Source organism: Kitasatospora sp. NBC_01560, assembly GCF_045208415.1.
Lineage (GTDB): Bacteria > Actinomycetota > Actinomycetes > Streptomycetales > Streptomycetaceae > Kitasatospora.
The window spans coordinates 7,478,546-7,593,490 of the sequence record NZ_CP109364.1 but is presented as its reverse complement, the minus strand read 5'-3'; the positions used below and the strand labels follow the sequence as shown (position 1 = coordinate 7,593,490).

Genomic DNA, 114,945 nt, shown 5'->3' with positions numbered 1-114,945 from the left:
CATCAGCCGGAGGATCCGCTCGCCCTGCTCCGCGTCGAGCAGTCCGCGCCGCTCGGCGACGACGGTGGTGAGCGCCATGTCGATGCAGACCGCCTCGCCGTGCAGCAGTTCGGGCAGTGCGCGCATCTCCACGGTGGGGCTGAACGAGTGCCCGTAGTCCATCAGCCGTTCCAGGCGGTGCTCCCAGAGGTTGGGCTGGAGCTCCTGGAGCATGCCGCGGACCGCCCGGGTGAGCACCTCCGTCCCGACGCGCGGGCCCTGGAACCGTTCGTCCAGCAGCGCGGGGCCGTGCCGGTCGAGCAGCTCGAACAGCTCGGCGTCCTTGACCAGCGCGACCTTGAGGATCTCGGCGAGGCCGTTCGCGAGGTGCCTGCGGTCCAGGGTGGCGAGGAAGGCCGGGTCGAGCAGGGTCTCGACGGCCGGGTGGTAGGTGCCGAGCCGGTTCTTGTGCCGGCCGTGGTTGACGCCGGTCTTGGCACCGACCCCGGCGTCGACCAGGCCGATCAGGGTGGTGGGCACCCGGACGAACGGCGTCGAGCGGCGGTAGAGGCTGCAGGCGAGGCCGACGATGTCGGTCAGGACGCCGCCGCCGATCGCGATCACCGGCTCACCGCGCCGGGAGATGCCGAAGGAGTCCATCCGGTCGGCGACCCGGAACACCGAGTCCATGGTCTTCACCTGCTCGTACGCGGGCAGCACCAGCGTCTCGTACGCGACGCCGCGGGCGACCAGGTACCGGTGCAGGAGGTCCCCGTAGAGCTCGTGCACCCGGGCCTCGACGACGACCAGCCGCCGACCGGGCGGCCCGCCGGCACGGGCCAGGTCCGGACGGTCGGGATCCAGCACACCGGGGGCGAAGCGGACGTGGTACCGCACGGGCAACGCAGTGGTGACCGTCCAGCCGGTGACCGGGTCACCGGAGTCGTGCAGACCGTGGCCCCGGCCGCCGCCGCGGGCGGCGGCCGGGCCGTGCGGAGCGGCGCGGCCCGGCGGGCCTGCGGAATCGACGTGCGGGTGGTGCGGGCGGGGGATGGTCACTGCGCGCCTCCTTCGGCTCGGAGCCCTGGAGGCGGGCGGGCGGGGCGCCGGCCCGCCGGGCGGTCCTGCCTCCCACGCTCGGGCGCCCGCTGTCCCGGATGCACGGGCGGCCGGCCCCGTCCGAGTCCCGGGCCCGGTCCCGGGCGGTCGCTCCCGTCCTCGCTGCCCCGGGCCCGCACCCGCCCGCACCCTTGGCCCGACGCCCACCCCGGCCCCCACCCCGGCCCCGCCGACGTACCGTGGAATCCGGAGGCCGCGCCATGCACGACACCGGTACCCGCTTCACCGACCGCACCGACGCGGGCCGCCGCCTGGCCGCCCGCCTGGGCCATCTGCGCGGCCCCACCGGCAGCCCCACCACCGGCAGCCCCGCCGGCCCGGAGACCGCCACCGGCCCCGTCGTGGTGGTCGCGCTGCCCCGCGGCGGCGTCCCGGTGGCCGCCGAGGTGGCCGCCGCACTCGGTGCCCCGCTCGACATCTGCGTGATTCGCAAGCTCGGCGTGCCCTACCAGCCCGAGCTGGGCATGGGCGCGATCGGCGAGGACGGCGTCCGGGTGCTGAACGACCAGGTGCTGCGGATCGCCGGAGTGACCGCCGAGCAGCTCGCCGGGGTGGAGCGGCTGGAGCGTGCCGAGCTGGAGCGCCGGGCCCGCCGGTACCGGGGCGACCGGCCGCCCGCGGATCTGCGCGGCCGCACCGTGGTCGTGGTCGACGACGGCATCGCGACCGGTTCCACGGCCCGGGCGGCATGTCTGATCGTCCGGGCGAGGGGCGCGGCCCGGGTGGTCCTGGCCGTGCCGGTGGCGCCCCCGGAGTGGACCGACCGCCTCGCCGGGGTCGCCGACGAGCTGGTCTGTGTGGGGACGCCGTCGCCGTTCTTCGCGATCGGCGAGTTCTACGCCGACTTCTCGCAGACCGGGGACGACGAGGTGCTGCGCCTGCTGGCCGAGGCCCGCGGCGAGCACCCCCGCGGCCCCGTCGAAGTGGACCGCGAGCTGGCGGTACCCGCCGGCGGCGTCCGGCTGGCGGGCCGGCTGACCGTGCCGGCGGGGGCCGTGGGCGTGGTGGTGTTCGCGCACGGCAGCGGCAGCAGCCGGCGCAGCCCCCGCAACCGCCGGGTGGCCGAGCAGCTCAACCGGGCGGGGCTGGCGACGCTGCTGTTCGACCTGCTCACCGAGGACGAGGAGCCGGACCGGCGCAAGGTCTTCGACGTCGAGCTGCTCGGTGCCCGTCTCGCGGCCGTCGCCCGGTACCTCCCGGAGCTGCCGGACATCCGCGGCCTGCCGCTGGGCCTGTTCGGCGCCAGCACGGGAGCGGCCGCCGCACTCCGGGCGGCAGCCGGAGCAGCCGGGCCGGCCGCCCCGGTACGCGCCGTGGTGTCCCGGGGCGGCCGGCCGGATCTCGTCGGCCCGGTGCACCTGGCGGAGGTGACCGCACCGACCCTGCTGATCGTCGGCGCCCGGGACGGCACGGTGATCGACCTGAACCGGCAGGCGCGGGCCGGGCTGCGCTGCGAGAGTGAACTCGCGGTGGTGCCGCACGCGGGCCACCTGTTCGAGGAGCCGGGCGCGCTGGACCGGGTCGCCGAGCTGGCCGGCGCCTGGTTCCTGCGCCACCTCCCGGCCGCCGACCCGACCACCACCGACCCGACCAGCATCGGCCCGACCAGCACCGCAGCACCCGACGCAGCACCCGACGCATGACCCGACCCGCACGCGACAGCAGGCCGACGGGCCCGACAGCTCCGACACCCGCCCAGTGCCACCGTGCAGCACATTTTGTGCAGCCGGCACCTGGATTTCCTGATCAGCTTGTACACATTGAGCAGTGAAATCCCGACCTGTTGCCCAACCCCCCCGACAGGAGCAAGCTCTCCGCTCAGCCGCACCGCCCACCCTATGCGGCGCGGCCGCCTCAAGCGGATGCCTCAATGCCGAGGCCTCAATGTGGAGGAACGACCGATGACCCCGCAGTCCCACGCCGCCCTTGAGCTGACCCCCGAGGAGCGCGAGGCCGGTCTCGACGCCGAGCAGCTGCGCCGCCTCGTCGGCCTCGTCGAGCACGACCCCGCCACGGACCCGTTCCCTGTCGTCGCACAGGACGCCATCGTGTTCGTCGTGGGCAACGCCACCCAGACGGCCCACTTCTACCAGGCCGTGTTCGGCATGGAGCTCACCGCCTACTCCGGCCCCGAGACCGGCCGCCGCGACCGCAAGGCCTTCGTCCTGCGCTCCGGCTCCTGCCGCTTCGTGATCAAGGGCGGTGTCACCCCGGACAGCCCGCTGCTGGACCACCACCGCCGCCACGGCGACGGCGTCGTCGACCTCGCGCTGGAGGTGCCGGACGTCGACAAGTGCATCGCGCACGCCCGCGCCCAGGGCGCCACCGTGCTGGAGGAGCCGAACGACGTCTCCGACGAGCACGGCACCGTGCGCCGCGCCGCGATCGCCACCTACGGCGAGACCCGGCACACCCTGATCGACCGCTCCCGCTACCACGGCCCCTACCTGCCGGGCTTCGTGGCCGCCGAGACCAAGGTGACCCGCCCGGCCGACCGGCCGAAGCGGCTGTTCCAGGCCCTGGACCACGCGGTCGGCAACGTCGAGCTCGGCCGGATGGACGAGTGGGTGGCGTTCTACAACCGGGTGATGGGCTTCGTGAACATGGCGGAGTTCGTCGGCGACGACATCGCCACCGAGTACTCGGCGCTGATGTCCAAGGTGGTCGCCAGCGGCAACCACCGGGTGAAGTTCCCGCTCAACGAGCCGGCCATCGCCAAGAAGAAGTCGCAGATCGACGAGTACCTGGAGTTCTACGGCGGCCCCGGCTGCCAGCACCTGGCGCTCGCCACCAACGACATCCTCTCCACCGTCGACGTGCTGCGCGCCAACGGCGTGGAGTTCCTCGCCACCCCGGACTCCTACTACGACGACCCGGAGCTGCGCGCCCGGATCGGCAAGGTCCGGGTCGACGTCGAGGAGCTGAAGAAGCGGGGCATCCTGGTCGACCGCGACGAGGACGGCTACCTGCTGCAGATCTTCACCAAGCCGCAGGGCGACCGGCCGACCGTGTTCTTCGAGTTCATCGAGCGGCATGGCTCGCTCGGCTTCGGGAAGGGCAACTTCAAGGCGCTCTTCGAATCCCTGGAGCGCGAGCAGGACCGCCGCGGCAACCTCTGATCGAATCCCCTGATCAGAGCAGAGCCGACAAGCGGTCGAGGAGGAGCAGGACGATGGCGTACTACCGGCAGCTGGGCAGCATCCCGCCCAAGCGGCACACGCAGCACCGCACACCCGAAGGCGGGCTGTACTACGAGGAGTTGATGGGCGAGGAGGGGTTCTCCTCGGACTCCTCGCTGCTCTACCACCGGGGCATCCCCTCGGCCGTCGTGGACGCCGTGCCGTGGGAGCTGCCCGACCAGTCGACGGTGCCCAACCACCCTCTGCTCCCCCGCCACCTCAAGCTGCACGAGCTGTTCGCGGGCCAGGAGTGGAAGTCCGCGGACGTCGTGACCGGGCGCCGGCTCGTCCTCGGCAACGGCGACGTACGGATCTCGTACGTCGCCGCCGGGGCCCCCAGCGAGCTGTACCGCAACGGGCTCGGGGACGAGTGCGTCTACGTCGAGTCCGGTACGGGCACGGTCGAGACGGTGTTCGGCTCGATCGAGGTCGGCCAGGGCGACTACGTGGTGATCCCCCGGGCGACCACGCACCGCTGGGTGCCGTCCGGTGACGAGCCGCTGCGGGCGTACTGCATCGAGGCGAACAGCCACATCACCCCGGTGAAGCGCTTCCTCTCCAAGTACGGGCAGCTGCTGGAGCACGCGCCGTACTGCGAGCGGGACCTCCGCGGCCCGGTCGGCCCGCTGGTGGTGGAGGAGGCCGGCGACGTCGACGTGCTGGTCAAGCACCGCGGCCCGAACGGCATCGCGGGCACCCGGTACACCGTGCCGCACCACCCGTTCGACGTGGTCGGCTGGGACGGCTGCCTCTACCCGTACGCGCTGAACATCCGCGACTACGAGCCGATCACCGGCCGGATCCACCAGCCGCCGCCCGCGCACCAGGTCTTCGAGGGCAACGGCTTCGTGATCTGCAACTTCGTGCCCCGCAAGGTCGACTACCACCCGCTGTCGATCCCCGTCCCGTACTACCACTCCAACGTGGACAGCGACGAGGTCATGTTCTACTGCGGCGGCGACTACGCGGCCCGCAAGGGCTCGGGCATCGCCCAGGGCTCGATCTCGCTGCACCCGGGCGGCCACACCCACGGCCCGCAGCCCGGCGCCTACGAGCGCAGCATCGGCGTGGAGTTCTTCGACGAGCTGGCCGTCATGGTGGACACCTTCCGTCCGCTGGAGCTCGGCGAGGGCGGCCGGGCCACCGAGGACGCCAACTACGCCTGGACCTGGGCGGGTCGGGGGCCGCAGCGGTGAGCACCGTCCCCGCGCTCCTCCAGGGCCTCTTCGACGACGCGGCGGTGTTCCCGCCGGGGGACCTGCCGGTCGCCGAGGCTGTCCCGGCGCACCACGCGCACCGCTCCGCCTGGTACGCCGAGGCCGTCGGCCCGTTCCTCTGCGGAGCGGGCCGGCTGGCCGAACTCACCGGCCTCGCCGGTCCCGGCCTCCGGGTCGGGCTCGTCCTGCCGGGGGGCAGTGCCGAGCTCGGCCCGGCGCTCGCCGCCGCCGCGTCGTTGGCGCCGGCCGGCGTCCAACTGGTCGGCGTCGAACTGACCACCCGGGACGCCGCCGAGGCGGTCGCCGCCCTGGACCTGCTGCTGCCGCCGGACGTCCCCGCCGCCGTCGAGCTGCCGCGCGAACTGCTGCACGGCGACGCGCTGGACGAGGTGCTGGACGTCCTGGTCGACAGCCCGTACCGGGCCAAGTTCCGCACCGGCGGGGTGGTCGCCGGGGCCTTCCCGGACGAGACGGAGCTGGCCGGCCTGCTCACCGGCTGCGCGCAGCGCGGCCTGCCGTACAAGTGCACGGCAGGCCTGCACCACGCCGTCCGGCACACCGATCCGGCCACCGGCTTCGAGCACCACGGCTTCCTGAACGTGCTGCTGGCCGCACTGGAGACCGACCGCGCGGCCGCCGCCGAGGTGCTGGCCGAACGCACCGGCGAGGTGCTGGCCAAGGCGGTCCGCGAACTGACCGACCACCAGGTTACGGTGATCCGGAACTCGTTCACCGCGTTCGGCACCTGCAGCATCGCCGAACCCCTGGACGACCTGGCTGCGCTCGGCCTGCTCGCGCCCGACTCGCCTTCCCTGGAGGACCGTTGACCACCCCCCGCAGCTGGCTCGCCAGCGCCCAGGACTCCCCGTTCGGCGTGCACAACCTGCCGTACGGCGTCTTCACCGCCGCCGACCGGCCCGGCCGGCGGCGGATCGGCGTGCGCATCGGGGAGTTCGTCCTCGACGCGGGGGCGGCCGCCCGCGCGGCCGGGGCGCCGTCCGTGCTGCTCGATGCCGACACGCTCAACCCGCTGCTGGGCGCGGGCCGCCCGGTCTGGACCGAAGTCCGTGCCGCGCTGACCCACTGGCTCACCGACGAGTCGTTCCGGGACGCACTGTCGCCGCTGCTGCTGCCGGTGGCCGAGGTGGACCTGCACCTGCCGTTCGAGGTCGCCGACTACGTCGACTTCTACGCCTCCGAGCACCACGCCACCAACCTGGGCCGGATCTTCCGCCCGGGCTCGGAGCCGCTCACCCCCAACTGGAAGCACCTGCCGATCGGTTACCACGGCCGGGCCGGGACGGTCGTCGTCTCCGGCACCCCGGTGGTCCGCCCGCACGGCCAGCGCAAGGCCCCGGCCGACGCGGCGCCGTCCTTCGGCGCGACCCGCCGGCTGGACATCGAGGCGGAGGTCGGCTTCGTCGTCGGCACCCCGTCCGGCCTGGGCACCCCGGTCACCCTGGACGGCTTCCGCGAGCACGTGTTCGGCGTCTGCCTGGTCAACGACTGGTCCGCGCGGGACATCCAGGCCTGGGAGTACGTGCCGCTCGGCCCGTTCCTCGGCAAGTCCTTCGCCACCTCCGTCTCGCCGTGGATCGTCCCGCTGGACGCCCTCGAAGCCGCCCGGGTCACCCCGCCGGCCCGCGACGTCGAGCCGCTGCCCTACCTGGACGACCGCAACGGCGAGCCGTGGGGCCTGGACCTCGCCCTGGAGATCCGCCTGAACGGGCACCCGGTCTCCCGCCCGCCGTTCGCCTCGATGTACTGGACGGCCGCGCAGCAGCTCACCCACATGACGGCCAACGGCGCCTCGCTGCGCACCGGCGACTTCTTCGCCTCGGGCACCGTGAGCGGCCCGGCGGCGGACACCCGGGGCGCGCTGATCGAGCTCACCTGGAACGGCGAGGAGCCGCTCAAGCTGCCCGACGGCTCCGTGCGCACCTTCCTGGAGGACGGCGACGAGGTCGTCATCACGGCGACCGCCCCCGGCCCCGGCGGCACGGTGCTCGGCTTCGGCGAGGTGGTCGGCAAGGTCGTGCCGTAACGGCGGCGCACCTGCACACCTGACACCTGCACACCGCTGCGCGCACCACCCGCGGCGCAGCAACCGCCGAGGGCGGCACCGGCCGACCGGTGCCGCCCTCGGGCTTGTACGGTGGCGCGGGGGTCCGGGTGCCGTCGAGGCCGGGATCCCCGGGCCGGGGAAGCATCAGAGAAGCATCGACTTGGAACGGGAGCGGGCCCGATGAGTGCAGAGGTACGGATCCACCGGGACGGCGTGGTCGGACGGATCGTGCTCGACCGGCCGAGGGCGCTGAACTCGCTGACCCACGGCATGATCACGGCCGTCCACGCGGCCCTGACGGAGTGGGCCGACGACGACACCGTGCACGCCGTGGTGCTGACCGGCTCGGGCAAGCGGGGGCTCTGCGCCGGTGCCGACATCCGCGCGATCCACGACGACGCCAAGGCGGGTGGGGCCGGCGCCCGGGCCTTCTTCCGGGACGAGTACCGCCTGAACGCCCTGATCGCCCGGTACCCGAAGCCGTACCTGGCGGTGATGGACGGCATCACCATGGGCGGCGGCGTCGGCCTCTCCGCCCACTGCGCGGTGCGGATCGTCACCGAACACTCCACCGTGGCGATGCCCGAGACCCGGATCGGCCTGGTGCCGGACGTCGGCGGCAGCCGGCTGCTCGCCCTCGCCCCGGGCGAGTTGGGCACCCACCTCGGACTCACCTCGGCCTCGATGGGGCCCGGCGACGCGCTGCTCTGCGGCTTCGCCGACCACTTCGTCCGCTCGGCGGAGGTGCCCGCTCTGCTCGCGGAGCTGGCCGCCGGTGCCGACCCGGCCGCCGCCGTCGCCGCCCGGGCCGAGTCCGCACCGCCCGCCGGGCTCGCCGAGCGGCGGGAGTGGATCGACGCCTGTTACGCCGCCGACTCCGCCGAGGAGATCGTCGAGCGGCTGCTCGCCCTCGGACTGCCGGAGGCGAAGGAGGCCGCCGAGCAGGTGCTCGGGAACTCGCCGACGGCCGTCAAGGTCACCCTCGCCGCACTGCGCCGGGCCCGCACGCTGCCCTCCCTGGAGGCGGTGCTGGATCAGGAGTACCGGATCTCCTGCGCCGCCCTGGCCGGTCACGACCTCGTCGAGGGCATCCGGGCGCAGGTCGTGGACAAGGACCGCAACCCGCGCTGGTCGCCCGCCGACCTCGCGGCGGTCACGGCGGCCGAGGTCGACCGCTTCTTCGCCCCGCGCGAGGGCGACGAGCTGGGCCTGGCCCCGGCGGGAGCGTAGCCCCCTCCCCGCACGCCGGTTACCGGGAGGGGCACGCCGGGTACCGGGCGGGCCTCGCGGGAAACGTCCGACTCGTGACGACCGTCTCGCATGGCAAGACTGGCGCGAGCGGGGCCGCTTCGGAGATCGTTGGGTGGTCAGCGCACCGAGTGCGGTGCCGAGCAGCGGAATGGGAGTCAACGGCGATGACCGAGACCTACGAGACGATCCTGGTCGAGCGCAAGGGCCGCGTCGGGCTGATCACGCTCAACCGGCCGGAGGCGCTCAACGCGCTCAACACGCAGCTGATGAACGAGGTCGTGGCGGCCGCCACCCTGTTCGACCGGGATCCGGAGATCGGCTGTCTGGTGGTCACCGGCTCGGAGAAGGCCTTCGCGGCCGGTGCGGACATCAAGGAGATGCAGGGCCACCGGTTCCCCGACATCTACCTCGACGACTGGCTGGGCCCGTGGGACCGGTTCGGCGCCCTGCGCAAGCCGGTGATCGCGGCCGTCGCCGGCTTCGCGCTGGGCGGCGGCTGCGAGCTGGCGATGCTCTGCGACATCCTGCTCGCGGCGGACACCGCGAAGTTCGGTCAGCCGGAGATCAAGCTCGGCGTGATCCCGGGCATCGGCGGCTCGCAGCGGCTGACCCGCGCGATCGGCAAGGCCAAGGCGATGGAGCTCTGCCTGACCGGCCGGACGATGGGGGCCGAGGAGGCCGAGCGGGCCGGCCTGGTCTCCCGGATCGTCCCGGCCGACCAGCTGCTCGCCGAGGCGCTGGCCACCGCCGAGAAGGTCGCGGGGATGTCCACCCCGGCGGCCATGATGATGAAGGAGAGCGTCAACCGCGCCTTCGAGACCACCCTCTCCGAGGGTGTCCGCTTCGAGCGCCGGCTGTTCCACTCGGTGTTCGCGACGGCGGACCAGAAGGAGGGCATGGCCGCCTTCGCCGAGAAGCGACCGGCCTCCTTCACCCACCGCTGACCGGCGGGCCGCCGACGGCGGGCACGTAACGGAAGACGGACAACAGCTGACAGATCTCATCGTCTGTCAGCTGTTGTCCGTTGACCGGATCCCGTCGGCCGCCGAGCGCCGCCGCCGGTGCCGGTGCTGGTGCCGGCAGCGCCCGCCCCACCGGCGAGCGGCCGCAGCCGTCAGTCGTCGCTCACCAGTGCCGTGTTGAGCCGGGCCAGGCCGCTGCGGGTGGCGGCCACCACGATCCGGTCACCGGGGACGAGGCCGCGGGTGCGGTCGGCGTAGTTCCACTGGTAGGTCCGCGGGCTGCGGGCGAGCCGGACGGCGACCACCCGGACGCCCCCGGGGTCCTCCAGGTCGTGCCGGTTCATGCCGACCAGGCCGCTGCCCTCCTCCGCCCGCAGCTCGGCGATCAGCAGCACGTGCCGGAAGACCGAGAGGGTGCCGAGCACCTCGCGCCCCATCAGGGCGGCGGCGAAGGCGGGCGCGGCCAGGTAGGAGGTCGAACGGGACGCGGCGTTGTCCAGCGTGGCGTAGACGTGCCGGGCGAAGTTGTCGTCGAAGAGCCGCACCACCACCCGGACGTCCGGGCGACCGGCACGGGCCTCCAGGGCCGCCTCCAGGTTGGTGGCGTCGTCCCCGCTGACCGCGACCACGGCCCGGCTGTGCTTCAGCCGGGCCCGGCGGAGCTGTTCCGCCAGCGGGCCGTCGTCGACCACCACCGGCACGCCGAGGGCGCGGACCGCGGAGATCCCGCGGACCAGCGGGTCACGCTCCAGACCGACCACCGGCACACCGAGGCCGTGCAGTTGGGCGACCACCCGGGTGCCGACGTTGCCCAGTCCGGCCACGATGACGTGGTCCCTCGTCCCGACGCCCGGGTTGCGGGGCTGGCCGCGCCGGCCGGAGGCGAGCACCTCGACCATGATGGCGGTGGCGACCGGCGCGAAGGTGATACCGCAGAAGGTGATCACCACCTGGGCGACCCGCTGCCAGGTGCCGCCGGTGCCGCCGGTCGTGTCGCCGGGCTGGTCGGGCTGGGCGGCGCCGGCCAGGTCGAGCAGCGAGGTGTAGAGCACCCAGCCGAAGTCCCGGTTGAGGTACCAGAGCAGGCCGAAGGCCATCAGTACGGCGGCGAGCGCGGTGATCAGCACCAGCCGGAGCCGGGCGCTGGTGAAGTAGCGCAGGGTGTCGAGCAGCCGCCAGCGCAACCGGCGGCGCCAGGAGATCCGCACCGGCGGTTCGCTCGGCAGGGCCTGCAGCGCCGCCACCCCACCGGGCCCCTCCCGCTCCGGTTCGGGCTCCGCTTCGGGTTCGGGTTCCCGTTCCGGCTCCGGTCCTGGTTCCCGTTCCGGTCCCGGCTCCGTTTCCTGCGGGGCCTCGGGATCGGGCTCGGGATCGGGATCGGGCGCGACGTCCTCCCCGGCCCCGCCCTCACCCCCGGCCCCGCCCTCGACGCTGCCCGCCGCCCCGGCGCCGGGCCCGGACCGCTGCCGGCCGACGGTGCTGCGCCGGACCGGGCCGTCGTCGCCGAACTCCGCCGCGAGCCGGACGAAGGACGCCGAGTCGCCCTCCTGGTCGGGCAGCAGGCGGATCCGGCCGACGTCCTGCCGGTCGATCCGGTCGGCGACGATGCAGATCCGACTGGAGTCGATGTCGTCGTCGTAGGCGATGTGCAGGAAGCGGTCGCCGACCTGGACGGAGTTGGGGCGGGAGAGCGCGGCGGCGGCGAAGGCGGGCGCGGCGGTGGCGGAGCCGGAGAGCGCGGCACCGTTCTTCAGCAGACCTTCGATGTTCTCGCCGAGGCGCTGGTTGAACATCCGCAGCACGATCCGGATCCCGGGGTTGTGGCCCTGGGCGCTGAGCGCGGTGTGGATGTTCTCCTGGTCACTTCCGTCGACCAGGGCGATCCCGCGTGCGGTCTCGACCCGGACGGCCCGCAGCGCCTCCTCGGTGACGCTGCTGTACTCGACCACCGCCGCGACCCCGGCCAACTGCTCGATCTGCGGTGCGTGGTCGCGCGTGCGGTCCGGCACGAGCACCACCACCGGGACTTCGTAGTGCTCGACGAGTTCGACGATGAGGCGGTGGGCGAGCGCGTTGCCACCGCAGACGATGTAGTGCTGGCTGATCGGCTCGACCGGAGGGGTCCCCCACCCTTCAGAAGTCATATCGCGGGATCATATCGACGGCGAATGATCGGCAGGTGTCCTCCGGACGACCGGGAGGGATCCGAGGGGGATTGACGGGAGACCAGTTCCTCCACGGGACCACCGGCCGCGGCACCCTTCGCCCACGGACCGCCGACCGTCGCCTCCGGGGCCGGCCGCACGCCCTGGACGGGCTCGACCCGTTCACCCGATCGGCCGAACCCCGCAGGCGGCCCGCCCGGTCCGTGACGATCATGAAGAGCGTCCCCTGCCTCTCCGAGGCCGCCGCCGCCCGTCACCCGCCGTCAGGAGTACGCCGCCATGGTCTCCCCGATCATCACCCCCGACGGGGCCCCGGTCCAGGGCCCGCTAGGACTCCTCGCCAAGGCCGCCTGGCAGGTGCTTCTGGTCGCCGGCCTCGTCTCGCTCGCCCTCGGCATCGTCGTCTTCGTCTGGCCCAAGCAGACCCTGACGGTGGTGGGCGTGCTCTTCGGCCTCTACCTGCTGATCATCGGGATCGTGCAGTTGGTCGCGGCCTTCGGCACCCACGCCAGCACCGCACTCCGGGTGCTGGCCTTCATCAGCGGCACGATCTGCGTCCTGCTCGGTCTGCTCTGCTTCCGCAGCGCGGTGCAGTCGCTGCTGCTGCTGGCGATCTGGATCGGCATCGGCTGGCTGTTCCGGGGGATCACCCAGCTCGTCGCGGCGATCTCGGACGACGAGATGCCCGCTCGCGGCTGGCAGGCGTTCGCCGGTGTGGCCAACACGCTCGCGGGCGTGCTGCTGATCGTCTGGCCGGTCGGGTCGATCACCGCGCTGACCGTGCTGGCCGGGTGCTGGCTCCTGATCCTGGGCCTGATCGAGATCGTGACCGCCTTCCAGGTCCGCAGCCGGGCCAAGCAGATCCCGTCCGGCGTCTGACCTGCCGGGTCGCCAGGACCACCGCCCGGCCACGACCACGGACCACGGACCACGGACCACGGACCACGGACCACGGACCACGGACCACGGACCACGGACCACGGACCACGGACCACGGACCACGGACCGCAGGCCACAGCCACCGCTGTGGCCTGCGGTCCGTGGGCTGCCGCCTACGGCTGCGGCGCGTAGCCGAGCCGGAAGTCCGCTCCGTCCAGCCGCTCCGGGGTGAGGCGGATGTCCGTCAGCCGCTCGGCGAGCGCGAACGCCGCCTCGGTGTGCAGCCCGGGCCCGTTCCGGTCGGGCGCAGCGTCCCCGGCGTCACCGTCCGCGGGCGCAGCGTCCCCGGCGTCACTGTCACTGAGGTCGAAGCCGCAGTGGGCCAGCAGCTCCGCGATTCCGGGGGCCTCGGCGTCGTCGCCGTCCCGCTGGGCGGGGAAGAGCGGCTCGAAGTGCAGCCGGTTGCTGCCGCCCTCCTGCCAGTGGAAGTGGTCCACCGCGTTGCAGTTGCGGAAGTGCGAGACCAGCCGGGTGCCCTCGGCGAGCTTCGGGAGCTGGTCCCACACCGTGCCGAGGTAGCCGTTGACCTCGACCGCGACCGCCCAGCCGTCGAGCTCGGTGACGGCGACGAGCATGCGGTCCTCGGAGTCGTCCGGCGCGTTCTCGTCCTCGCCGTCGTCGAAGGCCTCCCACGCCTCCTCCACCGCCGCCACGCCGGTGACCTGCCGGCCCGGGACGGCGTCGAAGCGGCGCAACAGCTCGTCGGCGCTGATCCCCTGGACCAGCGTCAGGCAGTAGGCCCCGGCCAGGGCGGGGTAGCGGTCCTTGAACCAGGTGTAGTCGGTGGCGTGAGAAGGCATGTCGGCGATCGTGCCAGATCGCTCCGACACGCCGGGCTCCGGCCCCGGCGGCCCCGGTGTCAGAGCCAGGCGGGCCCGTCCGTCCCCCAGCGGCCCGGCGGGCGGGACCAGTCGGTGGGGGCGCCCGCGTAGGCGACGGGCGGGAGGGCGTGGCGCAGCCGCCCGTACGGGGAGTCGGTCTCGGCGAGCCGGCCGGCCGGCTCGTACGGTTCGTCGTTCAGCGGGGGGACGGGGGTGATGCCGTGCTGGAGCCAGGAGGCGGTGCCGGCCAGGGAGAAACGGAGGTGGCGGCCGCCGGGGCGTCCGGTGCGCTGGTCGGTGAGGGCGCGCAGGACGCCGGCGGCGATCAGGTAGCCGGTGCCGTGGTCGAGGGCCTGGGCGGGCAGGACGCCGGGGTGGCCGTCGGACCCGGCCTCGGTGGCCGCGATGCCGACGCCGGCCTGGACCAGGCTGTCGAAGCCGCGGCGCCCGGCCCAGGGACCGGTCCAGCCCCAGGCGTTGACCTGCGCCACGATCAGGCCGGGCCGGCGTTCGAGCAGGGCGTCGGGGCCCAGGCCGTGGGCGTCCAGGGCACCGGGGCGGTAGCCGGAGACGACGACGTCCGCACCGGCCAGCAGCTCCTCGAAGGCGGCCCGGCCGGCCGGGGCGGTGACGTCGAGGCGGGTCGAGCGCTTGCCGAAGCCGGTGTCGGCGTGGGCGTCCTCGGCCTCGGGGAACCGCAGCGGGTCGACCCGCAGGACGTCGGCGCCGAGCAGGGCGAGGGTGCGGGTGGCGACGGGGCCGGAAATCACCCGGGTGAGGTCGAGGACGCGGATGCCGGCGGCGGGCAGCGGGGCGGCGGCCAGCGGGCGGGGGGCGGTCCCGTCGGCGGAGCGGGCTTCGACCAGCGGGAGTGCGGTGTCGCGCGTCGGCGCCACCGCCACGGCGAGCGCCCCCGCCTCGTACGCGCGCTCCTGGCTCCACTCGGCGGGGCGGTCGCGCAGGGCCTCGGCCAGCTGCTCGGGCCCGGCGGCGGCAGGCAGCCCGAGCGCGGTGAGCAGTCGGTCGCGGTGGTGCGGGTAGTTGGCGTGGGTGCGGATCCAGCCGTCGGCCGCCTGCCAGAAGCCGGACAGCGGCGCGAAACTCACCGGCGTGCGACCGTCGATCCGGAGGTGGCGCTCGCTGACGAAAGCGGTGGCGACGGCGCCCTGGTCGATCCGCACCGCGGGCACCCCCGACGACAGACCCCCCGAGGACGCGCCTCCTGACGACGCACCTCCTGACGACGCACTCCCGCCCGGGCGGGCACCGGCGCGCAGCGCCGACAGCTCCGCGGCGGCCAGCGAGCAGGCCGCGACGGTGGCCCGGGCCAGCTCCCGGACCGGGAGCCGCGCGGTCAGAACGGTGTCGGGGCCGTGGAAGGAGACCCGCTCCAGCAGTTCGGGGGCCCCGCCGAGCGCGCTCCAGGCGTGCGCGGTGGCCTCGTCGCCCCGGCCGGATCGGGTGCCCTCGGCAGGGGTCCACCTGTCGCGGGCGGACTCGTCGCGGGCGGACTTCTCGGCTGCGGACCTCGGACGTTCTGTCATGCCCGCATTCTGCTCCCGCCCCCGGCCGCCCGCCGTGACCCCCGCCACCTACTACGACACGGGCGACGCGCGCCGGACTCCGGGCTTCCCGTCAGAACGTGAACCGCAGCGAGCGGACCCGGTTGTCGAAGTTGGACGGGATCAGCTCCGGTTCGCCGACCGAGCGGATCCCGGGCAGCCGGGTGAACAGCTCGCGGTAGAGCGCCTTCATCTCCTGCCGGGCGAGGTAGGCGCCGAGGCAGTAGTGCGGACCGCCGCCGCCGAAGCCGAGGTGGGGGTTGGAGCCGCGGCTGATGTCGAACGCGTCCGGGTCGGCGAAGACCGTCTCGTCGCGGTTGGCGGAGCCGAAGAAGAGCACCACCTTCTCGCCCGCGCGCAGCAGGGTGCCGTCCGGGCCGCCGAGCCGGTGGTCGACGGCCAGCGTGCGGCGGAACTGGATGATCGGGGTGGCGTGCCGGATGATCTCGTCCACCGTGCCGCCCAGGTGGCGGTCGAGGTCACCGAGCAGCAGGGCGCGCTGCTCGGGGTTGGCGGTGAGCAGGTGCAGGCCGTGGGCGAGCGCGTTGCGGGTGGTCTCGACGCCGGCGACCAGCAGCAGGGAGAAGAAGGCGCCCAGCTCCCGGCCGGTCAGCCGGCGGCCGTCGACGTCCGCGGTGACGAGCGCGGAGATCAGGTCGTCGGTGGGGCGGCGGCGGCGTTCCCGGCCGAGTTCGGCGACCATGCCCTGCATCCGGGCCAGCGCCATCAGTCCGCGCCCGGGCACCCGGAGCCGGCGGCGCAGCGGGCGGGCGACGCCGGTGTGCTCGGAGGCGTGGTTGACCTGGTCGAGGATGGCGCGGCGGGGCTCCTCGGGGATGCCCATCATGTTGCAGATCACCTGGAAGGGGAGTTCCGCGGCGACGGAGGTGACGAAGTCCTCGGGCCGCTCGTGCTCGACCCGGTCGACGAGGCGGGCGGCCACCTGGCGGATGTCGTCCTCGGCCCGGGCGATCAGCCGGGGGGTGAAGGCCCGGGAGACGATCCGGCGCAGCTGGGCGTGGCGGGGGTCGTCCAGGTTGACCATCGAGTCGCCGAACAGCATCCGGACCCAGCGGGCGGGTTCGGGGGTGGTGACGCCCGGTCCGCTGAGGAAGACGGCGGGGGTGCGGGCGGCCTCGACGACGTCGGCGTGCCGGACGAGGGCGTGGAAGCCCCGGCCCGGTCCCTTCGGCGTGCGTTCGCCGAAGAAGACCGGGCCGGGCAGGCTCCGCAGTGCGGCGAAGGCGGCGGCGCGCTCGTCGGCCGGCCGCTGCCAGAATCCGGGCTCGGCGAGGTCCACCGGGGTTTCGGCGGCCGCCGGGTCGGTCGCTGTCCCCATGCCTGGTCTCCTGTCCGGCCGGTGCTCCCTCCTGGTGCACGCGTGTGCACATTTAGTGAGCAGTCGGCATCCCTCTGTCAAACCGCACCGACCGTATGACAAGCCGACTTTTCGGGACGGCCGCCGGGCTCAGACCCTCGCGTGCGAGGTGATGTCCGCGCCGAACTCCTCGATCATCACCGGGGTGACGGTCGGCCGGGCCTGGGCGATGGCCGCCAGGTAGTCGGCGGTACCCGCACCCTCCGCCACGTCCTCCCCGTCGATGTCCTCCCCGCCGAGGTCCGGTCCGTCGGCATCCCGCCGGACGGCGTCCTCCCCCGCGAGGTCGCGTTCGAAGGAGGCCTGGGCGGCCACCCGGGCCGCGTGCTCGATGTCCGCCGGGGTGAACAGCTCGCTCGCGCCGACCAGCGCGTCGAGGTCCACGTCGCTCCGGCCGGCCGCGTACCGGGACCAGATGGCGGCCCGGGCGGCCGCGTCGGGGGTGCCGATCGGGATCAGGTAGTCGAACCGGCCGGGACGCAGGAAGGCCGGGTCGAGCGAGCGGATCGAGTTGGTGGCGCAGACCAGTAGCCGTTCCTCGCCCTCCCGGAAGCCCGGGATCAGCTTGAGCAGTTCGTTGGTGACGCCGTGCATGCCGCCCTGGACGCCCTCCGTCCGGACCGGCGCGATCTCCTCCACCTCGTCGATGAAGACGAGGGCCCGCTCCAGCCGGGCGATCCGGGCGAACGCGTCGCGCAGCGCGGCCGCGAGGTTGCCCTCGTCGGCCAGCCGGGAGGGCAGCAGCTCGACGAACGGCCAGCCGAGCCGGGAGGCGATCGCCCGGGCGAAGGTGGTCTTGCCGGTGCCGGGCGGGCCGAAGAGGGCGATCGCGCGCGGCGGGCGCACCCCGTGCCGGGCCGCCCGCTCCGGCTCGGCGAGCGGACTGACCACCCGGCGCTCGATCAGGTTCTTCTCGGTCTCCATGCCTGCGACCTTGGCCCAGAGGTCACCGGGCAGCAGCCGGCCGCCCAGCTCCTCCAGCAGGCCACTGGCGGCACCGGCCGGCGGCTCGTCCTTCTCGAAGTAGGCGGCCGCGGGGCGCCGGGTGTAGCCGGCGTTGTGCAGACCCTCGCCGAGCAGCTCCTCCGCCGGCAGCACGTACGCGATCCGGCGCACCCGGCAGGCCACCAGCCGGCGCTCCAGCTCGCGCAGCAGCGCGCTCGCCAGGCCCCGGCCGCGCCAGGCCGGGGAGATCGCGATCCGCATCACCCAGGCGCGCTCCCCCGCCACGGTGGCGAGCGCGGCGCCGATCGGCTCACCCTGGTGGACGGCGACCACGGCGGGCTGGCGGGAGGTCAGCGCGCCGATGCACTCCGCGAGGGAGAACACCGACTCCTGCCCGAGCCCCGCCGTGGTGTCGATCAAGTGGACCACCGCCGCGAGGTCGTCCTCGCGATAGTCGTGAATCAGCCAGTGCACGGGCCCGCCCGCCTTTCCGCCCTCACCGGCCGCGGGCCGGTCGTCCGACCGCCGGCGCTCCGCCGCGCGGTGCCCGAACGGTACGGGCGGGCATGTGCGGCAGTCCCGCGCCGGAACGGACAAGGCGGACCACCCCAACCATACGAACCGCCTCTACCGCCCGGTCCCGGGGGGCCGGGCGGGGGCCGCGGGGCGCGGGCGCGGCCGGGCCGCACGCCGGACGACCGGGGTGGCGCCGGACGACCGGGGAGCAGTACGGGGCGCCGGGCGGTACCGGCCCGGTACCCCCGCAGGTGACGGGCCGCCACCTCGCCGCGCCCCGCCACCGGCCGTCCGACCGGCCACCGGCGGGGCGGCCCGCCGGACGGTGCCGGCTGCACGACCGGGCATGGTCCCACGGGGTGGAACCGGCCAATACCCGAGGGCGCGGTACAGCCTGACGAGGGCGAGTGCGACGATGAGTGCCATCGTGATGACCGACCGGATCCGCTCGCTGCGCGCCGTGGTCTTCGCCGCGCTCTGCGTGGCGCTGGCCGCCACGGCGCACGTCGCGATGGCCGGTTCCGGAGTCTCCGTGCCGGTCCTGGCGGGCGCGTTCGCGATCACCGCCGGCATCAGCTGGCTGCTGGCCGGCCGCCGGCGCGGGCTCGGACTGATCAGCGCGTGGATGGTGACGGCGCAGACCGCACTGCACCTGACGTTCGAACAGGCCGGCGCGCTCGCCGCCGCTTCGGGCCAGACCCGCGGCGGTCCGACCGACTGGACGGCGCTGCTGCTCTGCAACCCGGACCGGGTGCCGAGCGGGCTGTCGCCGGCCGACCTGGCGCGGATGGCCGGGATCGATCCCGACGTCCCGCCGTCCGCGGGGCTCCGGGCCGTGGCCGGTGGACACCACCTGGGCAGCTCCGGCGGACCGGTGTCCGTCGGGGCCGGCGACCAGGGCGTGGCGGTCGCGGCCAGCGGTGCGGGGATGGACGGGATGCCGGGAATGTCCGGCTCTGGAATTTCCGGCTCCGGAATGTCCAGTGACGCCGGAATGCCTGGAATGCCCGGGATGTCCGGCGGCTCGGGGATGTCCGGCCACGACATGGCGGCGCACGGGATGTCCACCGGGATGATCGCCGCCCACCTGCTCGCCGCGCTCGCCTGCGCGCTGCTGCTCTGGCGCGGCGAGGCGGCGCTGGTCCGGCTCTTCGGGCTGCTCGCCGCCCTGGGCGGGGTGCTCGCCGGTGCACTGCTCGCTCCGCTGCTCGCCCTCTGGCACCGGCCGCACGGCTTCGAGCCGCCCGCCTCGCCCGGACCGGCTGCTGACCCGGCCCGCCCGCCGCGGCTGGTGCTGCTCTCGCACGCCCTCGTCAGACGCGGCCCGCCCTGCGTCGCCCCTGCCTGCTGACGCGCCCACCGTCCGAGAAGTGACGCCGCTCCGGCGTCGCCGCGTGGTGGGCAGGTCGCCCCGTGCCGTGCCGTGGCCGATCGGCCACGCCGCCGGGGCCCGGGCCCGCGTCCGCCGTGCCGCTCCTGCCGGGGTGCCGCCGGGCGTGCACCGCCCCACCCACGCCGAGCGTGCCGCCCGCAGCGGCACCGCTCCCAGCCCCTCCCCCTCGGGACCTCCCATGCCTGACTACGACGGCGCACAGGCCTCGCCCGGCGCCACCGTCCTACTTCACCGCTCGGTCGTACCCCTGCCCGGTACGGCCGACCGCACCGAACCCGTCCGTACCGGCACCGCCGACGTCGGCCGCACCGGCACCGCCGACGCCGTCCGCACCGGCCCGTCGAACCTCACCGGCACGGCCCGGATCGGAACGCTCCGCTCCCAGACGGGTGAGGAGCCCGGCCGTCCAGTCCGCCGACGGACCGGCGGCCACGGCCGCCGGGCGCACGCCGCGCAGCCCTTCCGCCCGGCCCAGCCACTCCCGGCAGGCCTCGCAGCGGGCGACGTGCTTGTCCAGCCGCCGGTCCGGCACTCCGGCGGGCTCGCCGTCGAGGCGGGCGGAAAGTGCGGTACGGAACTGGACGCATCTCATCCGACCATCGTCGCGCATCACCCCGCGGACCGGAGCGCCCGGGTGCACAGCCCCGCCGACGCCCGTCGGGGAGGCCGCCGTGGATGACGAGCAGCTGACCGCCCTGGCACTGACCGCCCGCGAAGGGCGGGCGGCCGACGTCGAGGCCTTCGTCCGGGCCACCCAGCGGGACGTGTGGCGCTTCGTCGCCCACCTCACCGACGTGCAGTCCGCCGACGACCTCGCCCAGGAGACCTTTCTGCGCGCACTGCGCAGCCTGCCCGGGTTCGCCGGTCGCTCCTCGGCCCGGACGTGGCTGCTCTCGATCGCCCGCCGGACCGTCATCGACCGCTACCGCACCGCAGCCGCCCGGCCGCGCTGCGCCGCCCTGCCGGACTGGCAGGAGGCGGCCGAACGGCAGGGCACGCCGCCCGCCGCGGGGTTCGAGGACGGCATCGCCCTCGGGGACCTGCTCGACCGGGTGCCGGCGCAGCGCCGCGAGGCCTTCGTGCTCACCCAGGTGGTCGGGCTGAGCTACGCCGAGGCGGCCCTGGTGGCCGGGTGCCCGGTCGGCACGGTTCGCTCCCGGGTGGCCCGGGCCCGTGAGGAGCTGATAGCCCGGCTCCGGGCCGCGGAGAACGGCGAGGCTCCACCGTCGGGGACAGCCGCCGAACTGGCCGCGGCCTGCTGAACCCGGACGCGGACAGCGGGACGGGGGCGGGGGTGGTGGCGGGGGTGGTGACGAGCACGACTGTCACCACCCCCCCCGCCCCCGCCGCCCCCGCCGCCCCTACCGCCCCTACCGCCCCTGCCGCCCGGCAGCCGGTGCGCCTCGGGCCGGTCGCGCCCGGCTCAGGGGCACCTCACGCGCGGAACGCCGCCGGCCGCTCCGGCGAGGCGGCGGCGAGCGCCTCGACCACCTCGTCGACGCCGCCGCGCAGGCCGTAGACGGGGGTGTCGGGCTGCTGGCGCCACGACTCGTCGATGCCGCCGGAGTCGACCGAGTCGAACCCCAGCTCGTCGATCAGGGCACGGACGACCTGCTTGGCCGCCGCGTCGTCACCGGCCACCGGAAGAGCGATCCGCTCCGGATCACCCTGCGGGCGGGGCTTGCTCAGGAGGTCCTCGGCATAGGTGCCGTTGAAGGCCTTGATCACGGGGTGGCCGAGCTGCCGCTCCGTCCACCGGCTCTCGGTCAGGCCGTCGTCCTCGATGGCATCGATCCGACCGTCCCGCTGCTGCGGGTAGTAGTTCCCGGTGTCGATCACGGTGAAGCCCTCGGCGGCCCCGGCGAACAGCCCCGACGGCAGGTCGGGCACGTTCTTCAGCGGCACGGTGACCACCACGACCTGGGCACCGCGGGCCGCCTCGGCGGCCGTGACCGCGGTCGCGCCGGTCTCCTCGGCGAGCGCCGCGAGGCTCTGCGGGCCGCGCGAGTTGGCCACCGTGACCTCGTGCCCGAGGGCGGTGAGGCGGCGGGTGAGGTTGCCGCCGATGTTGCCCGCGCCGATGATGCCGATCTTCATGGTTGTCCTTCCGGGCGTTCCACGAGCGGGGCCGGCCCGAAGGGAGTCGCCCCGGCCTCGCACTGATGTCGTGCCTGGCTGCAACCCGGAACCGCGCGGGCCTATTTCCGCGACCCGAACTTTCTCCGCACGAACCGTCGGCCCGGACCGGACGTGACCGGACACGACCGGCCCGGACCGGACGTGACCGAACCGTGCCGGACCGGCCACGCCCACCGCGATCCGGCCAATCGGGAAATTCCCTCACCTGTTCGGAACTGGACCGCCCGTGCCTCCGACTGCTGTACCGGAGACCGCCGCCGAGGCGGTGTCCGGCACGGAACGGGAAGCGGAGGAGAGTCATGTCAGCGCAACAGCCGCCGGCCACCGGCGGTCCGGGCAGGACCGGCGGGGCGGAGGACCGGTGGAGCCTGGTCGTCGCGGCGGGGCTGCTCTCGTTCGTCGCGATGCTCGACATGAACGTGGTCAACCTGGCCCTGACGGACATCGCGGACGGCCTGGACGTCTCCCCGACCACCGCCCAATGGGCCGTGCTCGGCTACCAGTTGCCGCTGGTGGCGCTGCTGCTGCCGGCCGGTCGCTGGCTCGACCAGGTCGGCACCCGCTCCGCACTGCTGCTGGCGGTCACCGGCTTCGCACTCTGCAGCGTGCTCGCCGCCGTCGCCCCGTGGGCGAGCTGGCTGATCGCCGCCCGGCTGGCCCAGGGCGCTTTCGGGGCCGTGCTGTTCGTGCTGATGCCGGTGCTGGCCGCCACCGCCGTCCGGCCGGAGCTGCGCGGGCGGGCGATGAGCGTGCCCGCCACCCTCGGCCCGCTCGGCGCCGTCACCGGGCCGGTGCTCGGCGGCCTCCTGCTCGACCACGTCGGGTGGCGGGCCATCTTCCTGGTGAAGCTGCCGATCTGCCTGGCCGCACTGGTGATCGCGTACCGGAACGCCCCGCGCGGCGGGCGGCTGCGGCTGCCCGACCGGGGCTCGCTCGGCGATGCCGCGCTGATCGGGTCGGCGGTGGCCGCCGTCCTGCTCGGGCTGACCCTCGCGCCCGACGCACCGGTCTGGCTGCTGCTGGCGCTGCCCGCCGTGCCGCTGGTGGTGTTCTGGCTGCGCCGCCCCGGCGGGCGGCCGGTCGCCGCCGTGCTCCGCGAGTCCGGCACCGCCGCGGTCAACGCCTCGGTGCTGGCCCTGGCGGCCGGTTTCGCCGCCAACCACTACCTCCTCGCCCAGCACCTGCGCCGGGACGACGGGATCAGCGCCACCGGAACCGCCCTGACGATGCTGGCGTTCCCGCTCGGCATGGTGCTGGCCGGCCGGTTCGGCGGCCGGCTGGCCGACCGGTGGGGCGCCCGGCCGACGGCGCTCACGGGCGCCTCCGTCACCGCTCTCGGCATGCTGCTGCTCGTCCCGCTGGACACCGGCTGGGGGCCGCTGGACATCTCCTGGCGGCTCGCGCTCGCCGGCGCCGGCATGGGCCTCAACGGCGGCCCCGTCCAGGCGCTGGTGATGACCGCCGCCCGGCCCGAGCAGCTGGCCACCGCCGGCTCGGCCGTCCAGCTCGCCCGAAGCCTGGGCTTCGCCCTCGGACCCGCCCTCGCCACCGCCGCCACGCTGGCCGGCGGTGCCGCCACCACGGGCGCGCGGGCCGGGCTCGTCCTCGCCACGCTGTCCGCCGTCGTGGCCGTGGGCCTCCTGACCCTGCACCACCGCAACACCCGCACCACCAGCAGCACCCGCACCACCAGCACCAAAGGCACTACCAGCACCACCGGGACCGTGCGCACCACCGACGCCGCGCAGCCCGCCGGCACGGCGGTGCGCACCGACCGGACCGACCGCACCGACCGCGCGGGCCGCTGAACCGGCGCCGCCCCGCGGGCACCACACCCCCGACCGGAGGAACACGCGCATGACCGACACCGTCCACGATCCGACCGCGGGCAGCCCGGCCGACGAAGCGCCGCGCTGCCCGTTCGGACACGACCGACTCCCCGACCCGGTACCGCTGTCCGGGCCGGAGTACAAGACCGACCCCTATCCGCTCTACCGGCGGATGCGGGAGGCCGGGCCCGTCCACCGGGTGAAGTTCCCGAGCGGGATCGCCGCCTGGCTGGTGACCGGCTACAAGGCCGCCCACGAGACCCTGAACGATCCCCGGCTCGGCAAGAACCACGCGCTGGGCAACGACAACTGGCGCAGCCTCGCCTCGATCATGCCGGAGCCGCAGCACTCCCAGCTCCAGGCCCACCTGCTGCACCAGGACGCGCCGAAGCACACCCGGATGCGCCGGCTCGTGGTGGACGCCTTCACCCCGCGCCGCGCGGAGGCACTGCGCCCGCGCATCCAGGAGCTGGCGGACGCCCTGGTCGACGACCTGCCGGCCGGCGGCGGCGCCGACCTGGTGGCCGGCTTCGCGGCGCACTTCCCGTTCCGGGTGCTCGCCGAGGCGATCGGCCTGCCGCCGGAGCTGGCCGTCCGCTTCGACCGCGACTGGGGCAAGGTCGTCCAGCCGGTCGGCCCGCTGGACCCGGGCCGCCCCGCCTACGAGGGCCGGCTGCGCGGCCTCCAGACGTACATCGCCGACGTGGTGGCGCACAAGCGTGCCCACCGCGACCCGGCCGGCGCCGGGGGCGACCTGCTCGGCCGGCTCGTTGCCGCCTGCGACGCGGGCGAGTTGAGCCCGGAGGAGCTCGGCTCGATGGTGTTCCAGCTGCTGGTGGCCGGCCAGGAGCCGGTGACCAACCAGATCACCACCATGCTGATCACCCTGCTGCGCCACCCCGACCGGCTGGCCCGGCTGCGCGACGGCCTCGCCGCCGACCCCGGTCTGCTCGCCCGCGCGGTGGAGGAACTGCTGCGCCACGACGCCGCGTTCGAGCTCACCACCTGGCGGTTCTTCGCCGAGGACAGCGACCTGTTCGGGACGAGCGTCCCGGCCGGGGACTCGGTGATCGTCTCGCTCTGCGCGGCCAACCGCGACGACGCGCAGTTCCCGGAGGCGGACGCCGTCGACTTCGACCGCTCCCCCAACGCCCATCTGGCCTTCGGCCACGGCGTCCACTACTGCCCCGGCGCCGCCCTGGCCCGGGTCGAGCTCCAGGTCGCCCTCGGGACCCTGCTCACCCGGCTGACCGGGCTGCGCCCCTCCGAGCGGCAGGGCGAGGAGCTCGACGCGCTCGCCTGGGTCCCCGCCGTCCTGGCCCGGGGCGTGAACAGGCTGCCGGTCGCCTACGACCGGCGGATCTGACCTGCCCCGACTCCCGGCTCCCCCTCAGCGTCCCGGCGACCAGCGCCGGGGCGTGGCTACGCCTGCCCCGAAGCCCGCACACCGTTCCGTGGAGGACCATCATGCCGCCCGCCGGCACCGTTTCCACCGACTCCCAGAGCACCGAGCCCCGAAGCACCGAACCCCTGAGCACCGAGCCCCAGAGCCTCGCTCGGTCCGCCTCCGCCCACCGGTCCGCCTCCGGGGGCGGATCCGCAACCGCCGCCCGTCCCGGCACCGACCGCCCCGGCACCGTCCCGAACACGCGGGCCGACGCGCGGGAGAACGCTCGGGAGACCGCGCAGGAGGTCGCCCGGATCTCCGCCGAGATCGTCGATCTGCTGCTGCCGCACCGCCGGGCCTCCGACCCCGAGGTGCCCGCCACCGCCGTCGACTTCCCGCTCCAGCTGGAGCAGCTGGCCGACTTCATCACGGCCGGCGACCCGATCCTGTTCACCCTGCCCGGCTTCCCGTGCAAGTCGCCCAACCCCGCCAAGGTGCTCAGCCACCTCCCCGACGAGGGCGAGCGCCTCTCGCTCACCTTCCTCAACGGGCTCTGCGAGGAGATCGGCAAGCTCTACGCCCCCGGCGCGCAGATCCTGATCTGCTCCGACGGGCACATCTTCGGCGATCTGATCCACGTCCCCGACGACCACATCGACGCGTACTCGGACGCACTCTCCGCCATGATCGAGCGCGAGGGCCTGACCCATCTCGACACCTTCGACCTGCGGGCCGTCCTCGGCGACCTGCCCTTCGACGAGAAGCGCGCCCGGGTGCACGCCCAGTACGCGCCCAGCAAGGAGGAGTTGCGCGAGCAGGTGATGACCGACGAGGAGACGCTGCGGCTCTACCGCGGCATCACCCGCTTCCTCACCGAGGACACCTTCGGCTTCGAGGGCACCAAGTCCGCCCTGCAACGCGAGTGCCGGCAGCGCGCCTACGGCGTCATCCAGCGCAGCCGCGCCTGGGGGGACTTGATCGCCGAGCAGCACCCGCGGTCCTTCCGGCTCTCCATCCACCCGCAGAAGGCCGGTGTGCTGAAGTTCGGCATCCGGTTGCTGGAGCACGCCGACGCCTGGATGACCCCGTGGCACTCCTCGGTGCTCCACCGGCCGGACGGACGCTGGGAGTTGCTCCGCAGCGAGGAGGCCGCCGGGCTCGGCCGACTGGTCGAGGTCGACGGCCGCCCGAGTCACTACGAAACCTCCTGACGCTGCACCGGCTCGGGTGAGAACGCGGGCGTGCGGTGGTCGAAGGCGATCAACGGATCACCGGTGAGCGGATGTTCGACCACCGCCGCCCGCACGCCGAACACCTCGGCCAGCAGCTCCGCGGTCAGCACGTCGCGCGGCTCCCCGGAGGCCACCAGGGCTCCGCGGTGCAGGACGTGCAGCCGGTCGCAGACCGAGGCCGCCGCGTTGAGGTCGTGCAGCGCCACCAGCGTGGTGCGGCGCTGCTCCCGCAGCAGCGCGAGGAGTTCGACCTGGTGCCGGACGTCCAGGTGGTTGGTCGGTTCGTCCAGCACCAGGACGTCCGGCTGCTGGGCCAGCGCCCGGGCCAGCAGCACGCGCTGGCGCTCGCCGCCGGAGAGCTGGGCGAACCGGCGGTCGCCCGCCCCGGCCATGCCGACGCGGTCCAGCGCGCCGGCGACGATCCGGTGGTCCTCGGCGTCGTCCGCCGCGAACGCCCGCTTGTACGGGGTGCGGCCCATCGCCACCACCTCGCGGACGGTCAGCTCGAAGTCGCCGCCGCGCTCCTGGGGCAGTGCGGCGATGTGCCGGGCGGACTCCCCGGGGGTGAGCCCGGACAGTTCGCGGCCGGCCAGCAGCACCCGGCCGGAGCTGGGCCGCAGATGGCGGTAGACGGTCCGCAGCAGGCTGGACTTGCCGCTGCCGTTCGGCCCGACCAGCCCGGCGATCTCCCCCTCCTTGGCGACCAGGTGCACACCGGCGACCACCGTCCGCCCGGAGAGGGTCACGCTCAGGTCCTCGACGGCGATTCTCAATTCCGCTCCAGTCGTCGGTCCAGCAGATAGAGCAGGGTGGGTGCGCCGAGCATGGCGGTGACCACGCCGATCGGCAGCTCCTGGGTGTCCAGCGCGGTACGGGCGATGGTGTCGACGACCACCAGCAGCACGGCGCCGGTCAGGGCGGAGAGCGGGAGCAGCCGGCGGTGGTCACCGCCGACGAGCAACCGGCAGACGTGCGGCACCATGAGGCCGACGAAGCCGATCGCGCCGGATACGGCGACCAGGACGCCGGTCAGCACGCTGGTGACGACGAAGACCTCGCGCCGCAGGCGGGTGACGTCCACGCCGAGCCCGGCCGCGGTCTCGTCGCCCATCAGGAGCGCGTTCAGCCCCCGGGCGCGGGCCTGGAGCAGGGCCAGCCCGAGGGCGACGGCGGCGGCGGGGACGGCGAGTTGCCCCCAGACGGCGCCGCCGAGGCTGCCCATCAGCCAGAACAGCACGCCCCTGGTCTGCTGTTCGTCGCCGGTCTGCAGGACGAGGTAGCTGGTGAAGCCGGTGAGGAACTGGCCGATGCCGATGCCGGCCAGCACCAGGCGCAGCGGCGAGAAGCCTCCGCCGCGCCGGGCGAGCACCCAGACCAGGGAGAACGCGCCGAGCGCGCCGAGGAAGGCGGCGAGCGGGACGGCCAGCCCGGCGGCGCCGCCGAGGGCGAACTCCAGGCCGAGCCCGCTGCCGAGGACGATCACCGCGACGGCGCCGAGCGAGGCGCCGGAGGAGATCCCGAGCAGGTAGGGGTCGGCGAGCGGGTTGCGGACCAGGGCCTGGACGGCGGTGCCGACGAGGCCGAGCCCGGCTCCGACCATCGCGGCCAGCAGGGCGCGCGGGACGCGCAGCTGCCAGACGATGAGGTCCCGGGTGCCGGGCCCGGGCACCTGCCCGGTGAGCCGGTGGGCGATCACCGACCAGACCTCGCCGGGCGGGATGTCCACCGATCCCAGGGAGACGGCGGCGGTCAGGGCGGCGACCAGGGCGAGCACGAGGACGGCCGCCAGCGGCCCGGCGCGCAGGGTGCGCGTCCGGGCCGGCCGGTCGTCGGCGGTGGTGGTGGCTGCCGATGCCACGCCCTACTGTCCGTTCTTGACGAGGGTCGGGTGGACGGTGGCGGCGATCTGCCGGACGGTGTCGGCGTTGCGCACCCCGCCGATGGTGGTGACCTCGGAGCCGATCCGCAGGAACCTGCCCTCCTTGACGGCGGTGAGGCCCTGGGTCGCGGGGAAGCTCTTCAGGAAGTCCGCGGCGTCGTCGAAGGCCTTGCGGTTCGCCTCGTCGCTGCCGCGGTTGCGGACGGCGAGCTGGATCCAGTCGGGGTTCGTGGCGACCACGTCCTCCCAGGAGACCGGCTTGAAGTCGGCGTCGCAGTCGGCGAAGACGTTGCGCGCGCCGGCCAGGGTGATCACCGCGTTGGCGACCTGCCGGCCACAGACGGCGACGGGCTGCTTGGTGCCGGCGTCGAAGTCGAAGAGGAAGTAGCCCGGCCGCTGGTCGGCGGGGACGGCGGCGGTCGCGGTGCGCACCTCGCCGATCTGCCGCTCCATCCCGGCGACCAGCTCCTCGGCCCTGGCACCGGTGCCGGTGACCGCGCCGAGCCGGCGGATGTCGTTCTCGACCTCGCCGAGGTCGGTACGCGGCCCCTTGGCGGCCTTCGGCGTGCCGGCGCAGGCGGTGGAGAGGAGGAAGACGTGCCGGATCCCGGCGGCGGTGAACTCCTCCTCGCTCGGCCCGGCGCCCGCCCCGCCCATCATCGGCATCGCACCGAAGGCGTCCACGTAGAGGTCGGCGCCGGAGCCGAGCAGCTTCTCCTTGGCGATCCCCATCTCGCCCAGCACCGGCACCTTGGCGCCCTGTTCGGCGATCGGTGCCGGCAGACTGCCCCGGCCGGGCGGGAAGCCGGTGCCGATGACGCGGTCGCCGGCCCCGAGCTGGAGCAGCATCTCCAGGCCCGCCGCGTTGCTGGTGACGATCTTCTTCGGCGCCTGCGGGACGGTGGTCTCCCGGCCCGCGCAGTCGGCCACCTTCACCGGGAACGCCCCGGTGGCCTGCGCACTGCCACCGCTCCCGCCGTCCGTGCTCCCCCCACCGCCGCTCCCGCAGGCCGTGGCGAACAGGGCAACAGCGGCCGCGATACCGCAGAACACGCGAGGGCGCATGACAACTCTCCTGGTCAATGGTCGTGCTCGGGCCCTCCAGCGAGCCCGGACCAGGTAGTCGGACGCTGCCCGCTCCCGGTTCCCGGGACTTTTCCGCCGCCGGACAGCCGAGGTCCGGCCCCTGACACGCCCTAAGGTGACCTCGTGGCAGCCTCTCCCCCCGACCGCTCCGACCGCTCCGCCCGGTCCGAGCAGTCCGATCCTCCCGACCGCTCCGGCCGCTCCGACCGGGCGTCCGGCTCCGCGGACGACCTCGGACTGCCCGTAGCGCTCGGCCCCGGCCCGGTGCGGCGGGTGGTGTCGCTGGTGCCCTCGCTGACCGAGGCCGTCGCCGCGACGGACCCCGGACTGCTGGTGGGCGCCACCGACTGGTGCACCCACCCGGCGGGGCTGGCGGTCGAACGGATCGGCGGCACCAAGAACCCCGACGTCGGCCGGATCGCCGCGCTCGCCCCGGACCTCGTCCTCGCGAACGACGAGGAGAACCGCCGGCCGGACCTCGACGCGCTGCGGGCGGCCGGCGTGCCGGTCTGGGTCACCGACATCCGCACCCTGGAGCAGGCGCTCACCTCGCTGCACCGCCTGCTGACCCTCGGTTGCGGCCTGGCCCGCCCGCCCTGGCTGGACGCCGCGGAGGCCGCCTGGGCCGGCCTCCCGCCGACAGCGCACCCGATCCGCGCGATCGTGCCGATCTGGCGCCGCCCCTGGATGGTGCTCGGCAGCGACACCTTCGCCGGCGACCTGCTCCGCCGCCTGGGCGTCGAGCTGATCCACGCCAGCCACCCGGACCGCTACCCCGCCGTTCCACTCCCCGAGCTGCTGGCCGCCGGGGCCGAGCTGGTGGTCCTCCCCGACGAGCCCTACCGCTTCACCGCCGAGGACGGCCCGGAGGCGTTCCCCGGCATCCCGGCCGCGCTGGTCGACGGCCGCCACCTCACCTGGTACGGCCCCTCCTTGACGCAGGCCCCCACCGTGCTGGCCGCCCAGCTGGCCCGGCGGACGCCCGGCTGATCCCCGGCCGGTCCCCGGCTGCTCCCCGGCGCGGGGCGGGCCACCGGGGCGGGGGGCTTCGTACCGGTCCGGGCCCGGCCCCCCGGCCGTCGGCCGTGTCGTCCGATCATCGTAGGATGTCGGCTTCTCGCCGGGTCGGCCGGTGGACGAGGGGGGCGGAACCACCTATGCAGGTGCGTACTTCATCACGGCGGGCGCTGGTCCTGGTCTCGGCAGCAGCCGTGTCCACGGCCCTGCTGACGGGCTGCGGCACCAAGAAGGCGGACGACACGGCCGGGGGGACGCCGACCACGGCGGCGGCCACCACGGACGCCTCGCCCAGCGAAACGCCGACCGCCACCCCGACGCCCGGCCCGACGGCGAGCAGCAGCCCGAGCCCGACCGCCTCGCCCAGCGCGACGCCGAGCCGGACGGCCAAGCCCAGCCCGACCGCCTCCGCGAGCACCGCCAAGCCCACCACCGCCAAGCCCAGCGCCCCGGTGCAGCAGGCCGCCCCGGCCCCCGCGCCGCCGGTGGTCGCGGCCGCGCCGGCACCGACGGCCAAGCCCGGGCCGGTCGCGCCCCCGCCGCCGCCCGCCCCCGCCACCCCGCACGTCCCGCCGCTGCAGAGCGGCTGCACGCCCAGCAAGCCGCAGCCCGACGAGCCCAAGGAGACCGTCGCCGCCGCACTCGTCGCGGCCGCCGGCCAGACCCGGGTGCTCAACCTCAGCGCCGGCGGCACCGACAAGCTCCCGGCCCTGCCGGTCAACCTGGTCAAGGCGATCGCCTGGCAGGAGAGCGGCTGGCAGTCCGGCATCCTGGCCTGCGACGGCGGCATCGGAACCATGCAGATCATGCCCGCCACCGTCAGCTGGATGAACAGCAAGTTCAACACCACGTCCGACCCGAAGACGCTGACCGGCAACGTCCAGCTCGGCACGCAGCTGCTGGACTGGCTGGTCGCCTACTACGGCGACTCCTCGTTCGGCGGCAAGTACGACCTCTCCCCCGACCCGGCCACCGGCAAGACGCCGCTGCTGGACCTGGTCGTCTCCGCGTACAACGCGGGCGCCGGGAACGTGCACTACAACACCGTCACCGACCCGGCCACCGGCGCCGTCACCGGCAGCCTGGCCATCCCCAACCCGAGCTACGTGGCCAACGTCAAGGCCCTGATGTCCAGCCAGCCCTGGAACAAGGCCGGCTGACCGGAGCCGCCCGGTACGCCGGAGGGCCCGGGCGAGGTGGTGTGAACCGCCTCGCCCGGGCCCTCCGGCGTACCGTCGCCGTGCGGTCGCCGACCGCTAGCCGCGCGCAGCGGTGACGGCGGCGCCCAGCGCCTCCTTGATGCGCGGACCGAGCCGGCCGAAGCCCAGCTCCTTCATCGCGGCGCGCAGCAGCTCCTCCTCGCTGCGCCCCACCCCGTCGCCGTCCACCCAGCGGACCACGGCGAGCAGTTCGTCGGCGGAGTAGGCCGTCACCGGGCGGCCCGGCGTGAAGTCGGGCTTCTCCGGCCGTCCGCCAGCCACGGCCTCGGCGGCCGGCTCGGCCGTCGGCTCGGGCTCGGGCTCGACCACCGGCTCGACGATCTCGACCGCCGCGGCCTCGGGCTCGGGCTCGGGCTCGACCACCGGCTCGACGATCTCCTCGACCGCGACGGCCTCCGGCTCGGCAACCGGCTCGGCCGGCGTCTCGACGACGGGCTCGACGAGCTCCTCGACGGCGGTCGGCTCCTCCACAAGCTCCTCGACCGCAACCGGCTCGACCTCGACCTCGGCCTCGACGACCTCGGGCTCGGCCGCCGCAACGGCCTCCGCCTCGGCAGGCGCCTCAGGCTCGACAACCGGCTCGACCTCGACGGCCTCCGGCTCGGCAGGCGTCTCGGGCTCGGGCTCAGGCTCGGGCTCGACAGCGAGCTCCTCGACCGACTCGACGACCGCCTCGGGCTCCTCGACGACGACGGCCGGCTCCTCCACGAGCTCCTCGACCGCAACCAGCTCGACCTCGGCCTCGGGCTCGACGGCCTCGGCGGTCTCGGCGACCTCGGGCTCGGCCGCCGCAACGGCCTCCGCCTCGGCAGGCGCCTCGGGCTCGTACTCGACCTCAGTCTTCGCCGGGGCGATGTCGACCAGGTCGTCGGCGGCGGGCGACGGCGCCGGGAGGTTGATGACGACGGGCTTGGCCTCGACGGGCTCCTCGGCCGTGACCTGCTCGGTCTCGGCCTCGACCGCGGGGCCGTCCACGATCACGTGCTCCGGCTCGACCGCCTCGACCGCCTCGACCGTGACCGCAGCCTCGACCTCGACAGCGGCCTCCACCGGAGCCTCGGCCTCGACCTCGGCCTCAGCTTCCACGGCGGCGGCCGGCTCGACCTCCGGCGTGACCTCAACCTCGGCCTCAACCTCGGCCTCGACCTCGGCCACGACCTCCGCCTCCGCCTCCGCAGCGTCCTCCCGCACCGTCAGGCCGTCGCGCTGGCCGCCGGCCAGGGCCTGGCGGGCGCCGTAGGCGGCCTCGGCGGCACGGCGGTCGGCGCGGGCGGCACCGAGCTCGGCGAGCAGCTCACCCAGACCGGCCTCCTCCAGCGTGGTCCGCAGCGAGCGGATGGTGGGGAGGCGGTAGAGGGTGCCCTCGTCGGCCGCGAGGCGGTCGACGAGGTCGATCAGCTCGCCGAAGGGCAGCGCGTCGAGGTCGTGCTCGGGCAGCAGGCGGGCGAGCTCGCGCAGGCCGGTGCCGATGCCCTCGAAGGCGGCCGCGGTGCGCTCGACCAGGGCGCCGTCGGCGGGCGGGACGGGCAGCGCGCCGCCGGGGGCGAGGAGGGCCCAGGCCCGGCGCTCGATCTCGGCGGAGGCGAGCGCCTCGTGCAGCTCCTCGGGGCGGGTCCGGCGGCCTTCGGCGGCCAGCGCGGCGGCCTGCTTGCGCAGCGCGCGCACCTTCAGGAACGACAGCTTGACGCCGCGCTCGCGGCGCCAGGCGCGGTCGGCGGTGGCGGCGACGAGGGCGTCGAGGTCGGCGTCGTACGCGGCGCCGGTCAGGGTCGCGGAGGTCTGGTGGACGCGCTGGAGCGTCTCCGCGAGCAGGCCGGCGACGGCGACGGTGCCGGGCTCGTCCAGCTTGGCGTCGGCGGCGAGGGCGGTGACGGCCTCCCAGGTCTGCTGGAGGTCGCGGCCGCGCAGCTCGGCGAGGACGGTGGAGGCGGCGCGGGCGTCCTCCGGGGTGGCGACGGTGTCGACGGCCGCGTACCAGGCGTGCGTCTCGGCGGTGAGGGTGAAGGCGCCGAGCTCGGCGTACCGGCCGAGGTCGTCGCGGAGGTCGGTGTCCGCCGCCCGGCCGCGGGTCTGCTCCGGGTCCGTGGCGTCGTTGGCGTCGTTGACGTCGGCCGCGGCCTTGCTGGCGGCGTCGGCGGCGGTGGCACCGGCGGCGTCGGCCGCGTCGGTGTTGCGCGAGTGAAGCACTGTCATGTGAGGTCCGGTTCTGGGCGACTGCGACGGGGCTGGCGGCGAGGGGGACGGCGGACCGGTGCGCACGAGGGCCCCGGTGGGAGGGGCTGGGGGCGCGCGGTCGGCCTGCCGGTTGTGGAGGCCAAGAATACGGGTGCCCGTTCGAGCCTTGCACGCACCCACCGTCCGACGGACGGGTGTGGCGTGCCACACCGCCCGGCCGGCCGCTACCCGGGAGGGCCGGGCGGGTGGTGCGGCGCTGGGCCGGGCGGGTGACCGGGCCGGCGGCGCAGCCCGTCCAGCGGCACGGTCCGGGCGCGCCGGCCGAGCGGTGGCCGGTGGCCGGCGCGGGCGAGGGTGTCGAGGCCGACCGGTTCGAGGTACTCGTGCAGGGCGGTCCGGTGCCACCAGGCACCGGTCTCCCGCAGTTCGCGCCAATCGGTGAACCGGTAGTGGTGGAGGGTCGCCCGGACGTGGGTCGGCGGGGTGTCGGGGAAGGGGTTGTGGCGCAGCAGGCGCAGGGTGTCCGGGTCGTTGGCGAGCAGCCGGGCGACGAACGGCAGGAACCAGGGCCGGGCGTAGGCGGGCGAGAGGCCGGCGAACCACATCAGCCAGTCCAGCCGTAGGTGGTAGGGGGCGTACTGGCGGGGCAGGCGGCGTACGTCGCCGGGTTTGCCCTTGAAGCCGTACTCGTGCCAGACGGTCTGCGGGGTGACGGTGGGCTCGTCGGTGCCCTCGACGACGACCTCCTGGCGGATCCGGTTGACGCTGCCGAAGGCGCCGTAGGTGTTGACGAGGTGGAGGTGGTTGAAGGAGCGGTTCATCACCTGGCCGCGGGAGAGCATGTTCCGGACGGGCCAGTAGCTGAGGACGGCGACCAGCGCGGTCAGCGCGATCACCAGGGCCTCGAACCAGACCGGCGCTCCGGCGGGGCTGCCGTGGTGGACGGGGAGGCCGAGCCGGGCGGGGTCGACGGCGGCGAGGGCGAGCGTGATGGTGAGCCAGTTCAGCCAGGCGAAGTTGCCGGAGGCGACCAGCCAGAGCTGGGTGACCACGACGACGCAGGCGGCGTAGCCGGCGACCGGCTGCGGGAGCAGCAGGCCGACCGGGACGAGGAGCTGGGCGACGTGGTTGGCGGCCACTTCGATCCGGTGGAGCGGGGCGGGCAGGTGGTGGAAGAACCAGCTGAGCGGGCCGGGCATGGGCTGGGTCTCGTGGTGGTAGCGGAGGCAGGTCAGGTCGCGCCAGCAGCTGTCGCCGCGCAGCTTGATCAGCCCGGCACCGAACTCGACCCGGAAGACCAGCCAGCGCATCAGCCAGAGCGTGGGGGCCGGCGGGGCGGTGTCCGCGTTGCCGAGGAAGACGGCCAGGAAGCCGGCCTCCAGCAGCAGGGACTCCCAGCCGAAGGAGTACCAGGTCTGCCCGACGTTGACGATCGAGAGGTAGAGCACCCAGAGCAGTGCCCAGAGGAGCATCGACGCCCAGAGCGGGGCGGCGTCGCCGAGGCCGCAGACCAGGGCGGCGGAGAGCACGGCTCCCGTCCACGCGACGGCGGCGAAGAAGCGGTCGCTGTAGTGGAGGTGGAAGAGGCCCGGGGCCCGGCGGAACGGCACCCGGGCGGTGAACCGCGGGACGGGCAGCATGCCGTCGGTGCCGATCAGGGCGCGGAACTGCGCGGCGGCGGCGAGGAAGCCGGTGAAGTAGACGGCGGCCAGCAACCGTTGCACGAGCACCCTGCTCGGCCAGTACTCGGGGGCGGCGAACCAGTCCATGCGGCCCATGCCTACCACCGGCCGGGGCCGGTGGCCTGGTGCGCCGGTGTGCGGCGGTGGCGGTTCACCCGCGCGGCTGGGAGCGCGGGCCGGCGCCGCGCGCGGGAGCAGCGGGAGCAGGTGCCCGGGGACGGCGGGGGACGGCGGCGGGCGAGCGGCTGCCCCCGGACGGCATCGTGGCGGGGAGCCTCTCCTCGGGGGTGAGAGGCGCCCCGCCACGGCGGCATCGGGTCGGATGCCGGGTCGCGCAGGCCGGACCACCGGTTGCGTGATCGGTGGACCGGAGCGTGCGGTCGGACGGCCGGTTGCGTGATCGGACGGCCGGATCGTGCGGTCGGAGCGTGCGGCCGGACCACCGGTTGCGTGATCGGTGGACCGGAACGGTCGGTGGGCCGGGTGGACGGTCGGGTCCGCCGGCCGGACGGCTGGGGGGACGGCTGGGTGGCTGAATGATCGGTTGTCGGGTGGTCGGTCGGATGGTCGGTCGGTCGGGTGGCGGCTCAGCCGGGCAGGATGAGTCCGGTGTCGCCGGCGCCGATCCCCGCGCGCCCGGTGGTGGATCCGTTCTGCTGGAGCCGGTCGACCAGCAGCGCGGCCAGCGTGCCCAGTTCCTCCTCGGTGCGGGACTGCGCGGTCACGTCCATGCCGACGGTGAGGACGCCGTTGACCTGGCCGGTTCGGGCGACCCGCAGCGGGGTGCAGGTGAAGCTGAAGATCTGCTGGATCCGCTGGGCGTCCACCCGGGTGGACTGGAGCCGGACGTCGTTGAGGACGGTGGTCCGCCCGGTGTGGTAGGCCTCGGCGACGGCCTGCTGGAGGCCGGCCGCTCCGAGCTGGGGGTAGGCGTGGCCGACCGGGCCGTAGGCCGTCGGGGCACCGAAGATGTCGGCGTGCTGGGCGTTGGCGTAGCGGATCTCGTGGCCGGGGCCATCGGTGAGCATGATCGGGAAGGGCGAGCCGTCGAAGGCGGCGAACATCTCCTGCTGCTGGGCGAGGAGGTTGTCGCGCAGCCGGATCTCGGAGAGCAGCGCCTCGGCGAGGTGCTGGATGTCGCGCAGCCGCTCGCGGCCCCACTGGCGGGGTTCGCGGTCGAGGACGCAGACGGTGCCGATGACGGTGTTGGTGTCGTCGACCAGCGGGGCGCCGAGGTAGGCGCGCACGCCCAGCTCGTCGACGACCGGGTTCCCGGCGAACCGGGGGTAGGCGAGGATGTCGTCGAGGGCGAGCGGCGAGCGCTGCGCGACGACGTGCGGGCAGAAACCGTGGCTCAACGGCATCTGGCGGGTCGGCAGGTCGAAGGCGATGCCGCGATCGGCCCAGGAGGCGCCCCCCTCGGTGGCTGCTTCGGCCGAGTTTGGCGGAATGTAGAGCCCCCGGAACATCTGCCGATCGTCATTGATGAAGTTGACCATCGCGATGGGGGCGCGGGTGATGCTGGCAGCCAGGTGAGCGAAGCGGTCGAAGGCCTCGTCCGCGGTCGGTTCGTTGAGACCCAGGCTGCGCAGCCTGCGGGTCCGCTCGGACTCGCCGGCGGCACCCGGGAACTGGCCTTGAGTGCTCATCACATCAGTCATGGCGCACATGTAATCAGACATCCGACACGATCTGCGCCCCCGGCCCCGCCGCCCGGCCTTGCTGATGGACAGTCAAAGCGGCACGTGAACGACGGGCCGACCGGATGGGAAAAGCGGGAGAAGATCATTTCCCAGCTTCCGGACCTTTCAATCCTCACCGGTGGCCGAGCGATCCGATTCCCGCCATTCCAAGATCCACTCTGGAGACCCCCGGAACCCCGTACGACAATGAGCCCTGCCGAAAACACGGACGGTTTCCCCAGGGGCACCGTCCGGAACTTCCGCACGCACCGGATGCAATTGGGGCAACCCGACCGCCACCCCACTCCCCACCCTCGGGCGGCCGGCGCGGATCGGCGGCACGGACGGAGGCACGACAACTCCCGGAACCGAGAGGACCCCAGCATGGCGATGGACTACTTCACCGACGAACGACACGAAAGCCTCCGGGCGGAGGTGCGTGAGTTCGCGGAGAAGGAAGTACGCCCGCAGGTGGCCAGAATGGAGGCCGACCGCGAGGTCGAGTTCGAACTCTCCCGGGAGATCGCCCGCCGCGGCTGGATCGGCGTGACCATCCCGCAGGAGTTCGGCGGACTGGGCCTCGGCCACCTGGCCAAGACCGTCATCGTGGAGGAACTGGCCCGCGTCAGCGGCGCCATGGGCGCCATGGCGCAGGCCTCCCAGCTCGGTGTCGCCAAGGTCATCCACTTCGGCTCCGACACCCAGCGCCGCCGCTGGCTGCCCCGGTTCGCCTCCGGCGAGTCGCTGCCGACCATCGCCGTGACCGAACCCGAGTCGGGCGGCCACGTGCTCGGCATGAGCGGCACCGCGCGCCGCGAGGGCGACGAGTACGTGCTGAACGGCCGCAAGTGGTTCGTCGGCAACTCGCACATCGGCGACGTGCACGGCGTGGTGTTCCGCACCGGCAAGGGCAGCAAGGGGCTCTCCGCCTTCCTGGTGGAGAGCGACCGCCCGGGCTTCCGCACCGGCGAACTGGGCTCGCAGAGCGGCCTGCACGGCTTCAGCTTCGGCGAGATCGTCTTCGAGGACTGCCGGATACCGGTCGCCAACCGGCTCGGCCGGGAGAGCCAGGGCCTGGACGTCGCCTACTCCTCCTCCACCCTGTACGGGCGGCTCAACCTCGCCGCCGTCGCGCTCGGCATCCACGTCGCGATCGTCGAGGACACCGTGCGCTTCGCCGAGGAGCGGGTGCTCTACGGCAAGCCGCTCTCCCAGTTGCCCAACATCGCGCTCAAGCTGGGCGAGATGCAGTCCCGGCTGATGACCGCCAAGCTCGCCGCGTACCACGCCTCGCACCTGCTCGACCACGGCAAGCCCTGCGACGCCGAGCTGATGAACGCCAAGCTCATCAACACCGAGTACGCGCTGGACTCCGCGCGCAACGCGATGGAGATCCACGCCGCCCGGGGCCTGCAGACCGAGTTCCGGATCGAGCGCTACCTGCGCGACGCCACCCACGTCTACCCGCCGGCCGGCACCTCGGACATCCAGCGGCTGCGGCTCGGGCAGGTGGCCACCGGCTCCTACGGCAAGCAGTGGTCGGCCGAGCTGGCCGACCTGGCCGGCTGGGCCTGGACCGAGCTGGCCGAGCGGGAGGCCGCCGCGGAGGCGGAGGCCGAGGCCGGGCAGACGGCGGGGGCCTCGCTGCTGCACATGCCGCTCGCCGGCTGAACGAGCCGACCGAACGGTCCGAACCGAACGGGCCGGCCGATCGGGCCGCGACGCCCCCGGACGGCGCCCCTCCGCCCCGGGGGTGCGCCGCCCGGGGAGAGCTTGCGGAGGCCTTGCGGGGGCCTCGCGGGACGTGGCGGGTTTGACCTGTTCCTGACGGCTTTCCGGAAACCGGTCCTCGGTCCCCGGGAGGCCGTCGGCCGTTCCGGGCATTCCCGCTGACCAGCGGCGATCCGCCGTCCGCACACCCTGCGGGCGTCGGACGGCCAGGTCATCACCCGTTCACATATCGTCAGTTGATGTTGCGATAGGGCCACCTGGGACTGGTAGCGTGCCCTGCAGTCGGCGGCCGTGCTGCACCCGTCCGGACGGTGACACCTCGTCACCCCGTCCGGCATCCCCTCCGGACACCGCCGGCCGTGGCTCCCCCGAAGCCCCGGCCGGACCGCACACGGGCGATCCCGCCGTTCGGCCCAGGAACAAGGAATCAGATGCCAGGCATATCGGGCCCCCGAACGGGCCACCGCGCCGGCCGGTCCGGCTCTCTCCGCGGCTCGCTCCTCGCCCTCGTACTGGTCCCCTGCCTCGGCCTCGGCGCCGCCTGGGGCTACGCCGCGTACCTGCTGCAGGACTCCGGACACCGCACCGCCGTACTGGCGGTCAGCGCCGTCGTCGTCGTCCTGCTGCTCTGGACCCTGATCCGCGGGGTGCGGCTGGCCGGCATGCTCTCCGCCCGCCTCGCGGGCCTGCGCGCCGACACCCTCGCGCTCGCGCAGCGGGAGATCCCCTCGGTGGTCGGCCGGCTGCAGGCCGGGGAGTCCGTACCCGCACCGCCCGCCTGGGCCCCCTCCCGGCGCGTCGGCGACGAGGTCCAGCAGACCGCCGACGGCCTCGCCGCCGTCCGGCAGGCCGCCCTCGCCGCCATCGTCCACCAGGCCCAGGGCCGCGAGGGGACGAAGAAGGTCTTCCTCAACATCGCCCGCCGCACCCAGATCCTGATCCACCGCCAGATCAGCATGCTGGACGCGCTGGAGCGCGAGCACGAGGAGCCCGAGCTGCTGCGCGAGCTGTTCGCGGTGGACCACCTGGCCACCCGGATGCGGCGCAACGCCGAGAACCTGGTCATCCTCGGCGGCGCGCTGCCCGCCCGGCGCTGGCGCAACGCCGTGCCCGTGGTCAACGTGCTGCGCAGCGCCGTCTCGGAGACCGAGAACTACTCCCGGGTCGTCGTCCAGGGCGTGCCGCGCGCCTCGCTGAGCGGCCAGGCCGTCGCCGACGTCATCCACCTGGTCGCCGAGCTGATCGAGAACGGCACCACCTTCTCCCCGCCGTACACCCAGGTGCAGGTCTCCGCGCAGGAAGTCCCGAAGGGCCTCGCGGTCGAGGTCGAGGACCGCGGCCTCGGCATGACCGAGGAGGAGTACGAGCGGCTCAACGACTACCTCGCCAACCCGCCCGAGCTGGACGTCTCCGCGCTCGGCGACGACCTGCGGCTGGGCCTCTTCGTGGTCGCCCGGCTGGCCGCCCGGCACGACGTCCAGGTCACCCTGCGCCCCTCCCCGTACGGCGGGACGCGGGCCGTGGTGCTGGTGCCGGCCGTGCTGCTGGAGCTGGCGGAGCAGCCCGCCTCGGTGCCCGGCCTGCCGTCCGGCGCCCGGGTCACCCGGACGCCCGCGCCCGAGGTCGAGCAGACCGTCGACGGCGGGCTCGGCGAGATCGACGAGGAGCTGTCGGGCGCGCTGGCCGGTGTGCTCGGCGGGCTGCTGGGCAACGGGCCCTCGGCGCTCGGCGGCGCGCCCGCCGAGGCCGACGCCCCCGCGCCGGCCGCCCCGGCCGGAGCCGCCGGAGCGGGCGGGGCCGACGACGGCGCCGTCCTGATCGGTGAGCTGATCGCCCAGTACGGCGGCAGCCAGTACGGCACCTCGCCGTACGGGGCGCCGCAGTTCGGCGACGACCCGTACGGGGACGGTGCCGCCCGGGGCGAGGGCGGATTCACCAACGGCGGCCTGGCGGTGGGCGCGGAGATCCCCGGGCTGCCCGGCGCGGTCGTCGTCCCCCGGCCCGCGCTGCCGCGGCCGTACGACGCGGCCGGTGACCCGGCCGTCCTCACGGGCGGGGCCGCCGGCCTCGCCCCGGCCGGCGCCGGAGCACCCACCGGCACCGGAACGCCCGCCGGCGCCGTGGAGAGCCACCCGGCCGACGCCGGAGCGCCCACCCACGAACGCGCGCAGGAGGACCACTTGGAGCACGGCCCGGACGGTGAGCTGCGCACCCCGCGCGTCCTGCCGCAGCGGGTACGCAACGCCAGCCTCGCGGAGCAGCTGCGCGAGGCCAACGCCCCCGGCGCCCTGCTGCCGCCCCCGGCCGCCCTCCCCACCACGCCACTTGCCACGCCGCCGGCCGCCCCGGCGGGTGCGCCGACGGGCGGCCCCGGCGCGGCCGGCACCGGCGACCCCTCGCCGCAGCGCTCCCGCGCCACCATGGCCGCCATCCAGCGCGGCACCCGGACCGCCCGCGCGGCGGCCACCGACTCGGACGCACCGGCCGCCTCCCCTGCACCGGCCGCACCTTCCGCAGCTAAGGAACAGCAGTGATGACGCAGCACACCGACACCCAGCGCGACCTCAACTGGCTGCTGGACCAGCTGGTGGCGCGGGTCCCGGAGACCCGGCACGCCATCGTCCTCTCCGAGGACGGCCTCCTGGTCGGCCTCTCCCGGGGTCTGGACCGCGCCGACGCCGAGCACCTCTCCGCCGTCGCCTCCGGGCTGCAGAGCCTCGCCCGCGGCGCCGGCCACCGCTTCAACGGCGGCCGGGTCCGGCAGACGGTGATCGAGATGGACCAGCTGTTCCTGTTCGTCACCACGGCCGGCCAGGGCGCCCGCCTCGCCGTGCTCACCAGTGAACTGGTCGACGCCGGCCTGATGGCCTACGAGATCAACATGCTGGTCAAGCAGGTCGGGCAGTACCTCACCGCGGCGCCGCGCAGCGACGCCGGCCAGGTCGGCGTGGGCGGCGGTGCGTGACCGCCGACGCCGACGAGGCCTGGTTCTTCGACAAGGACGCCGGCCACCTGGTCCGCCCCTACGCGATCACCAACGGGCGGACCGGCCCGGTCCGTGACGGCTTCGCGCTGATCACCCTGGTGGTCACCGCCGACCCGCGCACGGACACCACCCGGTTGACGCCCGAACCGGCCGCGATCATCGACCTCTGCCGCGAACGCCCGCTGGCCGTGGCCGAGATCGCGGCCAGCCTCGACCTGCCGGTGAGCGTGGTCAAGGTCCTGCTGGACGACCTCGCCGAGGCCCGGATGATCCTCACCCGGGCGCCCGTCCAGCTCGCCGAAGCGCCGGACATCTCGCTGATCCAGGCCGTGATCGAGGGCGTCCGCCGGCTCTGACCGGCGGGGCCGCCACTCGCCCCGAGCCTCCAGTTCCCTTCCAGGAGACCCGAATTGACGACCCAGAGCCTGGTGCCGGGCGCGGTCAAGATCCTCGTTGCCGGTGGCTTCGGCGTCGGCAAGACCACCATGGTCGGCTCGGTCAGTGAGATCGAGCCGCTGCAGACCGAGGAACGGATGACCCGGGCCAGCATCGGGGTCGACAGCCTCGACGGTGTCCAGGGCAAGTCCACCACCACCGTCGCGATGGACTTCGGCCGGATCACCATCCACGACGAGCTGGTGCTGTACCTCTTCGGCACACCGGGCCAGTTCCGCTTCTGGTTCATGTGGGACGACCTGGCCCTGGGCGCGCTCGGCGCGATCGTGCTGGCCGACACCCGGCGGCTGGAGTCCAGCTTCGCCGCCGTGGACTTCTTCGAACAGCGCGGCATCCCGTTCGCGATCGGCGTCAACTGCTTCCACGGGCGGCAGGACAGCTCGGCCGATGACGTCCGCCGCGCTCTCGACCTGGACTCCGGCGTCCCGGTCGTGTTCTGCGACGTCCGTGAGCGCGCCTCCAGCAAGGAGCTGCTGCTCGCGCTGCTGGACCGCGTGCACCGCGACGCCCTGGCCGCACGGCGCTGAGCGCGCCGGGCCGGCCTCCCGCCCCCCGGGGCTGCGTGAGCGGTTCCGGGCGCCGCATCCCCGGAACCGGGCTCCGCGCGTGCGGCGCCCGGAGCCGGTGACGGGGATCCGCTCAGGCGGTGGCCGGAGCGGCCGGGGTGAGCTCCAAGTCCTCCAGCGCCTGCACCAGCGGGGCCAGCTCCGGGATTTCGGTGGCCCGCACCAACGTCGCCTCCAGGGTCGCGTCGTGCACCGGCCGCGCGACCCGGAGCAGCTCGCGGCCCTGCGGGGTCAGCTCGGTGTAGATGCCGCGCCGGTCGTCCGCGCAGAGGTAGCGGCCGAGCAGGCCACGGCCCTCCAGGCGGGTCACCAGACGGGTGGTCGCGCTGCTGCTCAGCGCCGCCGCCCGGGCCAGCTGCTGCATCCGCATGTGCCAGCCGTCCTGCCGGGACAGCGCGTCCAGCACGGTGTACTCGACCACCGAGAGCTGGTGCTCGGTCTGCAGCGCCTTCTCCAGCGCCGTGTCGATCAGCCCGTGCAGCGCGGCGAGCGTGCGCCACCCGCTGGCGCGGACCTCGGCGGCATCGTCGTGGATACCCATGCTCGACCTTCTCCTCCCGGCCCCGTCGCGGTTGCCCGGACCGGTCCCGTGTCCGACCGGGGCTTCGCCGTCCCGACCCCGGTGCGACGACCGTGCCGGTCCGGCCGGTCCGACGTCTCCCGTCCGTCAAGTATGCCACTCGGCGCCGTTTACCTGCCTGTGCAAGTACTTCTTCTCATGCCTGCCATGCCCGCCCGCCATGGCTCCGGTCACCGCGCCGCCGGTACTGCCTGGCCCTCCTGCCCCTCCTCGCACTCCTGCCGCGCCCAGCCGCCCGCGCAGAGCGCCGAGGCCAGCTCCTCGCCGTAGCAGGCCGCGGCGAGCCAGGCAGCGGCGAACGCGTCGTGGTCGTCCGCCACCACCCGGCCGAAGACATCCCGCGGCCGGGCCTGTGCCGTCGCCCGCAACCCGTCCAACAGGGCCGCCCCCGTGGCCAGGCCGGCCGCCCGCAGCTGCACCGCGTCGGCCGCCGACGTCCCGGCCCCCAGCGCGAGCGCCTGCCGCCCGCCGGTCACCGCCTGCTCGACCCGGCGGGTGAGCAGGTGCACGGGCGCCTCGGGTGGCTCGGACACTTGGGGTGCCTGGGGTGCCTGGGGCCCGGCAGGAGCTGCGGGCGGCGATGCGAGTACAGGGGCGGGGGGCGCTGCGTCCGCCGGCAGGGTGAGGTCCGCGGTCTGCATCCGCTCCAGGCCCAGATTGACCCGGTCCGCCCGGTCCCCCGGCAGGGCCAGGGCCGGCTCGCCCGCCCCCGGGCCACCCGGCGGGGTGCCGATCGCCAGCAGGCGCAGCTCGGGGCGGGCCGCACGCTCCAGCCGGCCGACCACCCGGAGCCGCAGGCCCGGCGCCGTCGCGAGCAGGGCCAGGTTGCCCCGGTGGGCCAGGCCCGGGTGGTCGTGCGCGGGCCGCAGCGCGACCACCAGGCCGGCGCAGTCGGCGAGCAGCTGCGGCACCCCGGCCGGCCCGTACGGCGCGGCCCCGAGCAGCGTGACGTCCAGGAAGAGCAGGTCGCTCCCGGCCGGCCGGCTCTCGTACGGCAGCGCCGCCGCCGCCAGCGCCCGCGCCACCTGCGCGGCCGGCGGCTCCGCCCAGAGCCCGGCGACCGGCTCCGCCGTCCAGGCCACGCCGGACGCCCGGACGGCCTTCACCGAGGCGCCCGCGCCGAGCCGCCCGGCCGCCGACCTGGTGGCCCCCTGCACGGCCAGCCCGGCCCGGCCGAACTCGCGGTGGCTGAGCAGCGCGTCCCCCAGCCGGACGGCCCGGTTCCCGGCGCCGACCGCCTGCGGGGCGGCGGCCGTCGGATCGGCGTGCGGCATGACCTCCGCGACGGTGCTCAGCCTCCCGGTCGCGTCCACCGCCCAGCTGAGCACACCCGCATGGGTGGCCGTCAGCACCGGCTCGGTGAACAGCCCGTACAGGCGCAGCCCGCCCGCCTCCGCATAAGCCTGCCGGGCGGTGCCGCGCAGCTCGGCGGTGCGGGCCGCCGACGGGGCCTCGTCCGCTCCGGCCGGGCCGAGCGCGGTGGTCAGCTCCAGCAGCTCGCGCAGGGCGGTGGCCAGGTCGGCGAGGCGGTGGTCCGGTTCGCCCGAGCGTGCCGCCCGGACTCGCGTCACCACCGCCACGGCCGCCGCGGCCGGCCGGTACAGACCGGCGAGGCGGGCCCGGTGCCCGGCCCGGAGCAGCTCCGCCTGGAGGACGGCGCCCGCCCCGCCCGTCCCGGCCGCGAGGACGGCGGCGGCCGCCCGGTGGAGCTGTCGGACGGCCGCCTGCTCGGCGGCGGTCGGGCCGGCGGCCGGGGCGGCCGGGGCGGCCGACGCGGTAGCCGGAGCAGCCGGGGCGGCGGCTGCGGGCCCGGCCGCCGAGGCAGGGCCCGGTCCGGCGTCGGGCCCACCTTCGGGCCCACCTTCGGGCCCACCTTCGGGCCCGGCTTCGGGCCCGGCTTCGGGCCCGGCGTCCGCGAGGCGGCAGACCATCACTGCCGCCGCCCGGTGCACGCAGGCGGGCGCGAGCAGGCAGCCGCAGCGCACGCCGGCCGCGTCGGTGATCACCCCGCCGGGTGCGTGCAGGACCAGCCGGGTCTCCTCGTCCACCGCGACCAGCCAGTCGTCGCCGGAGGGCTCCACCGGCCGCTCGGCCAGCTTGGCCGCCGCACCGTCCAGCCGCTTCTGCAGCCGGGCCGACAGCCCCGCCACCACCTCGGCGACCACGTCCGGCCGCACGGCGGGCCAGGCGCTGCCGCCGGTTCCCGTAGGACTCGTCATCGGACCTTCTCCCCCACCCAGCGGGCCAGTTCCAGCGGGCTCAACGCCGCCACGGGCATCCCGGCCGCGACCAGTCGGCCCGCGACCGCCTTCGAGTAACGCGCCGTCCCGGTGTCGTCCAGCGCGGCACAGCCGAGCAGGTGGCAGCCGGCATCGACCAGCGCCCGGGTCTGCGTCAGCAGCCCGCCGATCGGGCCGCCCTCCTCGAAGTCACTGATCACCGCGACCAGCGTCCGGGAGGGCACCGTCACCAGCTCACGGGCGTACTTCAGCCCGGCCGCGATGTGCGTACCGCCGCCGATCCGGACCTCCAGGAGCAGGCCGAGTGGGTCCTCGACCCGCTCGGTCAGGTCGACCACCTCGGTGGAGAAGGCGACGAAGTGGGTGCTCAGCGCGGGCACCCCGGCCAGGATCGAGGCGGTCAGCGCCGCCCACACGGTGGAGGACTCCATCGACCCGGAGACGTCCACGACCAGGATCAGCCGCCAGTCCGCGGCCTTGCGGGCCCTGGTCCGGAAGACCGGCCGCTCGGGCACGATCACCGGGCCGCGGCCGTCCGCGGCCGGGCGGGCGGTGGCGAGGTTGGCCCGGATCGTCCGGTCGAGGTCCAGCCCGCCACCCGGGCGGCGGCTCGGCCTCGGGACGCTGATGCCGGTCAGCGCCGGGCGCAGCCGGGTGGCCAGCTCGCGGGTCAGCTCGTCCACCAGACGGCGCACCAGCGGCCGCAGCCCGGCGATCCGGGCCTCGGGCAGTCCGCCGGCGTGCTGGAGCACGGCGCGGAGCAGGTCGACGGACGGCCGGACGGCGCCCGGGTCGATGGCCTCCAGCGCATCGGTCCGGCCGTGTTCCAGCGCGGCCGCCAGCACCTCCTCGCGGATGCCCGGCCCGAACAGCGCGGTCAGCTCCTCGCCCCACTCCCGTACGCCCGGGTAGGGCGCCTCTCGGCCGCCGCGGTTGCCGCCGGCTCCGCCCCGGCCGTCCAGCCCCGGGCCGGAGCCCTCGCCGTGTCCCGTCCCGTACAGCTCGTCGAGGGCCGTCGCCAGCCGGGCCGACCGGCCGCCGAAGCCGGCGGTGCCCGGCCGCCCGAGCAGCAGCCGCCAGCGCTCGGCCGGGGCCAGCACGTGGTCGCGGTCGTGGTCGCGGTCGTGGTCCGGGCGCTTTTCAGGGTGCTGGTCGGAGCTCTGGTCGGAGCTCTGGTCAGGGTGCCGGCCGCGGTCGTGGCGGACGGCGGGCCCGGTGTCCGCGAGCCCGGCGTCCGCCGCCGGGAGCAGGCCGCGGCGGCCGAGGGCGGCCCGTGCCGCCAGGTCGGCGCGGGCCCAGTCGGCGAGCAGCGCGGGGGCGACGCTGTCCGGCAGGGCGCGCAGGCGGGTGCCGAGGCGTTCCTCGACGAGGGTCAGCAGCCGGTCGCGGGCCGCCGGGCCGAGGGTGTCGAAGCCGCCGCGCAGGGCGGGCAGCCGGTCCAGGAACCCCGCGTCGGTGAGCGTGGTGATCCGCTCCAGCACCGGTTCCAGCGCCTCCGGCGCGGCGGCGAAGAGCCCCTCGGCGGCCGTGAGCAGCCCGACGAGCGAACGCCCGAGCGCCTGCCGGGTGTCCGGGCCGGTGGCGCCGTCGATCCAGGAGGCCGCCCGGCCGCCGAACGCCGCCGGGCCGTCCTGCCCGAGCAGCACCCGCACCGCACCTGCCGCGCCGCGGACCATCGGGCTTCCGGCATCGGCGAGCTCGGCCAGGGTGTGGCCGAGTCGCAGCCCGCCCGAGCGGTCGGCGCGGCGGGCCAGCTCGACCAGGGCGCGGGCGTCGGCCGGATCGTCCGATCCGCCCAGCCCCTCCAGCTGGCGCACCGCCGCCACGGTCAGCAGCTCCGACGCGGCCGCGAGCGCTCCGGCGCGGGCCGCGGCGCCCGCGCCGGCCGCCGTTTCGGCCTGCTCGGCGGAGCCGGGCTCCCCCGCGTCGCCCGGCAGGTGCGGGGCGAGGCCGGGGACGTGGCCCGCGCGGAGGCGGTCCAGGAGGGCGAGGGCGTCGAGGAGTTCGGGCAGGCCGGCCGCCCCGGGCAGCACGGCGGTGAGCTGGGCCAGCCGGGTGTCCGCGAGGGCGGGGAGCCCGCAGGCGGCGGCCGCCGTGAGGCCGGCGAGGACGTCGCCGGGGGTCGGGCCGTCGGCCTGTTCCTCGCGGCGCAGGCGTTCCCGGAGGGCGCCTTCGGCCGCCTGGGCCGCAGTGACCCCGCGGGTGCCGGCGACGGTGAGCATGGCGGCGGTCGCCGGGGTCCACCGGACGCGCCAGCGGGTGCCGAGGGTCTCGGTGCCGCCCGCGCCGGTGCCGGCGACCGGCTCGGCGTACGGGATGTCGCAGGCGGTGAGGCGGTGCAGGAGCAGTTCGCGGCGGCGGTCGAGGGCCGAGCGCAGCGGGTCGAGCCGCAGTTCCCGCGGGGCGGCCTCGGCGGTGTCGGCAGGGCCGGGGAGGCCGAGCTCGGTGAGCACCGCCTCGACGGCGGGGGCGAGGCCGCTGCGCGGGGCGGCGGGAGCGGCCCGGCCGGTGCGGGTGCCGACCAGGACGCGTTCCAGCGCGCGGGCGACGGCCCGGCCCCGGCCGAGCGGTTCGCCCTGGGCGAGGACGGTCTGGACGGCTTCGACGAGTTCGCCGCGGCCGGGAGCGGCGAGGCCGCGCAGCCGGGCGAGGTCTCCGGCCAGGCGGACGATCTCCCGGGCGTCGGCGGGGCCGGCGGGGTGGTCCTGGGTGCGCAGGGCCTCGCAGATCCGGACGGCGGTGTGGGTGAGCGCGGCGGCGAGGCGCTCCGGGTCGCCGCCGGCGTCGAGGACGGTGTGCTGCCACTCGGGGTCGCGGATGCCGGCCGGGTAGCCGGAGCGGGCGTCGAGCAGGGGGTAGGTGTAGGGGATCAGCGAGACGACGTGGCCGTCGTCCGGCAGCCGGGCGGGCTCGTCCACCGAGCCGGTGGCGGTGCCCGGACCGGTGACGGCGTCGGCGTCGGCGTCGGCGTCGGGGTCTCCGCCGTCCGCGTCCGCCGGGTCGAGCAGCGCGGGCGCGTGGAAGGCCCCGACCACGGCGGCGACCTTGCGCCCGCCGGCCGCGGCGGCCCGGATCCGGGCCCGCATCCAGGCCTCGCGCCGCAGGTCGTAGGGGTCGACGCCGGGGCCGTCGGCGGCGTCGCGGCGCAGGGCCCAGCCGACGAGCAGGGCGGCGCGCCGGACGGCCTCCGGGGCGGAGCCGGGGGCGGCCGTCTCGACCAGGCGGTCCCAGAGGTCGTCGTCGTCGGCCCGCCCGGTGAGCCGGTGGCGCAGCGCGTCGGCGACGCCGGGGCCGGCCTGGGCCTCGGCGACGTCGGGGCCGTCCTCGCCCGGCCGGTCGGCCGGGCGGCGCGGCTGCCCCCGGTGCGCGAGCGGAAGGTCGCAGGCCACCGTCTCGACGCCGTTGCGCCGGGCCCAGCGCAGTGCCGCCAGCTCCGGGGAGAAGTCCGCGAAGGGGTAGAAGGCGAGACCGGAGGCACCGCCGCCCCGCTCCTCGGGCCCGCCGGGGGCGGCGGCGAGCGCCACGGGGGCCCGGGTGGCGTCGTCGGCCAGCCAGCCCAGCCAGGGCTGGAACTCGGCGGGCAGCTCGACCAGGACCACATCGGGCCGGGCGGCGTCGAGCAGTGCGGGCACGACCGCGCTGAGCGAGGGCGCGTGGTGCCGCACCCCGATCAGGTACGGGCCGGGCGTGCGGGCCCCCGAGGCGGCCAGCCGGTCCGCCTCCTCCGTCACCGCACCGCGCGGGTCACCGCCGTCCGACCGGCCGGCCCGGTCGCCGCCGCCCCGTCCGCCGGTGTCCGGCCCGCCGCTGTCCGGTCCGCCGGTGTCCGGTCCGCCGGTTGTGTGGGGCCGGCCGGCCGGGTCGCCGGGCGTCGCGCCGCGGGGCGTGCCCGCGCTGCTCGTCGTCATCGCCTCAGGCCTCCAGCGCCGCGCGGAGGTCCCACAGGGTGCGCCAGGTGCCGGCGCCCTGCTCCGCCCGGCGGCGGACCGGGCCGTCCCAGTAGCCGAGCAGCCGCGCGGCGTCGGACGGGTCGTCCTTGCGGACGACACCGATCAGCTGGCCGGGCAGCCGGGCGAGCAGGTCCCCGCCGTCGGGCAGGTAGGCGGCCGAGACGCCGAGGGCGGTGGCCACCGAGACGGCCTCGGCGGTGCTCATCACGGTGGACGGCCGCTCGACGTCCCAGCCCTCGGTGGAACGACCGGTGCGGAGGTCCCGGAAGGCGGTGACGAGCGCCTCCAGCACCGCGTCGTCCACCGCGTACGGGGCACCGGCCCGGGCGACGGCGACGGTGGACTGACGGCGGACCAGCTCCACCTCGGCGGCGAGGCTGCCGATCGGGCCGACCGTCTCGAAGTTGAACCGCCGCTTGAGCGCGGCGGACATCTCGCTGACGCCCTTGTCCCGCAGGTTGGCAGTGGCGATCAGGGTGAACCCGGCGGCGGCGTGCAGCTGACCGTCCGGGCTGCCGGCCAACTCCGGTACGGCGATGCGCCGTTCGGAGAGCAGCGAGACCAGGGCGTCCTGCACCTCGGGCAGGCAGCGAGTGACCTCCTCGACCCGGGCGACGGCGCCCGCCGTCATCGCGGTGAGCACCGGCGAGGGCACCAGGGCCTCCCGGCTGGGGCCCTTGGCGAGCAGCAGGGCGTAGTTCCAGCCGTACTTGAGCTGGTCCTCGGTGGTGCCGGCGGTGCCCTGGACGGTCAGTGCGCTGGTGCCGCAGACCGCGGCGGCGAGCAGCTCGGAGAGCATCGACTTGGCAGTGCCGGGCTCGCCGACGAGCAGCAGGCCGCGCTCACCGGCGAGGGTGACGACGCAGCGCTCGACCAGCGCCCGCTCGCCGACGAACTTCTGCTCGATGACGAGGCTCTTCCGCCCCGCCTTGAGCTTCTCGCCGTCACTGCCCCGGACGAAGGTGACCACGGCACGCGGGGTGAGCCGCCAACCCGGCGGGCGGGGGCCGGTGTCGTACGCGGCCAGGAACTCCAGTTCGGCGGCGTACTTCTCCTCCGGCGGGACGATCTGGCGCACGGTGCGGTCCTCGGTGGTCGTGGCGGGGCCGGCCGCGGTCGCGGCGGCGGCGTCGGGGGCGGCAGTGACGGTACTTCCGGTGCCGGCGGTACTTCCGGTACTGCCGGTGCTCATGTGCGGGCCTTCCTGCGCTTGCCGGTCCGGAGCTCCTCGTAGCCGGGCACGTCCCCGTCGGTGACGCGCTGCCAGGCCCGGGCGAACAGCTCCGGGACGGACAGTGGCGGCAGGACGGCTCGGTGGGTGGGCAGGCTGTACAGCGCGGCCTTCCACGTCTCGACCGGCAGGCCGGGGGCCTTGGCCTCCTGCCAGCCGCCGGGCAGGAAGAGGGTGCGGCCGGCCCGGGCTCGCTTGGCCTCCAGCACCAGGCCGTCGGCCGCGGCGAGTTCGGCGCGGGCCTTCTTCAGCCGGGCGGGCTTCCAGCCCGTCCACCGGGCGACGTTGCGGTCGGTCGGATCGGGCAGGGCGAGCAGCTGGAGGTAGAGCGCGGCGGCGTCCTCGCCGAGGCCGTACGCCTTCGCGACGTCGGCGACGACACCCGGCACGCTGAGCACCGGGTGGTGCGGCCAGGAGACCTCGGGGTCCGCCGCGCCGGCGGCGGTCTGCCCGGTGACGGTCTGCCCGGCAGCGGTCTGCCCGCCAGCGGTCTGCCCGGCGGCGGGCGCGGGCAGGGCGATCAGCCGGTCCAGTTCGTCGCCGAGCACCGTCGCCAGGGCCGGCCACTCGCTGCTGAACCAGTAGTTGCCGGCCAGTCCGTCGAGCAGCGGCAGCAGCGGGTCCTCGGCGCCGGTGAGGCCGGCCGGGCGGAGCCAGGCCTGCTCCTGGCCGTCGCTGTTGGGAGCGAGGACGAGGGCCTCGCCGCAGCGGACCAGCCCGTCCGGGTCGGCGCCGCCCTCGGCCGGGAGCCCGAAGTGCGCGCGCAGCACCGGGGTCAGCAGCTTGCCCTTGGCGGTGTGGCTGAGCCCGAAGTCCAGCAGCAGCTCCGGGTCGGTGAGCCGGGCGCGCAACGCGGCGACGGCCGGCGGCAGCAGCGGGCGCAGCGGCCCCTCGTGCGGCAGGTGGTAGGCGAGCCAGCGCAGGGCCTCGACGGTCTGGCTGATCGCGCTGTTGTCGGGCAGGCCCGCCGGGTCGTCGGGGAGCAGCCGCAGCGCGCCGTCGTCCTTGCCGGGGGCGAGGGCGTGGCGGGTGGTGCGGTGGAGCCAGGTGGTGCGGGGGGCGTTGAGGACCTCCTCGATGCGCTCGACGCTCGCGCCGCTGACCGTCGCCTGGGCCGCCTCGGGGAGGGTGACGAGCTGTCCGAAGTGCTCCGTCCAGCGCCGGGCGCCGGCCACCGTGTCGGGGCCGTCCGTCCACAGCGCCGCCGGGTCGGCGGGCACCAGGGCGGCCCAGGCCTCGGCGAGGCCGGTGCGGTCGCGGCCGCGGAGCCAGTCCCGGGCGGCCCGGGCCTCGGCGGCCTTGAGGCCGTACTCCTTGAGCTGCTCGGCGGGCAGCGGGGTGCCGTACCACTGGACGAGGGCGGTGGTGGGGCTGAGCAGGAGGGTGGCGCGGGTGGTGCCGATGCCGGTGCGCGCGCCGAGGTCGGCGGCGGCCTCGGCCCGGTGGGTGAGGGCGCCGCGCTCGGTGAGCAGGCCGGCGAAGCTCCGCAGCCAGTCGGCGGAGCGGCTCTCCCGGACGACGCGCTCGGCCGAGCCGCCGAAGTGCGCGACCGGGCCGAAGGCGCCGCTCGGGTCGTGGTCGACGGCGAGCCAGTGGGCCCGGTCGTCCTCGTGGTGGCGGCAGCCGAGGATGACGACGGTGCGGTCGCCGTGCCGCCAGACCTGGCCGGCCCGCGCCTCGTGCTTGCGGCCGTCGGTGGCAGAGCCGGTGTTGGTGGTGGCAGCGGTGGCGAAGAGCGGCTCGGTCAGCAGGATCTCGCGCACCGTGGCGCCGCGGTCGACGAACGAGGAGTCGGCCAGCTCGGTGAAGAGCACGGCGATCGACGCCCGCACCTCCGCGGAGGTGAGCGGCGCGGCCGCGCCGTAGGCGGCCGTGCCGAGCCGGCCGAGCAGGTGCAGCCAGCCGTGGTGCTCCTCCTCGCCGTGCAGGGCGATCCGCAGCGGGGCCGTCCAGCCGTCGCCGGTGGCTTCGGGCGGTGCGGCGACGACGGCGGAGACCGCACGGAGGTTGTTGAGGACCCGCCAGTTGGTGGACCGGTCCCAGCTGCGGCCGAAGCCCTGGACGCCGGGCAGCAGGAGCGTGACGGCCTCGTGGAGCTCGGCGTCGGTGCCGTGCCGGGGCCGGTGCTCGGCCGGCCGGCCGGCCGAGCCGGCCTCGGCCCGGGCCTCGGCCTCGGGCTGCGGGAGGAAGCGGGCGATCCGGTCGAGCAGGTCGACGGCGGCCCGGGCGTGCCCGGCGACGCCGGCGCGCAGCAGCGGGTGGCCGATGCCCGGCAGGGCCTCGCCGACGGCGGCGACGGGCACCCGGTGGCGGGCCTTCTTGCCGTTGGCGAGCAGCCGGCGGGTGCCCTGGACGGTGAGCCAGCGCTGCTCGTCGGCGGCGACCGGCTCGGTGTCCACCGGCCAGGCGGCGTCGATCAGCCGGGCGGCCTGCTCGTCGGTGAGGGCGCGCAGGAGGTGCGAGCCCTCCTCGTCGCGCGGCCGCAGCGCGTGCCAGTGGGTGAGCGGCGGGACGAGCGCGGTACCGGCGGCGTCCAGCCCGCCGGGGCGGCAGACGCGCAGGCCGACGGTGTCCTCGCCGACCACGGTGGCACCGGCCGGGGCGGCGGCAGGGGTGGCGTCGGGCAGGGCGAGGGTGAGGGCGCCGTGGTCCTCGACGACCAGGGGGTGGCCGCCGCCGGGCAGGGTGAGCCGGCCCGCGGGGAACCTCCGGTGGAAGGTGCCGGTGCCGTTCAGGACGAAGGTGGAGCCGTCGGCGGTCCCGGTGGTGACGCGGACTCCGTCGACCCGGACCCAGCTGCCGAGCGCCGCACCGTCGGTGCCGAGCGGGCTGGCCTCCAGCCCGGGCTGCATCGGCAGCAGCCTGGCCCGGTCGGCGTTCAGCCGGCCGGCCGCCGCGGTGGCCGCGATCCGGGGCGGCTCGGCGGCGCGGCCGAGGGTGCCGGTGGTCGGGTCCAGCTCGGTCAGGACGGCGCCGTTGTGGCCGTGCCGGACGGTCCAGTGGCCGGTGCCGTCGCCGAGCACCGGGTGCTCGGGGGGCATCCGGGTGTCGCCGGCGTGCAGCGGGCGCTCGCCGGTGCTGCGCCCGCCGCCGGACAGCGGGAGCGACGGGTCGCCGGGCGCGTCGTCGCCGCCGTAGTAGCGGACGACGGTCTCGCCGCCGAGCTCGAAGGTCTCGGCGGGGCGGCCGGACCAGTAGGCGTGCTGCTTGCCCTCCCGGTACCAGGCGACGAGCAGTTCGCCGTCGACGTAGCGGAGCCTGGGCCGCTGCCACCGCTCCAGCGGGTCGGGGATGCGCAGGGTGTGCTCCAGCAGGATGCCCTGCGGGCCGACCACCAGGGCCTCCGTGCCGCGGGCCAGGATCAGGTGCGGCCAGGCCTCCTCCAGGTGCAGGCCCTCGGGGAGGTTCCGGCCGGCCGGGCCGCCCGGGGCCTCGTCGCGCTCCACGCCGAGCCGGCCGAGCGCCTCCTCCAGGGCGGGCCAGCCGAGTTCGTCGAGGATGCCGTTGCGCAGCGTCCGGGCGAGCAGGCCGGCCACGTCCAGGCCGGCGATCCGCTCGGCGGCGGCCGGGTTCTCGGCGCGGACGGCCGTCCGGGCGGAGCGCAGCGACTGGACCAGGGCGGCGGCGGTCGCCAGGCCGCGGGCGGCGCAGAGCTCGTCGGCGCGTTCGTCGGACCACTCGACGAAGAGCTCGCGCAGTACCGGCAGGGCGGGCACCTGCTTGGTCTCGGCGGCGTCCCAGGCACCGGCGACGGCGGCGCGCAGCACGGGGCGGAAGCGCGGGTCGGCGGCGAGCGCGGCGAGCGTGCGGCTGCCGGGGCCGCAGTCACGCACCCAGCCCTTGAGGTCGAGGGAGAGGCCGGCGGCCGGGTCGGCGACGGGGACGCCCTCGGCGAGCAGCAGGTCGAGCACCTCGATCCGGGTGGTGCTGTCGCGGCGGCCGGTGAAGAGGTCGACCGGGACGCCGTCGGCGCGCAGCCGCCCGGCCATCCGGGTGACGAGGGCGATCGTCTCGGCACTGATCCCGTGGTTGCGCCAGCCGCGGCCGAGGTGGCCGGTCCAGCGCTGGAGCCAGGCCGCGGCCGGCTCGGCGCCGCCGGACGCGGACTCGCCGGACGCGGGCTCCCCGGGTACGGGCTCCCCGGCTTCGGTGGCGCCGGTGAGCAGTTGCTCGGCGCCGCTCTCCGCGAGGACGGCGAGCCAGGCCGCGTCCTGGGCGTTCTGGTCACCACTGCCGGCCGGGTCGGGCAGCAGCTCCAGCAGCCGGGCGCGGACGGCGGCGTCACGGCGGCCGAGTTCGACCACCGCGCCGTGCCAGGACTTCCAGAACGCGCCGGGCGCCCGGTCGACGGCGGGCGAGGCGAGCAGTTCGGCGAGCAGTGCCGCCTCGTGCTCGGCGCGGTCCAGCCCGGCGGCCCTGATCAGCGCGCGGGCGTCCTCGGCGACGCCCGCGTAGGGCGCCATGCCGGCCGCCGAACGCTCGGTGCAGAGCTGGCGGAAGCGCTGCCAGGCGGTCAGCGGGTCGAGCCGGCCGCTCAGCTCCTTGACGTACTGGCGCAGCGACTTGACGGTGAGGGCGCCGGCGAGCGCGAACTCCAGGAAGACGGCCCGCAGCCGCTCCTCGTCCACCGTCAGGCTGTGGGTGCGCTCGGCCTCGCGGGCCTTGCCGAAGTAGCCGGCGGCGTAGGTCTGGTTGCCCTGGGCGAGGAAGATCCGGCCGACCTCCTCGCAGAAGGTGGGCAGGAAGTGCGGCACGGCGCGGCCGAGGCGCACGGCGAGCTCGTCGAAGCCGTCCTTGGCGTTCCCGGGCTTGGACTTGGCCTGCCGGGCGAGCCGCTCCATCTCCTTGACCAGGGCCAGCGCGTGGTGCCCGTTGGCCGGGTCGTGGACCAGCGCCCAGGCGGGGAAGCCGAGCGCCTCCTGGCGGACCTGGCCGACCTCGGCCGGCTCCGCGGCGGGCTTCAGGCCGAGGAACTCGACCGCGAGGTCCTCGGCGGGGCCGAGCGCGCCCGGCACCAGGCGGACGATGCGGCGCCCGTCGAGCACCGGGTGGGCGTAGCTGCGGGCGGTGAGCACGTCGGCGGGGCTGTCGGGCTGCCCGGCGCCGGGCAGGGTGCCGGCCGGGAGCACCGCTCCGGCGTCGAGCAGGCGCTCGCTCAGCCCGGTGTCCACGGTGCGGCCCGCGCCGGTGGCGGTGCCTGCGGGTGCTTCCTCCGTCGCGGCGGCCCCGGTGCGTGCGGCGGTCGGCAGGCCGGTGGTGGTGGTCATGCGGATTCCTCCCCTTCGATCGTGCGGCCGGCGTGCAGCGCGGCGGCCATCCGCATGCCCTCGGACCAGGCCACCGGCCCGACCTCGGTGAGCGGCAGCACCTTGCCGTCCGGGCCCGTCCAGCTGAGCGCGCCCGTCTCGCAGGCGTCGTACTCGTAGTAGTCGCCCACCCAGACCCGGGCTTCCAGTGCCGCCCCGCCCTCGACCACGGGCAGCACGGCGTGGCCGCCGCGCACCCGGTAGCCGAGCCGGGTGCAGCGGCCGAGCAGTTCGCGCAGCTCCCGGTAGCGGCCGCCCGCGTAGCGGGTGGTCTCGGTGCCGGCCGCGTCCGCGGCGGCCGGGCGCTGCCAGACCTCCCGGTACAGCTGCTGCACCTGCTGGGCGACGCCGAGTTCGAGCGCGAACTCGCGCAGCTCGTCCAAGTCCTCCAGGAGGACGGGGTGCGGTATCAGGATCTCGCCGTCCGTCAGGCGGACGGTGTCGCCGTCGAGGTCGACCAGGCCGAGCCCGCGCTCGGCGTCGGCGCCGCGCAGGAACCCGGTGACCTCACCGTCCGCGCCGGTCACCACCAAGTCCCGCAGGACGTCCTGCCAGGCCTCGTCGGCCCAGACGGCGGTGACCACGGCGGCCGGCACCGGCAGCGAGCGGACCATCCACCGCTCGACGTCGTCGAGGCAGCTCCGCCGGTGCGCGGCCAGCCACTCCGTGAGCTGCCGGAGCCCGGTGACCACCGGATCGTCGTTCAGCTTCGACGGGACGGCCTTCAACGGGCGGCCCGCCGCATTGCGGCAGACCACCTTGCCCTCCGCGTCGAGCGCGACTTGGTAGCCGCCCACTCCTGCTTCCACCCACGCCACGGCCGCTCTCCTCCCAGCTGCTGATCACTGCTGGGAGGAACGTAACGGGACACTCTGACAACGCGTCCGCCGGGTCGTCCCCGCGCTGCGCCGGGCCGGGCCGGCCGGGCGCATGGTCTGATGGGCGGATGATCGACGAGCGCTTTCTCACCGAATGTCCGGCCCGGGTCGAGGAGGTGGTCCGGCAGGCGGCGGCCGCCGAGATCATGCCGCGGTTCCGCCACCTCTCCGCCGACGAGATCAGCTCGAAGACCGGCCCGCACGATCTGGTGACCGTCGCCGACCGGCGCGCCGAGGAGTACCTGACCGAGGCCCTGACCGGGATGCTCCCGGGCTCGGTCGTGGTCGGCGAGGAGGCCGTGCACGCGGACCCGGCCCGGTACGCGGCGCTGGAGGGCGACCGGCCGGTGTGGATCGTCGACCCCGTCGACGGCACCCGGCCGTTCGTGCGCGGCGAGACGGGCTTCTGCACGCTGGTCGCCCTGGCCGACCGGGGCGAGGTGCTGGCCTCCTGGACGTACGCACCGGCCCTCGACCTGTTCGCCACCGCGGTACGGGGCGCCGGCGCCTGGCTCAACGGCGTTGCTCTGCAAGCCGGTTCACCCGAACCGGGGGCGGTGATCGAGATCGCCGCCTCGCGCCCGGACCGCACCGCGCCCGAGCAGCGGCGGGCCCTGCTGAGGCTGCGGTCCGAGGGCGTGACCACCCGGCCGTGCGCCGGCTCCGCCGGGCTGGAGTACCTGGCCGTCGCCCGCGGCAGGCTCGACGCGACGGCCTTCTGCTGGGAGAACGCCTGGGACCACGCGGCCGGCCTGCTGCTCGTCACGGAGGCGGGCGGCGCCCAGACCACGCTCGCCGGCACGCCCTTCCGCCTCGCGGGCGGCAACGCGCTGCCGTTCTCGGCCGCCCGGGACGCCGCCACGGCGGAGCTGGTCCGGGGCCTGCTGACCGGCAGGTGACGGCGAGCCCGGCGGTCGGCAGGGCGGGGTGACGGGGCAGCCGGGCTGCCCCGGCCATCCGGGCCGCCGGGCTGCCGGGCTGCCGGGCCGCGCTACGACACGGCGACGCGCAGGATCCGGTCGTCGCCGGGCTTGGGCTCGCCGCGGCCGTCGGTGTTGTCGGTCATCAGCAGCAGAGTGCCGTCCCGGTCGGCGACGACGGTGCGCAGCCGGCCGTAGGCGTCGGTGAAGAACTCCTGCGGGGCCCCGGCGGGGTGGTCGCCGTCGAGCGGGACGCGCCAGAGCCGGGTGCCGCGCAGCGCGGCCACCCAGATGCCGCCGTCGGCGTAGGCGATGCCGCTCGGGGAGGCCTCGGAGGTGCGCCACTGGACCACCGGGTCGATGTACCCGGTGCGGCCGCCGACTCCCTCGACGACCGGCCAGCCGTAGTTGCCGCCGGCCCGGATCAGGTTCAGCTCGTCCCAGTTGTCCTGGCCGAACTCCGAGGCCCAGAGCCGGCCTTGGGGATCCCAGGCGAGCCCCTGCACGTTGCGGTGCCCGTAGGTGTAGACCGGCGAGCCCGGGAACGGGTTGCCGGGGGCGGGGGTGCCGTCCGGGGCGAGGCGCAGGATTTTGCCCGCGAGCGAGGCCTTGTCCTGGGCGAGCGCGCTGTTGCTGCTGTCGCCGGTGCCGGCGTAGAGCAGGCCGTCCGGGCCGAAGGCGATCCGCCCGCCGTTGTGCCGCGGCCCGTGCGGGATGCCCGTCAACAGAACTTCCACGGAGCCGAGTTGCTGGGTGGCCGGCTGCGCCGGGTCGTACGGGAGGCGGGCGATGCGGTTGTCCCCGGCGGTGCTGAAGTACGTGTAGACCAGGTGGTCGGTGGCGTAGTCGGGCGACAGCGCGATGCCGAGCAGGCCGCCCTCACCGCCGGGGACCACGCCGGGGACGGTGCCGGCCACCGTCCTCGTCCCGTCCTTCGCCGCGATGCGCAGGATCTGCGCGGTGTCCCGCTCGGAGACCAGCAGGTCGCCGTCGGGCAGGACGAGCAGACCCCAGGGCGACGCCAGGCCGTCGGCCACCGTGGCCCGGACGGTCACGGCCGGGGTGGCGGCGGCGGAGCCGAACGTGAGGACGTTCGAGGGCTCCCCCGTGGCGTCGGAGACGTCGGAGGAGCAGCCCAGCGCCGACCCGAGCAACAGGGCGAGCAGCACGGCGGCGGATCGGCGGAGCACCGGTGGGCCTCCCGGAAGGACGGGTGCGGATGCGGCGCCACCCAGCAGACCACACCGGCCTGCCGGCCTTCGGCGAACCCGCCACCCGCCACGCCGGTCGGGCCGTCCCCGGCCCGACCGACGAGGCCGCTCGTGCGGACCGTCAGGAGCCGGCCGGCTCCGGGCGGACCGGTTCGTCCGCACCCGTGAGGCGGGCCACCCAGCAGTCGGGGTCGGCCAGTTCGCGGGCGGCGGGGGCCAGCTCCGGATCGGCCCGCAGCCGGGCCGGCAGGTCGGTCACGCCACTCTCGACCGCCTTCCGCACGCAGTCCTCGCCGCGGTCGTAGAGCGCCGGCCCCCGGCTCGGGCCCCACAGCCGGCGCACGAGCCGCCCGGCCTTCCGCTCCTCGACGAAGTCCGCCGCGAGCAGCTCCCTGGCGGTGAACCGCGCGTGGCCCTCCAGGACGGCACTCAGATCCGGGCGCTCCCCCGCGGCGGCACGGGACGCCAGGTGCGTCAGGTGCGCGACCCGCAGGTCGAGGACCAGGGACGGCCCCCAGAGCCGGAACTGCGCCTGGTGGACGAGCTGGTGGGCGAGGACCGATCTGACGGCGTCCCGGCTCGCGGCCCCGGCGCTGCGGCGCAGCAGCGCCGGGGCGAGCAGGATCGTGCAGCCGCCGTCGGCCCCCGGTTGGGCCCGGCTGGACGGCAGGCAGCCGAACGTCCGGTTCGCAGCGGAATACGCACCGGAATGCGCACTGTCCGCCAGACGCAGAGCCGCCTTCACCCGCCGCCGGTGCACCGGGTCCGGGATCGCGTGGAGCAGGTCACCTGCGAGCAGTGCCGCGGCGACCCGCCGCTCGTGCGCCTCGTGCGCCAGCGCGTAGGCGTCCGGATTGAGCAGCCGGACGTGGCACTCCGGGCCGAGCCCGAGGCCGGTACGCCGCTCCACCCGCCCGGCCAGCTCCGCCACCGCCGCCCGCACCTCGTCGGCGACTTCGCCCCCGCCCCGCCCGGCCTCGTCCGTGACGACGACCTCGACCACGCCTCCCCCTTCCGACCACCGGCCGCCGGGCGCCCTCGCGACCGGCCGGCACGGCTGCGGCGAGCACTCTAGATCACCGGACGGCCGCGGGAGCACCCGAGCCCCGCACCGTCAGGAGTCCCGGCGGGTGGCACGGGGGGAGGCCCCGGCAGGCTCCCCGGCGGGCGTCCCGCCATCCGGACGGATCATGGAATTGGTTTAGGCCAATTCACCGACCCTTCACACGACCCCGGACCCCGGCACCTCCGGCCACGGTGGCCGCCCGGCCCCGGCCGGCAGCGGGCCGTTCGTCCACGCCGCTCCGGCCGCGACGCAACCTGCCTGGTCGCCGCGCGGACCGGATCGCACCCCAACGGGCCCGGGGGCGGCGGATCCGACCCGTCTGCGCCACGGCGCTGCCATAGCCTGGCGGCCGCCGTCCCGGCGGAGACGCTGACCGGCTTCGCCCTCGACGGGATCTCCGCGGCGGCGGTCGGCCCGGGCGGGCACACGCTGTTCGTCACCGGCACCCGCGGCGACGCCTCCTACCTGCGGATCGTCCGCTTCTGACCCCTCGACCGGGACCGGCCGGGCCGTCCGGACGGCCCGGCCGGTCCCGAGCCGCGGCGCGTCCGGACCGCGGCAGTTCCGAAAGGTGCGGGGTTGCCGCGCCGAGCCGCCCCCCGATCAGTACCATGTCACATTGTGACGCATCGTCCTTTTCAGCCCTCCGACGACTACCCGCCCCTCGCCCGGCTGCTCTCCGCCACCGGGCCGAGGCCGGTCAGCGCCGCCGAGCTCCGCGCGCAGGACGCCCAACTCCCCTCCTCCGGAAGCCTCTTCAGCACCCCGGACGGACCGCTCACCGGCTACGGGCGGATCCGGCTCGTGTCGCCCGGGCCGGCCGGGGAGCTCCAGGCCTTCGCCACCGCCTGGCGCGCACCCTGGACGCCGCCCGGCGACGTCGCCTCGCTCGTCGTCGGCTCGGCGGGCGTCACGCCCGAACAGCTCCTGCCCCTCACCGACGCACTGGAGCAGTGGGCCCGCGGCGCGGGCGCGGACCGCCTCCTCGGCGAACTGCCCGACGACCGGCCCGAATTCCTCCGGCTCCTGGCCGACCGCGGCCACCGGGTCGACGCCCACGTCCGCGCCGCGACCGCCCGGCTGGGCGCACTCCCCCCGGCCGCCCCGCCGCCCGGCATCCGCTTCGGCACGCTCGCGGCCACCTCGGCCCCGAGGCCGGCCCTCCAGCTCTACCAGCTCTACCGCGAGACCCTCGGCGACAACCCCGGATTCGCCGACGCACCCCCCGACTTCGACCGCTGGTACGCCGAGGTGGTGGCCGGTGCGGGATGCCGCCCCGACTGGGTGTTCACGGCCGAGTTCGCCGGCCGGATCGTCGGCGTCACCGCCGCCCGCACCACCGACGACCCGCGCACCTGCCACGTCGACTACACCGGCGTCCTGCGCCAGTGGCGCACCCGCGGTCTCGCCCGCTCCCTCAAGCTGCACGCCGCCCACCGCCTCGCCGCGTACGGCGTACGGACCGCACACACCGAGGTCGAGGCCACCAACTTCCCGATGATCGCCGTCAATTCCACCCTCGGCTACACCTGGGGCCCCGGCCACTTCCGCACCGTCAAGCTGCTCCGCCCGACCCCCGCCAAAGCCGGCCGGGGCTGACCGGGCAGCCCCGGCCGAGCCACCGCCACAAGGCCTGGGCCGCCGCGGCTCAGCGGGGGACGCCGGCGGCGTCCAGGAAGGTGCGGAACTTGGCGCTGGTCTCGGCCAGTTCGGCCTCGGGGCGGGAGGCGGCCACCACGCCGGCGCCCGCGTAGACGCGCAGGGTCCGCTCGTCCGCCTCGGCGCAGCGCAGGGTGACCACCCATTCGCCGTCGCCGGCGGCGTCGCCCCAGCCGACCATGCCCGCGTAGAGGCCGCGGTCGAAGGGCTCGATCTCGCCGATCGCCTGCCGGGCCAGCGGGGTCGGGGTACCGCAGACGGCCGGGGTCGGGTGCAGGGCGGTGGCCAGCTCCAGCGCGGAGACGGCCGGGTCCGCCAGGTCGGCGGTGATGGTGGTCGCCAGGTGCCACATCGCGGCAGTGCGGACCAGGGTCGGCCGCTCCGGCACGTCCAGCGTCCGGCAGTAGGGCGCCAGGGCGGCCCGGATCGCGTCCACCACGACGGCGTGCTCGTGGAGGTCCTTGGGCGACTCCAGCAGCCCGGCCGCCCGGCGGACGTCCTCGGCGAGGTCGGCGCTGCGCGGCACCGACCCGGCCAGCGGGTTGGCCAGCACGGCCGTGCCGCGGCGGGAGAGCAGCAGTTCGGGGCTGGCGCCGATCAGCGTCCGGCCGCCGCCGGCCGGGACGGCGAAGGTGTAGCCGCCCGGGTCCCGGCGGGCCAGCCGCTGGAGGATGGCGGGCAGGTCGAGCGGGCGGCCGGCGGTCAGCTCCAGCGTGCGGGCGAGCACCACCTTGCTCAACTCGCCGGCCCGGAGCCGCCGGACGGCCTCCGCGACGCCGGCCCCGTACGCCTCGGGCTCGGGCACCGGGCGGACCTGCCACTCGACCAGGTCCGCGACCGGGGCGGGCAGCGCGACCAGCGGGTCGTCCCGCAGGGCGCCGCAGCGGCGGACCCGGGCCGGGACGGCCAGTTCGGCGCGGCTGTCGTGGTCGAACGCCACGGCACCGACCACCAGCGGGCGTTCGACGCCGTCCCGGCGGGCCCGGTCCAGCGTCTCGGCGACCCGCAGCGGCAGCGGCCGGGCGTCCTGCGGCACCCGGGCGTGCACGCCGTCAACGAGCAGGGTGCGGGTCGGCGAGGCGAAGAACGCCTCGTCGGGCGCGGCCCGGTACTGGCCCAGCAGCCCGCTGGCCGCGCCGATGACGGTGTGGTCCGTCCCGGTGGGGGCGTGATGCACCGTGGTCACCTGGATTCTCCAGTCTGCGAGTGGCCGCCGGGCGCTGCTCGTGCCGCCGGCCGGCGGGTGGGGTGGTTCGGGGGCCGTGCGCCCGGGCGGGCCGTCGGCCGGGGTCGCCGGGCGGTGTGCGGACCGGCGGACCGGCGGGGCGGTCGGACGAAGGCAGGCGGGCGGGGCGGGCGGGCGCGGTCAGGCCGGCGAGGTGGCGCCGGACAGTTCGGACTGCAGCACAGGATTTCCCCTCCGACCAGCAACATTAGGCAAGGCTAACCTAACATAACTGTTCGGGCGCGCCGAGGGGTCGCGGGCAGGTCGTCGCAACCGCCGACCGGCCCCCGCCGCACCGTCAACTCACGTTCCACCAGGCGCGGAGCGGCAGGCGGGCCGCCGTCGCCGTCGCCTTCTGGGTCACCATGGCCGGCACCACCGCCCCGACCCCGCTCTACCCCCTCTACCAACAGGCCTTCGGCTTCTCGCCGTTCACGGTCACGGTGATCTTCGCCGTCTACGCCCTCGGCGTCGTCGCCGGCCTGCTCACGCTCGGCCGGCTCTCCGACGCCTTCGGGCGCCGGCCGGTGATCGCCGCCGCGCTGGTGCTCGCCGCGGCCGCCGCCGGTCTCTTCGAAGCCGCCGACTCCCTGGCGTGGCTTCTCGCCGCCCGGGTGCTCTCCGGCCTCGCCGCCGCCCTGATCACCGGCGCCGCCACCGCCGCCCTGCTCGACCACGCCCCGCCCGAGCGGCGGCCGCGCGCCCAGACCCTCGCGCTCGCCGCCAACATGGGCGGCCTGGCCGGCGGCACCCTGCTCTCCGGCGTCCTCGCCGAATGGGCCGGCTCACCGCTGCGCCTGCCCTGGGCGGTGATGCTCGGTCTCACCGCCGCCGCCCTGCTGGCCCTGCCCGCCGCCCCGAAGACGGTCACCCGGCGCGTGCGCGAGCCCGGCGCCTTCCGCCTGCGGTTCCAGCCGCTGCGCGTCCCGGCCGGCATCCGGCCCGCCTTCCTGCACGCCGCGCTCGCGGGCGGATCCGGCTTCGCCGTGCTCGGCGTGCTGACCTCGGTCAGCGGACTCTTCCTGGGCAGCGTGCTCGGCCTCCACCACCACGCGCTGACCGGCCTGGTGGTCTGCCTCGCCTTCACCACCACCGCCCTCGGCCAGCTGCTCGCCCGCCTCCGGCCGACACCGCGCGCCCTGCCGATCGCCTGCACCGGCCTGGTGCTGGCGGCCGCCCTGATCGCCACCGCCCTGCTCACCGCGACGCTGCCGCCGCTGCTGCTCGGCGCCTGCGTCAACGGCCTCGCCACCGGCGCCGCCGTCGGTACCGGCCTCGGCACCGTCAACGCCGGCGCCGCTCCGGAGCGGCGCGGCGAAGCCGTCTCCACCTTCTTCGCCGTCCTGTACACGATGCTCTCGGTGCCGGTGGTCGGTGTCGGGGTGCTCATCCGGGCCACCGATCTGCGCACGGCGGGCGTCACGTTCAGCGCGCTGGTCGCCGCCCTGGCCGTCGTGGTGGCCGTCGGCGTCACCCGGCGGACCCGGCCCGCGGTCACCCCGGTCGCACCAGCACCGGCCGCACCGGCACCGGCGGGGCAGCCGGCGGGTGTGCAAGCGGCCGGATCCCGCGCAGAGGAGGCGTGAGAGGATGGCCCCGACCAGCGCCCCCGGCCGCTCCCCGCACCGGCCCGCCCGTGAGGACGTCAGCACCATCGCCGCCCAGCCCCGCACCGCCACCGGCAGCAGCAGCGTGAGCAGCAGCAGCCGCCGGAGCGAGGCCGCGCGCCTGGCCGTCCTCAACGCGGCCGACGACCTCCTGGTGGAGCACGGCTTCGAGGGCCTCACCATCGAGGGGATCGCCGCGGCGGCGGGCGTCGCCAAGCAGACGATCTACCGCTGGTGGAAGTCCAAGGTCGACATCCTCTTCGACAACCTGGTCCTCGACGCCGGCACCGCCCTCGCCTGGCCCGCCGATCCCTCCGGCCCGGCCGACCTGCGCGCCTACGTCCACCGCTTCGCCGCCTTCCTCGGCACCGAGCCGGCCGGCCGCGTCCTGCAGGCCCTCCTCGGCCACGCCCAACTCGACGCCCGCACAGCGGAGTTGCTGCACACCGGCTTCCTGGACGGGCTGCGCGACCGGGACGTGGCGCAGACCAGGGCCGCCCTCGGCGGCAGCGAGGACGAAGCCGCGGTGCTCCTGGACGCCCTGCTCGCCCCGCTCTACCACCGCGCGCTCGTCCTGCGCCGCCCGCTCGACCCCGCGTTCGTCGACGCACTGCTCGACCAGCACCTCGCGCACTGATCCCACTCGAACCCGCTCGATCCCGCTCGGCCCCGCTCGCGCGCCGATCCCCTCGCGCGTGGATCCCCCGCACCGACTCCCCTTCCCCCGGCCCGTGTTCACCCCGGGCCTGTTCAGGAGCTCACCATGTTCCGACGCCCCCGACCGACCCACGACGTCGAGGTCACCGCGGTCGCCCCGCTGACCTCCGCACTCGCCCGGATCACCCTCAGCGGCCCCACCTTGGCCGACCTCGGCTGCGAACACCCCACCCAGTGGGTCAAGTTGGCCATCCCCGAGGGCCCCTCCCGGGCCTACACCATCCGCCACCACCGCCCCGCCGAACGCGAGGTCGACATCGACATGGTGCTCCACGGCAGCGGCCCGCTCGCCCGCTGGGCGTCCGTCGCCCGCCCCGGTGACCGGGCCCGCCTCGGCGGGCCGCGCGGACGCCGCCCCGACGTCGACGGCGCCGCCCACGTCCTGCTCGCCGCCGACGTCCCGCCCGCGACGGTCGTCTGGCTCGCCGGCGAGTCCACCGCCGTCGCCACCGTCCGCCGACACCTCCTCACCGACCCGGCCCTCCCCCGCGAGCACGTCCACGCCAAGGGCTACTGGAAGCACGGCGAGGCCGACCACAAGGGCTGAACTCCGGGCGCAGCCGGGGCCGCACGCCGCCGAGCGGGCCCGGCGCCCCGGACACTCCGGACGACCCAGAAACTCCGGACGGCCCGGCGCCCCCGGCGGCGGCCCTGCACTCCGGTAAAACCGGTGGTCACACGGCGGCCGCCGGCCGCATCCTCGGTGCGTGACAGTCGAACCGAAGCACCGCATCCGGGCGCGCCACACGGCGGGCACGATCACCGTCTACCAGGCGTACCCGCCGCACATCGGCCTGCCCGCGGCGCGGGAGGGGCGGTTCCCGGCGGCGTGGAAGCGCGACCGGATGACGTGGATCAAGCCGTCGTTCCTCTGGATGATGTACCGCTGCGGCTGGGCCTCGAAGGAGGGTCAGGAGACCGTCCTCGCCGTCGAGATCTCACGCGAGGGCTTCGACTGGGCGCTGCGGCACGCCCGCCTGTCCGGCTACGAGCCCGGCCTGCACGCCGACCGGGCCGCGTGGAAGCGGCAGGTGAAGCAGGCGCCGGCCCGGGCGCAGTGGGATCCCGAGCGGGATCTGCAGCTGCAACCGCTGCCGCACCGCTCGCTGCAGCTGGGCCTCACGGGCGAGGCCGCCCGCCGGTACGCCGACGAGTGGACGGTCACCGTCACGGACGTGACGCCGTTGGTCCGGGAGGTCCGGGCGCTGCTCCTCGACGGAAATCCGGCGGGGGCCGGCCGGCTGCTCCCCGCGGAGGCCCCTTATCCGGCGGGGGACGCGCTCCTCGCCCACCTGCGCCCCTGACCGCCGCCGGCCGCCCCGACAGAGGGTGGGCGCGGGCGCGGCCCGGAGAGGCTCAGCGGGCGGGACCGGGGGCGGCGGCGAGGCCGGTGCAACCGCGCAGGCCGTCGCGGCGCTTGAGGGCGGCCTCGGCGGCGGCGCCGCTCTGCGGGACGGGGACGCCCCGGTCGTCGACCGTGGCGGGGGCGAACTCCTCGTCGGTGACCTTCCCGTCCTTGGAGAGGGTCAGCGTGGTGACGCCGGTCTCGTTGGAGAACGCGTAGTTGGAGGTGCCGTACCAGAGGAAGTTGCCGAAGCCGTAGCCGATGTAGGTGTTGCCGAGCATGCCCGAGCCGAGCATGGTGTGGGCGTGCGTGCCGACCACCGCGGTGGCGCCTGCGGTCGCGAGCTTCTTGGCGATGGCGGTCTGCGGGCCGGTCGGGCAGGCCTTGCCCTCGTCCCCCCAGTGCAGGTAGACGAGCACGACGGGCGCCTCCCGCTTGGCCGCCTCCACCGCCTTGACCAGGGCGGTGGCGTCGAGCGCCGAGGCGATGCCCGGCTTGGTGGCACCGGCTCGCCACTTCTGGTTGGTGAGGTCCTCCACCTGGCTGGCCGCGACCACCGCGACCTTCACACCGCGCACCGTGGTGACGTACGGGGCGTACGCCTCCTTGGCGTTGCGGCCGACGCCGACGACCGGGATCGGCGAGGAGTCCTTGGCCGCGAGGGTGTCGGTGAGGCCGTCGGCGCCGAAGTCGACGGCGTGGTTGTTGGCCATCGAGACGACGTCGATGCCGGAGTCCTTCAGCGCGGTGAGCGCCTTCGGCGAGGTGCGGAAGGTGTACGTCTTCGGCTCGGGGGCGCCGCGGTCGGTGATCGCGGTCTCCAGGTTGAGCACGGCGAGGTCCGCGTCGGAGAGGGGCTTGGACATCGGGCCGAGGGCCTGCTCGGGGGCCTTGACCGCGAGGCGGGCCTCCGTCCGGCCCTCGAAGTGCACGTCGCCGGCGAAGGCGACCGTGATGCTGCCGTCGGGGCGGGGGGCGGCGGGGCTGCCGGAGGCCGGGGCCGTCGGCGTGCCGCTCGCCGGACCGGCGGCGTCGGCCGCGGGCGCTTCCGCGGCCTTCTTGGGCGCCGGCTTCGGGTCGTCCGGTCCGCAGGCGGCCACGGGTATCAGCCCGAGCAGCAGTGCGACGGCGGCCGCGACACGGCGCATGTGTGATCCCCCCGGGGTCGGTCCAGAAGCGGTCAGCCTACGCCACTCCCCCGCGCGTCCTCCGCCCCGCCTCCACACCCCGTTCGACCCACCGGCCGACCCACCGGCCGGCCCGGACCACCCGGCCCACCTGCCCGGACCGCCCCCGAGGCCTCCGGACAGGACGCCGCCCGAGCCCCGACCGCCCGCCCGAGCCGCACCCGTCCGACCGCCCGAGCTGGACCGGCCGGCCCAACCGCCCGGCGGGATCCGGCCGTCCCGTCCCTGGCGCACCCGCGGCCCGGACGCGCAGCGTGGATGGTGCAGCAGGCGCCCGACGGCCGAACGACGAGGTGGTGGGTCATGAACGACACCGGCGGCAGCACCAGGGACGACACCGCAGCAGCGGCCGTCCGCACCAAGGAGTGGCAGTTGACCCTGCACGTGGCCGAGGACCGGGACACCACCCGCGTGCACGCCGTCCTCGACGCCGACGGCACCGTACTGCGCAGTGATGCGCTGGCCCGCCGCAACCCGCGCGACGATCCGGCACCGGCGGTCGGTGACGAGTTCGCGGTCGGCCGGGCCCTGGTCGGCCTGGGCCGTCAGCTGCTCCGCGCCGGCACCCGCTCCGCGACGGGCCTTACCGAGCAGTGAGACGGGCCGCACGGAGCAGTGACATGCTGGGCGCACGCCGGAGCGCCGGCTGCGAAGCACCGACGGCGGCCGTGGAAGCAGAGAACAGCGGACAGCGGACAGCGGACAGACAACGGATGACGGACAACAAATGACAGATTCTGTCAGCCCAACTCCGGGCGCCCCGGCAGCCAACACCGCCCCGGGCGACGCCGAGCACGACTTCACGCCCGCCGAGCGCGCCCGCGGCCGCGCCCTGCGCCGCGCGCAGCTGCCCTGGGCACTCGGCGGGCGGGTGACCGGCCTGACGCTGACGCTCGTCCTGGGGCTGACGCCGGCCGGGGCCGGCCTGGTCTCGGCGGTGGGTGGCTGGTTCGGCGGCTCCTGGGCGGCCGAGGTGCTGGGCGGGGCGGCCGCACTCGTCCTGCTCGGGCAGGCGGCGCAGCTGCCGTTCGGCGCGGGCGTCCGTGCGGTGCGGGTCCGGTACGGGCTGGTCACCCAGCGCTGGGGCGGCTGGGCGGTGGACACGCTGCGTGGGCTGGCGCTGGCGCTGGCCCTGGTACTGCCGGTCGTGCTCGGCCTGTTCGCGCTCACCGGCCGCTTGCCGGAGTACTGGTGGATCCCGGCGGCGGGCGCGGCGGCGCTGCTCACGGCGGCGCTCTCGTTCCTCTTCCCCCTGGTGGTCGAGCCGGTGTTCAACCGCTTCACCCCGATGGCGCAGGGCGAGCTGCGGACCGCGCTGCTCGGGCTCGCGGAGCGGGACGGCATCCGGGTGCGGGACGTCCTGGTCGCGGACGCCTCCCGGCGGACGACGGCGCTGAACGCGTACGTCTCGGGGCTGGGCGCGACCCGCCGGATCGTCGCGTACGACACGCTGCTGTCGGCGGCCGAGCCGCGCGAGGTGGAGTTGGTGGTGGCGCACGAGCTGGGCCACGTCAAGCACCGGGACGTGCTGACCGGGACGGTGCTGGGTGCGGTGGGGGCGGCCGTGGTGGTGGCCCTGATCGGCCTGCTGACCGGCTGGGGGCCACTGTTGTCGGCGGCCGGTGCGGCGGACGCGGCCGACCCGCGGGCACTGCCGCTGATGGCCGCCTGTGCGGCACTGCTGGGCGCGTTGTCGGGCCCGGTGCAGTGCGCGACGAGCCGCCGGATCGAGGCCCGGGCGGACCGGCACGCCCTCGAACTCACTTCGGATGCCGAGCAGTTCATCGCGATGCAGCGCAGACTGGCACTGACCAACGTGTCCGATGTCGACCCGCCCCGGGTGCTTGAGCTACTGTTCGCCACTCACCCGAGCGCGACCCGTCGGATCGCGGCCGCCCGCGCCTGGGCGGCCTCGGAACGCCGCGCGGGCGGCGCAGCGAGCGACGCCACGGAAAGCAGTGCGGAACGCGGCGCGGACCGGATCGGCTGAACGCTGCGGCATCGCAGGACGGCGGGTCCGCCGCCCGGTCGGCCTGCCGCCGGACCGGGCCGGTCAGGTCAGGTCAGGTCAGGTCAGGTCAGGTCAGGTCAGGTCAGGTCAGGTCAGGGAAAAATCGTTGTATAGTGCAACAAATATCCCCGAGGAGGTAGGCCCGCCGTGCCCGGCCGCGAGACGTCGATCGACACCATCCAGCGCGAGCTGACCGCCTTCGCCCGGCGTGCGCGCCACAAGGCCAGCCAGCTGCACCCTGACCTCTCCCTGGTCACCTACAGCATCCTCGACCTGATCAACGAACGCGGCGGCTGCCGGGCCGCCGACGTGGCCATGCACTTCATGCTGGACAAGTCGACCGTCAGCCGCCAGGTCACCGCGCTGGAGAAGCTCGACCTGCTGCGGCGCGAGACCGACCCGGACGACCAGCGCGGCCAGATCCTGCGCGCCACCGAGGCCGGCCTCACCCTGCTGCGCGAAGCCAACGAGCAGCGCCGGGCCTCCTTCTCCGTCCGCTTCACCGACTGGTCGGACGAGGACGTGGCCCGCTTCGCCGGCTACCTGACCCGCTACGGCGCCCAGGACTGACCTGCCCGCCACTGCCCGGGACGGCCGCGGCGACGCCGCCGAAGTGCGGCGGGCCTCCCGGACGGTGTACAGAGGAGAGGTGCCACTTCGGCAGCGTCCCGGTGACCGCCGCCGGTCGTGGCGGCCCGGCCGCCACGCGCTGACGGCGCTGCCGCTCGCGCTGATCCTTGCGATCACCGTCGTCGACGTCCTCTCCCCGCCCGAGATCCACCTGGGCCCGCTGCTGATCGTGGCCCCCGCCATCACCGCCTCCTTCGCCGGAGCCCGGGCCACCGCCCTCGTCGCCCTGCTCGCGCTCGCCGGGCTGACCGTCATCGGCCTGCTGCGCGACGGCCTCACCACCCCCAACCACGAGACGCAGCTCGGCGCACAGGTGGCCGTCTCGGTGCTGATCATCGGCCTCCGGGTGCTGCGCGACCGGCACGAACGGGAGCTGGCCCAGGTGCGCTCCGTCTCCGAGGCGGCGCAGCGGGTCCTGCTGCGCCCGCTGCCCGACCGGATCGGGCCGCTCCACCTCGCCTCCGTCTACCTGGCCGCCGAGGCCGAGGCGCAGGTCGGCGGGGACCTCTACGCGGCGGCCCGCACCGCCACCGGCACCCGGCTGCTGGTCGGTGACGTCCGCGGCAAGGGGCTCCCCTCGCTCGGCGACGCGGCCCTGCTGCTGGGCGCGTTCCGGGCCGCCGCCCACCTGCACGCCGACCTGCGGGACCTCGCCCGCTTCCTGGACGGCAGCGTCTCCTGGGGCCTGGCCCAGCCCGGGGAGCAGCGCGGCCTGCCCGGGCCCGCGCCGGCCCCGCCCCCGCCCGGCGCGGAGCACGACGCCGGGGCCGGGACCGGGGCCGGTACGGGAACCGGAACCGAGGCCGGGACCGACGACAGCGGCGAGTCGTTCATCACCGCCGTCATCCTGGACATCCCGGACGACGGCTCGACGCTGCGCCTCATCGACTGCGGCCACCCCCCGCCGCTGCTGCTGCACGCGGGCTCCACCACCGCGCTCGGCGCCCGCCACCCGGCTCCCCCGCTCGGGCTCGGCGAGCTGGCCCCGGGCCCGTACGAGGTGGAGGAGTTCCCGTTCCTGCCCGGGGACCGCCTGCTGATCTACACCGACGGCGTGATCGAGGCCCGGGACGCCCACCGGGCCTTCTACCCGCTCACCGACCGGGTCGCCGCCTGGCGGTCCGACCGCCCCGCGGCGCTGCTGGACCACCTCCGTCGCGACCTGCTCGCCCACGTCGGCGGCCGGCTCGACGACGACGCGGCCGTCGTGGTGGTCGAGCGCCTCGCCTGACGCCCGGGGCACCGGCGCCCGGCGGCCCGGCCCGCACCCTCAGGCCCACGCGGCCAGGCCCGGGCGGCCCTCAGACCCACGCGCTCAGGGCCGGTACGGCAGCTGCGGCACCTCGAAGCAGGTGTCGGTCATCGACGCCACCTGGGCCACCCAGCCGCCGTTGCCACCCTCGGCCGCGTCCTGCCAGCGGGCGGCGTTCAGGCAGGCCCTGATGGGCCCGGACGGCTGCGGCTGCGGCACGAAGGAGGCCGGCAGCAGCAGGCCGTGCGCGTCGTAGGGCTCGGCGCGGTTCATGAACCGCTCGACGCAGGCCCGGGTGAGGTCGGCGCCGCAGGAGCCGACCGCGTCGGCCAGCCACTGCGCGCCCGCCCAGCCCTCCAGCTCCCAGGCGGAGCGCAGGGGCGCGCGGTCGGGGTAGTACCGGGCCATCGCGGCGCGGAACTCCTGCACCGCCGGGTACTGCACCTCCCCGTAGCCGAGGCTGGACGAGGTCACCCAGAGCACGTTGCGGCAGACGGGTGAGGACCGGTAGTCGGTGCGGACGGTCTCGGACCAGTTCTGGACGTTGGTCACCTTCGCCGCGACCTGCACCCCGGCCTCGTCCAGCGCCCGGCACAGGGCCGCGTTGCCCCGGGTGTCCATGGCGTCGAACAGCAGCTGGGAGCCGTCGGCCCGGACGGCCGCCGCCACCGCCTGGAAGTTCGGCAGCGCGAAATCGACCGTCTGCACCAGCACGCGGTAGCCCTCCGCCTCCAGGCCCGCCTTCAGCTGGGCGGCGTACCGGGCCGAATCGGCCTGGTTGTAGGCCACCACGGCGGCGCTGCCCGCACCGAGCCGCTCCTTGAAGAACCGGTACACCTCGGTGCTCCGGTAGAGCGTGCCGTTCCAGCCGACGGCGTTCCCGTCGCGCGGGGCACTGCTGCCGTAGATGCCGTAGAGGTGCGGCCAGCGGTCGTACGCCGTGCCGATCGGCTGGCCGCCGATGTCCGGCACGCCCTTCCCGCTGACGTACGGGGCGCCCGCGTAGTCCAGCACGCTGCCGGAGACGAAGGCGAAGACGTGCGCCTCGTCGATCAGCCGATGCACGCAGTCCTGGTTGCCGATGCCGCTGCCGCCGTCGTCGCAGGTGACCAGCTCGACGGTGCGCCCGTGCAGGCCGCCGCGGTCGTTCAGTGCCTGGACGAAGGCCTGCGCGCCGAACCGCGGGCCGCTGAACACCTCGCTGCCGACCGGGCTGGTCAGCGAGGTGACGATGCCGATCCGGATGCCGGTCGCGGTGACGCCGGTGTCGGACGCCGGGTTGCCGCCCGGGCTCCCGCTCGCGCCGGCGGCCGAGCCCGTGGACCCGGCGCCCGGCGTCGGGCGCTGCTCGAACGCGCTCGCCGGCAGCCGGGTGCCGCAGGCGCTGGTGACGGCCAGGACGGCGAGCAGCAGGACGGCCGCCGGCCGGGTGCGCCGCCGACGGGGGGATCCGCCGGCGGCGCGGTGGGGCTGCGGGGCCGTCAGCTGCATCCGGGGATCGGGGTGCCGCTCGCGCCGCCGGCCTGGGTGAGCAGGCCGCAGAGGGTGGAGCGGGAGACCTTCCAGGTGCCGTTCTCCAGCACGGCCCGCCCGGAGGCGCTCGGCTCGACCACGGTGCCCTGGAGGGAGAGCTCGTAGGTGACGGTCGCGTCGGTCGCCGAGGTGAACGTCACGTCCGTCACCTTGGCCTTCACCTGACCGACCCGCGGGTCCTGGGAGAAGCCCTGGAGGGCCGGGAGCAGCACGGCACCGCCCTGGAGCAGGGTGGCCTTCTCCGGGATCGGGGTGGTCGGGTCGAAGAACTTCTCCCAGTTCGCGGTGACTTCGTTCTTCGCCGTCGCCGGATCGGCCGGCGCGGTGCCACTGGCGCTCGCGCCCGCCGAGGCCGAACCCGAGGCCGACGACAGCGCCGACGAGGCCGCGGCCGAGGCCGAGGCGAGCGCCGACGCGAGCGACGACACGGCGGCGGAGGCCGAGCCCGTGGCCGAGGAGCCGGACGAACTGCTGCTGCACGCGGCGGCGGCCGTGCCCACCAGCAGCAGCGCGAGCAGTGCGCTCACCGACCTCACGGCCCGGCCGCCGCCCCGGCGGGTGCGGCGCGTCTCGCGGGTCTCGCGGGTCTCGCGTGGGCTGCGGGGGCCGCTCTGCCTCACGTGCATGGGTCTTCCTCCCGACTGCGGCGAGCGGCGTCCGCGCGACCCGCTCTGCCGATCTCCGGATGCTGTTCCAGGCCGGTCCTGGAAATGTCGCAAGTGACACCATCAAGGCGGATCCATGGACGAATCGCAATCCGGGGGAGAAAGCGGGCCCGGCACTGCGCGGCCGACCGGCCGGCCGCGCGGTGCCGGGCTGCGGCTCCGGACGGCGCGGGCCCTGCGGACGGCCCGGAACGGCCGGGAGGTGCGCGACCGGGCCGGCTGGATCGTCGCGGCCGCCGGGGCCGTTCTGTGCGTACTCGGCTGGTACGGGGTGTCCGGCGAGGCGTTCGTCGAGCAGCAGATCCCCTACCTCGCCTCGGCCACCGTCCCGGGCGCGGCCCTGGTCGTCGCGGGCATCGTCCTGATCGCCCTGCGCCCGCCCGGCCACCCGCCCGGGCCTCCTGGGCTCCCCGGCCCACCGGCCCCGCCCGAGGGCGGCGACCTGACGAGCCGGCGGATCGAGCAGCTCTACGCACTGCTGGTCGAGCCCGCGGACGCCGGGGCCGAGCACGCGGGCACCGCGGACGCCGGGGCCGCGGAGGCGGGCACCGGACCGGCGGGCACCGAGAGGTTGGCCGTGCCGGAGGGCACCCTGTACCACCGGCCGGGCTGCCCGCTGGTGGCCGGCAAGCCCGCGGCCCGGCCGGTGGACGCCGCCGCCGTCCGGACGCGGGCGCTGACCCCCTGCCGGCTCTGCGCCCCCACCCCACCCGAGGGACCACCGGCCCACCCCGACCCCGCGGCCCCGCCACCCCCCGTACCGCCCGCCGCACCCGCACCCGCACCCGCACCCGCACCCGCACCCGCGGACCCTGCTGCACCGGAAAACCCCGCTGCACCGGAAAACCCCGCCGGCCCCACCCGTCCGGGCGACGCCGCCCCGCCGACCGGCTGAGGCGGTGCTCCCCGTGCCGGACGCCCCCTCCCCGGACTCCCTCGGCCTCACTGTCGACCTCGCGCTCGCCGGTCTCACCGTGGGCAGCGCCGCCGCGCTGAGCGGCATCGGCCTGGTGGTCTGCCACCGCGCCACCGGCGTGCTCAACCTCGCCCAGGGCGCCCAGGCGATGCTGGTCGCCTACCTGGTGCGCGATCTGGTCGTGGTGCGGCACTGGCCGGTCTGGCCGGCCGTCGCCTGCTGCCTGCTGCTGGTCGCCCCCGCGCTCGGGGTGCTGCTGGACGTCCTGGTGTACCGGCCGCTGCAGCGGCGCGGCGCCGGGACGGCCGAGACGATGGTGGCCGGGCTCGGCGTGTTCGTGCTGCTGATCGGGGTGGTGGTGCTGCTCTGGGGCGATGCCCCGGTCGGCGGCGCGCCGTCCCCGTTCGGCGGCGCGCCGATCGGGCTGCCGGGCGGGCACCCGCTGCGCCCGGACGCCGTCGCCCAGCTCGGCGCGATCCTGCTGCTCGGGCTGACGGTCGCCGTGACCACCCGCTTCACCCCGTTCGGCCTCTGGCTGCGGGCCGTCGTGGACGACCGCCGGCTGGCCCGGCTGGCCGGGGTGGACGCCGACCGGGTGTCGGCGGCGGGCTGGGCGTTCGGCTCGTTCACGGCGGGTCTGGTCGGCGTGGCCCTGGCGCCCTACCTGCTGCTCGACCCCTACGGGCTGCCGCTGCTGGTGATGGAGACGCTGGCCGTCGCCGTCGCCGCCCGGCTGCGCAGCATCCCGGTGGCGGTGGCGACCGGTCTCGGCCTCGGGATCGCCCAGTCCGAGCTGACCAGGCTGCAACCGGCCGGCCAACTGCTCCCGCTGGTGCAGGCGGTGCAGGCCAACCTGTTCGTGGTGGCGCTGCTCGTCACCGCGCTGCTGGCCGGCCCCGGGATCGGCGGCGGGCGCGGCGACCGCAGCCCGCTGACCGGCCGGCCGCCGGCCACCCGGGGGGCGGGCGGCGGCGGGCGGGCCGCCGGGGCGGTCTGCCTCGTTCTGCTCCTGCTGCCGCTCGGCTTCCGCAACGGCGACCTGCGCAGCGCCCTGCTGGTGCCCGCGCTGGCCCTGGTGCTGCTCTCCGTCGTGGTGGTGACCGGGTACGGCGGGCAGATCTCGCTCGGCCAGGCCGGGTACGCGGGGCTGGGCGCGCTCGGGACGGCACTGCTGATGTCGGGCCGGATCCCCGGCGTGCCGCCGCTGCCCGCCGTGCCCGCACTGCTGTTCGCCGTGCTCACGACGGCACCGCTCGGGCTGCTCACCGGGTGGCCGGCGATCCGGCGGCGGGGGCCGGCCCTGGCACTGGTGACCTTCGCGGTCGGCACCGCGATGAGCCGCTTCGTCTTCCAGCAGCCGTACGCGACCGCCGGGCTGACCCTGGACCGGCCCGCCTTCCTGGACGGTGACCGGGCCTTCTACCTCGCCGAACTGGTGCTGCTCGCCCTCGGCCTGCTGGTGGTCCGAGGGCTGCACCGCGGACGGACGGGCCGGGCGCTGACGGCGATGCGCGACCACGAGGCGGGCGCGGTGGCGGCAGGCGTGAACGTGCCCGGGCTGAAGCTGTCCGCGTTCGTCGTCGGGGCGGGGCTGGCCGCGCTGGGCGGCGGGCTGATGGGGCTGGCCGGGCGGGCGTTCGACCCGGCGTCGTTCGACCCGGTGCTCGGGCTGCTCTGGTTCGCCGCGGTGGTGGTGGCCGGCGCCGACAGCGCCCTCGGCGCGGTGCTGGCCGCCGCCCTGCTGATCGGCCTGGACGCGGGCACGGTGCCGGGGGTGTCGGCGGTCGCGGTCGGGGTGCTGGCGGCGGCGATCGGCCGGCTGCCGGGCGGCCTGGCGGGTATGGCCGCCCGGCTGCCGCGCCACCGCCCGGCCCAGCCGCCCCCGGGGCTCCCGGAGCCGAAGCTGGAGCCGCCGGGGTTCCCGCCGGTGCGGCTCACCGCGGCGGGGCTCCGGGCCCGCGCCCGGATCGCCGCCCGGCAGGCCGCCGCCGGCTCCGGCTCCGGGAGCCCCGGGAAGGCGTCGCCGTGAGCGGGAGCGGCCCCGCGCCCGCCCGGCTGACGGCTCGCGGCCTCGCCCGCCGCTACGGCGGGATCGAGGCGGTGGCGGGGGTGGACCTCACCGCGCCGCCGGGCCGGGTCACCGCGCTGATCGGGCCGAACGGCGCGGGGAAGAGCACCCTGTTCGACTGTCTCGCCGGCACCGCCCGCCCGGACGCCGGGCGGGTGCTCCTCGGCGGCCGGGACGTCACCCGGCTGCCCGCGCACGCCCGGGTCCGGCTCGGGCTGGCCCGGACGTTCCAGCAGATCGCCGTCTTCCCGACCCTCACGGTGGCGGACAACGTCCGGATCGGCGCCGAGCAGCGGCGTGGCCGCCGCCCGGACCCGGGCGCCGTGGACGCCGCGACGGCCCGCGCCCTCGCGCTGTTCGGCCTGGAGGGCGTCGCGGCGCAGCCCGCCGGCGACCAACCCACCGGGGTGCTGCGCCTGGTGGAGCTGGCCCGCGCGCTGGCGGGTGGGCCGCGCGTGCTGCTGCTGGACGAGCCGGCGGCCGGTCTGGACACCGCGCAGACCGCCCGGCTGGCCGCCGTCCTGCGCGGCCTGGCCGACCGCGGCACGGCGCTGCTGCTGGTCGAGCACGATCCCGACCTGGTCCGTGAACTCGCCGACCACGTCTACGTGCTGGCGGCCGGCCGGGTGGTGGCTCACGGGACGGCGGCCGCCGTCCTCGACGACCCCGGAGTGGCCCGCGCCTGGGGCGGGACGGCCGCGGAGCCGGGGCAGCCGTGACCGTCGAGGCCGCCCTGCACGCCGTGCGCGTCCGCTACGGCCCGCTGGAGGCGCTGCACGGCGTGGACCTCGCCGTCCCGGCCGGCGCCGTCACCGTCCTGCTCGGCCGCAACGGCTCCGGGCGGACGAGCGCGCTGCACGCCCTGGCCGGCCTCGTCCCGCTGACTGCCGGGCGGGTGGTCTGGCAGGGGCGGGACGTCACGGCGCTCGGCGTGCACCGGCGGGTCCGGCTGGGGCTCGCCCTGGTGCCGGCCGAGCGGGCGGTGTTCGGTTCGCTCACGGTGGCCGAGCACCTGGCGCTGGGCGGCCCCGCGGCCGGGGAGGTGCTCGCGCTCTTCCCCGAGCTGGCCGGCCTGCTGCCCCGCCGGGCCGGGACGCTCTCCGGCGGGCAGCAACAACTCGTCGCCCTGGCAAGGGCGCTGGCCGCCCGGCCGGGGCTGCTCCTGCTCGACGAACCGGACCGGGGCCTGGCACCCGCGGTCGCCGCCCGACTGCACGCGCACCTGCTGGCCACCGCCGGGGCCGGGAGCCGGGCCGTGGTGCTGACCGCGCAGTCGCTCCCGCCCGGCCTGGCCGGCGCGGCCGTCGTCCACGTACTGCACCGGGGGGAGGTCGTGTTCTCCGGGGAGCCCGCCGAGCTCCGCAGGCATCCGGCCGCGGGCGGCTGACCGGGCGCTGCTACGGTGCTCTCCGCCGATCGGGGGGACGGTGTGCGTGCTCCACCCTGACGGCACGACACCGAGGAGTGGACAGAATGAGCAACGGAATCGGCAGACGGGTCTCCGCGGCGGGCGCGGGCGCCCTCCTCGTCACCCTGGCACTCGCCCCCGGGGCGGCCACCGCCGCGGCGGGCGACCTGCCGACGTCGACTGTCATGGTGAACGGCTACAGCGGGCTCTGTATGGAGATCGGCGGCTGGAGCACTCAGACCGGCGCCCCGGCGGCCCAGTGGACCTGCAACGGCGGCACCAACCAGCGCTGGAGCCAGTTCACGGGCATGCCGAACGAGTACAGCCACAAGTGCCTGGAGGTGGCCGACTGGCGCACCGACAACGGCGCTCCCGTCCGCCAGTGGGACTGCACCGGCGGCGACAACCAGCAGTGGTCCTACTCCCGCGTACCCGGCACCGACCGGTGGACGGTCTACAACATCCACAGCGCCAAGTGCCTGGAGGTGGCCGACTGGCGCACCGACCCCGGTGCCCCGGTCCGCCAGTGGGACTGCACCGGCGGTGCCAGCCAGCAGTGGAACATGCCCGGCTGACACCGGCCCGACAGCTGCCCGCGGACCGGCGGCTCCCGGGCGTGCTACTGCGCCAGGTAGCCGCCGTCCACGGGGAGGACGACGCCGGTGACGAAGGAGGCGTCGTCCGAGGCCAGGAAGAGCACGGCGGCGGCCACTTCAGCTGGGGCGCCGAGGCGGCCCATCGGGTGGAGCTTCTCGATCGCGGCGAGGTACTCGGGCCCGCCCGGCTCGTCCTGGAGCCGGCGGACGCGCTCGGTGGTGATGGTGCCCGGGGCCACCGCGTTGACCCGGATGCCGCGGTCGGCCCACTCGACGGCGAGGTGCTTGGTCAGGCCGGACGCGACGAACTTGGCGGGCCCGTAGACGGCCTGGCCGCGCTGGCCGGCCTCGCCGGAGATCGAGGAGACGCAGACGATCGCCCCGCCCGTACCGGCGGGTGCGGCCATCGCCTCCACCGCGTACTTGCAGGTGAGGAACATGCCGCGGCCGTCGACGGCCATCACCGCGTCCCAGTCCTCGGCGCTCGCCGCGGTGATCTCCATCAGCGGGAGCACGCCCGCGTTGGCCACCAGGACGTCGATGCGGCCGTGCCGGTCGACGGCGGCGCGGATCATCCGGCGGGCGTCCTCGTCCCGCGAGACGTCGCCGACCACCGTGCCGACGGCCTGCGGGAACCGCTCCGCCAGCCTCCGCAGGCCGTCGGCGTCGATGTCGGTCGCGACGACCGAAGCGCCCTCGCGGGCGAAGCGCTCGGCCACCGCGCGGCCGATGCCGCTGGCCGCGCCCGTCACCACGCACACCTTGCCGGCCAGCCGGCCGCCTCCGGGGGCCCCGTCGTGCGGGGCGTCAGTCAGCTCGGTCATGCCACCGGACTCTACCGATCCACCATCAGAAAACCGTGCGCGCGCGGCTGTTCACCGAACGGCGGCGGTGTCTTCCGGCTCCGACGGGCTGGACGCCTCGGACGACACCGACGGCCCCGACGGCCCGGTGCCGGCCAGTGCCGCCGTGACCACCACCGACGTGAACGGCATGGTGAAGGCGCCGCCCAGCGCGTCGACGGCGGCGCCGAAGCCCGCCAGCAGCTCCTCGAACCTGTCCGGCGGGATCCGTCCGGCGTCGCCGCCGGTGCGCAGCTGGTCGAGCCACTCCTCCCGGGTGTAGCGGCGCTCCCAGTCGAAGCGCCACTGCTGCGGCTCGCCGAACGCACCGGCCTGCCGGATCCCGTCGGCGGCCTTGGCGAACAGCCCTTCGTACGCCTGCGCGACAGGCCCGGCCCAGGGGTTGAGCGGCGAGTCGGGCAGGACGCACCGATACACGGCGGAGAAGGCCCCGGCCGTCGCGGGGGACGGCCGGAAGACGTTCCAGAACACGGCCAGCCGGCCGCCCGGCCGCAGGACGCGGGCCGCCTTGGCCGCACCGGCGACCGGGTCGATCCAGTGCCAGGTCTGCCCGGCGACGACGGTGTCGAAGGTGCGGCCGGCCGGGTCCCAGGCCTCGAAGGCGGCCACCTCGGCGTCGAAGCCGTCGTGGCGGGCGAAGGCAGCCATCCGCGGGTCGGCGTCGACGCCCAGCACCGTGCAGCCGGCGGCGCGGAACGGCCGCGCCGAGATGCCGGTGCCGATGCCGACGTCCAGGAGGTCGCGCCCCGGGCCGGCGGCGACGACGGCCTCCACCAGGGCGTCGGGGTAGCGGGGCCGGGCGCGGTCGTAGCGTGCGGCGTCCGCGCCGAACGACTCGGCGGCGCGGCGGTGTTGATGCGACTCACGCTCGGGGAGCGGTAAAGTGGGCATGCGCCCACTATGAGTGGGCACTTGCCCACTCGTCAATCGGTGGGATCGTGCGCAGCAGTCGTGCACATCAGTCGTGCGCAGCAGTCGTGCGCAACAGGAGGAGGCGGGGCGCCGTGCCCACCGGGGTGGCCATCCGCGACGTGCGGGAGCAGCTGTTCGACGCCGCCGAGACCGTCCTGCTCCGGGACGGCCCGAGTGCCCTGACCAGCCGGGCGGTGACCACCGAGGCGGGCTGCGCCAAGGGAGTCCTGCACCGGCATTTCGCCGACTTCGACGGCTTCCTCGCCGAACTCGTCCTGGACCGGATCGCCCGGGTCGGGAGCCGGGGCGCCGACCTCACCCGCCTGGCCGGGACGGGCAGCGTCACCGACCACCTCACCGAGGCACTGACCGGGCTGTTCGGCTCGGTCGCGGTCGCGATCATCAGCCTGGTCACCTCCCGGGACGACCTGCGCGCCCGGCTGCGCCCGGCCCGGCCGACCGGCGTCCCCGTCCTGACGGACGCCGCCGCCGTGATCGCCGGCTACCTCACCGCCGAACGCGACCTCGGCCGGATCCCCGCGGACGCCGACGTCGACGCCCTCGCCCCCACCCTGATCGGGGCCACCCACATGCTGTTCGCCGACCGGCACGGCACCCCGCCGGATCCCGACGCCGTCCGCCGCATCGTGACCACGATCCTACGGTCCTAGTGTCCACTGCCGACCGGGGTGCGACATCGTGCTGGTGCGGACCAGCGTCCGCACCGACGCGTCACGTCACCACGGGGCAGGGGTTCTCCGAGCCCGGCCGGCGCTATACGCCGGTGGCGCCGTCGATGCGTTCCCTGACCAGGTCGGCGTGGCCGTTGTGGCGGGCGTACTCCTCGATCATGTGGACGTAGATCCAGCGGAGGCTGACGTCCTGCTCCATGAAGCGGCCGGTGTCGGCCAGAGGACGGCCGGCGCAGTGCTCGCGGGCGCGGGCGATTTCCGCGTGCCAGGTGGCGAGGGCGTCGCGCAGGGTGGCGCCCTCGGCCAGCTCGAAGCCGCCGTCGGGACCGCCCGGGTCGGCCTCCGGGTCGTAGATGGGCGGGGCCTGTTCTCCGGCGAACACCCGGCGGAACCAGTTCCGCTCCACCTCCGCCATGTGCCGGACGAGACCGGTCAGCGTGAAGCCGGACGGCGGCACGGACGCGACGGCAGCCTGCTCGTCGTCCAGGCCCTCGCACTTCATGGCGAGGGTGGCGCGGTGAAAGTCGAGCCAGCTTTCGAGCGTGGTGCGCTCGTCGGCGTTCAGGGGCGGCAGAGGACGTTCGACAGCGGTCACCCGGTCGATTATCGTCACCGGCCGAACCCGTTGGCCGGCAGACCCACAGCAGGGCGAACGTCGCCTGGTGCGGCGCTAGCCGAGGATGCGCCGCTCGTACGCCTGCGCCACCGCCGCCGCCCGGTCCGCGGCGCCGAGCTTGCCGTAGATGTGGGTGAGGTGGGTCTTCACGGTGGCCTCGCTGATGAACAGCACCCGGGCGATCTCCCGGTTCGAGGTGCCCCGGGCCACCAGCGCCAGCACTTCGCGCTCGCGGGTCGACAGCGGGGCCTCCGCCGGCGCCTCCCCCCGTCCGTCCTCGCCCGGCCCGGCGCCACCACGGGCCGCGTCCCCGGGCGCCGCCTCGCCGCGGGCCGCGGGGGTGCGCACCGCGGCGACCAGGCGGGAGGCGACCGCCGGCGAGAGCACGGTGCGCCCCTGCGCCGCGGCGCGGACGGCGGTGAACAGCTCGTCGCGCGGCGCGTCCTTCAGCAGGTATCCGGTGGCGCCCGCCTCGATCGCGGGGAGGGTGTCGGCGTCCGTGTCGTACGTGGTGAGGACGAGCACCCGGGAGCGCACGCCCAGGCGGGTGAGCTCGGTGATCGCCTCGACCCCGCCCCCGCCCGGCATCCGCAGGTCCATCAGGACCACGTCCGGATCCAGGGCGGCGACCCGAGCGACCGCCTCCGGGCCGCTCGACGCCTCGCCCAGCACCCGGAACCCCGGGTCGGCGGCGAACATGCCGCGCAGGCCGTCCCGGACGACCGGGTGGTCGTCCACCAGCAGAAGGGTGATCACATCAGCGCTCATGACGCACCAACGGTACGCGAGCCGAGATCGCCGTCCCGAAGCCGGGTTCGGACTCGACGGTGACCGATCCGGCGATCCGCTCGGCCCGGGCCCGGATGCCGGCCAGGCCGAAGCCGCCCGTCCCGGCGCGGGCGGAGGCCGCGGGCAGCACGAGCGGGTCGAAGCCCCGGCCGTCGTCCCGGACGTCCAGCACCACCTCGTCGTCGATGAACGAGAGGGTGAGCCCCAGCCGGCTCGCCCCGGAATGGCGGGCGGCGTTGGCCAGCGCCTCCTGGGCGATCCGCAGCAGGGTGGCGGCGATCTCGCCGTGCAGCTCCTCCACCGTGCCGGTGACGGTGAACTCGGCCCGTGCGCCGGTCCGTTCGCGCCACTGCTCGACCGTCTTGCGCAGCGCCTCGGTCAGCGTGTCGTGCTCCAGCGCCACCGGGGACAGGTTCCGGACCGAGCGGCGGGCCTCGCCGAGGCTGTGCCGGGCGAGGTCGGCGGCGCGGTCGAGGTGCTCGCGGGCCGCCGCCGGATCAGGGGTGGTGGCGCCCGCCTGGAGCTGGGTGACGATCCCGGCCAGGCCCTGCGCGATGGTGTCGTGGATCTCGGCGGCCATCCGGGCGCGCTCGTCGGCGACCCCGGCCTCCCGGGCCTGGACGAGCAGTTGGGCGTGCAGGGCGGCGTTCTCCGCCAGCGCCTGTTCGAGCGCGGCGTTGGCGCGGGCGAGTTCGTCGATGGTGTCGGCCTGGATCCGGGCCCGGTCGGCCTCGTGGGCGGCCAGCCGGCTGACCACCACCAGCAGCACCAGGTGGACGGTGAGCACCCCGCCGAAGGCGATCCAGCCGATCGTTCCGCGCGGCGGCAGGCCCCCGGACTGGGCGCCGGCGAGCGCCACGGCGGTGGCGGCCATGCCGGGCCAGCGCAGGCGCCGAGGCAGCAGCCGTTCCGCGTCGAAGTAGCCGGCCACCGCGTAGACGGTGAAGAACGGGTTCTGCCAGGAGAGGGCGAAGGCGAGCGCCCAGCGGACGCCGTAGTAGGCGGCGCTGCGGGCGGAGGGCCCGACCGCGGCGGGCCGGACGGGCTCGGCACCGGCACGGGCACCGGCACCGGCACCAGCACCGGCTCCGGCTCCGGAGGGACCGGCGGCTCCGGACGGGTTCCGGATCGTCTGCGCCCACCAGGTCTGGAGCAGCAGCGCCGCACCGACCAGCGCCCCGGCGACCGTCCAGCGCGCCCCGTCCATGGCCAGCAGCCGGGAGGTGGCCACCGACACCACCAACCCCACACCCAGCAGGGCGAACGGGCCCCAGCGGTGGAACACCAGCCACCGCCGCTCCACGGCGGCGAAGGCCTGGGCGGCGTTGTCCGCCCCCTGCTGTGCTCCGAGGCCTCCTCCGGGCGCACCCGCCCCGGGCCCGCTCCCGGCCCCCCGCACGTCCTCCGCCTCCCGCACGTCCTCCGCGTCCCGCCCGGTCCCGCTCCCCCGCACGATCCCCGCCTCCCTCTCCCCGTCCCCGACGATCAGCGGCCCAGTCTGCCCGAGGCCCGACGGCCGTCCCGCCGGGCCCCTCCCCGCTCCCGCCGCCTGTCCCGAAACCCTCGACCCGCTCCCACGGGCCCTCGGCCCCCGCCGACCCACCGGGCTACTCCCAGCGGAACCAGCGGGCCGCCGCCGCGAGGAGCCCCACCGCCCACAGGGCGAGCACGCCCAGGTGGCCCCAGCCCGGCCAGCCGCCGGCCGTCGCCTCACCGAGGGCCCGGGCGGCAGCCCCGTACGGGGTGACCTCGACGATCCGGGCGAGCACCGACGGCATCACCTGCACCGGCAGCCAGGTACCCGCGCAGAACATCATCGGGAAGTAGACGGCGGACGCGATCCCACTGGCGATCTTCGACGTCCGGGAGAGCGCCGCGACGAGCGCGCCCAGCGCCAGCGACACGAGGACGGCGAGCAACAGCGCCGCCAGGTAGCCGAACGGCTGCCTCGGCAGCGGCACGTCGAACACGATCCGGCCCACCGCCAGCGTCAGCAGCGCAGAGAGCAGCGCGGCCGCGCCGTGCAGCACCAACTGCGCGCCGAGCACCGCGGCCGGGCGGACCGGGGTGGTCGACATCCGGCGCAGGATGCCGCGTTCGCGGTAGCCGGTGACCACCGGCGGCATCCCCTGGATCCCGGCCGTGAGCATCGCGATCAGCACGGTGACGGGCCCGTAGGCGTCGATCAGGCGGATGCCGCCCAGCGCGGGGTCGACGGTCCGGAAGGTCGGGATGGCCCCGAGGATCAGGAGCAGCAGGGTCGGGAACGCCAGGATCCAGAACACGCCTGCCGGCTCGCGCAGGAAGAGCCGGGCCTCGCTCCGCAGGACGGCGGCGGCGGGGCCCGAGAGGAGCGATCGCAGCGGCCGGCGCGGGCGCGGGGCGGTACGGGGGGCCGTGGTGGCGGTGGTCATGATCCGGCTCCGGTGAGGTCGATGAAGGCGTCGTCCAGGGTGGCCTCGGTGACGCGCAGTTCATGGGCGGTGATGCGGTTGCGGGCGAGCAGGGTGAGCACGGCGTCGACGGTCTCGTCCGTCCCGGCGAGCGTCAGCCGGCCGGACGAGGTCTCGACGGAGACCAGCCCGGGGAGCGCGGCGAGGTCCTCCTCGGCCGGCGGGCGGGACGGCCGGAACGAGATGACGGTGGCCCCGGAGCTGCGGCCGACCAGCCCGCCGGGGGTGTCGAGCGCCACGATCCGCCCCCGGTCGAGGAGCGCGATCCGGTCGCAGAGCCGCTGCGCCTCCTCCATGAAGTGGGTGACCAGCAGGACGGTCACGCCGTCGTCGCGAATCGATTCGACCAGCTCCCAGGTGGCGCGCCGGGCCTGCGGGTCGAGCCCCGTGGTCAGCTCGTCGAGGATCACCACGCGCGGCCGGCCGATCAGCGCCAGGGCGATGAACAGCCGCTGCTTCTGCCCGCCGCTGAGGTCCGCGAACCGGACGGACAGCCGGTCGGTGAGGCCGAGGCGCTCCGCCAGCGACCGCCAGTCGGCCGGCTCCGGGTAGCACGCCCCGTACAGCTCCAGGGCCTCGCGCACCGTCATCCGGGCCTGGAGCTCGCTCTGCTGGAGCTGCACACCGAGCAGGCGGGTGGTGGCCACCCGGTCCGCCCGGGGGTCGAGCCCCACGACGCGCACACTGCCGGCGTCGGCGGCGCGCAGCCCCGCCACGCACTCCACCAGGGTCGTCTTGCCGGCGCCGTTGGGGCCGAGGATGCCGAAGATCTCGCCCTCGCCGACCGAGAAGGTGACGTCGTCGACGACCGCACGCCCTCCGTAGGACTTCTGAAGGCCGGTCACCCGGACGATGTCGCCCGGGGCGGCCGGCGCTGGACTGCCGCTGTTCTTCATGGCTCAAGCTTCGCGATCGGCCGCTCCGGGCGGCATCCACCGATCCGCTCGACCGACCGACCCGCCCATCAACCGATCGGTTGATGGCCCCCGGGCACCGGCTCCCCCATCGGCGTCCGCCGGCTGCCGTCCGCTGGCCGCCGGCCACCGGCCACCGACCGACGGGCCTCGGCCGCCAGGCCGCCGGGGGCGCCGTAGGCTCACCGCATGACCCCCGCCACCCACCCCGAACCGTGGGACCGCACCGCCACCGGGGTACTGCGGCTGCCGTCCGGCCGGCTGGTCCGCGGCCGCGGCCTGCGCCGCCCCCTGCCGCCCGGCCCGGAACCCACCGTCGGCCTCTACCTGCTGGGCCGCCCGCCCGGGGACTTCCGCTGGGAGACCCGCTGGCTCCGCTGGCCGGACTTCCGCCTCCCCGCCGACCGCACCGCGGCAGCTGCGGCACTGCGGGAGATGTGGGAGCGGTCGGCCGTCGAACGCGTCGAGGTCGCCTGCGCCGGCGGCCGCGGCCGCACGGGCACGGCGCTCGCCTGCCTCGCCGTCCTCGACGGCGTACCGGCGCGCGAGGCCGTCGCCTACGTCCGCGCGCACTACGACCGGCACGCCGTCGAAACGCCGTGGCAGCGCCGCTTCGTGGCACGATCCGGCTGACCGGAGGCAGCGCGCGGACGTCCGGCCCCGGATCCACCGGCCGTCACGGTCGCCGACGCGCCGGCCGACGCGCAGCACGACGCACCGACCGTCGCGGTGGCCGCGAACCGTCAGTAGTAGTACCGCAGTTCCGGCCAGAGGGCGGACCAGGGGCGGGTGGTGCCGGAGCAGAGCAGGACGGGCGTGTGCTGCTCCTCGTTCGGCACACCGTGGCCGTTGTCGGCGCGGGCGACCACCCGGCAGCCGGTGAAGTAGCGCTCCACCGCGGCGTACCCGTCCGGGTGGAGCAGCAGGACCGGGCCGTCGGAGGTGTCCGGCGGCGGGCCCCAGTCGGCGAGGCTCATGTGGCCCGAGTAGGCGCCCGGCAGGCCGTGGCGCGGGCCGTAGCGGTCCAGTGCGCCCGCCTCGCCGTAGTTGGTCACGAAGATCACCGCCCGGGAGCGAAGCCCGGCGGGGACAGCGGACCAGCCGTCCGCGGCCGCATCGGCCAGTTCGGGCCAGCCGATCTGCTCGCCCTGTTCCCGGTAGATCCGGTTCACGGCCGGGACGAGCCGGGCCGGCAGCACCGGCAGGGTGATCACCACGTTCACCGCCGCCGCGAACGCCAGCCACCCGGCGAACGCCGCCCGCCCACGGCGCGGCCGGGCGGCCAGGCGCTGCGCCACCGGTTCGCAGCCGGCCGCCATCAGCACCAGCAGCAGCGGGAAGGCGTAGTACGGCTTGCCGCCGGCGGCGATCACCAGCACGCAGAGCACCGGCGCGGCGACGGCGAAGGCCCGCGCCCAGCGGACCTCCGGATCCCGGAGGAGCCGTCGCAGCCCCGCGAGCCAGACCGGGACGAGCACCGGGGACAGGTAGAGGATCTGCATCGGCACGAACATCAGCCGGTTGTCCGCGCCGTCCTTGTCGCTGATCCCGCCGGCCACGGTCAGCTCCGGCCAGCCGTGCGCGGCCTGCCACCACAGGTTCGGCAGCGAGACCAGCAGCGCCACGCCCACGCCCGCCACCGGCCAGCGGCCGCGCAGCGCCCGCCGGGGGCCGACCACCGCCACGGCGGGGACGACGGCGGCGGCGAGCAGCACGACGAGGTCCTTGTTCAGCAGTGCGACGCCGCTCGCCGCGCCCACCGCCACCCACCAGCGGCCGTCACCGGTCCGCAGCAGCCGCACCGTGAACAGGCCGACCGTCAGGCAGGCGAGCAGGTCGAACGTGCTGGTGTTCAGCAAGTGACCGGTCGCCAGGACGAAGGCCGAGGCCGCCGTCCCGCAGGCGGCGAGCACCTGGCCGCGCCGCCCGGCGCCCAACTCCCGGGCCAGCAGGGCCACCACGGTGATGCTCGCCGCGGCCGCCAGCGCCGGGACGACCCGCAGCCCGGTCGGGCCGTCACCGAACACCGCCGTCGACGCCCGCCCGAGCAGCGGCGTCAGTGGCGGCTGGTCGACGTACCCCCAGGCCGGGTGCCGCCCGGCGACCAGGAAGTACAGCTCGTCCCGGTGGTATCCGTAGCGCCCGGCGAGCAGCACCAGCAGCGCGGCGACGGCGGCGGCCACGCCCGCGACCTGTCTCGCCGCGAACGGCTGCACGGTGAACGGACCCGCGGTGAACCGACCTGCGGTGAACTGATCGACGACAGAAGCCGGTTCGCCCGGCGCATCCCCCCGAATGCCCATGCCGCGAGTGTGGCAGCCGCGTCGCGGCGGCGGAAGGGCGACGGCGGCCCAGGCGCCGGCAGCCCCGGGCACCCGTTGCCCGAGCTGCGGATGCTCGCCCTGCAGGAGTACGCGATGCGGGCGCCCGAGGAAGGCGGCCTCCTCGTCGGCGAGCGCGCCGTCGACGACCCGAGCCCCGAGGTGCGCGCGCAGGCGTCGACCATGCTGGCCTGGCAGTGGCCCACCGCCGCCGAGACGTCAGTGGTCCTTCAGCGCCTGGCGGCCGACGATCCCGATCCGGAGGTCCGCGCCGAGGCTGAGCGCGCCCTCCTCGTGGTGGAGTCGCTCACGGCCGCGCAGCGCCCGTAGCCGCCGCGAGGATGCGCTCGGGCTGCACCAGGACCGCCCACCAGGGCGACATGTCGTCCTCCGGGTCCTCCGGCTGCGGGGTGCGCCAGCTGACGGCGGCGTGCAGGACGGCCTCGTCACCCGGCTCGAACGGCGGGAGGGTCCAGGCGAGGCTGCGGTGGTCGTCCAGGTACTCGACGCCCCAGGCGAGGCGGGGCGAGCGGGCGTACACGTCGTCGAGGTGGGCGGCCCAGCGGCGGGGCAGCGCCCTGCCGTCCGCCGCGCGGGCGCAGATCTCCTCCTCGTCCGAGCCGCCGAGGGTGAGCTCCGTGCCGGCGTTCGACAGCGAGACGGCGGCCACCGCCTGTCCGCCGTCGTACCCGCTCTCCACGTCGGCCGGGACGCCGCTGAAGCCGGCGGACAGCTCGACGTGACGGAGCGCGGTACGGGCGCGCAGCTGCCAGACGGCGCCCCAGCAGGCGTCGACCGGGAGCGTGAACTCCGTCTCGCCGGCCTCGAACGGGCAGAGCAGCAGCTCCAGTTCGGCCGCCTCGGTCTCCCAGCGGTGGACCACGGCGCCGCCGGGGAGCCGGTGGGCACGGGTGGGCCGGCCGGGCAGCCGCCGACGGTCGAGGCCGGCGTGGAACTCCAGCACGCCGACCGGCGTGACGACGGTCGGCGCCACGGGGGCGAGCAGCGCGGCGGACCGGGGGACGGTGGGCAGGAGGAGGCCGGACATCCGGCGAGTCTAGATCGCGATCGGCTGCGGTCGGGCTTGCCACCACTGCACCGGTGGACGCACCATGCCAGGACGGGGCCGGATCGGCGCCCCGAAGTCGCCCACCCGGAGGAGCCCCCGTGCCGCTGCCCGACTCGCCCGTACTGCTGACCGGCGACGGTCTCGTGCTGCGGGAGTGGGTGAGTACGGATCTCCCGGCCCTGGTCGAGCTGTTCGACGAGCCGAGCGTCGCCGAACGCACCACGCTCCCCTCCCCGTTCGACCTGGACGCCGCGCGGGAGTACCTGGGGACGGCGGAGCGGACCCGGGCCGACGGGTCGCGGCTGGAGCTGGCGATCACGACCGACGGTCTCCGGCCTCTGGGTGCCGTCATGCTCAACCTCTCCCGGGGCACCATGGGCTACATCGTCGGCTCCGCCCACCGGGGGCAGCGCCTGGCCCTGCGTGCCGTGCGGCTGCTGACCGACTACGCGCACGGGGTGCTGGAACTGCCCCGCCTGCTGCTGGAGATCGAGGCCGACAACGCCCCGAGCATCGCCGTCGCGCGGGCGCTGGGCTTCCAACTCACCGGCGGCGAGCCGGCACAGGTGCTGGTCCGGGGGAACGAGCGGACCCTCTCCTGGCACCCCTGGGCACACGACGCCCCCGCCCGACCCGGCACCTGAACCCCTCGGGGGCCGCGGGGCCTGCCCCGTCGAACGGCGGGCCCTACGCGCGGTAGAGCTCCCGGGCCCGTGCGAGGTCGACGGGCCCGTCCTGCGGCAGGCTCAGGAAGTGGTCGAGCTGCCACGCCTGCGCGCTGCCGGCCTGGCGGTTGGTGGTGGTCACCCACGGCGGGTAGACGCGGAAGGCGCGCTTCCCGCCGGTGCCGTTCACGGACACGACGCCGTGCCGGCGGAGCACGTCCACAGGGAGGACGAACTGGCCGAGGCGGTCGCCGTTGCGGGTGCTGATGACGAAGAGGTCGACGGGGTCGGCGGCGTCGAAGGGCTGGATCGGCCCGCCGGCCGACCGCTTCCACACCGTGACGAACTGGCCGGCCTTGGTCGGGGTCGTCCGGGCCGCGCGGAACCGGACGCGGCGCCCGTCGAGGGTGAAGGTGTGGGCCGCGTACTCGGCGCTCTCGGCCTCGGGGACGGGCCGGGTGCAGGTGAAGCCGCAGGGGTCGTGGACGAGGGCCTTCGCCGCCCGGAGATCGGGGTGCACCGGGTCGCTGTCCAGCCACGGTCCGTCCAGCCACGGTCCGGGGCGGGTGGGGGCTCGGTCCGGGGAGGTCTCGCAGTGCGGCGCCATCCGTCCACCCTGCCACAGGGCCGCCCGCGGCCTTCGCAGCCCCGGCCCGGCCCGGCCGAGCCTGACCTTCCGGAGCCGGATGCGCCTGGTGCCGGCGGACCGCGTCTGACCAACCGCGGGACGAGCGGCCGGGCGGGAGTGGGAAGTCGGCGGGTCCGACGTCCGGCGCGCGGCCGGGCGGCGGGCGGCGGGCGGCGGAAAACCGGAGGCGCCGGTGCTGGCGGGGGTACTGGCGGGGGTGTTGGCGTCGACGGGTCCGTGCTGGACAAGGATGCCGAGTGGGACGGGGAAGGTGAGATCGTGGCCACGGTGATGATCGCCGCGCACGTGCTGCGTGGCGCCCGGAGGGCCGATCTCGTCTCCCGGGCCCTGGTCTGACCTCGGCCTCTCGTTCGTGGCCACCGATCCGGCTGACCCGACCGGCGCTCTCGTCGGCCACGTCGTGCTGAGCCGCGCCCACATCGGGGACGTCCCGGCACTCGCCATGGCGCTGAGCCTGGACGCGGGCGACCGGCTGCCCTCCGGGACGGTCCGCTGGGCCGCGGCGTTCGGCATCCGAGGGTTTCCTCGGCGGCCGCTCAGCGTCCGGGTGCCCGGCCGGGGCCCCCAGGCCGGGCACCCGGACAGCAACAACGCGGAAGCACCCACGCAAAGCAGCAGGGGCGGGAGTCGATGACGACTCCCGCCCCTGCTGAATCGAGCGCCGGGCCCGAATCGAACGAACCCTTCCCGCTGAAAGCGGGCGTGCTACCACTGCACCACCGACGCATGTCCGGTACGGCCTTCGATCACTTCCGCGATCTCGTCCCGCCGACAGGAAGAAAACTACCAAGGGATGATCGAAAGACGAAATCGGGGCGTCCGCCGGGCCTCTGACGCCGGGGCGGGCGGTGTGCGGTCCGCGGCAGGGCCACGGACCGCACACCACGGACCGCACAGCACAGACGGCACAGCACGAACGGCACACCACCGACGCACGCGGCGGCCGGCCGACCGTGCCCGCTACTGCGGCGTCACCGTCACCGGTGTGCCGCCCGTGAGCCGGAGCAGTTCCTCGTAGGTCACCGGCACCACGGTGTGCGGGTGCCCGGCGGCCGCCCAGAGCAGCGGGTGGCCGGCCAGGGCCGCGTCCACCACCGTGCGCAGCGGGGCGGGGTGGCCGGCCGGGGCGATGCCGCCGATGGCCTGGCCGGTGGCCTCGCGGACCTGGGCGGCGCCGGCCCGGGTGATCGGTCCGGTGCCGAGCTGCCGGGCGAGGTGGTCGGTGTCGACGCGGTGGGCGCCGCTGGTCATGACCAGGAGCGGGGCGCCGTCGCACTGGAACACCAGGCTGTTGGCGATGGCGCCGACCTCGCAGCCGAGGGCGGCGGCCGCCTCGGCGGCGGTGCGGGCGGAGTCGGGCAGGACCTGGATCTCGCCGGGGACGCCGGCCGGCGCGAGGGCGTCGGCCACGGCCTGGCTGCGGCTGGGCAGGGTGGACGTCATCGGGCCATCATCCCCCGGGCCCGGCCGACGGCACTGAGGACGGCCTGCACGCCGGCGGCGAGCACGGAGGAGTCCCGCCCGACACCCCAGACGACCACACCGCCGGCTACGTCTCCGCCTCCGGCCCCGGTGCCGCCGACCCGCGCCTCGACGTAGGCGACAGCGTCGCTGTCGGGCCCGGTGCGGACGGCGTGTTCGGTGAACTGGAGGATGTCGACGGCGGTTCCGGCCGCCGCGAGGGCGGCGGTGACGGCGTCCAGCGGTCCGTTGCCCTCGCCGCGGTGCCCGTCGACCTCGGCCCGGTGCCGGCCGCCGGCCTCCCCGGTGCGCCACGGCACGGGCGGTGCCGCGTCCAGGTAGGTGGCGCGGAACAGGGCGTACAGGTCGTCGGCGGTGATCTCCTGCCCGCTGTCGTCGGTGGATTCCTGGACCACCCGGGAGAACTCGATCTGGAGCCGGCGCGGCAGGTCGAGGCCGTGGCCGGTCTGCAGCAGGTAGGCGATGCCGCCCTTGCCGGACTGGCTGTTGACCCGGATCACGGCCTCGTAGTCGCGGCCCAGGTCGGCCGGGTCGATCGGCAGGTAGGGCACCGCCCAGGGGGCCTGCGCCGCGGGGACGCCCAGGTCGGCGGCGGTCTTGGCGTGGTGGGCGAAGCCCTTCTTGATGGCGTCCTGGTGGGTGCCGGAGAAGGCGGTGTGGACGAGGTCGCCGACGTAGGGGTGGCGTTCGTGGACGGGGAGGCGGTTGCAGTGCTCGACGGTGCGGCGGATCTCGTCGATGTCGGAGAAGTCGATCATCGGGTCGACGCCCTGGGTGTGCAGGTTGAGGGCGAGGGTCACCAGGTCGACGTTGCCGGTTCGCTCGCCGTTGCCGAACAGACAGCCCTCGACGCGCTGGGCGCCGGCCAGCACGGCGAGTTCGGCGCAGGCGACGCCGGTGCCGCGGTCGTTGTGCGGGTGGACGGAGAGGATGACGGCCTCGCGCCGGGCGAGGTGGCGGTGCATGTACTCGATCTGGTCGGCGTAGACGTTGGGGGTGGCGATCTCGACGGTGGCCGGCAGGTTGTGGATCACCGGGCGGTCGGGGCTCGCGTCCCAGAGTTCGGTGAGGCCGTTGCAGATCTCCAGGACGTAGTCGGGTTCGGTGAGGTTGAACACCTCGGGCGAGAACTCGAACCGCAGGCCGGGGCGGTCGCCGCCGTGGCGGGCCAGGTGCTCGGCGGCCTCGGTGATGAGGGCCCGTACCTCGTCGCGGCTGCGGTCGAGGACGAGGTCGCGCCAGGCGGGGGCGGTGGCGGTGTAGAGGTGGACGACCACCCGGGGCAGGCCTTCGACGGCCTCGAAGGTGCGGTCGATCAGGTCGGCGCGGGCGGCGGTGAAGACGACGACGGTGACGTCCTCGGGAACGGCGCCGGGGGTGGTGGCGAGCCGGCGGACGAAGTCGAAGTCGGTGCGGCTGGCCGAGGGGTAGCCGACCTCGATCTCCTTGAAGCCCATGGCCAGGAAGAGGTCGAACATCCGCTGCTTGCGCGCCGGGTCCATGGGTTCGGCAAGTGCCTGGTTGCCGTCGCGCAGGTCGACGGGCACCCAGAGCGGGGCCCGCTCGATCCGGCGGCCGGGCCACTCCCGCGGCTCGCCGGAGGGCAGCGGGACGCGCTCGTGGGCGGGGCGGTAGCGGTGGTGCGGCATGGCGCTGCCGCGTTGCGGGTTCCAGGCGGGTGCGGTGGCCGGGACGGGGCCGGCGGGGGTGCGGAGCGTGGGAAATCGCACGGTGGTGGTCCTTCGTGAGCGGGCCGGTCCGGAGGACGGACCGGCAGCACGGCGCCCCGCAGCGGGGTGCCGGTCCGGTCAGACCCCGCTGCGGCCGCCAAGAAGGAGACTCCACGACTTCATGCCGGGTACGATAACCACGAACCAACTCCTCAGACAACCTGGTAGGTGAACGCGATGCCTCCCCTGGGACCGCTCCGCCCCTCCCCCCTCGTCGATCAGGCGACCCGGCGGATCGAGGAGCAGATCTCGGCCGGGCTCTGGCCGGTCGGCAGCAAGCTGCCCGGTGAGGTGGCGCTCGCCAAGGAGCTCGGCGTGGGCCGGTCCACGGTTCGCGAGGCGCTGCGCGCGCTGGCGGGGGCCGGCATGGTGCAGAGCCGCCAGGGGTCGGGCGTGGTCGTGACGGCGGACCGGCCGGTCGAGGACTGGTCGGCCCGGCTGCGGCGGGCGGAGCTGGTGCACGTCTACGAAGTCCGCTCGATGATCGAGGTGCAGGCGGCCCGGCTGGCCGCCGTCCGCCGCGACGACGCCGACGTGGCCGCGCTCGACCGGGCGCTCGCCGCCCGCCACGCGGCCGGCGGGGCGGACGACGCCACCTTCGTGGACGCCGACATCGCCCTGCACGCGACCGTGGTGGCGGCCGCCCACAATCCGGTGCTGTCCGACCTCTTCGCCCAGTTCGCCCCCGTCCTGCGGGAGCGGCTGGTCGAGCTGGTGGGGCTGCTGGGCCTGCGCATCGGGGACCCGGACCACGGCTACGCCTCGCACGCCGGGCTGGTGGAGGCCGTCCAGCGGGGCGACGCGGAGGGGGCCGCGCGGGCACTTCAGGAGGAACTGGACGGGACGAGAGCGCGACTGCTCGGCCCCTGACGGGAGGCCGGGACGCCATCGGCACACTGTTCACACACAATCCCCCCGGATGAACCCGGGGCGCCCTCCCCGCCGTGTTCCCCTGGGGCTGATATGGCGTCATCGCACGTCATCGCGGTACTTTGCCTACCAATCATGAACGGGCGCATGACGTTGTGTTAAGGCTGTGTGTGCACACCGTCCAGACAGCGAACGGGTTTTCACTCCTATTACACGGTATGACTAGTATCGCCTCGTCAAAAGCCCGTGCCCGGACGGTCCGGCCCCACCAGGCCGACCGCCAGCCCCTAGGAGACAGCTCTGCGCGCGCGTGCGAATCGGCGGCCCCCGGCGCCGAAGACCCCCCGCAGGCGTCCGCGCCTGTCACTGCGGACGGCACTGCTCGTCCTGGCCGTCGTCCCCAGCCTCTCCCTGGCCGCCCTCTGGGCGGTCACCAGCGGCCAGACCTTCCTCGACTTCACCCGCCAGGCGGACCAGGGTCTGCTGGCGCAGAAGGCCGGCCAGCCGTCCAACATCGTCTACTACAACCTCCAGGAGGAGCGCCGGCTGAGCGCCGAGGCGCTCGCCCGGCCCGGCAGCGTCACGGACGCGCTGCGCCGCCAGCGCCAGCTGACCGACGACGCCGTCCGCCAGTTCCAGGCGCTCTCCGGCGAGACCGCCGACAGCGCGCCCGGCGAGGTGCAGAGCGCCGTCACCGAGGCGCGGCAGGCACTCGGCCGGCTGGCCGAGCAGCGGTCCGCGATCGACCGCTCCGCCGTCGACCAGCAGACCGTCTTCAGCTACTACACCGACCTCATCGCCGTGGACCTGCGCCTGTTCACCGCGCTCAGCCACGTCGACAACGGCGAGGTCACCTGGATCTCCAAGACCCTGGTGAACGCCTTCTGGGCCAAGGAGATGCTGGCCCGCGAGGACGCCCTGCTCGCCCGCGGCTGGCCCTCCGGCAAGCTGACCACCGGTGAGTACCAGCAGCTCCAGCAGGCCATCGGCGCCCAGGACCACCTCTTCACCGTGCAGGTCGTGCCGTACATCCCGGCTGCCGAGGCCGCCGCCTGGCAGGACTTGATGACCAGTCCGGCCTGGCAGTCCAAGGCCGCCGTCGAGCAGTCGCTGGTCCGGCCGAGCGCGGCCGACGCCGGCGGCGCGGTCAGGCTGCCGGCGTCGCAGGAACAGTGGCGCCAGGCCGTCGACCAGCTCAACCCGCAGCTGGTGAAGGTGCTGGAGGCCCGGACCGACGGCATCGTCGAGGTCGGCAAGGGCTCGTTCCTGTCGCTGCTGACCACCTTCGTACTGACCACGGTGATCGGCCTGGTCGCGGTCATCGCCGTGATCCTGACCAGCTGGCGGCTGACCCGCTCGCTGCGCCGCCGGATCAAGGAGCTGCAGTCCCAGGCGCAGGAGCTGGAGCGGACCCTCCCCGAGGTCGTCGAACGCCTCGCCCAGGGCGAGCAGGTCGACGTCGAGGCGGAGAGCCGGGCGATCACCGCCGGGCCGCACGGCAACGGCACCGACGAGCTGGCCCGCCTCGGCGAGGCGCTCAACCTGGCGCGGACCTCCGCGCTGGAGACCGCCGTCCGGCAGGCCGAGCAGCACCGCGGCTTCGAGCGGCTGCTCCAGCGCATCGCCCGCCGCACCCAGCTGCTGATCGGTCAGCAGCTGCGCAAGCTGGACGAGCTGGAGCGCAAGCACGAGGACCCGGAGATCCTGGAGGGCCTGTTCGACCTCGACCACCTCACCGCCCGGCTCCGCCGCTACGAGGAGAACCTCGTCATCCTCGCCGGCGGCCAGCCGCAGCGGCGCTTCCGCAAGCCCGTCCCGCTGCTGGACGTGCTGCGCGCCGCCCAGGGCGAGGTGCAGGACTACCGGCGGATCATGCTGGACGTCGAGGGCCACCCGTGGCTCTCCGAGCGCGCCGTCGGCCCGGTCGCCCACGTGCTGGCCGAGCTGATGGAGAACGCGGCGACCTTCTCCAAGCCGCCGACGCCGGTCGAGGTGCGGGCCGCCATGGTCGGCCGCGGCCTGGCGGTGGAGATCGAGGACCGCGGGCTCGGCATGGACCCGCAGCAGTACGACGCCGCCAACCGGCTGATGAGCCGTCCGCCGCGGACGGACGTGCTGGCCCGGGCCGACGACATCCGCCTCGGCTTCTACGTCGTCGCCCGGCTGGCCGCCAACTCCGGTCTGAAGATCGAGTTCCGGCCGTCGGCCTTCGGCGGGACGCGGGTGGTCGTGCTCGTCCCCGACGAGCTGGTCATCGACGGCGACGCCGGCCTGCCGGACGCCACCCCGGTCGAGCCGATCCCGCTCGCCCGCCGCTCGCGCAAGGCCTCGCCGGGCGCGGTGGGCGCGGTGGGCGCGGTGGGCGACGGAACAGCCGCAGAGCCGACCGAGCTCGCCCGGCCGGGCCAGGATCGGCCGGGTCAGGATCAGCCGGGCCACGAGCTGCCGGGCCAGGACCGGTTCGGCCAGGAGCAGGCGGGCGGGGAGCGGTCCGTGCCGGAGCCCGAGGCGGCGCAGCCGAGCGCCGTCCAGCCGCCGGAGACCGTCCTGGTGCCGACCGCCGCCGGGGCCGGGCACGCCGAGGCGTTCGCGCACGTCGAGTACATCCGGCCGCTCGGCCGGTCCGCGGGCCTCTCGCCCGACGAGCTGCTGGAGCAGCCGGCCGACTCCGGCCAGCCGGTCGAGCACGGCTCCGCCGCGCACGGCACCGGCACGCACGACTCCGCCGCCGGACACGACGCGGGCCCGGCGTACGACGCGGACCCGGCATACGCCACCGAACCGGCCTTCGGGGCCAACCCGGCCTTCAGGGCCGAGCCGGCCTACGGCACCGGCCAGGGCTACGGCGGCGACCAGGGGTACGGCGCGGCGCAGCCCGCCGCCGGGTACGCCGAGCGGCCCCCGTACGACACCCCGGTCGACGGGGTCCCGCTGTACGACCCCGCGCTCGCCGCCTCGTTCGCCGCCCCGGCGTACGAGCCGGCCGGGCCCGCCGCGGGAGGCCCCGGCTACGACGCCACGGCCCAGGAGGCCGCCGTCCTCGGCACGCCTGCCCCCGGCACGCCCGGCTACGAGACCCCCGCCTACCCGGACATCGCCTACGCCACGGTGACGCCCGCGGAGGCCCCGTACGCGGACGAGCAGTACCGGCCGGCCGACAACTACCGGCTGGCCGAGCGGCGGGAGCGCCGCGAGTACGCCCCGTCGGTGCCGTTCACCGAGCCGAGCGGCGGGCAGCCGCCGCTGCCGCAGCGGGTCCGCCAGGCCAGCCTGGCCGCCGAGCTGCGCGTCCCGCCGCGGTCCGAACAGTCGGCCGGAGCGACGGGCTTCGGCGGCCCGGGCGGCTTCGGTGCGGTGCCCGCGGCGCAGCAGCAGGGCGGCCCGGCCGCTCCGTTCGAACGCCCGGCCCGGCGCTCGGGTGCGGCGATCGGTGCCTTCCAGCGGCAGTCCCGCGCGGCGCGTGGCCAGGGCAGCGGCCACGATTCCGGCGAGCACCGCCCGTTCCCCGGTGGGGGTGCCGACCGTCCCTCCGGTCCGAGCCCCGACCACGGCACCCGCCCGGCATCCCCCACCGAACCCGCCGAAGCCGGGCTCCCGACCCCCGCGCCGGGCCCCTCCCCCTGGGCCCTTCCTGCCGCGGACTCCCGAACCACTAGGACGGATGACCAGTCATGAACCGTACGATCGCCACCCACCAGGACTTGGACTGGCTGCTGGACGGACTCGTCGACTCGGTGCCCGGAACCAGAAACGCCGTACTGCTCTCCGACGACGGCCTGGTCGTCAGCCACTCCCGCTCGATCGAGCGGGCCGACGCCGAGCGCCTGGCGGCCGTCGCCACCGGTCAGCAGAGCCTGGCCCGCGGTGTCGGCCAGCTCTTCGACGGCGGCCCGGTGCACCAGGTGATCGTCGAGCTGTCCGAGGTCTGGCTGTTCATCATCGCCGCCGCCCAGGGCACCCACCTGGCCGTGGTGGCCTCCCAGGAGGTGGACGCCGAGGTGATGTCGGTGGCCATGCACACCCTGGTGCAGCAGGTCGGCCAGAAGCTGAGCACCCCCGTGCGCAGCGAGTTCGACGCCTTCGCGGCCAGGAACCGGGGGTGACGACCCGGTGATCCCGCACTGGAGCGAGGTGTCCGACGAGGACGAGGACGACGGCGCGGGCTCGATGGTGCGCCCGTACACCATCACCCGCGGCCGCACCGCGCCCGAGCGGGACGACCTCACCCTGATCACGGTGCTGACCACCGTCGAGGAGGCGGCCCGGACGGCCCTGGCCCGGGGCCCCCGCCCCGGGCCGCGCGGCCTCCAGCCCGAGCACCGGCTGATCCTGGACCGCTGCCGGCGGCCCGCCGCCGTCGCCGAGGTGGCGGCGAGCCTGGACCTGCCGGTCTCGGTCACCAAGATCCTGCTGGGCGACCTCGTCTCCCAGGGCCTGCTGCTGGCCCGGGCCCCGCTCTCGGTGGCCCGGGCCAGCGGGGGCGTGGACCTCGGTCTGCTGACGGCCGTACGCGAAGGACTCCGGAGACTCTGAACCATGGCACCGACCGCTTCCCTTCCCCCCACCTCCGCCGATCCGGCGGGCGCCGCCCCCAGTGCGCCCGCCGCCGTCAAGATCCTCATCGCCGGCGGCTTCGGCGTCGGCAAGACCACCCTGGTCGGCTCGGTCAGCGAGGTGGCGCCGCTGCGCACCGAGGAGTACCTGACCCGCGCCAGCGTCGGGGTGGACGACCTGTCCGGTGTGGACAGCAAGGACACCACCACCGTCGCCCTGGACTTCGGCCGGATCACCGTCAGCCCCGAGCTGGTGGTCTACCTGTTCGGCACGCCCGGCCAGGAGCGCTTCTGGTTCATGTGGAACGACCTGGTGAACGGCGCGCTGGGCGGGATCGTCATCGCCGACACCCGCCGGCTGGACACCAGCTTCGCGTCGATCGACTTCTTCGAGAGCCGGGGCATCCCGTTCGTGGTGGCGATCAACTGCTTCCACGGCCACAACACCCGGACGCCGGCGGAGATCCGGGCCGCCCTCGACCTCGACCCGCAGGTGCCGATGCTCCTCGGTGACGTGCGCGAACGCGCCTTCGGGCGGGACTTGCTGCTCGCCCTCGTCGACCACCTGATGGACCTCTCGACCGCCCGGCCCACGCCCGTCGGCTGAGCCGGTGCCCACTCCCCCTTCCTTGGAGATCCCGTCATGACCTCACCCCTGCGCGTCCTGATCCACGGCGGCGGCATCGGCGGCCTGACCCTGGCCACCGCGCTCGCCCGGCGCGGCCACCAGGTCGAGGTGGCCGAGCTGCGCGACGAGCTGGAGGCGCTCGGCGTCGGCATCATCCAGCCCTCCAACGCGCTGCACGTGATGCGCGAGACAGGAGTCCTGGACGCCTGCCTCGCCGCCGGCTTCGGCTGGGAGGTGCTGACCATCTGCGATCCGGCCGGCACCGTCCTGGCCAAGATCCCGCAGCCGCGGATGGGCGACGCCCCCGCCAACAACGGCATCCCGCGCCCCGCCCTGGCCAAGGTGCTCTCGGCCGCGGCCACCGGGGCCGGCGCGTCGGTCGCCTTCGGCACCACGATCACCGAGCTCGCCGACGACGGCGAGGGCGTGGACGTCACGCTGTCGGACGGCCGGACGGGCCGCTACGACCTGGTGGTCGGCTTCGACGGCATCGGCTCGCCGCTGCGCAAGCGCCTGTACGGGGACGCGTACCGGCCCGAGTACACGGGCTTCGCCAACTGGCGGGTCACGCTGCCGCGCCTGCCCGAGGTGCAGGGCGTGGTGATGTCCACCGGGAACCTCACCGCGAAGGCGCTGCTCACCCCGATCACCGACGACCTCATGTACCTGGGCTCGGTGTTCGCCGAGGAGGACGGCTTCCGGCCGGACCCGGAGCGCGCCCACGAGCAGCTCGCCGAGCGGCTGGCCGGCTTCGGCGGCCCGATCGCCGAGGCACTGGCGCTGCTCACCGACCCGGCCGCGGTGGTGCACTCGCGGATCTCCCAGGTCACCGTCGAGGAGCCGTGGCACGTCGGCCGGGTGGTGCTGGCCGGTGACGCCGCGCACGCCAGCACCCCGCACCTGGCCCAGGGCGCGGCGATGGCCGTCGAGGACGCGCTGGTGCTCGCCCAGGAGCTGGACGCCGCGGACGGCGTGCCGGCCGCGCTGACGGCGTGGGAGGCGCGCCGCCGCCCGCGCGCGATGTGGGTGCAGGCGCTGTCCCGCGCGGTCCTCAAGCAGGAGACCGGCACGCCGACCACCCCCGAGGAGGACGAGCTGCTGAAGGTCGGCATCCCGGGCGCCGCGCACGTCCTGGTCCAGCCGTACTGACGGCCCGACGCTCTGCCCCGCGGGTCTGCTGACGGTCGGTCGGCCGATGTTCAGCAGGCCCCGCGGGGCCGATCCCGGCCGGCGGCGGCGATCGCGTGCCGCCGTTCCCAGACCGCGGCCGAGATCCGCGCCAGCAGCCGGGCCGCCGGATCGGCCTCGTCCGCGCCGGAGGCCAGCGGGCCGGTGTAGCAGACGGCGAGCAGGTACGGCGGGCAGTCCCCGGGCCGGACGAGGCCGACGCCGTGCCGCGCCCCGGGGAGCCAGCCGTTCTTGAAGGCGATCCGGGTGCCCGGCGGCAGCCCGGCCGCGAGGTCCACCCGGAAGGCGTTGCGCTCCAGCAGCGCGAGCAGCTGCGGCTCGCCGTCCAGGGACTGCAGCAGGCGGACCAGGTCGAGGGCGCTGACCAGGTTGTGCACGCCCGCCGCGCGTGCGGCGTGGTCCTCGATCCCGCGCGGGCTGGCGCTGCGGGTGGCCCCGGCCCGCTGCCAGACCTCGGCGACCGCGGCGGGCCCGGCCTGCGCGAGACAGAGGTTGGTCGCCAGGTTGGACGAGTGGGTGATCATCCGCTCGGCGAGGGTGCGCAGCGGGGCCGTGCCGCCGAGCAGCGTCCACGGCTGCGGATCGCTGTCCCACGCCGGGTCGTTGCCGTACTCGCCGCCGGCCACCGAGGCGAACCGGTTCACCACCGGCACGCGGGCGTCGAGGTCCGCCCCGCTCCGGTGCAGTGCGGCCAGCACGGCGACCTTCATCGTGCTCGCCGCTTCGTGCAGTTCGTCGCCGGCCCGCACGAACACCGGAGGCCCCTGCCGGGGCGCCACCACCACAGACAGCATGCCCGCGGTGGTTCCCCCGGGCCCGCCCGGCAAAACCCCCCGGCGGCCCGGCGAAGCCGATCGGGGGACAACACGACCGGGCCCTGTCAGCGGGCAACTCCCGCCCCTACACTGCGAATCCGGCCGGTCACCGGCGATGGCGGTGGGCCGGCGACAACGATCGAGGGGTGGGCCGGATGAGCGGCGAAGGACTGCGGGTTCCGCACGAGTACCGACTGGCGACGACACGGGTCGGGGGGCTCGCGCTCACCATCCTGCTGTTGTCCGGCGGGGCGCTGCTGCCGATCTGGTCGGACGAGGAGTTCGCGCCGTCCAGCAAGGGGATCGGCACGCTGCTCGTCCTCGCCTTCTGCCTCCTGGTGATCGTCGGCGTGGCCCGGGCCGGCACGCTCGTGACCGCCGAGGGCATCACCGTCCGTGGGATGGTGCGCCGCCGCCGGCTGCCGTGGGCCGAGATCACGCAGTTCGGCAAGGCGCCCAATCCGAACGCGAGCTCGGGCCGCGGTGCGCCGAAGTTCTTCACGTACGCCTTCCGCGCGAGCGGCAAGAAGGTCCACCTCCCCTACGTCGACGACAAGCACGTGCTGCTGGACCGCGAGGTGGAGCGGTTGAACGCCCTGCTGGCGGAGCGCCGCGGCAACGCCGGCTGAGAGACGACGGCACCCGCGGACGAGAGACAGCCCCCGCGCCCGGGGCCTCAGCCCGCGAGCCGGGCCGCGGGCAGCGGCTCCACCGGGATCGGGCCGGTCGCCGCCGGGCCGGCCAGGACGGCCAGGTAGCGGGCGCGGGGCAGCAGGGTCGCGCCGAGGGTGCGGACGTGGGGGGTGTCCCACTGGGCGTCGAGGAGCCGGCCGTCGGCGGCGGTGAACCGCGCCGCGAGGTCGGCGACGGCGACCCGGGCGGCGTCGGGGCGGCGGTGGAACATCGAGTCGAGGCTGAGGACGGGCCCGACGCCGACGCCGAAGACGCCGCCGATCAGCTCCTCGCCGTCCCAGACCTCGGCGCTGTGGGCCGCGCCGCGTTGGTGCAGGATGGCCAGCGCGGCGCGCAACTCCCCGCTGAGCCACCGCGGTTCGCGCCCCTCGGCGCAGGCGGCGACCACCCGGTCGAAGGCTTGGTCGGCGCTCGTCCACCACGGGAGCCCGTTGCGCAGGCGCCGGGCGAACCGGCTGCCGAGGCGGACGCCGGCCGGCTCGATCACCGGGCGCGGGTCGGGGGACCACCAGGCGAGGGCGTACGGGTCGTCGTCGGCCTGGTCCGGGCCCGGGAGCAGGGCCACCTCTCCCGCGGCCGCGGCCTCCTCGAACCGGGCCTCGTTGAAGGCGCTCGCGTAGTCGTCGGCGGCGGGCATCGGGAAGAGGCCGCACCGGTACGCGGCCAGCAGCACGTCCGGTCCGAGCCCGCCGCCGAAGGCGACCGGCCCGTCCGCCGGTGCCCGCGCGACGTCCAGCCCGTCGAACACGTCGGTGCCGGCCACCGCGCTCACCGGCGCACCACCCCCACCGGCGGCGCCAGGAAGCCCTCCGCCGCCAGCTGTTCCAGGTAGTGGTCCAGCAGGCCGTCATCCACCGCCGGGAGCTCGATCCCGCTGCCCACCAGCGCCCGTTCGGTGTTGGCCCGGTCGAAGAGCGGGAACGTCGGACGGAAGTACATCTCGCTGATGGAGAGTTGCGTCCCGGGGACGCGGTCGACGAACAGCGGCACGAACGGGGTCATCGGGTGGGTGGGGTGTCCGGCGGCGAACCGGATGAGGTCCTGGACCCAGGCGTGGTAGGGGACTTCGTCGATCGGGTGGCCGCGGGCGCGCAGCCGGGCGGCGAGGTCGGCGAGCACGGCGGGGCGCGGCGAGGTGATGTGGTAGACCTCGCCGCCGGCGGGGGCGTGGGCGGTGATGTGGGCGACGGCCTCGCTGAACCGGTCGGCCGGGACGAAGTCGAGCAGCAGCCGGACGTCCGGGCAACTCCCGCTCTCGGCCATGTACTTGATCAGCGCGCAGATCTCGGTGCCGGTGTTCATCACCCCGTTGGCGAGATCGCCGGTGACGTCGTTGGTGCGCAGCACGGTGACGGGCAGTCCGGCCGCCGCCGCGTTGTGGAGCAGCTGTTCGGCGACCCACTTGCTCTCGACGTAGCCGACCGCGAGCTTGTCCGGGTGGGCGAGCGGCATCTGCTCGGTCACCTCGGCGATGCCGGTCGGGCCGAAGCCGGCCAGCACGGCGAGGGTGGAGAGGTAGTGCACGGGGATGCCGCGCGAGTGGCCGGCCAGCCGGACGATCTCCCGGGTGCCGCCGACGTTGGCGGCGCGCAACTGGTGGTACGGGTAGATGAAGTTGACCTGCCCGCCGAGGTGGTGGATGGCGTCCAGGCTGTCGGCCAGCTGCTCGAATTGGTGCTGCGGGAGGCCGAGCAGCGACTGGGTGAGGTCGCCGACCAGCGGGACGACCCGGGCGTCGGCCAGGTCCTGGCGGAGGAAGCGCTGCTGGGCGGCGCGGATGCGTTCGAGGGCGTGCTCCTCGTCGGGGGCGCGGACCAGGCAGTGGATGCGGGCCCGGGTGGTGCGGAGCAGGGTGTGCAGCAGGTGGGCGCCGCAGAAGCCGGTGGCGCCGGTGAGCAGGATCTCGGCGGGCTCGGCGCGCGAGGGTGCGGGGCGCCAGGACTGCCGGACGGGGGTGTCGAGTTCGGCTTCGCCGACCCAGTCGACCGCGGCCTCGCCGAAGCCGTTCCCGGTGGAGCGCGCGTTCCGGGTGGCGGTGGCGAAGGCGCGCAGGGTGGCGTCACGGAGCAGTGAGCGGGTGAGGAAGCGGATCCGGGTGACGTCGATGCCGAAGATGATCCGGGCCCGGGCCAGCATCTCCATGGCGAGCAGGGAGTTGCCGCCGAGGGCGAAGAAGTCGTCGGCCGGTCCGACGTCCTCGACGTCGAGCAGTTCGGACCAGAGGTGGGCGATGCCGGCCTCGATCGCGTCCCCGCCGTCGCGGCCGTCCCCGTTGGTGTCGGCCCGGCCGGAGCCGTCGACGCGCAGGAGCCCGTCCGCACCCCGGGCCGCACCCGCGGCGCCCTGACCAGTGTCCTGACCGGCGTCCTGGTCCGTTCCGTGTGGGTGGTGGCCGTCACGCCGTTGCAGTTGCGGCGCGGCGCGCGGCAGCCGGCGCCGGTCGATCTTGCCGTGAGAGGTGAGCGGCATGCTGTCGAGCAGCACGAACTCGGTCGGGACCATGAAGTCCGGCAGCCGTTCGGCCAGGTAGGCGCGGATCTGGTTGCGCCGGGCGTGGGCGCCGGAGCCGGCCCGGTCGGTGAGCGTGTAGTAGGCGGTGAGGGCGCGTGAGCCGTCGCTGCCGTCGGCCACCACGCGGGCCTGCCGGACGGCGGGGTGGGCGGCGAGCACCGACTCCACCTCGGCCGGGTCGACCCGGTAGCCGCGGACCTTCACCTGGTCGTCGAAGCGGCCGAGGATCTCCAGGTTGCCGTCGGTCCGCCAGCGGCCGGCGTCGCCGGTGCGGTACATCCGCTCGCCGGGGACGGGCGCGTAGGGGTCGGGCAGGAACGTCTCCGCGGTGAGTCCGGGCCGGCGCCAGTAGCCGCGCGCCAGGCCGGGGCCGCCGAGGTAGATCTCGCCCTTCTCCCCCGGCCGGACCGGCGAGAGCCGGGCGTCCAGCAGGTGCACCCGCACGCCCGGCAGCGGACTCCCGATCGGCACCGGGGCCGCACTCACCGCGCCGTGCGCCCCGCCCTGGGCGGCGGGAGCACCGCCCCCGCTCACCGCGCCGCCCAGCACCTCGGGCGTCACCTCGCAGAGCGTGGAGGTGACGGCCGCCTCCGTCACCCCGTACGCGTTGACCAGCCGGACGCCCGGCAGCCGGGCCAGGCAGGTGCGGCAGTCGTCGGCGTGCACGGTATCCCCGCCCACCACCATCAGCCGCAGCCCCGCGGGGGCCGGGCCGCCCTCGGGGAGCAGCGCGAGCACGTGGTGCCAGTAGGCGGGCGTGAGGTCGGCGACGGTGAGCGACAGCTCGGACATCCGGTGCACCAGCTCGGTGGGTGCCCACGTCCGGGCCCCGCCGAGCACCAGCGTCGCCCCGCTGACCAGGGCGGCGAGCACCTGCTCCAGCGCCGTGTCGAAGCCGAGCGCGGCGAGCTGAAGCACCCGGTCACGGGGCGTGAGCCCGTAGGCGTGCACCACCCGGTCCAGGGTAAAGACCAGCGAGCGGTGAGTGACCGGCACGCCCTTCGGGGTCCCGGTGGTGCCGGAGGTGTAGATCAGGTAGGCGAGGTCGTCCGGCACAGCGGTGTCCGGCGGGGCAGGTGCCGGCGAGGCGCTGCCCGGAGGCGTGCCGTCACCCTCCGTGGCCACCGTCGCGTCGGCACCCAGCACGGTGACCCCGGGAAAGCGTCGTCCGTCCGCCGCCACCACGATCTCGGCCCGGCAGTCCTCGACCAGTTGCGTGAGCCGCCGGTCCGGGTGGGCCGGGTCCAGCGGGAGGAAGGCGCCGCCGGCCTTGAGTACGCCCAGCCAGGCCGTCACCAGGCCGGTCCCGCGCTCCAGGCAGACCGGGACGACGTGCTCGGCCCGGACGCCCCGGGCGCGCAGCGCGGCCGCGAGCCGGTCACTGCGCCGGTCCAGCTCGCGGTAGCTCAGTTCGTCACCCTCGGCGACCACGGCGACGGCGTCGGGGTCATGCGCGGCGCGGGCCCGGAACAGCCGGTGCACGGTGTCCGCGAAGCCCGCCCGGGTGGCCGGCCGGCCACCGTCGACGCCGTCGACGGCACCCGGGTCGCGGCTGCGGTCGTCACCGTCCGTGCTGTCCCGGCCGGTGCCGTCCCGGCCGGCGGCGCCGGGTAACGGCCCGAACCCGAGCGCGCTCCACCTCCACTCGCGCTCCACGTACGCGCGGCAGGCTTCGCGGCCGTCCGGCCCGAACACCGTCCGCCAACCGCTCGGTACGGTGAAGTCCCCGGGCCAGATCGCATACTGACCGTCCTCGTTCCGCAACACGGCGTGACGTCCGGAATTCACTTCCGTCCGCGCGCCCTGTGCGCTCTCTGGTGCCTCGTCCACCGGCTTGACCTCGTGCTGTGGCGGCAGAATGCTGGGAGGTGCGACATTTCCGACTATACGCACTCATGGCCCATTTCGAACGTCCGGCCGCAAACCCCCGGACGGGCCAGGCCCCTGCCCGCACGGGGATCCCCCCAGGGGAGATCCCCGATCACCCGTCCTCGCCCGAACTCCCCCGCCCGACCGGCGGGGTGATGTCGCGGAGGAGGTAGCCTCGTTGACACGCCGGCGCGAACGCCTGATGGTCTGTTACCTGGTGTGGATGCTGCTCTTCACCTGCATCTACTACATCTATCCGAGCCAGCGGATCATCTGGTGGACGGGCATCGGCCTGGGTGGCGTCACCGCCATCGTGGTCGGCGTCCGCCTGAACCGCCCCTCGCACGCGCTCTTCTGGTACCTTCTGGCACTCGCCAACCTCAGCTTCACGGCGGGCGAGGTCGTGCAGGTCATCCAGATGCAGTTCCTGCACCTGGGCAGCCCCTTCCCGTCGGTCGCCGACGGCTTCTACCTCGCCGAGTACCTGCTGTACGCGGCGGGCGTGTTGGGCTTCATCCGCTGGCGGACGGCACATCAGGACCGTGCCAGCCTGCTGGACGCGCTCATCCTCACCATGGGCCTGGCCCTGATGGCCTGGATCTACCTGATCCTGCCGTACGCCCGGAACCCCGATCTCACCTGGTTCCAGAAGGCCGTCTCGATCGCCTACCCGCTGGGCGACGTGGTCGTGCTCGCCCTGCTGCTGCGCCTGCTGGTACCACGCGGCGGCAGCAGCCGGGCCCTCCAACTGCTCACCATCGGCACCGTCGGCCTGCTGATCTCCGACATCCTGTACGGGCTGATCCTGCTGCACGGCAACTGGCACATCGGCACCCCCGTCGACCTGGGCTGGGCCGCCTTCTACACGGCCTGGGGCGCGGCCGCACTGCACCCCTCCATGGTCGAACTGACCAGACCCGTGCCCAGTCAACAGGTCGACCTCTCCCGCGGCCGGCTCGCCCTGCTCACCCTGGCCTCGCTGATCGCACCGGCCATCCTGATCATCGAGTCGATCAACGGCAACACCAGCAACGCCGGCGTCATCGGCGCCTTCTCCGCCCTGCTCTACCTGCTGGTCCTGGCCCGTCTGGCGATCGTCGTCAGCGCCCGCCGGCAGGCCATCGCCCGCGAACGCGCCCTGCGCGAGGCCGGCGCCTCGCTGACCGCGGCCGTCACCGTCGAGGAGGTAGCCGACGCCGTCCAGACCACCGCGTCGACCCTGATGCCGGCCGAGCCGGGCCACGTCGCCCTGCTCGCCGTCACCGAGGGCGGCGTCCTGCACGTCCGGCACGCCGAGCGCGGACCGGCCCAGCACGCCCTGGGCAACGGCACCGACTCGGACGAGGTGCTCGCCCTCGCCACCGTCCGCGAGACCCGCTTAATCTCCGTCGAGGACATCGGCACCGATCTCGCCATCCGCTTCGACGGCATGCCCTCCGCCCTGCTCTGCCCGCTCACCCTGGCCGAGCGCCCCTCCGGGGACCCGCTCATCGGTGCGCTCATCGTCACCGGCACCGAGCAGGAGCTGACCAGCCTCTGGAGCTCGCTGGAGATCCTCGCCGCCCAGGCCGCCCTGGCCGTCGAGCGCGTCATGCTGAGCCGGGAGCTCACCCGCCGCAACAGCGAGGTCTACTTCCGCACCCTGGTGCAGAGCGCCAGCGACGTCATCCTGATCCTCAACGCCGACGACGGCGTCCGCTACGCCTCCTCCTCCGCGCAGCGCGTCCTCGGCTACCCGAGCCTGGACGGCACCCTGATCACCGACCTCGTCCCGCCCGAGGACAGCCGCGCCGTCGGCAGTGCGCTCGCCCGGATGCGCGGCCTCGACGGCGCGGTCGACGGCCGCGACCAGCAGCGCGAGCACTGGCGGCTGCTGCGCCACGACCGCACCCCCATCGAGGCCGAGGTGCGCTGCAACGACCTGCGCGCCGACCCCACCGTGGGCGGCCTGGTGCTCACCCTGCGCGACGTCACCGAGCAGCGCCAGATGGAGCGCGAACTCACCCACCGCGCCTTCCACGACTCGCTCACCGGCCTCGCCAACCGCGTCCTCTTCCAGGACCGGGTCAGCCACGCGCTCTCCCGCGGCGAGCGCAGCGGCGCGATCACCGGCGTCCTCTTCATCGACCTGGACGACTTCAAGATGGTCAACGACACCCAGGGGCACGCCGTCGGCGACGAACTGCTGATCGCCGTCTCGCTCCGGGTCTCCACCGCGCTGCGCACCTCGGACACCGCCGCCCGGCTCGGCGGCGACGAGTTCGCCGTCCTGGTGGAGGACGCGCTGCAGCCGGAGGACGTCGGCGCCACCGCCGACGCCGTGCTGGCCGCCTTCAGCGCGCCGTTCAAGCTCAGCGCGGGCGCCGTCCGGGTCTCGGCCAGCATCGGTGTCGCCACCACGGAGGACAGCGTGGACGCGACCGAGCTGCTCAGCCACGCCGACCTCGCCCTGTACTCGGCGAAGTCGGCCGGCAAACGGCAGTGGTGCCACTACCAGCCGGCCCTGCAGGCCGGGCTGGTGGAGCGGCACGAGCTGAACGAGAACCTGGACGTGGCCATCGCCGAGTCCGCCTTCAAGCTGTACTACCAGCCGATCGTCGACCTGCGCACCGGCGACCTGGTCGCCTTCGAGGCCCTCGTCCGCTGGCCGCACGACCGGCGCGGCATGGTGCTGCCCGACGAGTTCATCTCACTCGCCGAGGAGAGCGGCCAGATCGTCCCGCTCGGCGCGTGGGTGCTGGAGCGCGCCGCCCAGGAGGTGGCCTCCTGGCAACGGCTGAGCGGCGACCGCCGGGCCGCCGAGGGCCTGCCCGCGCTCCGCGTCAACGTCAACGTCTCGGCCCGGCAGTTCCGCGACGCCGGCTTCGTGGACGTCGTCCGCGGCGCCGTCGGCGCGTCCGGGATCAACCCGCAGGCGCTGGTCCTCGAACTCACCGAGTCCGTCCTGATGCGGCGCGACGAACGCGTCCACACCGACATGCGCGTCCTGACCGACCTCGGCGTCGGCATCGCCATCGACGACTTCGGGACGGGCTACTCCTCGCTCTCCTACCTGCGGGAGTTCCCGATCTCCATCCTGAAGATCGACAAGTCCTTCATCGACGGCCTCGGCATGTCCCAGCAGCAGTACGCCCTGGTCGAGGGCATCACCCGGATCGCCGACACGCTCGGCGTCCAGGTCATCGCCGAGGGCATCGAGACCATCCAGCAGCGCGACCTGCTCGCCGCCATGGACTGCCCCCTCGGCCAGGGCTACCTCTTCGCCCGCCCCCTCACCTCCGACCAGGCCCACGCGTTCATCGACGAACACGCCCGCCTCACCGAGGCCCAGCGCAAGCACTGACGACCGGACACCACCGGCGCAGCGCCGTTCGGGCCGCCGAGCGCCCGCCCGGCCGGTCACCGTGCGGGGAGAAGACGAACGAGGAGGCGCCCCCGTCCAGGTCGATGGTCAGCGATGCATCCAGCGCCTTCGCCAAGCGCGTCAGCAGCGGCAGTGTCGGCAGCGAGTCGCCGCCCTCGACGGTGGAGATCTGCGGCTGTGTCATCCCCGCCCGCCGCGCCACCTCGGCCTGCGAGAGCCCCAGCTCGCTCCGACGGTCGTGGACGGCCTGCCCCAGCGCCAGCGCATGCCCCGCCTCCACGTAGGCGGCGGACTCGTCGACCTGCTCCCCCAGCAGCTTGCGGGTTCTCCGGGTCTTCCACTGGCTGTGGTTCACCGACCCTCCTCCTTCATCCGGTCGTACTCGTGCCCCGCAGGACCATGCTGGGCCTCACACTCCTTCTGCACCTGGTGCGCCCGCTCGACCTCGGCGGTCTCTCGCTGCTCCGCCAACGTCGTAGGGTCGGCGGCCGGGCATGTCAGCGGCCCGCTCCACCTGGCCACCGCCTCGGCGGCAGTGCCCACCACCGGCGGGACCGGGTCGGGGGGAAACCGGTGCAGTGGAGGTCGGTGCGGGCTCGAAGCGACGGGCCGGCAGCTGCGGTCGCGCCGCGGGGGTTTGGCGGGCGGCGGACGGGCAAGGCGAGGGTCCGGCGGCCGCACCGGCGGACCGCCGCCGAAAGGAGCGGAGATGGAGCCTCTCCACATCGTCCTCGTCGCCGTCATCACGGCGGCCGCACTCTTCGCCGTCCTGGCTCCCCGAGTGCGCTCGCGCAGGCTGCGCGAGCGGTTCGGGCCCGAGTACGACCGCGCCGTCCTCCTCCACGAGGGCGACGTCCGCGCGGCCGAGCACGACCTGACCGACCGGCTGGCGCTGCGCCGCCGGGTGCGGACCGTCCCCGTCGAGGCCGCCGACCGCGACCGGTACCTGGCCGAACTGCGCGGCCTGCAAGCCCTGTTCGTCGAGGATCCGCGCCAGTCCGCGGTCCGCACGGCACGACTGCTCGACACGGTGCTCACCGACATGGGCTTCCCGGGCGAGGACCGCCCGGAGGTGCTCTCCGTCGATCACGCGGCCCGGGTGCCCGGCTACCGCGACGCCCGCCGGGTCCTGGCCGATCCGGGTGCCGACAGCGAGGAGCTGCGCCGGTCCGTCGTCGCCGACCGCGACCTGATCGTGGAGCTGCTCCACGAGGACCGCAGCGGCATCCTCGCCCGCCACTGACCGGCAGCCCGTCAGCCCGTCAGCCCGTCAGCCCGTCAATCCACCAGTCCGAGGAGCAGACGATGACCCGCATCGAACAGCAGCGCACCGGCCACGCCCCGAGCCACGCCGACCGGTCCGGTCACGGCCGGGCCCACCGCGAGGACCCGCGCCACGCCGGTCCGCACGACGGCCCCCGGCACGCCGCCGGGAAGAAGAGCCTGCCCGAGCCCACCCCGGCCGCAGCAGCGGCAGCGGCCGCACCGATCGAGGCGCCCGCGCCCGACCGGCCGGACGGCGCCTCGCTCCAGGTGTTCCCTGCGGTCCGCCGGCCCGGGCCGGACCTCCCGGCCGCCGTTCCCGCCGCCCCGGCCGCCCCGCCCCTGCCCGCCGCCGCGCCGCAGGCCCCGACGGGCGAGGTCGTCGCGCGGACGGCCGCCCCCGCCCGGGCGTCCGGCGGCGGCCTCGGCCCCTGGCTGGACGCCGCCGCCGTCCAGGAGTCACGGGCCGACTGGGAGCACGCCCAGATCACTTTCGTGGACGACCCGGCCGGCGCCGTGGCTGCCGCCGACACCCTGGTCGAGCGCACCGCCGACCTCGTCGCCGAGGCCGTCCGCCGCCGGCTGGAGGAGCTGCGCGAGGGCTGCCGCACCCCGGGCGGGGAGCCCGGCGCCCGCACCGAGCAACTGCGCCTGGCGATGCGCGACTACCGCTCCGCCCTGGACCGGCTGCTCTCCTGACCGCCCGCCCCCCGAACGGGCTCCTCCCACCGGTCGAGCGTGGTCAGCGCGCGGTGAACGCGGCGGCGTTCTCGGTCGCCCATTGCCGGAAGGTGCGCGCGGGCGTGCCGAGCAGGGTGCGGGTGGTGTCGGCGATGGGTGCGGGGCCTGCGCACGCGGCGGCCCAGAGAGCAAGCAGGGAGCCGGCCATCGGGGCCGGCATGAAGCGGCTCATCTGCTGCTCGGCCTGCTCGTGGGTGATCGTCTCGACGGGGATGTCGCGGTCGAGGACCTCGGACAGGACGGCGATCTGCTCCCGGAAGGTGAGGGACTCGCAGCCGGTGAGGGTGAGCGAGCGCCCACGGAGGGCAGTGCCGGTCAGGGCGTCGACGGCGATGTCGGCGATGTCCTCGGGGTGGATGGGCGCGATGTGCGCCTCGGGGTGGGCGAGCTGGATCGGCAGATCGTGCCCGATGAAGTAGGACCAGCCGAGGGCGTTGCTGGCGAAGGCGTCCGGGCGCAGGAAGGTGCAGGGCAGGCCGGAGGCGGTCAGGGCGCGCTCGACGTGGAGGCTGTGCGAGGCCAGCGGGTCGGTCTCGGCCCCGGGGGCCAGGACCGAGGACGAGGACAGCAGGACGACGTGCTCGACGCCGGCGGCCCGTGCGGCCTCGACGAAGGCGTCGATGCCGTCGGGCTCGGGATAGAGGAAGACCTGGCGCACCCCGTCGAGCGCGGCCGGGAAGGTCTCGGGCCGGCCGAGGTCGGCTTCGGCGACCTCGACGCCGGTCGGGACGGCCAGCTCGGCGGGCTTGGCGCTGGCGGCGCGGACGGGCAGGCCGGCGGCGTGCAGGCGGTTGATGACGGCCTGACCGACCTTGCCGCGGGCGTCGGTGATGAGGGTGGTCATGGAAACTCCCCGAAGTTCATGAAGCGTGCTGGCAGACATATGCATGTTGCCATGCACGTAATTTCACGTCAACACATGCCTTCTGAAGCTCATGGACATTACGATGGGTGCATGACGACGAACGAGCCGCAGACGGCCGAGGAGCTGCTGAACGCCGTGGGTCCGGCGTTCTCCAAGCTGCGCCGGACCTCACTGCTGGAGGTCGAGAACCCCATCTCGGCCAAGGACCTGAGCCGCACCCTGGTCCTGAACATCGTCCTGGAGCACACCCGGGACTCCGACAAGGAGATCACCGTCGGAGCGGTGGCCGACCTCCTCGCCGTCGACCCCTCGGTCGCCAGCCGGATGGTCACCGACAACATCAAGGCCGGTTACCTGATCCGTGCCGCCTCCCAGCAGGACGGCCGCCGCACCGTCCTGCTGCTCAGCCCCGAAGGCGTCGACCTCATGGCGCGCTTCCGGCGCCACCAGCGCGCGGCGTTCGAGTACATCACCACCGACTGGGCCGAGCGCGACCGCCTGGAGTTCGCCCGCCTGATGCTCAAGTACGTCGGCTCCCTCGCTCGATTGAACGATCGCGCCGTGGCTGACGACGCCGAGGGATCCTGACCGCAGACCCGTCTCCCCGCCGGGCGTGGACCAGGTCGCGCCACAAGCCCTGTTCCCGCCCCCCGGGGGCTTCAGTGGTCGCGACCTCGGCCGCGCCACCGGCCGCCCGGACCGTCAGGAGAGGCGCCGCCAGCGCGCGGACGCGAAGGAGAAGGCGCCGAAGAGGAGCAGGCCGGCGGCGGTGAGCGTCAGCAGCCAGGGGCCGGCCGGAGTGGCGGCGAGGCTGCGGAGGGTGTCGTCGAGGCCCTTGGCCTGCTGCGGGTCGTAGCGGAGTGCGGCGGTGACGACGAAGGCGCCGGCCGCCCCGAGGACCACGCCGCGCGCGGCGTTGCCCGCGACGCCGCAGGCGGTGACGGCCGCCCGGGTGCGGGGGCCCATCCTCCCCGTCTCCAACCGGTCGAGGAAACGCCGCCGCAGGGCCCGGACGGCGGTGCCGACACCGATCCCCGCCAGCACCAGGCCCGCCCCGCCGACCAGATAGCGGCCGGCCGGGAGACCCAGCGCCGTGGCCGTCCAGTCCTTCGACGCATCGTCGCCGCTCGACCGCCCCCCGCTGCCGAGCGCGAACGCGGCGGTGCCCCAGCAGACGACGCCGTAGAAGAGGGCGCGGCCGGTGTTGAGGGCGCGCTTTCCGGGCTTTCCGTCCTTGCCGCGCCCGAACGCCGCCGTGCCGGCCCGCCAGAGCGCCATGCCCGCGAAACCCGCCACGAGCAGCCAGATCACGACCCGGCCGAGCGGCTGGTCGGCGACCGTGCGCAGCGCGCCCTGCCGGTCCGCCTCGTCGGTGCCCCGGCCGGCGGCGATCCGCAGGGCGAGGTAGCCGACCAGGACGTAGACGACGCCGCGGGCCGCGAACCCGGCCCGCCCGGCGCCGCGCAACGCGCCCTCCGGCATGTCGCCCGCGCCGGCCCGGCGGCCGACCGTTCTTCCGTGCACTCCTGAGGTCACGTCCGTCCCCTTCGCCGGCGGGCACGCCGTCCGCGCCCGCTCCGGGCGTACGTCTGCCCGCCCGCCGGGGGCGCACGCGCGCGCGGGGTACGTCAGGCGGAGGGGTGCGGGTGGCCGAGGTGGGGGAAGACGGGG

92 protein-coding genes, 1 tRNA gene and 2 pseudogenes (2 of these 95 only partly in view) are annotated in these 114,945 nt (G+C 75.3%); 49 read left to right on the top strand and 46 right to left on the bottom strand.

The genetic code is table 11. From position 1 onward, the window contains the following. On the bottom strand, window positions 1-1,038 hold the 5' portion of the coding sequence (locus tag OH807_RS32730) for a sedoheptulose 7-phosphate cyclase (RefSeq protein ID WP_406206352.1). It extends 315 nt beyond the left edge of the window; only the first 1,038 of its 1,353 coding nucleotides appear in the window; the start codon lies at window positions 1,036-1,038; its stop codon lies off the left edge, out of view. Window positions 1,039-1,298: 260 nt separating this feature from the next. On the opposite strand from OH807_RS32730, the gene OH807_RS32725 reads away from it, so the two are divergent. From OH807_RS32725 to OH807_RS32695, 7 genes are all read left to right on the top strand, one after another. Beyond that, the gene (locus OH807_RS32725; protein WP_406206349.1) at window positions 1,299-2,741 is read left to right on the top strand and encodes an alpha/beta family hydrolase; all 1,443 of its coding nucleotides are present in this window, start codon (window positions 1,299-1,301) and stop codon (window positions 2,739-2,741) included. Window positions 2,742-2,999: 258 nt separating this feature from the next. Next, window positions 3,000-4,217: a 4-hydroxyphenylpyruvate dioxygenase gene (gene hppD / locus OH807_RS32720; RefSeq protein ID WP_406206346.1), complete on the top strand. Its 1,218-nt coding sequence runs from the start codon at window positions 3,000-3,002 to the stop codon at window positions 4,215-4,217. Window positions 4,218-4,270: 53 nt separating this feature from the next. Then, window positions 4,271-5,473 carry a homogentisate 1,2-dioxygenase gene (locus tag OH807_RS32715; RefSeq protein WP_406206343.1) on the top strand — a complete coding sequence of 401 codons (1,203 nt, stop codon included), beginning with the start codon at window positions 4,271-4,273 and terminating at the stop codon, window positions 5,471-5,473. Continuing rightward, entirely contained in the window at window positions 5,470-6,321 is an 852-nt protein-coding gene (locus tag OH807_RS32710; protein ID WP_406206340.1) for a hypothetical protein, read from the top strand. The genes OH807_RS32715 and OH807_RS32710 overlap by 4 nt, the downstream gene beginning before the upstream one ends. Next, window positions 6,318-7,538 carry a fumarylacetoacetase gene (gene fahA, locus OH807_RS32705; RefSeq protein WP_406206337.1) on the top strand — a complete coding sequence of 407 codons (1,221 nt, stop codon included), beginning with the start codon at window positions 6,318-6,320 and terminating at the stop codon, window positions 7,536-7,538. Before OH807_RS32710 ends, fahA begins: the two co-directional genes overlap by 4 nt. Window positions 7,539-7,739: 201 nt before the next feature. Beyond that, window positions 7,740-8,789 carry an enoyl-CoA hydratase/isomerase family protein gene (locus OH807_RS32700; protein WP_406206334.1) on the top strand — a complete coding sequence of 350 codons (1,050 nt, stop codon included), beginning with the start codon at window positions 7,740-7,742 and terminating at the stop codon, window positions 8,787-8,789. 185 nt (window positions 8,790-8,974) lie between these two features. Further along, entirely contained in the window at window positions 8,975-9,754 is a 780-nt protein-coding gene (locus tag OH807_RS32695; RefSeq protein ID WP_406206331.1) for an enoyl-CoA hydratase, read from the top strand. Window positions 9,755-9,924: 170 nt separating this feature from the next. On the opposite strand, the gene OH807_RS32690 is transcribed toward OH807_RS32695, so the two are convergent. Beyond that, entirely contained in the window at window positions 9,925-11,916 is a 1,992-nt protein-coding gene (locus tag OH807_RS32690; RefSeq protein WP_406206328.1) for an NAD-binding protein, read from the bottom strand. A 300-nt stretch (window positions 11,917-12,216) separates the two neighbouring features. Between OH807_RS32690 and OH807_RS32685 the strand changes: the two genes are divergently transcribed. Then, window positions 12,217-12,816, top strand: coding sequence for an HdeD family acid-resistance protein (locus OH807_RS32685; protein ID WP_406206325.1), 600 nt, complete (start codon window positions 12,217-12,219; stop codon window positions 12,814-12,816). Window positions 12,817-12,989: 173 nt separating this feature from the next. On the opposite strand, the gene OH807_RS32680 is transcribed toward OH807_RS32685, so the two are convergent. From OH807_RS32680 to OH807_RS32665, 4 genes are all read right to left on the bottom strand, one after another. Next, window positions 12,990-13,676: a DUF6461 domain-containing protein gene (locus OH807_RS32680; protein WP_406206322.1), complete on the bottom strand. Its 687-nt coding sequence runs from the start codon at window positions 13,674-13,676 to the stop codon at window positions 12,990-12,992. Window positions 13,677-13,735: 59 nt separating this feature from the next. Further along, the gene (locus OH807_RS32675) at window positions 13,736-15,241 is read right to left on the bottom strand and encodes a CoA transferase (RefSeq protein WP_406206319.1); all 1,506 of its coding nucleotides are present in this window, start codon (window positions 15,239-15,241) and stop codon (window positions 13,736-13,738) included. Between the two features lie 91 nt (window positions 15,242-15,332). After that, a complete protein-coding gene (locus OH807_RS32670) occupies window positions 15,333-16,598 on the bottom strand; it encodes a cytochrome P450 (RefSeq protein ID WP_406206316.1) in 1,266 nt (421 codons plus the stop codon). 129 nt (window positions 16,599-16,727) lie between these two features. Next, the gene (locus OH807_RS32665) at window positions 16,728-18,056 is read right to left on the bottom strand and encodes an ATP-binding protein (protein ID WP_406206313.1); all 1,329 of its coding nucleotides are present in this window, start codon (window positions 18,054-18,056) and stop codon (window positions 16,728-16,730) included. A gap of 457 nt (window positions 18,057-18,513) precedes the next feature. Between OH807_RS32665 and OH807_RS32660 the strand changes: the two genes are divergently transcribed. Next, window positions 18,514-19,449, top strand: coding sequence for a hypothetical protein (locus OH807_RS32660; RefSeq protein ID WP_406206310.1), 936 nt, complete (start codon window positions 18,514-18,516; stop codon window positions 19,447-19,449). A gap of 265 nt (window positions 19,450-19,714) precedes the next feature. Here the strand turns inward: OH807_RS32660 and OH807_RS32655 are convergent, their stop codons facing one another. Continuing rightward, window positions 19,715-20,083, bottom strand: coding sequence for a zf-HC2 domain-containing protein (locus OH807_RS32655; protein ID WP_406206307.1), 369 nt, complete (start codon window positions 20,081-20,083; stop codon window positions 19,715-19,717). Between the two features lie 79 nt (window positions 20,084-20,162). Between OH807_RS32655 and OH807_RS32650 the strand changes: the two genes are divergently transcribed. Continuing rightward, window positions 20,163-20,753 carry a sigma-70 family RNA polymerase sigma factor gene (locus tag OH807_RS32650; RefSeq protein ID WP_406206304.1) on the top strand — a complete coding sequence of 197 codons (591 nt, stop codon included), beginning with the start codon at window positions 20,163-20,165 and terminating at the stop codon, window positions 20,751-20,753. Window positions 20,754-20,925: 172 nt separating this feature from the next. On the opposite strand, the gene OH807_RS32645 is transcribed toward OH807_RS32650, so the two are convergent. Next, the gene (locus OH807_RS32645) at window positions 20,926-21,588 is read right to left on the bottom strand and encodes an NADPH-dependent F420 reductase (RefSeq protein WP_406206302.1); all 663 of its coding nucleotides are present in this window, start codon (window positions 21,586-21,588) and stop codon (window positions 20,926-20,928) included. 341 nt (window positions 21,589-21,929) lie between these two features. Here OH807_RS32645 and OH807_RS32640 point away from each other — a divergent pair, with 341 nt between their 5' ends. The 3 genes from OH807_RS32640 to OH807_RS32630 all read left to right on the top strand — a co-directional run bounded on the left by OH807_RS32640 (window position 21,930) and on the right by OH807_RS32630 (window position 26,057). Beyond that, window positions 21,930-23,438, top strand: coding sequence for an MFS transporter (locus OH807_RS32640; protein ID WP_406206299.1), 1,509 nt, complete (start codon window positions 21,930-21,932; stop codon window positions 23,436-23,438). A gap of 49 nt (window positions 23,439-23,487) precedes the next feature. Next, window positions 23,488-24,825 carry a cytochrome P450 gene (locus OH807_RS32635; protein WP_406206296.1) on the top strand — a complete coding sequence of 446 codons (1,338 nt, stop codon included), beginning with the start codon at window positions 23,488-23,490 and terminating at the stop codon, window positions 24,823-24,825. 101 nt (window positions 24,826-24,926) lie between these two features. Further along, window positions 24,927-26,057 carry an L-tyrosine/L-tryptophan isonitrile synthase family protein gene (locus tag OH807_RS32630; RefSeq protein ID WP_406206293.1) on the top strand — a complete coding sequence of 377 codons (1,131 nt, stop codon included), beginning with the start codon at window positions 24,927-24,929 and terminating at the stop codon, window positions 26,055-26,057. Here OH807_RS32630 and OH807_RS32625 read toward each other — a convergent pair. From OH807_RS32625 to OH807_RS32615, 3 genes are read right to left on the bottom strand one after another with little or no spacing between them, the layout of a single operon-like run. Beyond that, window positions 26,042-26,851, bottom strand: a complete 810-nt coding sequence (locus tag OH807_RS32625; RefSeq protein WP_406206291.1) for an ABC transporter ATP-binding protein — start codon at window positions 26,849-26,851, stop codon at window positions 26,042-26,044. The genes OH807_RS32630 and OH807_RS32625 overlap by 16 nt on opposite strands. Continuing rightward, entirely contained in the window at window positions 26,848-27,936 is a 1,089-nt protein-coding gene (locus tag OH807_RS32620) for a FecCD family ABC transporter permease (protein WP_406206288.1), read from the bottom strand. Before OH807_RS32620 ends, OH807_RS32625 begins: the two co-directional genes overlap by 4 nt. 3 nt (window positions 27,937-27,939) lie before the next feature. Beyond that, window positions 27,940-29,022 (bottom strand): ABC transporter substrate-binding protein, encoded by a 1,083-nt coding sequence (locus tag OH807_RS32615; protein ID WP_406206285.1) that lies wholly within the window; start codon window positions 29,020-29,022, stop codon window positions 27,940-27,942. Window positions 29,023-29,307: 285 nt separating this feature from the next. Here OH807_RS32615 and OH807_RS32610 point away from each other — a divergent pair, with 285 nt between their 5' ends. Both OH807_RS32610 and OH807_RS32605 read left to right on the top strand, forming a co-directional pair. Then, entirely contained in the window at window positions 29,308-30,033 is a 726-nt protein-coding gene (locus tag OH807_RS32610) for a helical backbone metal receptor (RefSeq protein ID WP_406211314.1), read from the top strand. 173 nt (window positions 30,034-30,206) lie between these two features. Beyond that, a complete protein-coding gene (locus OH807_RS32605; RefSeq protein WP_406206282.1) occupies window positions 30,207-31,220 on the top strand; it encodes a transglycosylase SLT domain-containing protein in 1,014 nt (337 codons plus the stop codon). A 96-nt stretch (window positions 31,221-31,316) separates the two neighbouring features. On the opposite strand, the gene OH807_RS32600 is transcribed toward OH807_RS32605, so the two are convergent. From OH807_RS32600 to OH807_RS32590, 3 genes are all read right to left on the bottom strand, one after another. Next, on the bottom strand, window positions 31,317-33,473 hold the full coding sequence (locus tag OH807_RS32600; RefSeq protein ID WP_406206279.1) for a hypothetical protein: 2,157 nt from the start codon (window positions 33,471-33,473) through the stop codon (window positions 31,317-31,319). Window positions 33,474-33,679: 206 nt separating this feature from the next. Further along, window positions 33,680-35,224, bottom strand: a complete 1,545-nt coding sequence (locus OH807_RS32595; protein ID WP_406211312.1) for a lipase maturation factor family protein — start codon at window positions 35,222-35,224, stop codon at window positions 33,680-33,682. Between the two features lie 500 nt (window positions 35,225-35,724). Further along, window positions 35,725-36,786, bottom strand: a complete 1,062-nt coding sequence (locus tag OH807_RS32590) for a GAF domain-containing protein (RefSeq protein ID WP_406206276.1) — start codon at window positions 36,784-36,786, stop codon at window positions 35,725-35,727. A gap of 423 nt (window positions 36,787-37,209) precedes the next feature. On the opposite strand from OH807_RS32590, the gene OH807_RS32585 reads away from it, so the two are divergent. The 5 genes from OH807_RS32585 to OH807_RS32565 all read left to right on the top strand — a co-directional run bounded on the left by OH807_RS32585 (window position 37,210) and on the right by OH807_RS32565 (window position 42,519). Continuing rightward, complete coding sequence (locus OH807_RS32585; RefSeq protein ID WP_406211311.1) at window positions 37,210-38,490, top strand: acyl-CoA dehydrogenase family protein; 1,281 nt, start codon at window positions 37,210-37,212, stop codon at window positions 38,488-38,490. A 491-nt stretch (window positions 38,491-38,981) separates the two neighbouring features. Then, window positions 38,982-41,084: a sensor histidine kinase gene (locus OH807_RS32580; RefSeq protein ID WP_406206274.1), complete on the top strand. Its 2,103-nt coding sequence runs from the start codon at window positions 38,982-38,984 to the stop codon at window positions 41,082-41,084. Next, complete coding sequence (locus tag OH807_RS32575) at window positions 41,084-41,515, top strand: roadblock/LC7 domain-containing protein (RefSeq protein WP_406206271.1); 432 nt, start codon at window positions 41,084-41,086, stop codon at window positions 41,513-41,515. The genes OH807_RS32580 and OH807_RS32575 overlap by 1 nt, the downstream gene beginning before the upstream one ends. After that, window positions 41,512-41,892, top strand: a complete 381-nt coding sequence (locus OH807_RS32570; protein WP_406206268.1) for a DUF742 domain-containing protein — start codon at window positions 41,512-41,514, stop codon at window positions 41,890-41,892. The genes OH807_RS32575 and OH807_RS32570 overlap by 4 nt, the downstream gene beginning before the upstream one ends. 54 nt (window positions 41,893-41,946) lie before the next feature. Beyond that, window positions 41,947-42,519: a GTP-binding protein gene (locus OH807_RS32565; RefSeq protein WP_406206265.1), complete on the top strand. Its 573-nt coding sequence runs from the start codon at window positions 41,947-41,949 to the stop codon at window positions 42,517-42,519. 112 nt (window positions 42,520-42,631) lie between these two features. Here the strand turns inward: OH807_RS32565 and OH807_RS32560 are convergent, their stop codons facing one another. The 6 genes from OH807_RS32560 to OH807_RS32535 form a co-directional block, all read right to left on the bottom strand. Next, window positions 42,632-43,099 carry a MarR family winged helix-turn-helix transcriptional regulator gene (locus OH807_RS32560; RefSeq protein WP_406206262.1) on the bottom strand — a complete coding sequence of 156 codons (468 nt, stop codon included), beginning with the start codon at window positions 43,097-43,099 and terminating at the stop codon, window positions 42,632-42,634. Between the two features lie 209 nt (window positions 43,100-43,308). Then, window positions 43,309-45,357, bottom strand: coding sequence for a hypothetical protein (locus tag OH807_RS32555; RefSeq protein ID WP_406206259.1), 2,049 nt, complete (start codon window positions 45,355-45,357; stop codon window positions 43,309-43,311). Next, window positions 45,354-49,286 (bottom strand): DUF5682 family protein, encoded by a 3,933-nt coding sequence (locus OH807_RS32550; RefSeq protein WP_406206256.1) that lies wholly within the window; start codon window positions 49,284-49,286, stop codon window positions 45,354-45,356. Before OH807_RS32550 ends, OH807_RS32555 begins: the two co-directional genes overlap by 4 nt. 4 nt (window positions 49,287-49,290) lie before the next feature. Continuing rightward, complete coding sequence (locus tag OH807_RS32545; protein ID WP_406206253.1) at window positions 49,291-50,520, bottom strand: AAA family ATPase; 1,230 nt, start codon at window positions 50,518-50,520, stop codon at window positions 49,291-49,293. Next, window positions 50,517-55,826 (bottom strand): hypothetical protein, encoded by a 5,310-nt coding sequence (locus OH807_RS32540; RefSeq protein WP_406206250.1) that lies wholly within the window; start codon window positions 55,824-55,826, stop codon window positions 50,517-50,519. Before OH807_RS32540 ends, OH807_RS32545 begins: the two co-directional genes overlap by 4 nt. Then, the gene (locus OH807_RS32535) at window positions 55,823-56,683 is read right to left on the bottom strand and encodes a DUF4132 domain-containing protein (protein ID WP_406206248.1); all 861 of its coding nucleotides are present in this window, start codon (window positions 56,681-56,683) and stop codon (window positions 55,823-55,825) included. Before OH807_RS32535 ends, OH807_RS32540 begins: the two co-directional genes overlap by 4 nt. A 128-nt stretch (window positions 56,684-56,811) precedes the next feature. Between OH807_RS32535 and OH807_RS32530 the strand changes: the two genes are divergently transcribed. After that, window positions 56,812-57,642 carry an inositol monophosphatase family protein gene (locus OH807_RS32530; protein WP_406206245.1) on the top strand — a complete coding sequence of 277 codons (831 nt, stop codon included), beginning with the start codon at window positions 56,812-56,814 and terminating at the stop codon, window positions 57,640-57,642. 92 nt (window positions 57,643-57,734) lie between these two features. On the opposite strand, the gene OH807_RS32525 is transcribed toward OH807_RS32530, so the two are convergent. Further along, entirely contained in the window at window positions 57,735-58,853 is a 1,119-nt protein-coding gene (locus OH807_RS32525; protein WP_406206242.1) for a PQQ-dependent sugar dehydrogenase, read from the bottom strand. A 142-nt stretch (window positions 58,854-58,995) separates the two neighbouring features. Further along, window positions 58,996-59,877 (bottom strand): hypothetical protein, encoded by an 882-nt coding sequence (locus OH807_RS32520; RefSeq protein WP_406206239.1) that lies wholly within the window; start codon window positions 59,875-59,877, stop codon window positions 58,996-58,998. A 684-nt stretch (window positions 59,878-60,561) separates the two neighbouring features. Here OH807_RS32520 and OH807_RS32515 point away from each other — a divergent pair. Next, the gene (locus tag OH807_RS32515) at window positions 60,562-61,539 is read left to right on the top strand and encodes a GNAT family N-acetyltransferase (RefSeq protein WP_406206236.1); all 978 of its coding nucleotides are present in this window, start codon (window positions 60,562-60,564) and stop codon (window positions 61,537-61,539) included. Window positions 61,540-61,588: 49 nt separating this feature from the next. Here OH807_RS32515 and dhbC read toward each other — a convergent pair whose 3' ends face one another. Beyond that, a complete protein-coding gene (dhbC, locus tag OH807_RS32510) occupies window positions 61,589-62,791 on the bottom strand; it encodes an isochorismate synthase DhbC (RefSeq protein WP_406211309.1) in 1,203 nt (400 codons plus the stop codon). A gap of 389 nt (window positions 62,792-63,180) precedes the next feature. Here dhbC and OH807_RS32505 point away from each other — a divergent pair. From OH807_RS32505 to OH807_RS32490, 4 genes and pseudogenes are all read left to right on the top strand, one after another. After that, a pseudogene (locus tag OH807_RS32505) lies at window positions 63,181-64,410 on the top strand (MFS transporter); the annotation flags it as partial. A gap of 4 nt (window positions 64,411-64,414) precedes the next feature. Further along, entirely contained in the window at window positions 64,415-65,068 is a 654-nt protein-coding gene (locus OH807_RS32500) for a TetR/AcrR family transcriptional regulator (RefSeq protein ID WP_406206234.1), read from the top strand. 126 nt (window positions 65,069-65,194) lie between these two features. Next, the gene (locus OH807_RS32495) at window positions 65,195-65,695 is read left to right on the top strand and encodes a siderophore-interacting protein (protein ID WP_406206231.1); all 501 of its coding nucleotides are present in this window, start codon (window positions 65,195-65,197) and stop codon (window positions 65,693-65,695) included. A gap of 160 nt (window positions 65,696-65,855) precedes the next feature. Continuing rightward, the gene (locus tag OH807_RS32490) at window positions 65,856-66,452 is read left to right on the top strand and encodes a DUF4291 domain-containing protein (protein WP_406206228.1); all 597 of its coding nucleotides are present in this window, start codon (window positions 65,856-65,858) and stop codon (window positions 66,450-66,452) included. 52 nt (window positions 66,453-66,504) lie between these two features. Here OH807_RS32490 and OH807_RS32485 read toward each other — a convergent pair whose 3' ends face one another. Beyond that, window positions 66,505-67,641, bottom strand: a complete 1,137-nt coding sequence (locus OH807_RS32485) for a CapA family protein (protein WP_406206226.1) — start codon at window positions 67,639-67,641, stop codon at window positions 66,505-66,507. Window positions 67,642-67,983: 342 nt separating this feature from the next. Between OH807_RS32485 and OH807_RS32480 the strand changes: the two genes are divergently transcribed. From OH807_RS32480 to OH807_RS32465, 4 genes are all read left to right on the top strand, one after another. After that, window positions 67,984-68,277 carry a dsRBD fold-containing protein gene (locus OH807_RS32480; protein ID WP_406206223.1) on the top strand — a complete coding sequence of 98 codons (294 nt, stop codon included), beginning with the start codon at window positions 67,984-67,986 and terminating at the stop codon, window positions 68,275-68,277. Window positions 68,278-68,407: 130 nt separating this feature from the next. Further along, window positions 68,408-69,670, top strand: coding sequence for a M48 family metalloprotease (locus tag OH807_RS32475; protein ID WP_406206220.1), 1,263 nt, complete (start codon window positions 68,408-68,410; stop codon window positions 69,668-69,670). Between the two features lie 168 nt (window positions 69,671-69,838). Next, a complete protein-coding gene (locus tag OH807_RS32470) occupies window positions 69,839-70,261 on the top strand; it encodes a MarR family winged helix-turn-helix transcriptional regulator (RefSeq protein WP_406206217.1) in 423 nt (140 codons plus the stop codon). A 79-nt stretch (window positions 70,262-70,340) separates the two neighbouring features. Next, complete coding sequence (locus tag OH807_RS32465; protein ID WP_406206214.1) at window positions 70,341-71,552, top strand: PP2C family protein-serine/threonine phosphatase; 1,212 nt, start codon at window positions 70,341-70,343, stop codon at window positions 71,550-71,552. A gap of 84 nt (window positions 71,553-71,636) precedes the next feature. Here OH807_RS32465 and OH807_RS32460 read toward each other — a convergent pair whose 3' ends face one another. Both OH807_RS32460 and OH807_RS32455 read right to left on the bottom strand, forming a co-directional pair. Further along, on the bottom strand, window positions 71,637-73,064 hold the full coding sequence (locus tag OH807_RS32460; protein WP_406206212.1) for an ABC transporter substrate-binding protein: 1,428 nt from the start codon (window positions 73,062-73,064) through the stop codon (window positions 71,637-71,639). After that, the gene (locus OH807_RS32455) at window positions 73,055-73,732 is read right to left on the bottom strand and encodes a hypothetical protein (protein ID WP_406206209.1); all 678 of its coding nucleotides are present in this window, start codon (window positions 73,730-73,732) and stop codon (window positions 73,055-73,057) included. Before OH807_RS32455 ends, OH807_RS32460 begins: the two co-directional genes overlap by 10 nt. A 115-nt stretch (window positions 73,733-73,847) precedes the next feature. Here OH807_RS32455 and OH807_RS32450 point away from each other — a divergent pair, with 115 nt between their 5' ends. The 4 genes and pseudogenes from OH807_RS32450 (at window position 73,848) to OH807_RS32435 (ending at window position 78,738) form a co-directional block, all read left to right on the top strand. Continuing rightward, entirely contained in the window at window positions 73,848-74,666 is an 819-nt protein-coding gene (locus OH807_RS32450) for a hypothetical protein (RefSeq protein ID WP_406206207.1), read from the top strand. 13 nt (window positions 74,667-74,679) lie between these two features. Further along, window positions 74,680-77,474, top strand: a pseudogene (locus OH807_RS32445) (ABC transporter permease subunit). After that, window positions 77,471-78,142, top strand: a complete 672-nt coding sequence (locus OH807_RS32440; protein ID WP_406206205.1) for an ABC transporter ATP-binding protein — start codon at window positions 77,471-77,473, stop codon at window positions 78,140-78,142. Before OH807_RS32445 ends, OH807_RS32440 begins: the two are co-directional and overlap by 4 nt. 86 nt (window positions 78,143-78,228) lie before the next feature. Continuing rightward, a complete protein-coding gene (locus tag OH807_RS32435) occupies window positions 78,229-78,738 on the top strand; it encodes an RICIN domain-containing protein (protein ID WP_406206202.1) in 510 nt (169 codons plus the stop codon). 44 nt (window positions 78,739-78,782) lie between these two features. Here the strand turns inward: OH807_RS32435 and OH807_RS32430 are convergent, their stop codons facing one another. Beyond that, the gene (locus tag OH807_RS32430) at window positions 78,783-79,583 is read right to left on the bottom strand and encodes an SDR family NAD(P)-dependent oxidoreductase (protein WP_406206199.1); all 801 of its coding nucleotides are present in this window, start codon (window positions 79,581-79,583) and stop codon (window positions 78,783-78,785) included. A gap of 51 nt (window positions 79,584-79,634) precedes the next feature. Next, window positions 79,635-80,513, bottom strand: coding sequence for a class I SAM-dependent methyltransferase (locus tag OH807_RS32425; protein ID WP_406206196.1), 879 nt, complete (start codon window positions 80,511-80,513; stop codon window positions 79,635-79,637). Between the two features lie 113 nt (window positions 80,514-80,626). Between OH807_RS32425 and OH807_RS32420 the strand changes: the two genes are divergently transcribed. Continuing rightward, entirely contained in the window at window positions 80,627-81,205 is a 579-nt protein-coding gene (locus tag OH807_RS32420; protein ID WP_406206194.1) for a TetR/AcrR family transcriptional regulator, read from the top strand. A gap of 103 nt (window positions 81,206-81,308) precedes the next feature. Here the strand turns inward: OH807_RS32420 and OH807_RS32415 are convergent, their stop codons facing one another. The 5 genes from OH807_RS32415 to OH807_RS32395 form a co-directional block, all read right to left on the bottom strand. Beyond that, window positions 81,309-81,821: a DinB family protein gene (locus tag OH807_RS32415; RefSeq protein ID WP_406206191.1), complete on the bottom strand. Its 513-nt coding sequence runs from the start codon at window positions 81,819-81,821 to the stop codon at window positions 81,309-81,311. A gap of 75 nt (window positions 81,822-81,896) precedes the next feature. Next, complete coding sequence (locus tag OH807_RS32410) at window positions 81,897-82,610, bottom strand: response regulator (protein WP_406206188.1); 714 nt, start codon at window positions 82,608-82,610, stop codon at window positions 81,897-81,899. Beyond that, window positions 82,600-83,934 carry a sensor histidine kinase gene (locus OH807_RS32405; protein WP_406211308.1) on the bottom strand — a complete coding sequence of 445 codons (1,335 nt, stop codon included), beginning with the start codon at window positions 83,932-83,934 and terminating at the stop codon, window positions 82,600-82,602. The genes OH807_RS32410 and OH807_RS32405 overlap by 11 nt, the downstream gene beginning before the upstream one ends. 304 nt (window positions 83,935-84,238) lie before the next feature. Beyond that, the gene (locus tag OH807_RS32400; RefSeq protein WP_406206186.1) at window positions 84,239-85,045 is read right to left on the bottom strand and encodes an ABC transporter permease; all 807 of its coding nucleotides are present in this window, start codon (window positions 85,043-85,045) and stop codon (window positions 84,239-84,241) included. After that, window positions 85,042-85,980: an ABC transporter ATP-binding protein gene (locus OH807_RS32395; protein WP_406206183.1), complete on the bottom strand. Its 939-nt coding sequence runs from the start codon at window positions 85,978-85,980 to the stop codon at window positions 85,042-85,044. Before OH807_RS32395 ends, OH807_RS32400 begins: the two co-directional genes overlap by 4 nt. A 207-nt stretch (window positions 85,981-86,187) precedes the next feature. On the opposite strand from OH807_RS32395, the gene OH807_RS32390 reads away from it, so the two are divergent. After that, entirely contained in the window at window positions 86,188-86,631 is a 444-nt protein-coding gene (locus tag OH807_RS32390; protein ID WP_406206180.1) for a protein-tyrosine phosphatase family protein, read from the top strand. A gap of 110 nt (window positions 86,632-86,741) precedes the next feature. On the opposite strand, the gene OH807_RS32385 is transcribed toward OH807_RS32390, so the two are convergent. After that, a complete protein-coding gene (locus tag OH807_RS32385) occupies window positions 86,742-88,301 on the bottom strand; it encodes a glycosyltransferase family 39 protein (protein ID WP_406206178.1) in 1,560 nt (519 codons plus the stop codon). 9 nt (window positions 88,302-88,310) lie between these two features. On the opposite strand from OH807_RS32385, the gene OH807_RS32380 reads away from it, so the two are divergent. Then, window positions 88,311-88,649: a HEAT repeat domain-containing protein gene (locus OH807_RS32380; protein ID WP_406206175.1), complete on the top strand. Its 339-nt coding sequence runs from the start codon at window positions 88,311-88,313 to the stop codon at window positions 88,647-88,649. Here the strand turns inward: OH807_RS32380 and OH807_RS32375 are convergent. Further along, on the bottom strand, window positions 88,627-89,367 hold the full coding sequence (locus OH807_RS32375; protein WP_406206172.1) for a hypothetical protein: 741 nt from the start codon (window positions 89,365-89,367) through the stop codon (window positions 88,627-88,629). The two genes, OH807_RS32380 and OH807_RS32375, sit on opposite strands and share 23 nt — an antisense overlap. Before the next feature lie 119 nt (window positions 89,368-89,486). Here OH807_RS32375 and OH807_RS32370 point away from each other — a divergent pair, with 119 nt between their 5' ends. Next, on the top strand, window positions 89,487-90,032 hold the full coding sequence (locus OH807_RS32370) for a GNAT family N-acetyltransferase (protein ID WP_406206170.1): 546 nt from the start codon (window positions 89,487-89,489) through the stop codon (window positions 90,030-90,032). A gap of 43 nt (window positions 90,033-90,075) precedes the next feature. Here the strand turns inward: OH807_RS32370 and OH807_RS32365 are convergent, their stop codons facing one another. The 4 genes from OH807_RS32365 to OH807_RS32350 all read right to left on the bottom strand — a co-directional run bounded on the left by OH807_RS32365 (window position 90,076) and on the right by OH807_RS32350 (window position 93,833). After that, a complete protein-coding gene (locus OH807_RS32365; protein ID WP_406206168.1) occupies window positions 90,076-90,660 on the bottom strand; it encodes a MepB family protein in 585 nt (194 codons plus the stop codon). A gap of 699 nt (window positions 90,661-91,359) precedes the next feature. After that, window positions 91,360-91,428, bottom strand: a tRNA-Glu gene (locus OH807_RS32360). Window positions 91,429-91,662: 234 nt separating this feature from the next. Further along, the gene (locus tag OH807_RS32355) at window positions 91,663-92,145 is read right to left on the bottom strand and encodes a YbaK/EbsC family protein (RefSeq protein WP_406206166.1); all 483 of its coding nucleotides are present in this window, start codon (window positions 92,143-92,145) and stop codon (window positions 91,663-91,665) included. Further along, window positions 92,142-93,833 (bottom strand): 2-isopropylmalate synthase, encoded by a 1,692-nt coding sequence (locus OH807_RS32350; protein ID WP_406211306.1) that lies wholly within the window; start codon window positions 93,831-93,833, stop codon window positions 92,142-92,144. The genes OH807_RS32355 and OH807_RS32350 overlap by 4 nt, the downstream gene beginning before the upstream one ends. A gap of 258 nt (window positions 93,834-94,091) precedes the next feature. Here OH807_RS32350 and OH807_RS32345 point away from each other — a divergent pair, with 258 nt between their 5' ends. The 6 genes from OH807_RS32345 (at window position 94,092) to OH807_RS32320 (ending at window position 101,114) form a co-directional block, all read left to right on the top strand. Continuing rightward, on the top strand, window positions 94,092-94,784 hold the full coding sequence (locus tag OH807_RS32345; protein ID WP_406206163.1) for a FadR/GntR family transcriptional regulator: 693 nt from the start codon (window positions 94,092-94,094) through the stop codon (window positions 94,782-94,784). A 480-nt stretch (window positions 94,785-95,264) separates the two neighbouring features. After that, window positions 95,265-98,459, top strand: coding sequence for a nitrate- and nitrite sensing domain-containing protein (locus tag OH807_RS32340; RefSeq protein ID WP_406211304.1), 3,195 nt, complete (start codon window positions 95,265-95,267; stop codon window positions 98,457-98,459). Further along, entirely contained in the window at window positions 98,456-98,887 is a 432-nt protein-coding gene (locus OH807_RS32335; protein ID WP_406206161.1) for a roadblock/LC7 domain-containing protein, read from the top strand. The genes OH807_RS32340 and OH807_RS32335 overlap by 4 nt, the downstream gene beginning before the upstream one ends. A 64-nt stretch (window positions 98,888-98,951) precedes the next feature. Beyond that, window positions 98,952-99,317: a DUF742 domain-containing protein gene (locus OH807_RS32330; protein ID WP_406211302.1), complete on the top strand. Its 366-nt coding sequence runs from the start codon at window positions 98,952-98,954 to the stop codon at window positions 99,315-99,317. 3 nt (window positions 99,318-99,320) lie between these two features. Next, window positions 99,321-99,944 (top strand): GTP-binding protein, encoded by a 624-nt coding sequence (locus tag OH807_RS32325; protein WP_406206158.1) that lies wholly within the window; start codon window positions 99,321-99,323, stop codon window positions 99,942-99,944. A 36-nt stretch (window positions 99,945-99,980) separates the two neighbouring features. After that, a complete protein-coding gene (locus OH807_RS32320; RefSeq protein WP_406206156.1) occupies window positions 99,981-101,114 on the top strand; it encodes an FAD-dependent monooxygenase in 1,134 nt (377 codons plus the stop codon). A 50-nt stretch (window positions 101,115-101,164) separates the two neighbouring features. Here the strand turns inward: OH807_RS32320 and OH807_RS32315 are convergent, their stop codons facing one another. Beyond that, window positions 101,165-101,947: a serine hydrolase gene (locus OH807_RS32315; RefSeq protein ID WP_406206153.1), complete on the bottom strand. Its 783-nt coding sequence runs from the start codon at window positions 101,945-101,947 to the stop codon at window positions 101,165-101,167. 176 nt (window positions 101,948-102,123) lie between these two features. Here OH807_RS32315 and OH807_RS32310 point away from each other — a divergent pair, with 176 nt between their 5' ends. Then, window positions 102,124-102,597 carry a PH domain-containing protein gene (locus OH807_RS32310; protein ID WP_406206150.1) on the top strand — a complete coding sequence of 158 codons (474 nt, stop codon included), beginning with the start codon at window positions 102,124-102,126 and terminating at the stop codon, window positions 102,595-102,597. 47 nt (window positions 102,598-102,644) lie between these two features. On the opposite strand, the gene OH807_RS32305 is transcribed toward OH807_RS32310, so the two are convergent. Together OH807_RS32305 and OH807_RS32300 are read right to left on the bottom strand one after the other, a co-directional pair. Further along, complete coding sequence (locus tag OH807_RS32305) at window positions 102,645-103,433, bottom strand: leucyl/phenylalanyl-tRNA--protein transferase (RefSeq protein ID WP_406206148.1); 789 nt, start codon at window positions 103,431-103,433, stop codon at window positions 102,645-102,647. Next, on the bottom strand, window positions 103,430-106,960 hold the full coding sequence (locus OH807_RS32300) for an amino acid adenylation domain-containing protein (RefSeq protein ID WP_406206146.1): 3,531 nt from the start codon (window positions 106,958-106,960) through the stop codon (window positions 103,430-103,432). The genes OH807_RS32305 and OH807_RS32300 overlap by 4 nt, the downstream gene beginning before the upstream one ends. A 259-nt stretch (window positions 106,961-107,219) precedes the next feature. Between OH807_RS32300 and OH807_RS32295 the strand changes: the two genes are divergently transcribed. Continuing rightward, window positions 107,220-110,384, top strand: a complete 3,165-nt coding sequence (locus tag OH807_RS32295) for a putative bifunctional diguanylate cyclase/phosphodiesterase (protein WP_406206143.1) — start codon at window positions 107,220-107,222, stop codon at window positions 110,382-110,384. Here OH807_RS32295 and OH807_RS32290 read toward each other — a convergent pair. Continuing rightward, window positions 110,359-110,760 carry a helix-turn-helix domain-containing protein gene (locus OH807_RS32290; protein ID WP_406206140.1) on the bottom strand — a complete coding sequence of 134 codons (402 nt, stop codon included), beginning with the start codon at window positions 110,758-110,760 and terminating at the stop codon, window positions 110,359-110,361. The two genes, OH807_RS32295 and OH807_RS32290, sit on opposite strands and share 26 nt — an antisense overlap. Window positions 110,761-111,114: 354 nt before the next feature. Between OH807_RS32290 and OH807_RS32285 the strand changes: the two genes are divergently transcribed. Then, window positions 111,115-111,648 (top strand): hypothetical protein, encoded by a 534-nt coding sequence (locus OH807_RS32285; RefSeq protein WP_406206137.1) that lies wholly within the window; start codon window positions 111,115-111,117, stop codon window positions 111,646-111,648. A gap of 62 nt (window positions 111,649-111,710) precedes the next feature. Further along, window positions 111,711-112,367, top strand: a complete 657-nt coding sequence (locus tag OH807_RS32280) for a hypothetical protein (protein ID WP_406206134.1) — start codon at window positions 111,711-111,713, stop codon at window positions 112,365-112,367. A gap of 43 nt (window positions 112,368-112,410) precedes the next feature. Here OH807_RS32280 and OH807_RS32275 read toward each other — a convergent pair whose 3' ends face one another. Next, a complete protein-coding gene (locus OH807_RS32275) occupies window positions 112,411-113,253 on the bottom strand; it encodes an SDR family oxidoreductase (RefSeq protein WP_406206132.1) in 843 nt (280 codons plus the stop codon). A 111-nt stretch (window positions 113,254-113,364) separates the two neighbouring features. Here OH807_RS32275 and OH807_RS32270 point away from each other — a divergent pair, with 111 nt between their 5' ends. Continuing rightward, complete coding sequence (locus tag OH807_RS32270; RefSeq protein ID WP_406206129.1) at window positions 113,365-113,862, top strand: MarR family winged helix-turn-helix transcriptional regulator; 498 nt, start codon at window positions 113,365-113,367, stop codon at window positions 113,860-113,862. A gap of 114 nt (window positions 113,863-113,976) precedes the next feature. Here OH807_RS32270 and OH807_RS32265 read toward each other — a convergent pair whose 3' ends face one another. Continuing rightward, window positions 113,977-114,756, bottom strand: a complete 780-nt coding sequence (locus OH807_RS32265; protein ID WP_406211300.1) for a DUF1206 domain-containing protein — start codon at window positions 114,754-114,756, stop codon at window positions 113,977-113,979. Window positions 114,757-114,902: 146 nt separating this feature from the next. Next, window positions 114,903-114,945, bottom strand: the 3' end of a protein-coding gene (locus OH807_RS32260) for a DUF4331 family protein (RefSeq protein ID WP_406206127.1). 923 nt of this gene lie beyond the right edge of the window; the window shows 43 of its 966 coding nt (coding positions 924-966); its start codon lies off the right edge, out of view — the gene reads right to left on this strand; the stop codon is at window positions 114,903-114,905.

Bases quoted from the DNA above. Each gene is read 5' to 3' on its own strand.
- OH807_RS32725 (WP_406206349.1), top strand. From the start codon at position 1,299: ATGCACGACACCGGTACCCGCTTCACCGACCGCACCGACGCGGGCCGC.
- hppD (WP_406206346.1), top strand. From the start codon at position 3,000: ATGACCCCGCAGTCCCACGCCGCCCTTGAGCTGACCCCCGAGGAGCGC.
- OH807_RS32715 (WP_406206343.1), top strand. From the start codon at position 4,271: ATGGCGTACTACCGGCAGCTGGGCAGCATCCCGCCCAAGCGGCACACG.
- OH807_RS32700 (WP_406206334.1), top strand. From the start codon at position 7,740: ATGAGTGCAGAGGTACGGATCCACCGGGACGGCGTGGTCGGACGGATC.
- OH807_RS32695 (WP_406206331.1), top strand. From the start codon at position 8,975: ATGACCGAGACCTACGAGACGATCCTGGTCGAGCGCAAGGGCCGCGTC.
- OH807_RS32690 (WP_406206328.1), bottom strand. From the start codon at position 11,916: ATGACTTCTGAAGGGTGGGGGACCCCTCCGGTCGAGCCGATCAGCCAG.
- OH807_RS32685 (WP_406206325.1), top strand. From the start codon at position 12,217: ATGGTCTCCCCGATCATCACCCCCGACGGGGCCCCGGTCCAGGGCCCG.
- OH807_RS32680 (WP_406206322.1), bottom strand. From the start codon at position 13,676: ATGCCTTCTCACGCCACCGACTACACCTGGTTCAAGGACCGCTACCCC.
- OH807_RS32675 (WP_406206319.1), bottom strand. From the start codon at position 15,241: ATGACAGAACGTCCGAGGTCCGCAGCCGAGAAGTCCGCCCGCGACGAG.
- OH807_RS32670 (WP_406206316.1), bottom strand. From the start codon at position 16,598: ATGGGGACAGCGACCGACCCGGCGGCCGCCGAAACCCCGGTGGACCTC.
- OH807_RS32660 (WP_406206310.1), top strand. From the start codon at position 18,514: ATGAGTGCCATCGTGATGACCGACCGGATCCGCTCGCTGCGCGCCGTG.
- OH807_RS32655 (WP_406206307.1), bottom strand. From the start codon at position 20,083: ATGAGATGCGTCCAGTTCCGTACCGCACTTTCCGCCCGCCTCGACGGC.
- OH807_RS32645 (WP_406206302.1), bottom strand. From the start codon at position 21,588: ATGAAGATCGGCATCATCGGCGCGGGCAACATCGGCGGCAACCTCACC.
- OH807_RS32640 (WP_406206299.1), top strand. From the start codon at position 21,930: ATGTCAGCGCAACAGCCGCCGGCCACCGGCGGTCCGGGCAGGACCGGC.
- OH807_RS32635 (WP_406206296.1), top strand. From the start codon at position 23,488: ATGACCGACACCGTCCACGATCCGACCGCGGGCAGCCCGGCCGACGAA.
- OH807_RS32630 (WP_406206293.1), top strand. From the start codon at position 24,927: ATGCCGCCCGCCGGCACCGTTTCCACCGACTCCCAGAGCACCGAGCCC.
- OH807_RS32615 (WP_406206285.1), bottom strand. From the start codon at position 29,022: ATGCGCCCTCGCGTGTTCTGCGGTATCGCGGCCGCTGTTGCCCTGTTC.
- OH807_RS32600 (WP_406206279.1), bottom strand. From the start codon at position 33,473: ATGACAGTGCTTCACTCGCGCAACACCGACGCGGCCGACGCCGCCGGT.
- OH807_RS32595 (WP_406211312.1), bottom strand. From the start codon at position 35,224: ATGGACTGGTTCGCCGCCCCCGAGTACTGGCCGAGCAGGGTGCTCGTG.
- OH807_RS32590 (WP_406206276.1), bottom strand. From the start codon at position 36,786: ATGAGCACTCAAGGCCAGTTCCCGGGTGCCGCCGGCGAGTCCGAGCGG.
- OH807_RS32585 (WP_406211311.1), top strand. From the start codon at position 37,210: ATGGACTACTTCACCGACGAACGACACGAAAGCCTCCGGGCGGAGGTG.
- OH807_RS32580 (WP_406206274.1), top strand. From the start codon at position 38,982: ATGCCAGGCATATCGGGCCCCCGAACGGGCCACCGCGCCGGCCGGTCC.
- OH807_RS32575 (WP_406206271.1), top strand. From the start codon at position 41,084: ATGACGCAGCACACCGACACCCAGCGCGACCTCAACTGGCTGCTGGAC.
- OH807_RS32560 (WP_406206262.1), bottom strand. From the start codon at position 43,099: ATGGGTATCCACGACGATGCCGCCGAGGTCCGCGCCAGCGGGTGGCGC.
- OH807_RS32555 (WP_406206259.1), bottom strand. From the start codon at position 45,357: ATGACGAGTCCTACGGGAACCGGCGGCAGCGCCTGGCCCGCCGTGCGG.
- OH807_RS32550 (WP_406206256.1), bottom strand. From the start codon at position 49,286: ATGACGACGAGCAGCGCGGGCACGCCCCGCGGCGCGACGCCCGGCGAC.
- OH807_RS32545 (WP_406206253.1), bottom strand. From the start codon at position 50,520: ATGAGCACCGGCAGTACCGGAAGTACCGCCGGCACCGGAAGTACCGTC.
- OH807_RS32540 (WP_406206250.1), bottom strand. From the start codon at position 55,826: ATGACCACCACCACCGGCCTGCCGACCGCCGCACGCACCGGGGCCGCC.
- OH807_RS32530 (WP_406206245.1), top strand. From the start codon at position 56,812: ATGATCGACGAGCGCTTTCTCACCGAATGTCCGGCCCGGGTCGAGGAG.
- OH807_RS32500 (WP_406206234.1), top strand. From the start codon at position 64,415: ATGGCCCCGACCAGCGCCCCCGGCCGCTCCCCGCACCGGCCCGCCCGT.
- OH807_RS32495 (WP_406206231.1), top strand. From the start codon at position 65,195: ATGTTCCGACGCCCCCGACCGACCCACGACGTCGAGGTCACCGCGGTC.
- OH807_RS32485 (WP_406206226.1), bottom strand. From the start codon at position 67,641: ATGCGCCGTGTCGCGGCCGCCGTCGCACTGCTGCTCGGGCTGATACCC.
- OH807_RS32480 (WP_406206223.1), top strand. From the start codon at position 67,984: ATGAACGACACCGGCGGCAGCACCAGGGACGACACCGCAGCAGCGGCC.
- OH807_RS32475 (WP_406206220.1), top strand. From the start codon at position 68,408: ATGACAGATTCTGTCAGCCCAACTCCGGGCGCCCCGGCAGCCAACACC.
- OH807_RS32460 (WP_406206212.1), bottom strand. From the start codon at position 73,064: ATGCAGCTGACGGCCCCGCAGCCCCACCGCGCCGCCGGCGGATCCCCC.
- OH807_RS32455 (WP_406206209.1), bottom strand. From the start codon at position 73,732: ATGCACGTGAGGCAGAGCGGCCCCCGCAGCCCACGCGAGACCCGCGAG.
- OH807_RS32450 (WP_406206207.1), top strand. From the start codon at position 73,848: ATGGACGAATCGCAATCCGGGGGAGAAAGCGGGCCCGGCACTGCGCGG.
- OH807_RS32435 (WP_406206202.1), top strand. From the start codon at position 78,229: ATGAGCAACGGAATCGGCAGACGGGTCTCCGCGGCGGGCGCGGGCGCC.
- OH807_RS32430 (WP_406206199.1), bottom strand. From the start codon at position 79,583: ATGACCGAGCTGACTGACGCCCCGCACGACGGGGCCCCCGGAGGCGGC.
- OH807_RS32425 (WP_406206196.1), bottom strand. From the start codon at position 80,513: ATGCCCACTTTACCGCTCCCCGAGCGTGAGTCGCATCAACACCGCCGC.
- OH807_RS32410 (WP_406206188.1), bottom strand. From the start codon at position 82,610: ATGAGCGCTGATGTGATCACCCTTCTGCTGGTGGACGACCACCCGGTC.
- OH807_RS32400 (WP_406206186.1), bottom strand. From the start codon at position 85,045: ATGACCACCGCCACCACGGCCCCCCGTACCGCCCCGCGCCCGCGCCGG.
- OH807_RS32395 (WP_406206183.1), bottom strand. From the start codon at position 85,980: ATGAAGAACAGCGGCAGTCCAGCGCCGGCCGCCCCGGGCGACATCGTC.
- OH807_RS32390 (WP_406206180.1), top strand. From the start codon at position 86,188: ATGACCCCCGCCACCCACCCCGAACCGTGGGACCGCACCGCCACCGGG.
- OH807_RS32385 (WP_406206178.1), bottom strand. From the start codon at position 88,301: ATGGGCATTCGGGGGGATGCGCCGGGCGAACCGGCTTCTGTCGTCGAT.
- OH807_RS32375 (WP_406206172.1), bottom strand. From the start codon at position 89,367: ATGTCCGGCCTCCTCCTGCCCACCGTCCCCCGGTCCGCCGCGCTGCTC.
- OH807_RS32365 (WP_406206168.1), bottom strand. From the start codon at position 90,660: ATGGCGCCGCACTGCGAGACCTCCCCGGACCGAGCCCCCACCCGCCCC.
- OH807_RS32355 (WP_406206166.1), bottom strand. From the start codon at position 92,145: ATGACGTCCACCCTGCCCAGCCGCAGCCAGGCCGTGGCCGACGCCCTC.
- OH807_RS32350 (WP_406211306.1), bottom strand. From the start codon at position 93,833: ATGCCGCACCACCGCTACCGCCCCGCCCACGAGCGCGTCCCGCTGCCC.
- OH807_RS32345 (WP_406206163.1), top strand. From the start codon at position 94,092: ATGCCTCCCCTGGGACCGCTCCGCCCCTCCCCCCTCGTCGATCAGGCG.
- OH807_RS32335 (WP_406206161.1), top strand. From the start codon at position 98,456: ATGAACCGTACGATCGCCACCCACCAGGACTTGGACTGGCTGCTGGAC.
- OH807_RS32330 (WP_406211302.1), top strand. From the start codon at position 98,952: ATGGTGCGCCCGTACACCATCACCCGCGGCCGCACCGCGCCCGAGCGG.
- OH807_RS32325 (WP_406206158.1), top strand. From the start codon at position 99,321: ATGGCACCGACCGCTTCCCTTCCCCCCACCTCCGCCGATCCGGCGGGC.
- OH807_RS32320 (WP_406206156.1), top strand. From the start codon at position 99,981: ATGACCTCACCCCTGCGCGTCCTGATCCACGGCGGCGGCATCGGCGGC.
- OH807_RS32315 (WP_406206153.1), bottom strand. From the start codon at position 101,947: ATGCTGTCTGTGGTGGTGGCGCCCCGGCAGGGGCCTCCGGTGTTCGTG.
- OH807_RS32310 (WP_406206150.1), top strand. From the start codon at position 102,124: ATGAGCGGCGAAGGACTGCGGGTTCCGCACGAGTACCGACTGGCGACG.
- OH807_RS32285 (WP_406206137.1), top strand. From the start codon at position 111,115: ATGGAGCCTCTCCACATCGTCCTCGTCGCCGTCATCACGGCGGCCGCA.
- OH807_RS32280 (WP_406206134.1), top strand. From the start codon at position 111,711: ATGACCCGCATCGAACAGCAGCGCACCGGCCACGCCCCGAGCCACGCC.
- OH807_RS32275 (WP_406206132.1), bottom strand. From the start codon at position 113,253: ATGACCACCCTCATCACCGACGCCCGCGGCAAGGTCGGTCAGGCCGTC.
- OH807_RS32270 (WP_406206129.1), top strand. From the start codon at position 113,365: ATGACGACGAACGAGCCGCAGACGGCCGAGGAGCTGCTGAACGCCGTG.
- OH807_RS32265 (WP_406211300.1), bottom strand. From the start codon at position 114,756: ATGCCGGAGGGCGCGTTGCGCGGCGCCGGGCGGGCCGGGTTCGCGGCC.